We start from the raw sequence: 112158 nt of genomic DNA on the forward strand, positions 1-112158 counted from the left end.
CGTGATCCCCATAGCCCAGGGCGAGTTCCAGCTGGTCCCACCCAAGACCTGGCCGGCAGACTGCTCGGTCGAGGAGCCGCCGCCTCCAACGACGCCCTCCCCGACGCCCACGCCGACGACCACCCCCACCCCGACGCCCACGCCGACAACCACGCCGACGACGCCTTCTCCCACCACCCCCACTCCCACGACCTCCACGACACTGCCCATCAGCCGGACCGAGGTGTATGAGGGCGCTCTCGACGGGGACGACCCCGACCTTCCGAACGTGATGGGGTCGCAAACCGGCAACAACTACCTCCCCGGGCCGGCCGCACTGTCCGACGACGACCCCGCCACTCGCATCCGGATCTCGTCCGCGTGGGCTGCTGACTGGGTGGCCGTGCTCGATGGGACCCCGGCGGCGACCGCCACCTCGATCAAGGTGACTGCCGTGGTGACCCCGGTCTACGTCGACCCCACCGACCCCGACCAGTACGCCGAGATCAAGTTGTCGCTCATCGACTACGTGGCCGACGGCTTCCTCTCGAACTACGCGCACGCCGCCGCCACGGCGAAGTTCCGCGTGGAGGCGGGCCAGACCCGAGCCATCGAGTGGACCATCGACGAGACGTGGCTCAACGGCACCCACGGCAACGACGGCGACCCCCTCGACTTCGACAAGGGCCTGCACTGGTACGACACCGACCCCTATGTCAACGACGGAGACAACGGGCCTCACGAATTTGCTGCCTTCCGCAACCGGCTGCTTGCCGGCCCAGGCTCGACGGTTGGCCTCTACATGGCCCAATACACGGGGGGTCATCCCTACGAGATCGACGTGAGCAAGGTCAGGATCGAGGCGGTCCGGCCTCAGTGATGCGGCCCGCCGGCTGGACCCATCAGCAAGGAGTCGCGCACCGGTCTGTCGCCATACGTCAGCGCACTCCTCACCGGCGGAGGTTGAACCGCACGTCCCCGTTGGGCAGCCGCTCGACCTGGTATGCCGAGTCGTGGGCGCGATGATGGTGGTGACTGCACAACAGGACGGCGTTGACGATGTCGGTGAGGCCGCCTGATGTCCACGGGATCCAGTGGTGCGCCTCGGACCAGGTGCCGGGGATGTCGCACCCCTCGGCGCGGCAGGTGCCGTCGCGGATCAGGAGCGCCCTGCGCTGCGGCGGGGTGAAGATCCGGCGGGCGCGACCCAGGTCGAGGACCTCGGACTGCCCGCCGAGGACGGCCGGGAGGATCTTGGCGTTGCGGGCCAGTCGGCGGACATCGGAGGCGGAGATCGTATCGCCGGTGAGGTCGTCGCCGGGCACGAGTCCGCCGCCGAGCAGGGTGGCTGCGGCGACCTCGGCGCGAAGGGCCTCCAGGCTCACGGTGACGACGACGGTGGTGGCGTCTCCACCATGGATGGGCAGCCGGGCGGGGTCGATGGTCTCGAGGAACTGACAGAGTGCCTCGCCCAGCCGGCGCGGGTAGGGCAGCCGCGTGAAGAGGTCGCCCTCCGCGCCCGGGTCGGCGTGCTCGGCCTTGCGAGGGTTGGCGAAGGCCTCGAGGTACGTCGCCAGGCGGGTCGCCGACGCGTCAGGGAGCCGTCCGGACAGGCGGGTGGTGCCGTCGCCGAGACGACGCAGGGTGAGGCGGGTCTGGCTGTGTGCCTCAACCTCGAGCTTCTCGAGCCGTCGCCCTTCCGCGGCGTCGACGAGATCGGGGGCCACGACCTCGAGCACGTGGCGGCCCAGGCGAGCCAGCTCGCGAGGGTCGAAGTCCGCTGCGTAGCCCACCAGCGTCTCTTCGGCCAGGCGCGTCACGTCGGCAGGCACGTCGTCGGGGAGGGCGTCGAGGGCGCGGACGATGACGCGCGCCTGCGCCGTGTTGACGCGGCCCTCGCGGAGCGCGGTTGCGACGACGCCCCGGTCGCGGTCGAGCGTGGTGGCGAGGCGGAGGTCGGCGCGAGCGTCCTCGAACCGGGCGTGGGTCTGGTGGGCCAGCCACGAAGCTGCGTCGCGGGCACCCGTCGCGTCGGCGACGTCGGCGGCGTCGGCGAGGACCCGCAGCCTGAGCTCGGTGACACGGGCCCCGATGCGGGACAGCTCGACCAACGCGGCGGCCTTGTCGTCGGTCGCCATGAAGGTGGGGTTGGTGTCAGCGACCGACTTCAGTGCCTGGTCCATCACCGAGGCGGCGGCCAGGATCGCGTGTCGGGCGGTGGGATCGGTCACGGTTGGCCTCCTTTCGACGATGTCCCACCACGGACGTGGTTGGACGATCGCCGCTCCTGGAGGCCCTCACGGGCAATTACTGACCCTCGCGACTTGCTCATCCAGCTCGGCATCTTGACTACCCGGTGACCGGATGAAGCGTTTCACCGACTATACCACAGGTGTCAAGCGATCCGCTCCGCGGAACCTGCGACGTCTGCCTCGATGGGTGCCGCTGACTCCTGCGGGCTGAGCGCACAGGTCTGGGCGAGACCGAGGGCCCAGCACGTCGGGCACCCGCGCAGCAGCACCACGGCCGGCACGAGGAGCAGGAGCGCGACCGGTCCCAGCCACGGCACCAGCACGAAAGCCGCCACCATCATCGGCAGACCCAGCGCTCCCCGGACGAGATGGCGAGGCACGCTGCTGCTGGCGAACATGGTGTCAGGCTGACTCATGTCGTGGGTTCGCCACCGACACCACGAACGGATGGCATCGCAGGCAGGGGGTCAGCACCACTCCTGAACGACAACCATCGCGCGGCGCTCGCTGTCCCGAAAGTCGCCCACGACGAACTCGCTCATCGGCGGAGCCTCACCGCATCGTCCGGACCCTGCCGCGACCCTCCATACTCCGTTGTGCCAGGAACGCCACATGCGTCCGCGGTGGTCGCTGCGACCACAGGGATCAATCAGCTCGGCAGGAGGATCAGATGCGATACGTGCCGGTTCCGTATCTGCTGGCACTGGTCGTCCTGGCACTCGGCATGTGGACGGATGACCCGATGGTGATCAACATCGTCGTCATCCTCGTCGCCATCGGGACATTGCAACTGGCGCTCGACGTTCACCGTCGACGCGACTGAGTCCGTGCGGATGGTGCGGGGCCACCTCACCGAACTGACGGCGCAACCTCGGGCGAGCTCGCGCTGTGGACACGCGGCGCGTCGTCGGTCCGGGCACCGCTGCGCGCGGCACCTATGCCGGCGGCGACGACGAACCCGATCCCGAGGACTGCCAGCAGGTTGGGCTTCTGGTGGAGAGCCACGAAGCCGATGAGCAGCGCGAAGGCGGGTTCGAGCGCCATCAACGTCCCGAAGGCTCCAGTCGTGAGCCGTCTCAGGGCGATCAGCTCGAGCACGAACGGGATGACGGGGAGCAGGAGCGCCAGGCCGAGGCCGAGGATGAGAAGCTCCGGTGTGAGGCGCCCGACGACACCGTGACCCGCGACGACCGTGGCCACCAACGCCGCGACCGGCATCGAGATCGCCAGTCCCGCGATTCCGCTGACCTCGTCGCCGACCTTCTGGGTCAGCACGATGTACGACGCCCAGCAGACCGCCGCGGCCAGGGCGTAGGCGATGCCGACCGGGTCAGCGGTTCCTGCCCACGGCTGGGTGAGCAGCAGCACCCCGATGAGCGCCGCCAGTGCCCAGAGACGACCCACGCCGCGCCCGCGGACGATGGCGACGCCCAATGGACCGAGGAACTCGAGGGCGCTCGCCGTGCCGAGCGGGAGCCGCGTGAGTGCCGCCATGAAGAGGATGGTCGCGCCGGCGGTGGCGAATCCCAGGCCAACGCTGGCGCGCACCGCCTTGCGGGAGAACGCCGAGGGGCGCGGGCGCACGATGGCCACAAGGAGGATGGCTCCCCAGGTCAGGCGCAGCCACGCCGCACCCGCGGCGCCGAGTTCGTCGATGAGACCGATGGAGACGGCGAGACCGAGCTGGACGCACAGCATGGCGGCAACCGCCATGGAAGCGCCGGTGCGGGAAGAGGGTTGATTCATGGGTCCAGTGAACGTCGTACCACCATTCACGTCCACGTGACTTTGACGGACATATCGTTCACGATGAGTGCATGGACGTTCGGCGGTTGCGCTTCCTGCTCGAGTTCTCGCGGCTGGGTTCCATGCACCAGGTGGCCGCCGAGCTGTCGACGTCGACGTCGAACGTCTCCCAGGCGATCGCGGCCCTGGCCCGAGACGTCGGCACGCCGTTGGTGGAACCCGACGGTCGGCGGGTCCGGCTCACCCCGGCCGGGCGGCGGTTGGCCGAGCACGCCGTCGCCATCCTCGCCGCCGTCGACGCAGCCCGTCTCGACCTCGACCCGAGCGCCGAACCGGCCGGAGTGTTGCGCGTGGCCGGGTTCGCCAGTGCTGTCACCCGCTCGCTCATCCCGGCGATGGGCAACCTCGCGTCCATCCACCCCGGCGTCGAGGTGCGGGTCCACGAGCACGAGCCGCTGGAGTGCTACGACCTGCTGGCCCGCGACGACGTCGACCTGGTCCTCACCTACGACTACGACCTGGCGCCGATGGCGTGGCGCAACGACCACGCAGTGACGTACATCTGGGACGTCGAGTGGGGGCTCGGGGTACCCACGGGTGAACGACGAATGTCGTTCGCAGATTTCGCCGGCAGCGACTGGATCGTGAACTCGCGCCACACCGCCGACGAGGACGTGCTGCGCGCCCTCGCGACCCTGGCGGGTTTCACGCCCCGCGTCGTCCATCGCATCGACTCCCTCGAGCTCGTCGACAAGCTCATCGTCGCCGGTCTCGGTGTCGCGTTGCTACCGAGCAGCCGCGCGTCGCACTCCGGGGTCAAGGTCCTGCCGATCAATGACCCTGGCGTCCGACTTCGTGCGTACGCCGTGACACGGCGTGGCCGGGATCAGTGGCCGCCGCTGCGTGCACTGCTCCATGAGCTGGAGGCGGCCCGCTGACCCCCGCTGAAATTGCAACCTTCCCTCCCCCATCTGCGTCTTGGTCTCGAACCGATGGAGGGGAACGATGGAGACACTGGTGAGAACGGGGGTGGGCATGGGCGACCGAGCGCAGAGACGCGACGACGAGTTCGCGGAATACATGCACGCCCGACAAGCAGGGTTGCTGCGTACGGCGTACCTGCTGACCGGAGACCGGCACAGCGCCGAGGACCTGGTCCAGACGTCGCTGGCGAAGCTGTACCTGTCGTGGGACAAGGTCCATGACCGGGGCTCGCTCGACGGCTACGTACGGCGGATCATGGTCAACGAGAACAACTCGTTGTGGCGTCGCGCCTGGAAGAAGCGGGAGTTCGCCAGCGAGACGATCCCGGAGCGACACGTCGTCGACGAGTACGACGTGGGTGCCCGAGGTGCGCTGTGGGACCTCGTCCAGACCCTGCCGCGCAAGGCGCGCGCAGTCGTCGTCCTCCGCTACTACGAGCAGCTGAGCGAGGCCGAGACGGCCGAGATCCTCGGCATCTCCGTCGGGACCGTGAAGTCCCAGGCCAGCCGCGCGCTCGCCACGCTGCGCGAACGCGCACCCGAGCTTGACCCCAGCACCACCGAGGAGGAGCGATGAACACCCACCACGACGAGCTCGAGCAGATGCTCGGCCGCGACCTGCACCAGCAGGTGGACGGGATGAGCACCGTGCCCTTCGGCTTCAGCGAGGTGCAGGGCCGGGCCCACCGGATCCGCCGCAACCGCCGGATCACGGCAGGAATCGCCCTCGCGGCCGCCGTCGCGGTGATCGTCCCGGTGGGACTCACCGTCGGCGGCACGCTGCAGAGCAAGGACGAGATCCAGCCGGCACCGTCGCCGAGCGTCCCGGCCGAGGTGTCACGCACCACGCTGACGGTCAACGGACTGCCGCACGGCCACGCACCCGAGATCGAGTACTTCACGGTCGACGGCGTCGTGCTCCCCGGTGAGGGGACCCAGCAGCTGCCCGAGAGCTACCAGGCGCTGGTGCCCAGCAGCGCCGCGGGCGGCTGGATCGCCCTCGGCCCGAATCGTGAGGAGGTGATCTACCTGTCCGAGGACTTCGAGCGGCTGGGCAGCTCCCCGGCGTCGGGCTACGGCTTCGCGACCACGCCGGAGCGTGACTACGTCTCGTGGGTGGTCCCTGAGAACGGCGTCCAGACGCTGGAACTCCGGTCCACCACCGACCCGGACAAGACGACCTCCTGGGAGCTCCCCTCGTCTCCGCCCGCCGGTGTCGTCGGGATCCTCGGACCGGACTCGGTGGTCTACGAGACCCAGAGCCGGAGCGGGACCACGGTCGGTCTGGCCACGCCGGAGGGGCTGACCATCGAGCTGCCGTACCTCAACGCCCTCGGAGTCGATCCCGTCAACGGACTGATCTCGGTGCAGACCTCGAGCACCGACAACACCGGGTGCTTCGCCGTCATCAAAGCGGCCACGTTGGCGCCGGCGTGGGAGACCTGCGACTACAAGCTCGGCTCGTTCAGCCCTGACGGCGCGTACGTCATGGCGACGGCGGCCGACTCCGACGGCTTGGGCCCGACCATGGTCTCCATGCTCGACTCGCGGACCGGCGACCTGGTGGCCGAGTTCGCGTCTGCGGGCCGGAAGCAGGTCACCCTCATCCGGCCGGCGTGGGAGTCGGGGAGCACCATCATCGCGACCGCCATCGAAGGCACCACCACGACCATGGTGCGGATGTGGGTCGATGGCGCCCTCGAGGAGGTGGCCGACCCGGTCGACGCCAGTGAGTACGGCGACGTCCCCTACTACGTGGGCGACAACCGGGCGTCCCTGTGACACCTACGGCCGAGCGTGCGCGATCGCTTCGTCCTCCTCGGGCGAGAGCTGCTGCTCGCACGACCAGGCGGTGATCGACTTGGCGTACGTCCTTGCCTCGCTCCGACCGTGGATCGAGGTGAGGACGACGCCGTTCCCGGCGTCGTCGAGGAGCGCGATGCTCCAGCTCAGGTGTCCGCCCACGTCGCCGAACGCGTCGTAGCGCACGACGGAGAGGTGCCGCAGCGCATCGGCCGCCTCGACCTTGAGGGCGGCGACCTCCTGGCGGAGGCCGTGGACGTCCTCGGGCAGCGCGTCGACGGAGGGGCGCTTCGCCGTCGCCGTACGCCGCAGTGCGACCACCGCCAGGACGAGAGCCGCCGAGGCGGCGACCAGGGCAAGGACAGCGACGATCAGCACGGTGCCGACACTAGGCGGCACCTGAGACGACGCGGTCGCGACACGACCGCGCGTGGAAAGATCGCGACCGTGACCCCCGTCCCGCCAGCCCCGCCCTCCCCGCGCCCCAGGATCGCCTACCAGGGCGAGCCGGGTGCCAACTCCCACCTCGTGTGCCAACAGCACTACCCCGGCTGGGAGGCCGTCGCGTGCGCATCGTTCGAGGACGCCTTCGCGAGTGTGGAGGCCGGCGAGGCGGACCTGGCGATGATCCCGATCGACAACTCGATCGCCGGCCGGGTGGCCGACATCCACCACTTCCTGCCGACCAGCGACCTGCACATCGTCGGGGAGAGGTTCCTGCGCATCCAGTTCGCCCTGATGGCCGCTCCCGGAGCCACGACATCGTCGTTGCGCACGGTCCACAGCCACGTCCACGCCCTGGGCCAGTGCCGCGGAGTGATCCGGGAGCTCGGACTGACCCCCGTCGTCTCGGGGGACACCGCCGGTGCCGCCCGCGAGGTCGCGGAGGCGCAGGACCCGACCCAGGCGGCGATCGCGCCGCCGCTGGCCGCCGAGATCTACGGCCTGGAGATCCTGCGCCGGGACGTGGAGGACGAGGAGCACAACACCACGCGTTTCATCGTGCTCTCCCGCGACTTCGACCAGGCCCCCCGCGACGGCGGCCACGTGGTCACGACCTTCATCTTCAACGTGCGCAACCTGCCGGCCGCGCTCTACAAGGCGCTCGGTGGCTTCGCCACCAACGGGGTCAACATGACCAAGCTGGAGAGCTACATGGTCGAGGGCCACTTCACCGCCACCCAGTTCCTCGCCGAGGTCGACGGTCACCCCGATGACCCGGGGGTCAGGAACGCCCTGGAGGAGCTGGCCTTCTTCACCACCGAGGTCAAGGTCCTCGGCGTCTATCCCGCCGACGAGTTCCGCAGCCGCTAGGTTCGCCGGGTGGACGACAACCGCACCGCCGACCTGGGCTTCGCCCGGATCGACCTGGACCGCGCGGCCCGCACCGGTGATCCCGAGGTCGTGTACGGCGCCGGCAAGACCCCGGAGCAGGTGGCCGCGATCCTGACCACCCTGCACGAGCGCCACCCCGACCGCGCCGTCCTGGCCACCCGGCTGAGTCCCGAGGCGATGGACGCGGCTGCGGCCGTCGGCGCCGAAGTTCACCGCGTGGCACGTGCTGCCACGTGGGGCCCCCTGCCGGCCCAGCGCGGACGGGTGGGCATCATCTCCGCCGGCACCTCCGACGCCCCCGTCGCCGCCGAGGCGGCCCTGACCGTCGCCGTGCACGGCGCCGAGGCCGTGGTCATCAACGACGTGGGCGTCGCCGGCCTCCACCGCCTGCTCGCGGTGCGCGACAGCCTCGAGTCGCTCGACGTGCTGATCGTCGTCGCCGGGATGGAGGGCGCCCTGCCGTCGGTCGTCGGCGGACTGGTGGGTGCCCCACTCATCGCAGTGCCCACGAGCATCGGCTACGGCGCCTCGTTCGGCGGCCTCGCAGCGCTCCTCGGGATGCTCAACTCCTGTGCCCCCGGGGTCACCGTGGTCAACATCGACAACGGGTACGGCGCAGGCGTGGCCGCCGCCCGGATCTGCCGGGTCGAGCCCCGGGTGGAGGTGGAGCGGTGAGCATCTGGATCGACGCCTCTGCCGGCGCGAGCGGCGACATGCTCCTCGGGGCGTTGGTGGGGGCCGGGGTGCCCCTGGAGGTCCTGACGGCAAGCATCGACGCGGTCGCACCCGAGCCCGTCTCGCTGCGACCGGAGCCGGTCAGCCGCAACGGCTTCGCCGCCCTGCGCTGCCACGTCGTGGTGGCCGACTCGGTGCACCACCGCAGCTGGCGTGAGATCCGCACCCTGCTCGGGTCTGCCGACCTGGACCCGCAGGTGCGAGACCTGGCCCTCCGCTGCTTCGAGCGGCTCGCCGTCGCCGAGGCGCGCGTCCATGGTGCCGACCCGCTCGACGTGTCCTTCCACGAGGTCGGCGCGCTCGACGCGATCGCGGACGTCGTGGGTGTGTGCGCCGGTTTCGTCTGGCTGGTGGGCAGCGACGACACGGGTCCGGGCGACCTCCCTCGCGTCACCGTCTCCCCCGTCGCCGTCGGGTCCGGCACGATCACGGGCGCGCACGGGCAGATGCCGGTGCCGCCGCCTGCGGTCGTCGAGCTGCTCCGCGGCGTACCGTCCCTGGCTGGTCCTGGCAGCGCCGAGTCGTGCACGCCCACCGGTGCTGCACTGCTGACCACGGTCGCCGACGCGTGGGGCCCTCAGCCCGCGATGACCGTGAACGAGGTCGGGATCGGGGCCGGCGGGCGAGACCCGGACACGCATGCCAACGTCCTCCGTCTCCTCGTGGGCACCTCCGCCGGGCGCGACGAGCGACCCCTGCTCATCGAGTCCAACATCGACGATCTGGACCCTCGGGTCTGGCCCTCCGTCATCGCCGCCCTTCTCGTCGCTGGCGCGAGCGACGCGTGGCTCACGCCGATCCTGATGAAGAAGGGGCGCCCCGCCCACACGCTGTCGGTCCTGACCAGCAGCGACCGGGCCGAGGCCGTGCGGTCGGCGATCTGGCGCCAGACCTCCACCATCGGCGTACGCCAGATCCCTCTCGACAAGCACGCGCTGGACCGGGAGATGGTGTCGGTCGACGTGTCGGGTCACGCCATCGACGTCAAGCTGGCCATGGACGGCGACGAGGTGGTCAACGCACAGCCGGAGTGGGACGACGTCGCCCGAGCCGCCGCCTCCCTGGGGCGTCCCGCCAACGACGTCCTCGCGGACGCGATCGCAGCCACCCGGGCGCTACTTCGGGGCTGAGACGCTTGCGGCCGTAGGGTCGCCCGCGTGGATCTCGTCGTCGTCGCGCTGACCTTCGCGGCGATCTTCGTCGTCGAGCTGCCCGACAAGACCTTCATCGCCACCCTGGTGCTCTCGACCAGGTTCCGGCCCCTGCTGGTGTGGATCGGCGTGGCGCTCGCGTTCCTCGTCCAGTCGCTGGTCGCGGTCGGGCTGGGCAAGGCGGCGACGTTCTTGCCCGAGACCTGGGTGCAGGGGGCCGCCGTGGCGATGTTCCTCATCGGCGCGATCATCCTGCTGCGCGAGGCCCGGGCCCACGACGCAGCCGAGGGCGAGGAGGAGGAGCTCGCCGCCAGAGCGGGCAACGCCGGCAACACCGGGGGCTTCCGGGTCGTCCTGACCAGCTTCCTCGTGCTGTTCGCCGCCGAGTGGGGCGACCTGTCGCAGCTGCTCACTCTCTCGCTCGCCGCGAAGTACGACGACCCGGTCAGCGTCTTCCTCGGCGCGTGGGGCGCCCTGCTCGCCGTGAGCGGTCTCGCTGTGGTCGTCGGGCGGGTGCTGCTCGCGCGCATCACGCTGAGCCTGCTCCATTATCTGGGCGCGGGGGTGTGCCTGTTCATGGCATGTTTGACGGTGTGGGAGATGACGCGATGAACGATCTGGTGACCATCCGCGATCGTTTTCGTGAGGTCAACGGCGAGCACCCGATGACCGAGGCCGACGACGCCTACGCGCGCGAGCACTTCCGACCGGCCACGGCCGACCAGCTGGCCGACATCGCGGTGGGACGCCTGCCCCTCCCTGCATACGTCCTGAGCGACGGCACCCCGGTGGTGGCCGACATCAGCGAGGTCCTGGCCGCCGCCGGCGGGGTCGCCGAGCTGCACGACTGGTTCGTCGAGTTCTGGCCCGGCGACCCCGCGACGGCTGAGTTCGAGTGGGACACCTTCCTGTCGGGCCAGTACGTCTGCCTGCGCACGCTCGACCCGATCACCATCCGTCGCCGGGCGGTGCTGCTCGACCAGGCCCAGGCAGCCGTCGACGCGCTCCGTGCCGATCCCCGGGACGAGCTGGCCCAGGGGTCTCTTGCCGAGGCCGTCGACGGTGGGCTCAGCGTCGCCGGGCTGGACGAGCTCTTGTTGCCGATGACCGCCTACGACCGGTTGCGCTTCGGCGGCCCCACGGTCCGTGATCTGTGGGTCGACATGGTGCGGGCCGAGTTCCACGACCCCCAGCCTCCACCGCTGCCCCTCCGCACCAAGCGCCTCACCCTGCGCCGCGTCGTCCTCGAGGATGCGCCGGTCCGGGCGCGGGCGTGGACCCATCCGGACTTCGTCCGCTACCTCCTCCACCCCGAGCGCGTTGCCGCGGAGACGACGTTCGAGACCTACCGGCACTGCCAGCCGCCCCCCGAGGGCCCGCACCGGTTCCTGGGTCTGGTGATGGAGCACGAGGGTGAGCCGGTCGGCAACGTCGTGCTCTTCTTCCAGGGCGCGGGGGTCGCGACGGCGGAGATGGGTTGGACGCTGTATCCCTGGGCCGCGGGGAAGGGCTTGGCCACCGAAGCCGCGACGGAGCTGCTCCGGGTGGCCTTCGAGCACTACGGCGTACGCCGCGTGGTGGCCAACCTGGATGCCGAGAACCAGCGCTCGGCGGCGTTGGCCGAACGACTGGGCATGCGACGCGAGTCCCACAAGCTGGCCGACTTCTGGTCGAAGGGACGCTGGACCGACTCCTACGAGTACGCCATCCTCCGCGGCGAGTGGGAAGCGCAGCACTGTGCGGAGTCAGCTCCGGACTCCAGCAGGGGTACGCCCGCCGGCTGACGATCGCTAGGCTCCCCCCATGGCTCACTCCCACGGCGCTGACAGCGAAGTCGGCACGCTCTCCACCGTCATGCTCCACCGGCCCGGCAACGAGCTGAAGCGACTGACCCCTCGCAACAACGACAAGCTGCTCTTCGACGGGATCCCGTGGGTGAGTCGCGCGCAGGAGGAGCACGACGCCTTCGCCGAGACCCTGCGTCAGCGGGGCGTCGAGGTCCTCTACCTGACCGAGCTGCTCACCGAGACCCTCGGCAGCGCAGACGCACGCGAGCACGCGATCCAGTCCGCACTCAGCGGGCTCCACCTCGGCGACACCCTGCGCACCTACCTTCTCGGCGCTCTCCGTGACGCCTCCCCCGAAGAGCTCACCGGGTTGCTGACCGAGGGGATCCGCAACGACGAGGTGCGCGGCGGTCACGGCCTCGTGACCAGCCTGATGAGCCCGTACGACTTCCTGATCGATCCCCTGCCCAACCTGCTGTTCACCCGCGACTCCAGCGTGTGGATCCGCGACCGGGTCGCGATCACCAGTCTCGCGATGCCCGCCCGTATGCGGGAGACGCAGCTGACCGAGCTCATCTACACCGAGCACCCGCGCTTCGCCGGCAACACCCAGAAGATCCACGGATGGCACAACGAGCACGTCGAGGGCGGAGACGTGCTCCTGCTCGCGCCCGGCGTGATCGCGGTGGGGGTCGGGGAGCGGACCACACCGGCCGGCGTCGAGCGCCTGGCCCGGCAGGTCTTCCATGCAGACCTGGCCCACACGGTGCTCGCGGTGCCGATCGCCCAGGAGCGCGCCACCATGCACCTCGACACGGTGTGCACGATGGTCGACGTCGACAAGGTCGTGATGTATCCCAACGTCGCCGACACCTTGCGCGCCTACGCCGTCACGGTGCGGGAGCGGGGCGAGACCGACGTCGACCTGACGCTGGACGTTGCCGGCGCGGAGCCGTTCCTGGTTGCTGCTGCCAAGGCCATGCAGATCGACACGCTGCACCAGATCGACACCGGCCTGGACCCCGTGACCGCCGAGCGCGAGCAGTGGGACGACGGCAACAACACCTTGGCGCTGGCGCCGAGGGTGGCCGTGGCCTACGAGCGCAACGACGAGACCAACGACCGCCTCGAGGAGGCCGGCATCGAGGTCATCCGCATCGCCGGCTCCGAGCTCGGGTCGGGACGCGGCGGGCCCCGCTGCATGTCGTGCCCGGTCGAGCGCCAGCCGCTCGAGGTGTGACACAGACCCCCGCGACCCACCCATACCTTCGCGGGAGGATCCGCGTTGGGAGGTCAACACCCAACAGCTGAGAGGCCAGGCTCATGAGTTCCATCTTCGACTCACTCACACCCTCTGAAACCCAGCGGGTCCGACTTGCCGGCACGCCGCTGAAGCTCCCCGAGGGCTGGTCCCCGATCGGTGAGCAGACTCCCGCCGACAAGGCGTACATCCTCACCTCCGGCGAGGTCTCCGTCCGTCGCGACGGCACCGAGATCGCCCGGCTGGGCGCAGGGCAGGTGATGGGCGAGGCAGCGATCGTCAACCGGACCCTGCGCACCGCCACCCTCGTCGCGCTCACCCCGCTGGAGGTCATCCACTTCACCAAGGAGCGGCTCGAGGAGCTGATGGCGGACATCCCTGCGTTCGCGCAGGCGCTCGACGACGCGGCCCGCGAACGTCACGGCGACGCCTGAGCCACCGAGTCCCGACATGAGTGATCCTGCGGACCTCGGCGATGCCTTCGACTCGATCGAGGCCTTCCTCCTGGGTGGACCGCCGAGCCTGACCCGGGTCGAGGTCGCCGAGCGCGCCGGCGTCCCCCTCGAGGTGGCCCAGGAGCTGTGGCGCCTGCTCGGCTTCGCCCACGTCACCGACGAGGTGGTCGCCTTCACCGAGAGCGACGTCCACGCGCTGCGACTCACGACCGACCTCATGGACATGGGCATCCTCGGGCCGGACTCACAAGCCGCTCTCGTCCGCACCTGGGGACGCAGCTACGCACGGCTGGCGGAGTGGCAGACGTCGCTGCTCGCCGGGCTGGCGGTGGAGGGCCCCGACCCCGACGTGCGGCTGGCGGAGCTGGCGACAGGGGTGCTCCCGCGGGTGGAGGCCCTGCAGTCCTATGTATGGCGCCGCCACCTCACCAGCGCTGCCAGCCGACTCATGAGCACCGGCTCTGCCAGCGACCCGGAGCGCACCATGGCCGTCTGCTTCGTCGACATCGTCGGCTACACCACCCACAGCAAGTCCCTCGAGGAGGACGAGCTCGTCGTCTGGATCGAGAACTTCGAGCAGGTCGCCACCGGCACGGTGGTCGACCACGGCGGCAGGGTGATCAAGACGATCGGTGACGAGATCATGTTCACCACCGACGACCCGGTTGCCGCCACCGAGATCGCCCTGGCCCTCACCGAGCGTGGACTCGACGAGGACGATCCCTTCCCCGCCGTGCGCGCTGGCATCGCCTACGGACTCGTCGTCAACCGCCTGGGCGATGTCTTCGGCTCGACGGTCAACATCGCCTCCCGCCTCACGTCCGTGGCGCGACCCGGCTCGGTGGTGATCGACCGCGGGGCCCACGCCGCCCTGTCCGACGACGGCGGCGACGACGAGCGCGCCGAGGACGTCGTGGACGTCGTGGACGTCGACGGCAGCAATGACGCCGCGGAGGGCCGCCCGGACGACACCGTGGCGCCGTCCCGCGGTCCCGCCGGCACCGAGCACGTCGAGGAGAAGCCTGCCCAGCCCGCAGGCACCGACACCGAGCTCCCTGCCTACCGATTCCGGCGACTGCGCCGGGTGTCCGTCAAGGGCTACAGCCGGCTCGAGGCCTGGCGGGTCCAGCGACCCAAAGGGGACTGAGCTGGGGCGACGAAGGTCGCGTGGGCCTCAACAAGAGAAATTGAAGCGCCCGGCCGATGTCGACGGGGGAGACAACAACGGCCGGGCAACTAGAAACCTACATCCGCCACACGCCTCGGACAAGTCCGGGGGGATCATTTGACTAACGAATAGTCACTTGACGGTTGGCCAGGCCCGCTCGGGCGGACCGTTCGTGCGTGCTGAGGTCACCCTCTTGGGCTAGTGCGTCTGCCAGCGCCGCGGCGAACGCGGCCGCTGGCTTCTCCAGCACCTCGGCGCCGGTGCCGACGGGCAGGTCCCACACCGGGGCGAGCAGACCGTGCGCCCGGAACATGCCCACGAACCGCGAGCCGACGGCCACGGAGTCCTCGCCAGCCGCGTGGAGCCGTGCCAGCGCGTCGAGCAGCTCGTCCTCCGGGTGGGGCATCACCCACCGCAGGTGCTCCTTCGGACCGACGTTGGTCCAGTACGCCGCCTCCACACTCTCGAGCCGTGCGGTCGGGCTGGCTGCGGAGTTGGCCTGCTCGAGGGCGGCCGCCGTCGCGTCGTCCTGGTCCTCGACGTCATCGAGCCAGTAGGCGAAGCCGTCGTGGACGGTGATGTCGAGCGACTCGCCCGTGATGAGGTCCTGCAGCCTGGGGCCCTCCCCGGGCGGGGACGTCAGGCCGATGATGCCCGACTGCTCGGTCGCGATCGCGGCTTCGAGCACGGCGCCGAGGTCACGCGACGGGTCGCCGTACTGGTGCGCCACCTGCAGACCGAGCCAGATCGCGCCGCTGTCGCGGACCATCGCCGGCGCGGCCATGGGCAGCAGGGTGCACAGCCGGACCTCCCGGTCGGTGCCGGGCACCGTCAGGGGCGCGGTGGCTGCCGGGACGAGCTCGCGCATCGCAATGACGTCACACTCGTCGGGCAGGCCGTCGAACGGTCTGTTGACGAAGGCGGGAGCCGCCCCCCCGCTCGCGCCGTGGCATGCCTTGTAGCGCTTCCCCGAGCCGCAGGGGCAGGGCTGTCGAGGCCCGACCTCTCCCTCGACGGGCGCGTTGTCACGGGCTTTGGTGCGGGACTTCTTGGCCATGTGGCCAAACGCTATACGTCCAGCAGCTCCAGCACGTAGGCCGGCTTGTCGGTGATGACCGCGCTGACCCCCAGGTCGACGCAGAGCTGCAGGTCTTCCGCGGTGTTCACGGTCCAGACATGGATCTCACGGTCGGCCAGGCGCAGGTGCTTGCCGAGACCTGGGTGGTCGCGCAGCTCCTTGACCCCCGGCCCGATGATCCAGTCGCGGTCGGCGACGCGCTTGAGCATCGGCCAGTGGTGGGCCTTCTCGACCAGGGCCACGACCGGGACCTGCGGCGCGAGCCGGTTGACGCGCTGCAGCGCAGTGACGCTGAAGCTCATGACGCGCGCCGGCGAGTCCGGGCCGGTCCAGCCGAAGTCGGCCAACAGCTGGACCAGCCGGCGCTCGACCAGCCCACCGAACCGGGTCGGGTGCTTGGTCTCGATCGCGATCTCCACCCGACGGCCCGCGTCGGCGACGGTCTCCAGCAGCTTGCGCAGCGTGAGCACCCGACTGTGCGCCGGGTCGTCGTCTCCTGCCTCGTCGTCCAGCTCGGCCCACGGGTTCTTCCACGACGCGAAGTCGAGCTCGTCGAGGTCGGCCAGGTTCATGGTCGAGACGACGCCCTTGGTGGCAGCCGTCCGCTGCAGGTTGCGGTCGTGCACGCAGACCAGGTGCCCGTCCGCGGTCAGCCGGACGTCGCACTCGAGGGCATCGGCCCCGACCTCGATCGCGCGTTGGTAGGCACGCAGCGTGTGCTCGGCGTTCTCGTGGCTGGCGCCCCGGTGTGCGACGACCTGCGGCCTCATGAGAACGAGAGTAGGCCACCAGAAAGGACGTGGTGGTCAGCTCGCCGCGCGCCGCCAGGGCTGGATGAACTCGTTGCCGGGGATGTCGTGGACGGCCATGGTCAGCTGACCGGCCTGGGCGCCGTCGAGCTGCTCGCGGATGAGGTCCGCGTGACCGGCGTGCCGGGCGAACTCCTCGATCTGGTGGAGCGCCAGCATGCGCGCGGTCACGGGCATGGGCTCGAGCCGGCCGAACCACGGCGCCGGGGCCGCGAGCACCTGCGCGTCGGGATCCATGGACTCGATCGCCGCCAGCAGGGCGGCCGTCGCGTCGTCGTACTGCTGAAGGACCTGCGCGAGGGTCTCGTCCTCGGTCAGCGCGAAGCTGCCGTAGAACAGGGCGATGTCGGTCTCGGTCACCTGCCAGCCGCGTTCGCCGCGCTCGCACGCCCCCCGTGTCTGCCAGACGGGCCAGGTGATGCTGAGATGTTTGAGGATGCCGCCGATGCTGAGCTCGCTCCGGGTCGGGCACTCGCGGGCCTCCCGCTCGGTGAGGCCGAACGCGGCGGCGCGGACGGACTCGACCTGCTCGCGGAGGAAGGTGGCGAGGGCGGCTGCTTCGTCGAGCGGGGCGGGCTGGATCATGAGTGCTCCTGTGGTTGGTTTCGTTGACTACCTCGACCCTCTCGCCAGACGCGGACCGATCGTGTCCGCTAGACGCATACTTCGGTCATGCCTTCGTGGATCACGCAGTATGTCGTCGCCGTCATCGTCTTCTGCCTGATCGACCTGCTCTGGCTGACCGTGGTTGCCGGCGACCTCTACGACGAACAGATCGGATACCTGCTCGCCGACGAGCCCCGGGTGGGTGCGGCCGTCGCGTTCTATGCACTCTTCGTGGCCGGCCTGGTCTTCTTCGTCATCCACCCAGCGGTCGGCGACGGTTCCTGGCGGCGCGCGGTGCTCGCCGGTGGGTTCTTCGGCCTCGTCACCTACGCCGCCTGGGATCTCACCAACCTGGCTGTGCTCGAGGGCTTCCCGGTCGCCCTCGTGGCGATCGACCTCGCATGGGGGACGTTCTTGGCCGCGACGGTGTCGCTGGCGACCTACGCGATCGCCTCGATGCTTCCCGGCGACACCCGCTAGATCCGCACGTCAGCCGGTCAGGACGAAGCCGGGCAGCCACGCCGCCTCCCAGCGCGGGATCTCCTGCAGCTCGACGCGCGACCGGACCGGCGCCGCCCTGGCCACCCAGTAGCGCCCCTCGGCGCGCTCCAGGTAGTGATAGTTCACGAGCTCTCGGCGCAGATAGGCGAAGTCCTCGTGGACTGCGGACAGGACCTCGTTCACCTCGGGTTCGGCATACACGCGGCCCGGCTCGAACCGGGCCAGCACCTCGAGCAGCGCGCCGGCACGGGTCTTCCGCTTGGCGGGGACCTGCGCGAGCCGACCGTCGGTGAACAGCCGCGCCACCAGCCGCTCCTGCTCGACCCGGGCTTCGTCGTACGCCGCCTGGTCGGCCGGCGAGTGCCTGGCGGTCGCCAGGGGCGGGGTCTGTCCCTCGACCGCGGCCCGGGCGGCGGTGTAGGTCTCGCCGGTCTCGGACATCCGCGTGCGGACGACCTGCTTGAAGTCTCGGTCTCTTGTCACGTCTGCTCACTCCGACTGCGTTGCGTCCCCAGTCCGCCGCCGCAGTGCGTGTGAAGCGACGAGTCCTACCTGACCGCCCGAGGATCCGCTCCCCTTCGCCACCTCGCTCGGACTGGGGCCGATGCGCGGGCTGGGCGCTGGACGGCGCCGCTGCGGGAGATCCTCACACAGCAACGGGACCACCGCCACCCCATTGCCCGGGGCGCAGTGGCTGGCACTCAGCCGGCGTGCTCGCGGAGGTAGCGCCCGAAGTGCGGGACCGTGAAGGCGATCCGGCCGCGCTCGCCGGAGTAGATGAGGCCCTTCTTCAACAACGCATCGCGAGCCGGGGAGAGCGACTGCGGCTTCTTGCCGAGAGCGGCGGCGACGTCGGCCGTCGGCACCGCATCGACCGCGGGGTCCTCGGACGCGGCCCCGACGTCGGCCATGGCCCGGAGATACTCCCGCTCCCCCGGCGTCGCTCGCTCGTAGCGGGACCCGAAGAAGCCGACCGCGAGCTCCGACTCGGCCTCGGGGGTGGCGACGCGCACGTCGTCGAGCGTGATCGGCGACCGTGGAGCCCGGTCCCAGACCGCCTTGCCGTAGGCCTGGATGAAGTAGGGGTAGCCCCCCGTGGCGGCATACATCGCAGTGAGCGCCTCTTCGGTGAACGCAGCGTCCTCCTCGGTCGCCGGAGCCGTGAGGGCGCGGTCGGCGGACTCACGGGCCAGACGGTCGATGCGTTGATAGTGGAACAGGCGTTCGGAGTAGGACTTCGACGCAGAGAGCACCGCGGGCAGATGGGGCAGTCCGGCACCCACGACGATCACCGGCAACCCCGACTGGCTGATCTCGTGGCACGCAGCACACAGTGCCGACACGTCGTCCGGCCCGAGGTCCTGCATCTCGTCGATGAACACCGCGATGCCCGTGCCGACGTCGGCAGCGAGTCCACCGACGTCGGTGAAGAGCTCGACGAGGTCGATCTCGATGTCGCCGGAATCTGCGCGCCCGCGGACCGCAGGCGCATCGATGCCCGGGTTCCACTGGTCCTTCAGCCTGGCACCGGCCCCTGCCCCTGCGTCGCGGTGCGCGAAGGCCTTGATCACCCCGAGCACGTGGTCGACGCTGTCCGGATCGGGGTGCCCGAGCTCGCGCACTGCCTGGTGGAGCGCGCTGCTCAGCGGACGGCGGAGCGCCTGGTCGGGACGGGCCTCGAGCTTGCCGGTCCCCCAGCGGCGGCGTACGGCAGCCGATCGCAACGCGTTGAGGAGCACCGTCTTGCCGACACCCCGCAGGCCGGTCAGCACGAGCGAGCGCTCCGGGCGGCCTTTGACCACCCGCTCGAGCACCACGTCGAAGGCCCGGAGCTGCTCGTCACGACCCGCGAGCTCGGGCGGCCGCTGCCCGGCACCGGGGGCGTACGGGTTCCTGATCGGGTCCACCCCGAGACCGTATCGGGGGATCTAGCAGATTCCCTAGATCTGCTCAGCCGGCGTGGTCGAAACGAACAGGCCGCCGCTTCGCGTGGTCCTCGCGGGATGCCTTGACGGCGTACGACGCCTCGAGCCCGCGCTGCAGCATGTCGATCAGCGCCGGCACCTCCTCGACCGGGAGGCGGAAGGAGCCGCTGCACTCGTTGTCACGCCAGAGCGAGACGACGACGAGGTCTGCGTCGTGGTGCCACGTGACGCGAAGAGCGCGGCCCTGCCCGCGGGCGTCGAAGAAGATCGACCCCGTCAGCGGCAGCGGTCGCGGGATGGCCATCTCGTCATTGTGCCCACCCCGTCAAGACCCTCGGTCAAGGTCTCGCCATCGAGGTCTGGCCGGGACGCTGACCCCCCGACGACCGACGAGGACGTGCCTAGACTCTGCCCATGCCCGAGCTGCCCGAGGTGGAGGCCCTGGCCCTGGACCTGAAGGGCCGGCTCCTCGACCGTGCGATCACCCGGATCGACCTGGCGGCGTTCAGCGCGCTGAAGACGTTCGACCCGCCGCTGCACTCACTGCACGGCACCCTGGTGGAGGACGTGACGCGGCACGGCAAGTTCCTCGACATCACCGCCTCCGGCACCCACCTGGTCATGCACCTGGCTCGCGCCGGCTGGGTGCGCTGGCGCGACGAGGTGCCGGCGCTGCCCGCCAGGCCCAACAGCAAGAACCCCCTCGCGGCGCGAATCGTGATCGACGACCCCGACTCCGACACCCAGCCCGGGCTGGACGTGACGGAGGCCGGCACCAAGAAGAGCCTGGCGATCTACGTCGTGCGGGACCCGCAGGACGTGCCGGGCATCGCGAGGCTGGGCCCCGACCCGCTCGACGACGCGTTCACCATCGACGTGCTCAGCCAGATCCTGCAGTCCGAGGGCCGCAAGCAGATCAAGGGCGTCCTGCGTCATCAGGGCACGATCGCGGGCATCGGCAACGCCTACTCCGACGAGCTGCTGCACGCGGCCCGGATGTCGCCGTACAAACCCGCCAACGCGCTCACCGACGACGAGCTCCAGGGGTTGTACGACGCCATCCGCGGGGTGCTGGGCGCAGCGGTCGAGCGGTCACGCGGCCTGCACGCCAGCGAGCTCAAGGGCGAGAAGAAGACGAACCTCGCCGTCCACGGCCGCGCCGGTGAGAAGTGCCCGGTGTGCGGGGACGTCGTCCGGGAGGTGTCCTTCGCCGACTCCAGCCTGCAGTACTGCGCGACCTGCCAGACCGGCGGGAAGCCGCTGGCCGACCGGCGGATGAGCCGGTTGCTCAAGTAGTCAGCCGTCCCCCGGCGATACTGACTCCGATGAAGGGTACGAACGCGTGGCCCACTCCTGAGGACGGCTGGCCGTCCTGGTTGTGGTCCGTGCCCTATGACGGAAGCCGCCATCCAGGGGCTACGTCTTCGACGTCGATCAGAAGCGGAGCGAACTGCCAGCGGTATGCCTACGCGGTCCTCGAACAGTACGGCCGGCAGGTGCCGCCGTTTCGATCCAGTGAGCTGTGGGAGGACACGACCATGACCCGGCTCGTCCATGGGGAACCTGCGCCACTCGACGTCCTGCTGTTCAACAGCGCTCCGACATCCTGGGGAGCGCACGTCGCCGTACTCATGGCGGAGGGGCAGCTGCTCCATCTCTCACGTGACGTCGGCCGGCCAGCTGTGTGGACCTGGGCAGAGTTCGCGACGCGCCCGCGATACCGGTGCTTCCTCGGCGCCAAACGAGTGACGCCGTAGCCGGATCTTCACGCCGCCACGATCCCACCGGACCAGGACGTCCGGGACTCGGCGCGTCGCCTACCGAACAGTCGGGGGGTGCGGTGGCGCCCACCACCCCCTGACTGTTCGGTAACAGTCCAGCGAGCTTCGCCGGTTCACGCAATCCGCTGCGGTGCTGCGGCGAGGCGTTCAGACTGGTCACAACGCGCGTCCAGGGCTACATGCGGCCAGCATGGGTGATGAGAGCTGCCAGGCCGGTGCCGGCTTCGTGCGCAACTGCCTCCATCGTCGTGGGCGGGTTCGGTGCCACCTCAGGTGCGAAAGAGCAGGCGTGTGCTGAGTCAACACTTCGACACGGCGACATCGACGGAGCCCACCGGCTACGTCGGCGCCGGGAAGCGGCGGGCGCGCAGGACGGACCCCCGGCGCGGCGCCCCTGGATCGTCACGACGGTTCCTACGGCCACCGGTCTCCGTCCTGGTAGGCCTTGCTGCGATCACGCTGGCGACCGGCGGAGCGCTCAGCAGCGATCCCGTTGAGCTCACCACCGGATATGCCGCTCCACCAAGCACCGGACAGGCGGTCCCACCATCGGACGTCTGGCATCAGGCGAGCGAGACCACCCAGGTCAACCAGCTCGAGCTCGTCGTCAGCCGCTCCGCGCCTCGCCGCGAAACACCATCGACCCTGGGCGCCGCGGCCGCGGCGAAACGGCGTGAGCAGGCGTTGCGACAACTGCGGACTGCGGCGAATCGCCGTGAACGGACATTGCGGCAGCTGCAGGCGGCAGCTGATCGCCGTGCTGCTGCGGCTGAAGCGCGGCGACGGTGGATCGAGCTGAACCGATGGACCTTGCCGGTGACCTCGTATCGCCTCACGGCAGTCTTCGGGGAGAGCAGCTACCTGTGGAGCACGGTCCACACCGGACTCGACTTCGCCGCACCCGAAGGAGCACCCATCTCCTCCGTCGCGACAGGCACGGTGACAGAGTCCGGCTACGCCGGGTCGTACGGGTACAGAACGGTCATCACCCACCCGGACGGCACGGAGATCTGGTACTGCCACCAGTCGAGCATCGGAGTTGATGTCGGCGAGTCGGTAGGACGCGGCGAAGTGATCGGTCTGGTCGGCAGCACGGGAAACGTGACGGGCCCGCACCTCCACCTCGAAGTGCGTCCCGGGGGCGGGGATCCAGACGATCCCTACGCAGCGCTGGCCAACCGGGGTGCCCGACCCTGATCCGACGCAGGCAGGATGGGCGCCATGAGGTCGGGGGGTTGGGTGCTGCTCGGGGCAGCAGGGTTCGCCGTGATGGTCGGCGCCAGCGCCTGGGCCCCGTTGCAGCCGGAGCTGTTCACGAATGGCGCCTGTGAGATTGCGCCGTGCGGCACCCTCGAGGACCCCGAGAGGTGGCGCCGGGCGTGGCGGCTCTGGATGGCCGGGGCCCTGGTCGCTGCAGTCGCTTCGGCGTTCGTCCTCCCTCCACGGCGCCCGGATTGGCAGGACGTCCTGCTTCTCGTCGCGTCTGCGGTGCTGCTCGTCCTACCCGTGGCCCTCCTTGCTGGTGTGCTGTCGCTCGTCACCTCCGTGCAGGGCGTAGCCACAGGCGCCGTGTGGGTCCCGCTCGTGTGGGTCGCGGTGCTCGGGTCGTGGGTACGGGCGAGACCGGCCGCTCTTCTCAATTCCGGACGCTGATTGTCCGCATTGCCGCCTAGCCTCGCCGTATGGACATCAAGCCGAAGCTCGATCTCGTGATCCTCGACTGTCCCGATGCGCTGGAACTCGCCCAGTTCTACGCACAATTGCTGGGCTGGCCGCTTGAGGAAGGAGCCGATCAATCGTTCGCGACGTTGGTACCGCCCGGCGGCGGCGTGACACCCGACAATCCGGACGGCAGAGCCACCCTGGCGTTCCAGCGGATCGACGATTGGGTGACGCCCACCTGGCCCGGGGGCGAACACCCGCAACAGTTCCACCTGGACTTCAGTGTCGGCGACATCGACGCTGCGGAGCCGCAGGTGCTCGCCTGCGGGGCCCGGAGACACCAGCATCAGCCGTCCGCAGACGGTGGGTTCCGGGTGTATCTGGACCCAGTCGGACACCCCTTCTGCCTGATCCGCTGACTAACCGCAACCGAGAACACTGCTGGCCGAGCCAGCTCGCAGCCCCGGTGGCCACCGGCTCTACCCCGACCAGACGGTCACGGTGCTGCGTGTCATCAAGGCCGCACAGCGACTGGGGTTCACCCTGGACGAGGTCGCGGACCTGCTGGCCATGGGGCGCCATCGTCATGGCCGCAGTCCCGACGCCGGACTCCAGGCCCAAGCACGGATCAAGCTGGTGGAGATCGAGGAGCGGATCGCGCGACCTCACGACCATTCACGAGAACCTCCGCACCGCCCTCGACGCAGGCTGCGACGACCTCGCCGTCTGCGCCACGACCGACTGCTGCCCGCTGCCGTTCGTGGCGATCACGAGCAGGCCGACCACCACGAACGGCTGGAGCAACTGATGCGCTTGCGCGACCGCCACCTCGTGGGAGCCGGTGCCGCTGCGTGCGCCGTGTGCTGCGCCGCCCCCATCCTGGGGTTGCTCGGCATCGCCGGCGCTGCCGCGACCCTCGCCACGCTGGTGTTCGCCGGAGCAGTGTTCGCCGCCGTGGTCGGCGTCGCCGCACTAGCGGCGCTGGTGGTCAGTCGCCAACGCGCGCCCGCTGCGGCGGCATGTGGCACCGTTCCAGCAGGGCCGGTCGGGCTCGAGCTCACACCTCGTCCGGACCGGTCCTGAGGCTCGGCGGCTGACGGGGTCTACGGCGCCTCGGGCTCCTCCAGGGAGCACGTCTCCGTCATGTAGTCGTCGAACACGTCGACGGCCTCGTTGTCGCTCTTGGAGAGATCCTTGTCGATCTCCTCCAGCTCCTTGGCGGTGGCGTCGTCCTCGATCTTGGCCATCTCCTCGACCATGACTTCGAAGCCCTTGCGGCCTTCGTCGGAGAGGCCCTTGGGGGTGCCGACCTTCTCCATCTCCTTGCCCCACTTCTTGACCGCGGCCACGGTTTCCTTCTGGGACGGTTCTTCAGCCAGGTCGATGTCGTCGAACAGGCTGTTGACCGCCGTGCAGAACTCCTTCTCGGAGGCGTCCGACGGGGGACCACCCATGCCGCAGCCCACGGCGGAGGCGCCGACGAGAACGAGGGAGGCGGTGAGCATGGCGTGCTTGATGTGCGGCTTCATGTGCTCATGATGCCCTACTCGCCGGTTCCGGGCGTCCATCAGGCGCCGCAGGTGTTGGTCATGAAGTGGGCGAACGCCTTCTCCTCGTCGTTCTCCCAGTTGCCGTACACCCAGTTGAGCGACCCGCCCTCGACGTCGCTTGCCTCCAGGTCGTCGGCCCGGTCGACGAACCTCTCGAACCCGACGCGTGCTTCCGAGGACATGTTCTCCGGGGTCCCGACGCGGACGAACTCCCGCGCCCAGTCGCGGAGCAGTTGTGCGAGCTCCTCCGCGGAGGGGCGCGAGAAGTTGGCACCTGCCCGGGCCATGCCCTCGACGACGAGCCAGTCCTGGGCAGCGCAGAAGTCCTCGATCGAGGCATCCTCGGGTGCTCCGGCGGCCGCACCCCCGCCTCCGCACGCCACCACCGACGCCAGGGCGACGATCGTCACCACCACCTGCTTCACGCGCATTCCTGCTCCCCCGTTGTCGACCGGCACTGATCATCCCACGGACCTCAGCGGAGGGGTCCCGGCAGCGGGAGCGCGAGGGCGTCGGGCAGCGAGTTGAGGTATGCCGCACGCGGGATCTCGACCACGCCGAGGGAGGCGAGGTGGGGCGTCTGCCACTGCACGTCGAGCACCCGCTGGTCGGCGTGCTCGTCGCTGAGCACCTCGACCAGGCCCATCAGTGCCACCTTGGACGCATCGCGCTCCCGGTGGAACATCGACTCACCGGCGAACAGGCCGCCGATGCCCACGCCGTAGAGCCCCCCGGCCAGCCGACCCTCCCGCCACGCCTCGACCGAGTGCACCCAGCCGAGACGGTGCAGCTCGAGGTAGGCCGCCCGGATTGCCGGACTGATCCAGCCGTCCGGTCGGCGGCGATCGCCGCACGCGTCGATGACCTCCTCGAAGGCGGTGTCGACCCGGATCTCGAAGTGACGCGCAGACCTCCGCAGCGAGCGGGACACGACGAGCCCATCGAGGGGGAGCACACCTCGGCGTACGGGCGAGAACCAACCCATCGGCGCCCTCCTTCCTTCACCGGGTCCGCCGTTCGGCATCGGGAACAGTCCTTGGGAGTACGCCGCAAGCAGCGTCCCCGGCGCCAGGTCGGCGCCCACCCCGACGAGGTCGTCGTCGGGGTCCCAGTCGCCGGGGTCGGGGAAGACCCACGCGGAGGGCTCGGGCAGGACGGGCGGCACGATGGCACGTTAGCCAACTCGGCGACAACGTTTCGTGGGCTGCCGGCGTCAGAACAGGCACACCCCGAGATCGAAGGACACAGCATGCATCGGATCGCCCTGGTCTCGCTCGCGCTTCTGGCACCCCTGTTGGCCACCCTCCCGGCCGCAGCCGCGGGAGAGACCTGCGACGGGCGGGCCGCGACGATCGTGGTGCCGCGCGAGGGGAAGTACCCGTACTTCACCGATCGTGTCACCGGCACCCGGGCGACGACGTGATCGTCGGCACCGACCTCCCGGACACGATCGACGGAGCGGGTGGCAACGACGTGATCTGCGGGCTCGAGGGCGAGGACAACCTGGCGGGGGGCGAGGGCGACGACCGACTCTTCGGCGGCCTGGACCGGACGGGGCAATGGATCGTTGAGTATTGGGCGGACGAGATCAAGCCGGGCCCCGGTGACGACTTCGTCGACCTCGGTCTCGACCCGAACGCAGGGTCCCCGGTCGTGGTCGACAAAGAGGGGAACCTGTACCACCCGACAGATGTGCTGAGCTTCGGGGACTCGGCCACTGGTGTCGATGTCGACCTCACCGGTGTGGACGGTCTCGGCCGCGCGGTCGGGGAGGGCACGGACACGATCGTGGTAGCCGGGGTGATGTCTGTGCTCGGCAGCGCCCACGACGACCGCATCACCGGTTCGCCGTACGGCGACACCATCTGGTCCGGTCGCGGGAACGACGTCCTGAGCGGTGGTGACGGGGACGACAAGCTCAATCCGGACATGGGTGCCAGCAAGTACGACGACTACCACGGTCTGGTCGACGAACGGGAGGACCGGGAGCACGTGAGCCCGGACACGGTCCATGGCGGCGCGGGCGACGACACCATCTGGTCGTGGTGGGGTCCGGTGACGCTTGTCGCGGGCGACGGGAACGACTCCGTCGTGGTCATCGACGAGCTGGACGGTCACGGCACGGCCGACGGCAGCCAGATCTCAGGTGGCAACGGGGACGACTCGATCACCGCTCTCAGCGTCCGCGGGCTGCAGGTCCGCGGCGGCGACGGCGACGACCAGATCACCCATGACGTGTTCGCCCTGGGGGAACCGACCATCACCGACGGGGGCCGCGGCGACGACCTGCTCACCCTGGGGAGCGGTACCAAGCTCGGCGTATCGGATCGGATCACCGTCGATCGACGACGGTCCCACATCCAGATCGAGCGGACGATCGCATCGATGAGCGGCTACGAGCACCACACCCTGTCCGGTCCCCGACTGAACTGGGTCTATCTCGGCACCGGCGCGAAGGATGACGTGACCCTCCGAGCCAGTCGGAGCCTGCGCGCGCAGACGTTCGGCGGCCGCGACCGGGTCGTGGGCACCAACGGCCGGGACGTCCTCGACCTGGGACCGGGTGTGGACACGGTCGCCGGCCGCGGGGGCCCGGACATCTGCCTCGACGCCGAGCGTGCGAAGAGCTGCGAGGTCCGGCGTCGCTGATGCCACCACCATCGCTGGCTGCGCGTTGACGAGGGCCTCTAGGCTGGTGCCATGAGTCTGACCGGACGAGTTGGCAAGAGCCTTGCGCCCAGGATCACCGAGCTGGCACCGGGCCTGACCACGTCCTTCGTCCGCGAGGCGCTCAACCGCGCCATCGCCGGCGTGGGTCCGCTACCGGGTGCCGCCGCCGCTGCCGACAAGCAGCTCGCGGAGCAGCACGGCGACGTCGACCGGGCGATCCACGAGGTCATCGAGAACCACGTCCGCTACGCCGGCACCCAGGGCTTCGCCACCAACGTCGGTGGACTGGTGACCGCTGCGTTCGCGATCCCCGCCAACATCACCGGCGTCACGCTGGTGCAGTGCCGGATGATCGCCGGGATCGCCCACCTGCGCGGCCACGACCTCGACGACCCGCGCGTGCGCAACGCGATCCTCACCACCCTGCTCGGTGAGGAGGTGGTGACCAGCCTGGTCCGGAAGAAGAAGCTCCCCGCCCCGCCGATGGCGCTCGCCACCGCTCCTGCCCACGACCCCAACCTCGACGCGATCATCAGCGCCGAGGTCGCGGCCGACCTCATCGCCCGGATCGCCGGCAAGCGTCTCGCGACCACCATCGGCCGACGCGTCCCGGTCGTCGGCGGGCTCGTCGGCATGGGTGCGGACGGCTACGCCACGTGGAAGATCGGGCGGTACGCCGACCGCGAGATCCTGCCGCGGCCTCGCGGCTCTGCCGCACGGTGACCCGCAGCCAGCCGGTCAGCGCCGGCGCAGGAGCCGGTAGGCCCTGAGGGCTGCGCGTCCCGGCTTGTGGGTCTGCATCGCCCGGACGGTCTTCTCCGCGGGCGAGCGACGGGCGAGCTCCAGCTCGGCGCGGGTCTCGTCGAGCTCGCGCGCCAGCCGCGCCTCCGACTCCCGCAACCGGGAGCCCTCCAGCAGCAAGGCCTTGATCGCATCCAGCGAGGCGGGCAGCAGGTCCGAGGCCGGGGCGGTGTCGGGATCGGTGAAGGTCTCCGGCGGCTGGCCGATCAGGTCCGCGAGGTCGCCCACGACGTCGTAGCCACGCTTCTGGATCTCGTCGGCCCACGTGCGGGAGAGCTCCCGGACCCACTCGTGGGTGGCGGGTGGGAGGCCCAGCCTGGCGGACTCCGTGCGGCGGGACAGCGTCTGGTGGGCGAGCAGCTCGCGCACCAGGGGGCGGTAGTCGGGCGGGGCGACCACCGAGGTGACGCGCTTGTTGATCAGCCGGAGGAGAGCGGTCTCGGGCACCCCGAGCGAGGGGTTGGCGCGCTCCGGAGTCAGGTCGAGGTCGATCCCGTCCAGACCGAAGGTGCCACTGAAGCGACGCCACAGCTCGTCGGGCGCTGCTCCGGGCCTCGGGACGGTGACCAGGTGCACCTGTTCGGGCGGCAGGATCGCGCCCCAGCGATCCAGGATGTCGGGGATCTCCTGCGCACCCCAGAACCACGAGCCGATCCGGGTGTCGCGTCCGGGATCGCGGATCATCTCGAGGAAGTGGGCGTAGGAGACGAGGCTGCGGTGCTTGACGTTCTCCTGCCATTCGGCCGGGACCTGACGGACCAGGTCGCGCACCGAGAGGATCAGGTGCACCTCGACTCCCTCGCCGAAGGAGGTCAGCGCCCGATCGATCTGGGTCGGCGAGGCGGTCGACAGGATCTCGTGGCTGATGATCGAGGTGTGCGGCCAGTCCCTGACCTCGGCGGCAAGGCGGTCCCACGCGCCCACGGCTTCGGTCTCGAGGCCACCCCAGGTCAGGCGCATCAGGTCCAGCGCGGCCAGGAAGTGCCCGTCGAACCGGTCGGCCGGGTAGAGGATGCCGTGCTCGCGCAGCAGGTCACGGTTGCGGAACAGCACGTCCTGGAGATAGGAGGTGCCGGTCTTGGGCGTGCCGACGTGGAGCAGCACGCGCCGTACGCCCGTCTTCGAGGCCACCGTGCTCGTCACTCCGACCCCTCCGTCTTCTCCGTCGTCTTCCAGGACTGATCCACCAGCATCCGCACAGCCAGCTCCAGCACCAGCTCACCCGACGCGACGGTCGGCTCCCCGCCACGAGGGACCGCTCCCCCCGCACCGGACGATTCGCGCGGCAGGATCGAGTCGGGATCTCCGACGACAGGGTAGCCAGCGCGTCGGAGCTGCCGGGCCATGCGGTGCGCGGCGGCACTCACCCAGGCGCGGTGCTCGTCGGGCAGGGCCACCGGCGGGGTGCGGGTCGCCGGCATCCGCGGCAGCAGCGTCTGGGTCATCAGCGCGGCCCGGACCTCGGTCGGGACGAGGAGGCCGATGACGGTGGCGATCCGGCGCGCGAGCTCGGAGGCGTCGCCCCCGGGCCTCGTAGGTGGCGGGATGCGGCGTACGTGCAGGAGCTCGGGCAGGGCAGCGGGGTCGAGCACCACGCGGACGCCCGGGTGCGCCGCCAGCTGGCGCGCGGCGACCGCGGGCAGGTCGATGCGCGGTGGCAGCTCGCCCCGCTGCTGCCAGAACCGCAGCCACTCCAGCCAGGCTCCCGAGCCGCGCTCGAAGCAACGACGGCTCCACACGTCGGCCAGCATCTGGTCGAGCGGACCGCCGAGCACCAGGACCGCGGCGCCCTTCCGGGCGGGTGGCCGGCGACCCACGACGTGGGCGCGGAGGTGCGCTGCCTCCAGCGGGTTGCCGACGACGCGGACGTCCCGGCGCCACGACCTCGGCAGCTGCCGAGCCGGCCCGGGCACGCCGAGGGCCACGACGTCTTCGGCCAGGACACTGGTCGCGACGCGGATCAGCTCGTCGGCCGGCAGCACGCTCGGGTCGACCGGGAGTGGTCCGTACGCCGACGGGCCGACGCCCACGAGGGACAGGTCCGGCTTGCCGCGGCCGGGTGCCGCAGCGGTCAGCACCCGGTCGGCGAGTCGAGTGCTGAGGTGGTCCCTTCCACGCTGGGGCCAATCACTCGAATCGGCGATGTTGAGCCGCCTCAGCAGCTCGAGCTGCTGGGCACCGGGCAGCACCCGGGCAGTCGGCACGCCGTCGCCGGTCCACGAGTGCCACGGGGTGGTGCCGCCACCGCGTAGGTGCGCGACCCAGCCCCACGCGCGGGCAGCACCCGGCGAGGCGTCTGTGTGGTGAACGCTCAAGGCGAGCCGCGCCCGGCTAGCGCTCGCGCAGTCGACGCGCCTGCTGCCGCAGCTTGCGGGGCAGGTCGTCGGTGGGCGTGCGCTCGGCAGCCTCGCGGGTCATCATCGTGAGGGCATCGAGGGCGGCGCCGAGCTGCAGCTTCGGGCTCACCCGGTCCGGGTCGCGCCAGGGCTTGGCCGGGTCGGGGCGGATCGGGCGCAGGTCCTCCACGTCACCGATCACGTCCACGCCGCTGGCCTTGATCCAGTCGACCCACAGCTGCCCCTGCGCCTCGGCGAAGTCGAAGCGGTCCGGCGGCAGGCGCACCGGGAACGAGTCGCGGGCAACCAGCACCTCCTGGGCCAGCAGCTCTCGGATGAGCCCGTCGTAGGTCGCGTCGCGCCACATCGGCAGCTCGAGGCGACGGTTGAGGCGGCGTACGAGCTGGGTCTCGGCGATCCCGAGGGAGCGGTTGGACCGCTCCGAGTCGAGTGGCGCCCAGGCCGGGTCGATGCCGAAGGCGAGGCAGAAGCGGAGCCACAGCTCGTTGCCGGTGGGGCCCCGGTCGTGCGGGACGGTGACGACGTGCACGCGCTCGGGCGGGAGCTTTGCTCCCCAGTTGTCCAGCACCGTCGGCAGATCCATGGCGCTGCGGAACCACGTCTGGCCGCGCTCGACCTTGGTGAGGAAGCGCTGGAAGGTCCACTTGCGACCCTGCTTGATGCTCTCCTGCCAGGCCGCCGGGAGCTGGCGCCCGAGGTCGCGGGCCGAGTAGACGACATGGACCTCGCTGTCGGAGAGGTCGTTGAGCACGCGCGCGATCGTGTCGGGCTTGGCCGGAGCGAGGATCTCGTGGCTGATGATGACCGCGCCCCGCGCGCGCCGGACGCGCTTGACCATCGTGTCCCAGGAGCCCTTGGCGTGGCCGGGACTGCCACCCCAGTCCTGGTCCAGCAGGTCGAGGGCGGCGCGGAAGTGGAAGAGGTCGGCGTCGACGAACCGGTTCTTCGTCGGGATCGTCACCCCGTGCGCGGCCAGCGACGCCTGGTTGAGCATCAGGCGGTCCTGGAGGTAGGTGGTCCCGGTCTTCGGAGCGCCGATGTGGAGATACACGACGCGGCTCATGGGCTCATCCTGCCAGCGCGCGCACCACGGCGCTCGGACTGGGCCGTCCGAGGTGCTCGGCCATCCACACGCTGGTGGCGACGACGGCGTCCAGGTCGACGCCCGTCTCGATGCCGAGTCCGCGCAGCATCCACACGAGGTCCTCGGTGGCGAGGTTGCCGGTGGCGCTCTTCGCGTAGGGGCAGCCGCCCAGCCCGCCGGCGCTCGCGTCGAAGGTGGTGATCCCGGCCTGCAGTGCGGAGTAGGCGTTGGCGAGGGCCTGGCCGTACGTGTCGTGGAAGTGCATCGCCAGGTCGTCGAGCCGCATCCCGGCGTTGGTGAAGGCGGCGATCAGGCCCTTGACCTGGCCGGCCGTGCCGACGCCGATCGTGTCCCCGAGGCTGAGCTCGCTGGCGCCGAGATCGAAGAGTCGCTTGCCGACGCCGACGACCTGGTCGACGGGCACGGCACCCTCCCACGGATCGCCGAAGCACATGGAGACATAGGCACGGACGTCGAGCCCGGCAGCCCGGGCGCGAGCCACCGTCGGCTCGAACATCGCGAACTGCTCGTCGAGGGACCGGTTGAGGTTCTTCTGCGCAAAGGTCTCGGTGGCGCTGCCGAAGATGGCGATGTGCCGGACGCCCAGCTCGAGGGCACGGTCGAGCCCGCGCTCGTTGGGGACCAGGACCGGCAGGTCGCGGCCGGCGTCACCCAGGGCAGCCATCACGTCCGCCGCGTCGGCGAGCTGGGGCACCCACTTCGGGTGCACGAAGCTGGTGGCCTCGACGGTGGGGAGACCGGCGGCCACCAGTCGCTGGATGAACTCGACCTTCACCTCAGTGGCGATCACGCCCTTCTCGTTCTGCAGGCCGTCCCGCGGACCGACCTCGTAGATCGTGACCTCACTCATCGCGGGCCTCCACCACGATGAGGGTCGCCCCGAGGGCGACCTGCTGGCCGGCGCTCACGCCGATCTCGGTCACGGTCCCGGCAAAGGGCGCCTTGAGCGCCAGCTCCATCTTCATCGCCTCCATGGCCCCCAACGTCTCACCCTCCGCCACCTGCTGCCCCACGCTGACAAGCACGTCGAGCACGGTGCCGGGCATGGGCGCGACGAGGGTGCCGTCGCCGGCCGCCGGCCCGTGGTCGGCAAAGGCGTCGGGACGCTCGAAGACGAAGCGCTGGCCCTGGTAGGCGACCTCGATGCTGTGGGCCTGGGCGTTGACGACCGCCAGCTCGTCGCGACCGTCGATCGTGAGTACGACGACGTGGTCGGCCAGCGTCCGTTCGCGCACCGCGCTGGAGTCGACCGTGCTGGCGGCCGCGTCGACCTCGAGCTCGTGGACCCGACCGGCGTGCTCGAGTGCGACCAGTGTCGGTGCCTTCGGGCCGGCCGAACGCCAGCCGTCGGGCGCGAAGGGGTCGCCCGCACCTGCCGCCGCGAACCTCGGACCGGTGAGCGCTGCCGCCACCCAGGCCGCCAACGTCAGTGGCACCAGCGCCGACGGCGGGGCCACCTCAGCGTGGTCGAGCCACGCGGTGTCGATGGTCGCGTCACGGAACTCGTCGCGAGCGGCCAGGGCACGCACGAAACCGGTGTTGGTGGTGAGGCCGAGGACGCCCGTGCGGTCGAGCGCGTCGATCAACCGGGCCCGCGCGGCCTCGCGGTCTTCGCCCCAGGCGATCACCTTGCCCAGCATCGGGTCGAAGCTGGTGCTGACGACCTGCCCGGACTCGAGAGCGTGATCGACCCGAGCCGCGTCGCTCCACCGCACCAGCTCCGCCCGCCCAGCCTGGGGCAGGAAGCCGCCGAAGGAGTCCTCGGCATAGATGCGGGCCTCGATCGCATGGCCCTCGACGGTGACGTCGTCCTGGCCGAACGACAGTGGCTGGCCGGCGGCCACGAGCAGCTGCTGCTCCACGAGGTCGAGACGCTCGCCGCGTACGCGGACGACCTCCTCGGTCACGGGGTGCTCGACCTGGAGTCGGGTGTTCATCTCCAGGAAGTACACCTCGCCCGTGTCACTGTCGAGCAGGAACTCCACCGTGCCGGCGTTGGTGTAGTCGACGGCGCGGGCCAGGGCCACGGCGCTGGTGGTGACCAGCTCGCGCTGGGCCGGGCTGATGGTGGGGGCCGGCGCCTCCTCGAGCACCTTCTGGTGCCGGCGCTGGGTCGAGCAGTCGCGCTCGAAGAGGTGCACCACGTTGCCGTGGTGGTCGGCGAGGACCTGCACCTCGATGTGGCGGCCGTGCTCGACGTACTTCTCGATCAGGATCGTGTCGTCACCGAAGGCGCTCAGGGCTTCGCGCTTCGCGGCGGCCAAGGACGGCTCGAGCTCGTCGAGGGCGCGGACGATCCGCATCCCCTTGCCGCCGCCCCCGGCGGCGGCCTTGACCAGCACCGGGAAGGCGAAGGTCGCGGGGTCCGCGTCGTTCGCGTAGGAGGGCACGACCGGGACGCCGGCGGCCACCGCGATCTCTCGGGCCGCGTCCTTCTTGCCCATCGCGTCCATCACGGCGGCGCTGGGACCGACGAGGGTCACGGTCTCGGTGCCCTCGATCTCGCGGGCGAAGGAAGACCGCTCGGAGAGGAAGCCGTAGCCGGGGTGGATGAGCCGCGCGCCCCGGTCGTCGGCGGCCTTGACGATCTCCTCGATGCCGAGATAGCTCGAGACCTCCACCGCATCGTCGGCTGCGCGCACGTGGGGCGCGTCGCGGTCCGCCGCGGTGAAGACCGCGACGGTGCGCAGGCCCATGGTCCGGGCGGTGCGCATGACGCGCAGCGCGATCTCGCCGCGGTTGGCGACCAGAACTGCGTCGAATGGCTGCGCCATGCTGCTCCTCGTTCCGTGGAGCCGAAGCTCCTGCGTCGCTGGCTCCACGGCTACATCCGGAAGATGCCGTAGTTGGGAGCCGGGACCGGGGCGTGCGCGGCGACCGCGAGCCCCATTCCCAGCACCCGACGGGTGTCCGCCGGGTCGATGACGCCGTCGTCCCAGAGCCTTGCCGTGGAGTAGTACGGCGAGCCCTGGGTCTCGTAAGTTCTGCGGATCGGGGCCTTGAAGGCCTCGACCTGCTCCTCGCCCTCGAGGTCGGTGCGGACCTCGGCGAGCACGCTGGCGGCCTGTTCACCGCCCATCACCGAGATGCGGGCGTTGGGCCACATCCACAGGAACCGCGGGTCGTAGGCCCGTCCGCACATCCCGTAGTTGCCGGCGCCGAAGGAGCCGCCGATGACCACGGTGAACTTCGGCACCACGCTGCACGCGACGGCCGTCACGAGCTTGGCGCCGTCGCGGGCGATGCCGCGGTTCTCGTACTCCCGCCCGACCATGAAGCCGGTGATGTTCTGGAGGAAGACCAGCGGGTTGCCGCGCTGGTTGCACAGCTCGATGAAGTGCGCGCCCTTGAGGGCGGACTCGCTGAAGAGGATCCCGTTGTTGGCGATGATCCCCACGTCGTAGCCGTGGATCTTGGCGAAGCAGGTCACCAGGGTCTCGCCGTAGAGCTTCTTGAACTCGTGCATCCGGCTGCCGTCGACGATCCGGCGGATCACCTCGCGGACGTCGTACGGCGTGCGCGTGTCGGTCGGCACCACGTCGTAGAGCGACTCAGGGGGCTGGTGCGGCTCCTCGACGGCACCCGGCGGCCGGCCGTGCGTCTGGGTCGGGAGCGTGGCAACGATGCTGCGCACGATCCGCAGGGCGTGCGCGTCGTCGTCGGCGAGGTGGTCGACCACGCCGGACGTGCGGGCATGGACGTCGCCACCGCCGAGGTCCTCCGCCGAGACGATCTCGCCGGTGGCTGCTTTCACCAGGGGTGGCCCGCCGAGGAAGATCGTGCCTTGGTTCTTGACGATCACGCTCTCGTCGCTCATCGCGGGGACGTAGGCGCCGCCCGCCGTGCACGAGCCCATGACGCTGGCGATCTGGGGGATCCCGCGGCCGCTCAGGTTGGCCTGGTTGAAGAAGATCCGGCCGAAGTGCTCGCGGTCGGGGAAGACGTCGTCCTGCATCGGCAGGAACGCACCGCCCGAGTCGACGAGGTAGACGCAGGGCAGGTGGTTGTCGCTGGCGATCGTCTGGGCTCGGAGGTGCTTCTTGACGGTCAGGGGGTAGTAGGTCCCGCCCTTGACCGTGGCGTCGTTGGCGACGACCACGACTTCGCGGCCCTCCACCCGGCCGATGCCGGTCACGATGCCGGCCGCCGGCACGGCGTTGTCCTGGCCGGGGGCGCCGTACATCCCGGTCGCTGCCAACGGGCTCAGCTCGAGGAACGGGCTGCCCGGGTCGAGCAGGCGGTCGACCCGGTCGCGGACCAGCAGCTTGCCCCGCGCCGTGTGCTTGGCCCGCGCGCTCTCCGAGCCGCCCTGCCTCACGAGCGCGAGTCGTTCGCGCAGGTCCGCAACCAGCTCCGTCATCTCTGCCATGCCCAGCAGGTTAGTGACTGTTAACCCATGACGCCAGCCCGCCGACCTGGCAGCGCGCGTGCCGTCGGTCGCTCAGCTTCCCGACTCGTCGGGCAGTGGCCCGCCGTCCTCGCACGGCCCGCCGAGGCCTCCGCGCCAGCAAGGGATCTGTTCGCCTGCGTCCACCGCTGCTTGGCTGGTGGTGAGGCCCAGCCGCTGGTCGGTGACGATCTCCTCGAGAAGCTCGACCGGGAAGCGGAGCTCCATGTCGCGCGGGTCCTTCGTGATCGTCTCGGCCGCGTTGTACGCGTAGACCACCTCGTCCTCTCGCAGCATCACCACTGCGAGGAATCCGCCGTCCTCCTCGGGCTCCTCGAGCTGCCACACCACCACCAGCTCACCGCCCTCGACCTGCCGGCGCTCGCACCCGTCGGTGTGCTCGCCGCACGGGTCCTCCTCGAGGGTGGGGCTGACCACCACGCGCAGCAGCCCGCCGTCCGACTCGCCGGTCGGGTCGTAGCGCAGGTCGGCCCCGACCATGCCGTCCGGATCCTCCTTGTCGGTGGACGTCGTGAACACGTGTGGCGTGTGAGGCACGTGCTCGAGGGTGACCGCGGCGATCGCCTTCGACGTGATCGGGACGTCGCCACTTCCCGGAGACAGGGAGTCCGACCCGGTGCCCGGGTCGTCGCCGCAAGCGGCCAGGGCCCCGAGAAAGGCGAGCTGGAGCACGACCTGCGCCACGCGACGTTTCACGCGGGCGACTGTGCCACGTCGTCGCCGCCACGACACCGCAGTGCCTGGGCGGACGTCGCCCCCCGCGCGACGTCCACCTGTGTTGCTGACGAGTGGAAGTCAACGGCACCGGCGCCGGCTGGGCAGTAGTGCCAGCACCACTGTTTGTCAGCCGAAGGTGCCGCGCACGGTCGTGCCGCGACCCTGGACGGAGACGACCTCCAAGCGACCGCCAGCCGCGGCCAACCGCGCCTGCATTCCGAGCAGGCCACCGGAGGCCTGTCGCACGTGCACGTCGAATCCCGCACCGTCGTCGATCACCTCGAAGCGAAGCTGGCGCTCGGCGCTGAGGTGCACCCTGACCTCAGGGGCCCCGGAGTGCTTCACGGCATTCTGCAGCGCCTCGAGGATGCAGAAGTAGACGGCCGCCTCGACCGCCTCGTCATATCTCGGGATGTCGTCGGCGTCGACGGTGCAGGAGATGGCACACCGACGGGCAGCCGCACGCAGCGCCGGCGGCAGCCCTCGCTCGGCCAGCAGCGGAGGGTAGATGCCTTGGGCGAGCTCGCGCAGCTCCTGGAGCGCATCGTGGTTGTGGCGTACGACGGCAGCAACGACCTCAGCCGCCTCGCTGGTGCGACCCTCGGCGAGCAGCGAGCGTAACCGTCCGAGCTCGACGCTCATCAGGACGAGCCGGTTCTGGGCACCGTCGTGCAGGTCCCGCTCGAGGCCACGCCGGGTCGCGTCGGCCACGCTGACGATCTGGGAGCGCGACTCCCGCAGCGCGTCCGCCTGCTCGGCCAGGCGTCGGTTGTTCTCCCGGATGGCCATGGCCAGCACCGCGATGATGAAGGGCAGCGCGACCGCACTCGAGATGGCGGCCGCGATGGGCGCGATGAGCTCCGCGTCGGGTCGCCGCAGCTCGGCGACCGCCACGGTTGCGGACCCGACGAGCAGAGTGATGACCAGAACGGCCCGAATCACTCGCGGTCCCACGTGGGCGAGCGCTGCGGTGAGCGGGACGAACTGCGCCGTGACCGCTATCGGTGCCAGGAAGGGCGAGCTCCAGACGGCGCCGAGACCGAAGACCGCCGAGGATGCCACCATCGCCCACACCGCCGCGGTGGCGCCGCGGTTCCTGGCGAGGGGGATCCCCACCAGGATGATGATCAACGCCACCGACATCACGCCGATGTCGGCCTCCACCATCGGGCTGCGGAGCCCGACGGCATACGCGATCGTCAGCGCGACGAGCGCCGAGAAGAGGCCGAGCAGGTTGGCCAGGTAGTAGCGCTGCAGTCGCGGGTCGAGCGAGTCAGCCCAGCCGAGGACCAGGCTCTTCACGTCGCCCGCTGCGCCACCGGGGTGGCGCTGCCGGTGCCGGTGGAGCTGAGGAAGACGAGAGCGGCGGCGACCCGGCGGTTGACCGACTCGTCGCCGGGCAGGTCCAGCTTGGAGAGGATGGAGTTGATGTGCTTCTCCACCGCCCGCGGCGTGACGAAGAGCCCGTCGGCGATCGCCTGGTTGGACATGCCCTGGGCGACGTGCGAGAGCACGTCGAGCTCACGGGGCGTGAGCCGGTCGAGCGGCCCGGCCCGGCGCCTGCTGGCCCGCAGCAACGCCTCGACCACCGTCTCGTCGATGACCGACCCGCCCTCGGCGACGGTGTGCAGCGCGCGCACGAGCTCGTCCGCGTCGGCCACCCGTTCCTTGAGGAGGTAGCCGCGCCCGGCACTGCCCTCCTCGGTGAGGTCCAGGGCGTACTCCACGTCGGCATACTGCGTCAGCACCAGCACAGCGAGCTCCGGGCGCGTGGTGCGGAGCCGACGGGCAGCCTGGATCCCCTCGTCACTGAAACCCGGCGGCATCCGCACGTCGGTGAGCAGGACGTCGGGATGCACGTCATCGACGACGCGCAGCAGCTCATCGAGGGAGGTCGCGGTGCCGACGACGCTGATCTCGGGGAACCGCTCGAGCAGCGCGAGCACGCCGGCCCTGACGAGATCGCCGTCCTCGGCGAGCACCACACGCAGCGGCCGGGCAGGGGTCGTCTCGGCGCTCATGGGGTGAGGTTATCGAGCCACGGGCCACGCCACAGTGGTGCTGGCCCCCCTGTTCGGAGCCGCCTCCGGTTAGCGGGGGTTAACCTGAGTCCGTGTCCCGGCGCCAGCAGATCCTCGACATCGCGGCCGGCCTCTTCGCCCAGAGGGGCTTCCACGGCGTCTCCGTCGCCGAGCTGGGCGCCGCCTGCGGCATCTCCGGTCCGGCCCTCTACAAGCACTTCGCCAGCAAGGACGCGATGCTGGCCGAGATGTTGGTGTCCATCAGCGAGCGGTTGCTGGCCGAGGGCACGGCCCGGGCAGGAGCGGCCGCAGACCCGAGGGCTGCCATCGAGGCGCTCGTCGAGTGGCACATCGAGTTCTCGCTGTCGCACCGCGCGCTCATCGTCGTCCAGGACCGCGACTGGTCCTCCCTGCCCGATGAGGCTCGCGAGCGGGTCCGCAGCCTGCAGCGCGACTACGTCGAGGTGTGGGCGCGCGAGCTGCGGGGCGTCCACCCCCACCTGACCGCGGAACGCGCGCGGGCCATGGCCCACGCCGCCTTCGGCCTGCTCAACTCGACCCCGCACAGCGGCCTGGTCCCGGACGACGAGATGCACGATCTCCTGCGCTCGATGGCGCTCGGTGCGCTGCTCGAGGAGCCGATAGGCTCGACCGCATGAAGCTCAGTGCCACCCTCGAGGAAGCCTTCAACGCCCAGATCACCCTGGAGTTCCAGGCGTCCCTCGTCTATCGCCAGCTGGCCATCGAGCTCGAGCTCATGGACCTGCCCGGGATGGCGACGTGGCTGCGCCACCAGGCCGACGAGGAGATCGTCCACGCCAACAAGTTCATCGATCACGTCGCCGACCGTGACAACCACCCGGCCATCGGCGCCACCACCGCCCCTGCCGTGCGCGTGACCTCGGTGCTCGACGCGTTCGCCGCGGCGCTTGCCCACGAGGAGAAGGTCTCGGAGTCGATCCGCAACCTCTACCGCATCTCTGAGCGGGAGGGCGACCTCGACTCCCGGCCGCTGCTGAACTGGTTCCTCGAGGAGCAGGTCGAGGAGGAGGCCACCGTCAAGGAGATCGTCGGTCGTGTCCGGATGATCAACGAGGACGGCCCGGGCCTCCTGCGGCTCGACGAAGAGCTCGGCTCCCGTCCGCTGGCCACGACGGAAGCCAAGGCCTGAGGCGCGACGTTGGGAGGGCCTGGCTCAGGCTCGCTCGCCGCCCGACTCCAACAACGTGAGCTCGCGGGCCGCGCGCAGGGCGGCCTCCTCGGCGATCGCCAGATCATCGACAGGGTCATCGATCTCGTCCGGCTCGCCGGACTCCTGCTCACCGGTGGTGCCGGCAGCGCTCCGGTGCGTCCGGCTCAGGGCGTGCAGCCTGGCCAGGATGTCGTCTCGCCCGAGGCCGCGGAGCTGGATCAGCACGAAGGGGTCGCGCTGGATCAACCAGGCCAGCTGCGTCAGGACGGCCAGCGCATGCGGGCAAGGGTCGAGCCAGCGCTCGCACGTGCAGGCGGACCCGAGCTCGCCGCCGTACGGCAACAGCTCGACGCCGGCTTCCTCCACCGACTCCACGAGCGGGTGTGGCAGGTCGCCGGCCATGAGTGCACCGATCCGTCCCGCCTCCGCGGCGATGAGCTCGACCAGCACGGACTGGTCGTCGGCCGAGAGCACCGGCACGGTCCCGGTGACGGTGAAGACGTCGTCGCGGTCGAAGACCGCCGCCACGAACGTGCCCTCACCGACCGTGATGGCGCCGACGCCACCCGAGCGGGCGTGCGCCCGCCCGAGCTTGAGCTCGGCAGTCGAGAACGCAGCCTCCTCCACTGCCCGGAGGAACGCCTTGCTCCACCAGGTGCCGCCGACTCCTCCACGTCTCGGCGCGACGCGCGGATGGGTGACGGCTGCCATCAGCTGTCACCGGCCTCTGGCGACTTGCGCAGGGTCACGAGGTCGCGCAGCGCGTCGTTGCTGAGCTCCGTCAGCGCGGTCTCGCCCTGCGCCAGGACCGAGTCGGCCAAGGCCTTCTTGCGGGTCAGCAGCTCGGCGATCTTCTCCTCGATCGTGCCCTGGGTGATGAAGCGGTGCACCTGCACCGGCTTGGTCTGGCCGATGCGGTAGGCACGGTCGGTCGCCTGGTCCTCGACGGCGGGGTTCCACCAGCGGTCGACGTGGATGACGTGGTCGGCTCGCGTCAGGTTGAGCCCGGTCCCGCCTGCCTTCAGGGAGAGCAGGAAGACTGGCGCTGCGCCCTCCTGGAAGCGCGCCACCATGCGCTCGCGCTCGGGCACGGGGGTGCCGCCGTGGAGGAACTGGTGGGTGACCCCGGCCTTGGTGAGGTGCTGCTCGAGCAGACGGGCCATGGCCACGTATTGCGTGAAGAGCAGCACCGCGCCGTCCTCGGCGAGGACCGTGCCGATGAGCTCGTCGAGCAGGTCGAGCTTCTCCGAGCGCCCCGTGAGCCTGGGGTTGGTCTGCTTGAGGAAGTGGGCCGGGTGGTTGCAGATCTGCTTGAGCCCGGTGAGCAGCTTGAGCACCAGCCCGCGGCGTGTGTCCTCATCAGCCTCCTCGATGCGCCGCATGCAGTCGCGGACGTAGGTCTCGTAGAGCACGACCTGCTCACGGGTCAGGCCGAGGAGGTGATCGGTCTCGGTCTTGGGCGGCAGCTCCGGCGCGATGCCCGGGTCTGACTTGCGGCGCCGCAGCAGGAACGGGCCGATGAGCTCGGCGAACTGTCGTGTCTTCCCCGAATCGACGCCCGCCTCGATCGGTGCCGCCCACACCTTGCGGAAGGCGTTGCGGCTGCCCAGCAGGCCGGGGATCGCCCAGTCGAGGATCGCCCAGAGCTCGGTCAGGTTGTTCTCGACCGGCGTGCCGGTCAGGGCCACGCGCGCCCTGCTGGGGATCGTCCGGAGCGCCCTCGACGTGGAGGACTGCGCGTTCTTCACGTGCTGTGCCTCGTCGGCGACCACGAGGTCCCAGGCGATCTCGGCGAGCGCCGCGGCGTCACGGCGCATGGTCCCGTAGGTCGTGAGCACGAAACCCTCGTCGCCCGTGGTCGCGGTGAGGCTGCGCGCGGACCCGTGGAAGCGGCGTACGGCGACGCCAGGCGCGAAGCGACGGATCTCGGCCTCCCAGTTGCCGAGCAGCGAGGCGGGACAGACCACGAGCGTGGGGCCGCTGGTCCCGACGGTCGAGGCACGGTGCAGGTGCAGGGCGATGACCTGCACCGTCTTCCCGAGTCCCATGTCGTCGGCGAGGCAGGCGCCGAGACCGAGGTCGGTGAGCTCGGTCAGCCACGTGAGACCTTGGCGCTGGTAGTCGCGCAGGGTGGCGGCGAGGCCGGGCGGCACGTCGACGGGTGGGCGGGTCCCAGCGGCCAGGAGCCGGTCGCGCACCTTCAGCAGCGAGGCGCCGACGACGGCCTCGTGCTGGACGTCCTCGATCTGGACGACGTTGGTCAAGGTTGCCGCGAGTGCGGCGGCGGGCTGGACCGTGCGGATCATCCGGCGCTTGGCCCGCTTGAGCATCGATGGGTCGACGACGGTCCAGTTGTCGCGGATCTTGATGATCGGCGAGACGGCGCCGGCCAGCTGATCCATCTCGTCCTCGGTCAACGAGTCGCCGTGGAGCGCCAGCTGCCATTGGAAGCCGAAGAGGGCATCGGGTCCGAACAAACCGGTCTGGAGCGCCTCCTCACGCTTCCCCGCGTCCTTGCGAGCCTCGGTGAGCTCGACCTTCGCGGTGAGGTCGCGGTCGAGGTGGCGTGGCCACAGCACGTCGACGCCGGCGTGGGTGAGCGCCGCGACACCGGAGTCGAGCAGGCTGACGAGCTCGTCGGTGTCGAGGGTCAGCTCGTCGGGGACCCGAAGCTCGAGGAAGCGCTCGAGGACCGGCCAGGCGTCGGCGGCGGCACGCAGCGCGATGCTGGCGTGGGTGCGGGCCCGATCGCCGAAGCCGTGGCTGGCCTCGGGGCCCGACTCGGTCCACAGGATCGCTGCGTCACAGACGTGGGCGGCATTCTCCGAGGCATGCACCTGGAGCACGACCCGGACTGCACCGGCGACGAGCTCCTCCTCGTCGGCCTCGATCCGCAACGCGATGGTGACCAGCTGCGGACGATCGTCGCTCGAGCGCGCCCGGGCGCGGGCCACTCGTTCTTGGAGACGGCGGGTGAAGTCGGGGTCCACGGCGTGCCTGGCCGCGCCGGCACCGGCACCGGCACCACCGGCGATCGGCGGACGGCGCGTGGCGATCGGCGCCGCGCGCGGCATCGCGTCGACCACGGCGTCGAGCACGGCGCGCACGATGCCCTCCGCCGTCGCCGCGTCCAGCCCGGCGTGCGCTCGGACAGCGGCCAGTCGGGTGATGCGTTCTTCGTCGTCTCGGTCCAGTGCGTCGACCTGCCAGGCCAGGCCGCTCGGGGCGGGACCGAACTTCCCCGCCGCCACGAGCCGCATCCCGAGCAACGCCGCCCCGCTGAGCAGTGCGACGCTCGGGTGCAGGTCGTCGCGCGAGTGGGCGGCGGTGAGCACCGGCAGGGCGCCACGGATGGGCAGCGAAACGGTGCGCCGGTCGTCGGAGAACTCCACGAGGCCGTCCCTCGGCGGCTCGCCAGCGCGGAAGCTCGCGGGTCCGGTCACCGGGACAAAGCTCACGCACTACCTCCACCGTCACCGACCCGCGCCCGGACGACACCTGCGGGCACAAAGGAGGCTAACGCGCCGCACCGACAGCGAGTTCCCGAGCGGTTGTTAGCGTTCGGGCCATGAGCATCCTCGACGCCCCCCTCGCCCGACTCGACGGCACCCCAGGCAGCCTGCGAGACCTCACCGGTGGCCGGCCGGCGCTGCTGGTCAACGTTGCCAGCAAGTGCGGCCTGACCCCGCAGTACGCCGAGCTGGAGAAGCTCCACGAGGAGCTCGAACCCCGCGGCTTCACTGTCGTCGGCGTCCCGTGCAACCAGTTCGGCGGCCAGGAGCCGGGCAGCACCGAGGAGATCGCAGAGTTCTGCTCCGCGACCTACGGCGTCACCTTCCCGATGAGCGAGAAGGTCGAGGTCAACGGGGAGGCCCGCCACGAGATCTACCAGCATCTGGTCCAGGCGCCCAACGAGTCGGGCGAGGCCGGCGACGTGCAGTGGAACTTCGAGAAGTTCCTGATCGACGCTGACGGCGCCGTCGTCGCCCGCTTCAACCCGGGCATCGAGCCGCAGGACCCGCAGGTCCGCGCCCAGATCGAGCCGCTGCTCGCCTAGAGTCCACGCCGTGGACCTCACCGCACTGCTGGCCGGGAGCCCGGTCATCGACGGCCACAACGACCTGCTCTGGACGGCTCGGGTCGCGACCGGCTACGACTTCGAGCGACTCGACGTCGGTACAGATCTCTCGGCTGACCTCACCACGGGCAGCACCCCCACCCACACCGACCTGCCCCGGATGCGCGTCGGTGGTGTGGGCGCACAGTTCTGGTCCGTCTACGTGCCGACCCGGCTCACCGGCGACGACGCGGTGAGCGCAACGCTCGAGCAGGTCGATGCGGCGTACAACCTCACCCAGCGGCATCCCGACCAGCTGGCGATGGCACGGACCGCCGACGACGTCGAAGCGGCGTGGGCCAACGGCCGGATGGCGTCGTTGATGGGGGCCGAGGGCGGACACTCGATCAACTGCTCCCTCGGCACTCTCCGCCAGCTGCACGCGCTCGGCGTCCGCTACCTCACGCTGACCCACAACGCGAACACACCCTGGGCCGACTCGGCGACCGACGCTCCCGTCGCCGGGGGGCTCACCCGCTTCGGACGCGAGGTCGTCCGGGAGATGAACAGGCTCGGCATGATGGTCGACCTCTCCCACGTCTCGGCCGACACGATGCGCGACGCCCTGGCAGTGACCGAAGTGCCCGCGATCTTCAGCCACAGCTCGGCGCGCGCAGTGACCGACAGCCCACGCAACGCGCCCGACGACGTGCTCGAGTCACTGCGCGACCAGGGCGGGATCTGCATGGTCACGTTCGTGCCCAGGTTCGTCAACCAGGCGTGCGCCGACTGGCATCGCAGCGCTCTCGAGGCCGCCTCTGTCGAGGGCATCACCGAGGCCGACGGCGCGCGCTTCACGCCCTTCTACGAGTCCTACCGCGCGGCTCACCCGGAGCCGCCGGCTGACCTGACCGACGTCGTCGCCCACTGCGAGCACGTCCGCGAGGTGGCCGGGATCGACCATGTCGGCCTCGGTGGCGACTACGACGGCGTCGAGATGCTGCCCCGCGGCCTGGAGGATGTCAGCCGCTATCCCGCGCTCCTCGGCGCACTCGCCGAGGCAGGGTGGTCGGAGTCGGACCTCGCGCGGCTGACCTGTCGCAACATCCTGCGGGTCATGCGGGCGGTCGAGAACGGCGCCCGCGAGATCCAACAGCGTCGCGGACCCAGCCTGGCTCGCATGGAGGACCTCGACGGCTGACCGTCGCCCGGCGCCGGTCAGGTCTGGGTGCCGAGAGCGAGGGGGAGTACGCCGCTGGCGCCGGCCCGGCGCAGGGCGACGCCGGCCATCGTCATGGTCCAGCCACTGACGACGAGGTCATCGACCAGCAGCACCGGTCCGGCCGGGACATCGGCCTCCAGCCGGTATCTGCGGTGGATCGCCGACACCCGCTGAGCCGAGTTGGCAGCGCCCTGTGCGGGGGCGACGGAGGCGTCCACGATGGCGAACCGGCCGACGATCGGGAGCTTCATCACCCGGGACAGCCCGGTCGCCAGGTCCCCGACCAGCTGGGGCCGTCGCGACGACTCGATCCCGACGATCGCCACGGGTCGCTCCTGCCAGGCGGCCGACCAGTCCTTCATCACCGCCATCAGCGCAGCGGTCAGCGAGGCCGGGACGGGGCCGTCCTCGACCCCAACCTTGAACAGCGCACGCAGAGCCTGCCCGTGACCGAGGTCGGTGAGCCGGGCGATCGCCCGACCCTCGGTGGGGCCGTCGGCGATCTTGCCCTTGAGGTCGAGCCCGAGGTTGACCAACGCCGACGGCCACATCTTGCGCGGCTCCAGGGCCACTCCCGGGCGCGAGAGTGCCGCCCCGGCCTCGGCAACTGCTGCGTCCGACACCGCCGCCGACAAGGTGATCCCGCCGCAGTTGTCACACCGGCCGCAGTCGACCGCCTCCGGGTCGTCCAGCTGCGCGCGAAGGAACCGCATCCGGCACTCTCCTGAGTCGAGGTAGGTCAGCATCGCGTCCTGCTCCCGCTGCCGGGCCTCAGCCACCCGCGCATAGCGGTCAGCGTCGTAGGACCAGGGCTCACCGGTGGAGATCCATCCCCCCTGCACGCGACGGACCGCGCCGTCGACGTCGAGCACCTTGAGCAGCGTCTCCAGCCGGTTGCGGCTCAGCTCGACGTAGGACTCGAGCGCCACCGTGCTCATAGCCCCGGGTGACCGCCCGAGCACCTCGAGCGTCTGGCGGACGAGCTGCTCGGGCGGGAAGGCCAACGAGGCGAAGTAGGCCCAGATGTCGCGGTCCTCGAGCTGCGGCAGGAGCACCACGGTGGCGTCGTCCGTGCCACGCCCGGCGCGACCGACCTGTTGGTAGTAGGCCACCGGCGACTGCGGAGCCCCGAGGTTGATGACGAACCCGAGGGAGGCGTCGAAACCCATCCCCAACGCAGAGGTGGCGACCAGCGCCTTGACCCGGCCCTCAACCAACGCCCCCTCGAGGGCTTGCCGCTCGGTGGTGTCGGTCTGCCCGGAGTAGGCCGCGACCTCGTGTCCCCGGTCGCGCAGATAGGCGGCGACCTCCTGGGTCGCCGCGACGGTCAGGCAGTAGATGATGCCGGAGCCCGGCTGCTCCGCGAGGTGGTCGGCCAGCCAGGCCAGCCGCATCTCGGCGGTCTTGAGCCGGACGACCCCGAGCCGCAGTGACTCGCGATCGAGCGATCCGCGCAGCACCAGGACGTCGCGGCCCAGCTGCTCCGCCACGTCGGCGGTGACCCTCGCATTGGCGGTGGCGGTCGTGGCGAGCACCGGGATGCCCGTCGGCAGGGTGTCGAGCAGAGTGCGGATGCGGCGGTAGTCGGGCCTGAAGTCGTGGCCCCAGTCGGAGATGCAGTGGGCCTCGTCGACCACCAGCAGTCCGCACGTGGCCGCGAGACGCGGCATCACCTCGTCGCGGAAGCCGGGGTTGTTGAGACGCTCCGGCGACACCAACAACACGTCGACCTCGCCTGAGTTGATGGCGTCGTTGATCGGCTGCCACTGCTCGATGTTGGTCGAGTTGATGGTCACCGCTCGGATCCCGGCGCGCTCGGCAGCGGCGATCTGGTTGCGCATCAGGGCGAGGAGCGGGGAGACGATGACGGTGGGACCCGCGCCACGGGCACGCAGCAGCAGGGTCGCCACGAAGTAGACCGCCGACTTGCCCCAGCCCGTGCGCTGGACCACCAGCGACCGGCGAGCATCGACGGCCAGTGCCTCGATCGCGGACCATTGGTCGTCGCGCAGGACCGCGTCGTCCCGGCCCACGAGGGCACGCAGATGCGCCTCGGCATCGGTCCGCGCCTGGCGTCGTACGTCGTCGCTCACTGCGGTCACCATGGTCCCTGTCTACCAAGACCGTCCGACTCGGGGATCGGCCCGTCCACAAGCGCTGGTCCAGACCACACGTACACATGCCCCGGTGCTCACCTAGCCTGCGACGAGGTCCAAGGGGGCCAACGAGGGAGGCCATGACCATGCGCGCTCGTCTGTTGTTGATCCCGGCGGTGTTGTCCCTCCTCGGGGCACTGCTGCTGAACCCGGCGGACGCGGCGATCACGCCGTCGGTCCCCGTCACGATCTCGGGGGCCGGTTCCCAGTCCAGCGGCAGCCATCTCCTCGACGTCGACGCCAGCGGGCGTGCGATCGCCGTCTGGCTCGAGACGGTCGACGGAGTGGTCCAGCTGCGATCGGCGGAGCGCGTGGCCGGCGGCACCTGGTCGGTGCCGGTCGACCTCACCGCGGGGCCGCTTCCCGTGTCCGGGTTCGCCTTCGACCTCAACGAGGCGGGCGACGCTGCTGTGGTGTTCCGTCGCGCCGACAGCGGGGCCAGCCAGCACTGGCTGTGGGGGGTCTACCGGGACTCGGCGTCGCCCACGTGGGGCAGCGCGTCAGCGTTCGGTGGCCTCACCCACGGGCTCTCCCAGACCGGAGACTTCGGTGTCGCGGTCATGTCAGACGGCACCGCCGCCTCGGCGTACGAAGCACCGGACGCAGAGCCAGGCCCCCTGAGCACCACCTATCGCGCCTACGCCGGTCAGGGCAGCGCGAGCGGCTGGTCGGGCGATGTCCTCATCTCCAACACCGGGCACATCCCGGTCAACGGAGACTAGGTGCAGCGGCACGTCACGGCGATCTCGATCGCCGCGGACGGTGCCGGCGACGCCAGGGTCCTGATGCGGATGGAGGCTCGCTCCCCCAGCACGTTCGGGACGCGTCATCGGCTGATGCGGACCACCCGGACCACGACCACTGGCTGGACGCCCATCACCCCCACCACCTCGATCGCCGACGTTGACTATGCGGCACCCTCCGGTCCCCGGGTCGAAGGTGACCCCAGCGCCGCGGGCGGTTTCGTCGAACTCTGGTCGGAGATCACCGACGACGGCGTCGACGTCGTGGTGGCGAGCGTCGGCGGCGACCGGCAGACGTTCGAGGACTATGATGGCGACCCGGCCAGCAACGACGACATGTTCTCCGCGGAGATGAGCATGCGCAACGGGGTCGCGGCGATCAACACGATCTACAGCCGCCCGGTGGAGGTCGGTCAGGACAGCGTGGCCAGGGTCGGCACGGCGGTCTGGCGGACCGGTGTCGGCTGGAGCACGCTGATGGACCCGGTCGAGGATCCGCAGTACGGCGCCACCCGGCCGCGGCTCGCGGTGCACACCGACGGGACCGTCAGCCAGGTCTTCGACACGGGCACCGGCTTCTCGACCAACGTGCTCGTCAGCCAGCTGCCCCTCGGCACGTCGACCTGGACGGGCGACCGCAACCTGTCGGTCTATCCCGAGGCGCGAGCCGACTTCCGAGCCTCCGTCGCCGCCACGGCCGACGGAGCGGTCGTGATCTGGAGCCGCAACCAGTCCTCGAGATACACCGTCGAGGCCGTCTCCTTCACCGGTAGCGAGACTCCGTCACCGACGCCGACCACCCCCACGTCTACGACGAGCTCCCCGAGTCCGACCGTCCCGGGTCCGACCCCACCGACGACCACCGCGACGACCACGGCGCCGGTCGTGCCACCGGCACCGACCGTCGTACCCCCGTCCTCCACGAGCTTCGTCAAGGTGACGCCACCTTCCGTTGCCGGCAAGGCGCTGGTCGGGCGCACCCTGAAGGCCCATGCCGGAGCGTGGCAGCCGACCCCCACCAAGGTCACCTACCAGTGGCGGGCCGGCACCAAGAACATCAAGAAGGCCACCAAGCCCAAGCTCAGGCTCACCTCAGCCCTGAAGGGGAAGAAGATCAGCGTGCGGATCACGGTGTCCGGCCCCGGCCGTCCCAGTGTCACGGTGACCGTCGGCGTCAAGGGTCGCGTGCGCTGACGGGAGCGTCGGTACGCCGAGCTGACGCGGTCGGTCAGGACTGGCCGCGTTCGATGAACTCCTTGATGTCGATCCCGGCCTTGCGGGCGGCCTTGCGTGCCGCCGGCGTGGAGAGGTCAGGGATGACGAACTCCTCGGGCGTGATCGCGCGGTCGGCTTCGGCGTACTGGCTCTGGAGCTCCGCCTGGCTCTCGCCCGAGGCCGCCGACTCCGTCACCAGTGCTGCCGTCACGGCGACCGTGGCACCGGTCAGGACCGGGCTGACGGTCGGCGTGTAGCCGGACGCGTGGCCGCTGGCCTTGGGGTGGTAGCTCTCCGAGATCGGGCTCGACAGGCCGTTGATCCACTCGTCGTCGTCACAGACGGCGTGGCCCACGAAGCGGCTGGTCGGGTCGGCGAAGGAGAACCCGCGGGCGGTGGCCACGGCGGCCGTCCTTGCGTTGATCAGGTCGGCGGTCTGGTTGAGACGCGACTCCTCGGCGGGCGAGAACCAGGTGAAGGCGTTGCAGTCCTCGCCGTTGAAGATGCGGGGGTAGCCGACGACCACGACCTTCGCGGCCGGAGCCTTGGCACGGATGGACGCGTAGAGCGCGTCCAGCTGAGCAGGCAGGGTGTTGTTGATGAAGGACTGCGCCGTGTTGATCCGTGCGTCGCAGTTGCTCAACCACCACGGCTTGGCGCACTCGGTCAGCACGCTGGCGAAGCCGGCGTCGTTGCCGCCGACCGCGATCGTGACGTAGTTGGTGGCGGTGGTCAGCGCGCTGAGCTGGGTGTTGGTGACGTCGCTGATCCGAGCCCCGGAACACGCGCGGAAGTTCAACGCATAGCCGCGCGCCGACGCGATCAGGCTCGGGTAGGCCTGGGTGGATCGCTGGCACGTCGTGCCGTCGCTGATGTAGGAGCGGGTGCCGGTCCCGGACGCGTAGGAGTCGCCGAGCGCGACGTACGACGGAGGGGCGGCCTGGGCGGGCGCGTGCGCCAGCAGCGGCAGGAGAAGTGCGACGAAGACGCTGATGAGGAGCGGGAGACGGGAACGACGAGCCATGCGAACGACCTCCGAGATGTGAACCGTCACCCGAGTGTGACTGCCCTCACAGTAGGGACACCGGGCCCCCGCGACCAGACCCTGACGCGGGCGAGTGTGCGCGGACGACCGGCGGCTCCGATCAGGCGGGGACGAAGGCCTCGCCGCGCAGCACCGGCACGACCTGACTGGCGTCGAGCTGCCCTGCGACCTCGACGTCGGCACCGAAGCCGCCGGTGACCAGCTCGACCCCACTGGCGCAGGCCGCCAGCTCGGCAGCGAGATCAGGGCGTACGGCGCGGAAGGACTGCGCGGCCACGCGCGCCTCCGGGCTGAGCCCCGTCACGCCGAGGTCCACGAGGCCCGCGATCACGGCGCCCGCTCCCCACAGGTCCTCGACCGCGGGGCGCAGCGAGCCGTCCGGCCACCGCTCCCCGGCCGGGATCACCGCACAGGTGGCCCCGCCCAAGATCTGCGGGGCCAGCCAGCGGGCCACTGCGGCGGCGTTGCGCAGACAGGCGCCCACCACTTCGGCGCCTGTGTCGGCCAGCGAGAAGGCGATGCTCGAGCCGTTCGGGCTCGGCAGGACGAGCCGCTCGACCCCCTGCACCGACGCCACGCTGACCGGCGAGAGCGAGACGTGTCGGGCATCAGCGCGCGTCATGGCCTCGAAGCGGCCCACGGCGAGGGTGGCCCGGTGCCGCAGGGCGTGCTCGGCTGCGCGCGAGTCCTTCCAGGCGAAGGGGAAGACCTCGATGCCGCGCTCGACGGCGACGCTGAGTGTCGTGGTGAAGGACAGGACGTCGACCACCACGGCCAGCCGCGCTGCGATCGCCTCGGCGCCCATGGGTCCCCACTCGCAGCGGACTCTTCTGGATGACTGGTCGTGGCCGGGCATGAGCATCGGGCCATCCAACTACACGGCCGTCCTGGCCCGCGCGGGCTCGCGCTACCGAACAGTCCGGGGGTCCGGACGACCGTCTCACCCCGCGACTGTTCGGCAGGACGACCCGTCAGGTCGAGTGCCACTCCCGCCACGTCGCGTCGTGCTCCCGTTCCACGAGCAACGCCTCTGTGTCCACGCCCGCGGGCAACAGTCGCCAACCGCGCTTCTCCGGTGGAGCGAACCGTGAGCGGGCGCGTACGGCGTCCAGCCGGCGCGCCAGGGCAGCGACATCTCGCGCCTGGCTGCCCGTGACGCGGGCGACCTCGATCCCGACGCTCCGTAGTGCTTCGTCCTTGACGATGTCCCACGACTGCTGGCCCGCCCACCGGTGATCTGCCCCGTCCACCTCGATGCCGGTGCCCGACTCGACGTCGAAGAGGTCAACCTCGCCGATGCGGGTGCCGTCCAAGGTCACCACCACGCGGTTCACCTCCAACCGCGAGTACGACGCCGCCTCCTCGGCGATCGTGCGGACACGCACCTCGAGCGGCGAGCGAACGCCGCCGCGGGTCCGGGCCAGTGCCCACTCCGCGACGTCCCGACGTCGGGCCGACCGGTGGCCGCCAGCAAATGCGCGCAGCCTTGCCAACGACGTGATCTCACCGGCCAGGGCGGACTCGGCGACGACCACGGCCTCCTCGGGCGAGCACCGACGCATCTGGTCGAAGACGGCACGCTCGGGCCGGGTGCATCGCACTCCGTAGCGCTGCCACACCTCCCAGTCGGGCAGGCGCGCACAGGACACGACCACGCCCTCATGCCCACGCACTCCACCACGCGGTCCGACCGCCAGCTCGACGGGCATCGAGGTCCGACGGTCGGGCGCCCTCCCGTCGAACCACGCTGCGCCTGCCAGCAGGCACGCAGCCCACCCCGTGACGGCTCCGCCCGTCGGCATACGCGCGGCCTCCTCGATGATGCGTTGTTGAGGAAGACCGGAATCGGTGGCAGCAGGGACGTGGAGCCCTGAGCCGGTCCGTCGCCAATGCGGTCCGCGGGCCTGGTCAGGGGTGAGGCCATCGCCGACCCGGCGCGGATGCACCACGCTCACGTGGGGCGCGCGTGCGTCCCATGGGTGCCTGGCCATCTGCCGATGGTGGCCCGGCGGTCGGCGTACCGCCTCCGACCCTCCACAGGCAGCGCCCGCTACCGAACAGTCCGGGGCTCTGTGGACGTCTTTGACCCCGCGACTGTTCGGTGGCGCGGCCGGGACGGAGCCGATGGTGCCGATGCAGCCGGAGGCCGGACGAGCCCTGCCCCGCGACCCGGAGTCACCAGATGCGGACGCGCTCCTGCGGGTCGAGCCACAGGTCGTCGTCGGACGCTGTCTCGAAGGCCTCGTGGAACTCGTCGAGGTTGCGGACGATGTTGGCGCGGAACTCCGGCGGCGAGTGCGGGTCGACGGTGAGGAACTGGAGGTCCTGCTCCTTGCGCCGCTTGGTGCGCCAGCAGTAGGCCCAGTTCATGAAGAGGGCCTGACGGTCCTCGACCGAGGCTTCTCCGCCCTGCGCGATCACGAACGCCTTGTGCCCGATCGTCAGCCCGCCGAGGTCGCCGATGTTCTCGCCGACCGTCAGGGCGCCGTTGACCTTCTCCCCCGGCAGGTTGCGGGGCTCGAAGGCGTCGTACTGCTCGATCAGGGCCTTGCTCTTGACCTCGAACGCGGCCTTGTCGTCGGCAGTCCACCAGTCGTTGAGGTTGCCGGCGCCGTCGTACTGCGCCCCCTGGTCGTCGAAGCCGTGGCCGATCTCGTGGCCGATGACGGCACCGATGCCGCCGTAGTTCTCCGCCTCCGACGCGTCGGGGCTGAAGAAGGGCCGCTGCAGGATGCCCGCGGGGAAGCAGATCTCGTTGGTGCCGGGGTTGTAGTAGGCGTTGACGGTCTGCGGCAGCATGAACCACTCGTCGCGGTCGACGGGCGAGCCGATCTTGCCGAGCTCACGGTCGGTCTCGAAGGCCGACACCGCGGCGACGTTGCCCATGAGGTCGCCGGGGCGCAGCTGGAGCTTGGAGTAGTCGCGGAACTTGTCCGGGTAGCCGATCTTGGGTCGGAAGGTGTCGAGCTTCTCGTAGGCGCGCTGCTTGGTCTCCTCGGTCATCCAGTCGAGGGCCTCGATCGAGACGCGGTAGGCCTCGAGCAGGTTCGCGACGAGGTCGTCCATCATCGCCTTGGACTGCGGCGGGAAGTGTCGGGCGACGTATTCCTTGCCGACGGCCTCGCCGAGCGCGCCCTCGACCAGGGAGACGCCACGCTTCCAGCGCTCGCGCAGCTCGGGGGTGCCGTTGAGGGTGCGGCCGTAGAAGTCGAAGTTGGTCTCGACGAACTCGTTGGGCAGGTACGCCGCAGAGCTGCGCAGCACATGGCTGAGCAACCACGCCTTCCAGTCCTCGATGTCGACCTCGGCCAGCACGGTGGAGAGGTGGGCGAGGTAGGACGGCTGGCGCACGCAGGACTCGGCGATGGTCTCGGTGCTGCCGCCGAGGTTGGTGACGTAGACGTCCCAGTCGAAGTTCGGCGCGAGCGCCTTCAGCTCCTCGAGCGTGGTCAAGTTGTAGGTCTTCTGGACGTCGCGGGTCTCGGCGCGCTCCCAGTGCCCGGCCGCGAGCCGGGTGTCGATGTCGAGGACGGTCCGGGCGGCCGTAGCGGCATCTGCGTGCCCCCCGAGCTCGAGGAGACGGGTGAGGTAGACGACATACTTCTCGCGCGTCTCGGCGAACTTCTCGTCGCGGTAGTAGCTCTCGTCGGGCAGCCCGAGGCCGCCCTGGGTGATGTGGAAGAGATAGCGATCCGAGTTGCGGTCGTCGGTGTCGACGTACGACCCGAAGAGCCCCGCGCCGCCGATCCGCTCGAATTCCCCGAGGAAGGCCGCGAGGTCGCGGATGTCGCGCAGGCCCGCGACCGCCCTGACCAGCTGCTGGATCGGTCGGGTGCCCTTCTTGTCGATCGTCTGCTCGTCCATGAAGGAGGCGAAGAGGTCGCCGATCTTGCGCGCCTCCTCGGGAGTGATCCCGTCGAGGTCGTCGGACGGGTTGTCGGCAAGCTCGGTGATGATGTCGCGGACCTGCGCCTCGGCCGCGTCCGCCAGCTCCACGAACGGTCCCCAGCTCGACCGGTCGTTGGGGATCTCGGTCTCGTCGAGCCAGCGGCCGTTGACGTGGCCGAAGAGGTCGTCCTGCGGACGAATGTCAGGGTTCATGCCCGATCGGGCGTCATCCAGGATGCTCACACCATCGACCCTAACCGGACTCCGCAACGCCCGAGCGGCGAGGCGACATCTCAGCGGTCGCCGCTGCTCCGCCGTGAGCGGGCTAGACCGGGTCTTTACCTGCGCGGCCAAGGTGGGCAGAGTCGAGGCGGCTGCCTCGCCCGGGGGGCCGAGGGGAGACCACCATGCGAGTCCGTCGAGTCCTGAGCTTCCTGGCACTGACACCCCTGGTCCTAGTGGGTCTCAACGCCACCTCGGGTGGCGCTGTGGCGCCGCCAGACGTCGACGGCCGGGTCGGCTTCGGATCCTGGAGTCCTCTCACGTCGAGCGCGTCGCCCAACTTCGCTGAGGCCAGCGTGGCCAGGACTGCCGACGGTGTCCTCCACGCGGTGTGGCTCGTCGACAACGCTGACCGCACCCACAACTACGAGCACACGACGATCTCGCGGTCCGGGGTCCAAGGACCCGTCACGCGGGTCCTCGCGACCAACTGGTCCCAGCTCAGCACGCCGGTCGACCTCGGCGTCAACCCGGACGGGAGCCTGCGACTGGCGTTCACCGGAACCATCGACGGCGACACCTCCAACTTCTTCACCTACAAGGGCGTCTACACAGCCGTGTCCGCCGATGGTGGCGCCACCTGGGTCGTGCCGCGCGAGGTGCTGGCCCCGAGCATCAGCAGCGGCGGCGTCACCCTCGCCTACACCCCTGACGGCAACACGATCACCGGGTTCGGCGACACGGGGGGCTTCCACTGGCACGTCGGTTCGGTCCCAGAGGCCGCCGTGCCGACAGCGACCAACCAGGAGTTCACCGACCACGACGCCGTCGCCCCGTCGCTGGTCAGGAGCGGCGCTGCGGTCTATGTCGTCTACCAGAGCTTCAGGGGCGGCGGGGTCTTCGCCCGCCAGGTCTGGCCGACGCTCGGCGCAGCGGTGCGGGCGCCGGGGAGCAACAACGACGCGGGCGGGACGATGGCGGTGGTCGACCGTGCAGGAGTCGGCCCCGTGGCGGCGTACACCTCCGACTCGCGGGTCGTGCTCTGGGACATCGTGGACAACCGCACCTATCGGGTCCGAGGGATGGACGGCGCGACCAACGTGGCCCTGGCCGCCACGACCGACGAGCACCTCTGGGTGGCTGCGCAGGGACCGATCGGCTACCAACCGCGAGCGTCGCGGGTCGCCGTGGACGGATGGGCCACGGACCGCAGGCCGGCACGGCTCGACGACCTGTACAACACCTTCGGGATCGCGCTCGGCACCTCGAACCCGTTGCGCGCCGAGCTGCTGGTGACCGGCAACGACTCCGGGGACGCGTCGCGGATCCACGCTCAGTCGGTGCGGGCCCAGCTCACGTTGAGGGCAGCTCCGCGCCGCTGGGGCGCCGGCGAGGATCGTCGCGTCGTCTTCCGGGTCACCGACGTCGACGGCGCCCTGGCCGGCGCCAGGGTCCGTGCCGCGGGCGCGACCTGCCGCACCACCGCCTCCGGTCGGTGCACCATCCGGTTCGCACCGCGTCGACCGGGCCGGATCGTCGCGAGGGCGACGAAGTCCGGCTACGACCATGACGAGGCGACGCTGCGCGTGACCCGCTGAGCCCGCGGCCGCTGGCTCCACTGGTCTGGACCACGCTTTACACTCCGTGACGATCCGTAGACGCTGGGGCGGATGCCCTCGTGGTCGCGAGGGACCAACGAGGGGGAACGTCCGTGCGCGCTGTCCGATCTGCTGCCCTGCTGAGTGCCGTCCTGCTGCCGGCCGCACTTCTCGCCGCCCCGACAGTTGGCGCCCCGGTCCCGGGCGCGCCCGCCGAGCCGCACGCCCGCGCGGACGACTCGGGGTGGGTCAAGCTCAGCACCAAGGAGATCACGAACCTCGCGGAGAGCGACCTGCTGCGGACCTCCGACGGCATGCTCCACGTGGTCTACCCACAGAAGTCGGGCGTCAACGGGGAGTACGAGCACACGGCAGTCAGCACGACCGGCGCTGTCGTCTCCCGCAGCACCGCCGTGAGCAACTGGGGCGCCCTGACCAGCGACCCCATCCTGCTGCCCACTCCCGGCGGCGGCATGCAGATCGTCTTCGGTGGCCTGCAGGACACCAACGTCGCCAACCCCTACTCCGCAGGCCACCTCTACCGCGCCGTCAGCGATGGCAGCGGCGCCGTGTGGACGGTGAACAGCGAGGCACTCGTCAAGAGCGGCTACGGCTACGCCAGCTACGGCACCGGCGCGACGCTCCTGCCCGACGGCACCCCGATCCAGGGCTATCCCCTCAACTCCACCTTCACCTGGCGGGTCGGCACCACCCCGCTGCCGACCAACGAAGCCACGCCCCCCGACCAGTCGTTCACCATTGCCGGCGGCACCCTGCTCAACGCCACGCTCGCGCAGTCGGGCGGCAACGTGTGGGCTGCGTGGTACGACCTCGACAACGAAGGGGTGTTCGTCCGCCAGATCCACCCGGCGCTCGGCCCGGTCGTGAAGGTCCCCGGTCAGACGTCGGACGCCATCATCCCCGACCAGGCGATCCCGATGGTCGTGCGCCCCGACGGCAGCATCGTCGTGGCCTATTGCATCGGCTACCCGACCTGCAACTCGGTCGGAGTCTGGCAGCTCGGCAGCACCACGGTGCACAAGGTGCCCGGAAGCAAGGGTGCCGACTCGATCACCATGGACACCGGACCGAGCGGTCGTCTCTGGGTGGCCTGGGCCGTCGGGGAGAAGATCCGCGCCACCCGCAGCTCCCCCACCGGCTTCTCCTTCGGTGCCCTGCGCACCTCCGACACTCCCGACAGCTACTACCCGATCTACCAGCTCAAGGTCGAGGCGTCGCGTAGCGAGGCGTCGCTCGTCGCCAACGACAGTGCGGGCATCTACCACCGTCAGCTGCAGCCCGGTCTCACCCTCGAGGCCGACCCGAAGAAGTGGGACGGTGACAAGAGCAAGACCGTGACGTTCCGCGTCACCGACGCGGACCAACCGCTGTCGGGGGTCAAGGTCGCCGGCGGTGGCGAGAAGTGCACCACCAACGCCAAGGGCAAGTGCGAGATCATCTACTCGGCCCGCAAGCCCGGCAAGATCAAGGTGAAGGCGACCGAGTCCGGCTTCTCACCCGCCGTGGTCAAGCTGAAGGTCAAGCCCTGACCGCAGGGCTCACGCCCTGACGCGCACGACCGACTTGCCGAGCGTCTTGCGCTCGGCCATGTCGACCAGCGCCTGGCCGAAGCCGTCCATCTCGTACGTCGCACCGATGGGCGGCTTCACCACGCCGCTCTCGATCATGGGCACGAGCTCACGCCACTGCTGCTGCATGAAGTCGGCGCGGGTCATCGCGTAGGCACCCCAGCCGACGCCGCGGACGTCGATGTTGTTCAGCAGCAGGCGGTTGACCTTGACCTCGGGGATCCCCTGACCGCCCGCGAAGCCGACCACGAGCAGCCGGCCCTGCTCGGCGAGGCTGCGCAGGGAGTCGGTGAAGAGATCGCCACCGACGACGTCGAGGACGATGTCCACTCCGCGGCCGCCGGTGAGCTGCTTGACCGCGTCCTTGAAGCCGTCCACCAGCACTGCCTCGTCGGCGCCTGCTGCGCGCGCAACCTGGGCCTTCTCCTCGGTGCTGACGACGGCGATGGTGCGTGCGGCGTACCCCTTGGCGACCTGGATCGTCGCGGTGCCGACGCCGCCGGCGGCACCGTGGACCAGGACCGTGTTGCCGGCCGTGATGCCGCCGCGGTCCTTGAGCGCGAACTGCGCGGTGAGGTAGTTCATGGGCAGGGCGGCGCCCTCGTCGAAGGACAGGGCGTCGGGCAGCGGGAAGGTCCAGGCCCGCGGTGACGCGACCCGCTCGGCGGCGTTGCCCCAGCCCGAGACACCGGCGACTCGCTGCCCCGGCACGAAGTCGCTGCTGCCGGGGTCGAGCACCACACCGGCGAAGTCGACGCCGACGTTGAACGGCATCTCCGGCTTCATCTGGTATTCGCCCTTGCTGAGCAGCAGGTCGGGGAACGAGACCCCCACGCTGTGCACCTCCACCAGCACGTCGTCGGGACCGGGGGAGGGCTCCGGGACGTCGTTGACCTTCAGGCCGGTCGGTCCGTCGGGGGCTTCCACTTGTACGGCGCGCATGGTGGGCAGGCTACTTCCTCGATAGCGGCCGCGACCTCACTCCGGGTCGACGATCGCATTCATCTCGAAGTGCATGGGGTCGGTGTAGCCCCAGTCGCCGCCCCAGGCGAAGCCCCAGTCCTTGAAGATGTCGACCACAGCGCGGTTCATCTCACCGACGGTCCCGCGCTGGTTGCCCGGCACGTTGAGGTCGAGGGCGATGCCGAAGGAGTGCAGGGACAGCTGCTGGGTGTTGGCGATGTAGCGCGGGTAGTAGCAGCCGGCGTACTCACCCGGGTTGATCTCTCCGGCAAGACCGGTGCTCTCGATCTCGCGGAGCGCCGCGATGAGCTGCGGGAAGATCACCTTGTGGCAGGTGACGTTGCCCAGGATCGGCACCTGCTGGGTCCGGATGTTCGCCGCGACCCACGGCTGCTCGGGCGCGATCCGCCCACCGCCGAGGACCGTGTAGCGGAACGTGCCGACCGCCTCGGCCACCGAGCCGCCGGTCAGCACCGCGGTCTGCTGGGCACCGGGGTCCAGGTCTGGCCCGAGGATGGAGACGGCCGCGTCGTCGCCGACGATCTCCTGGAGGTCCTCCATCACGAAGCGCGGTGAGTTGATGCCGGTGTTGATCAGCATCGCGTTGTCCTCCGGGATGCCGAGCTCCTCGCCCCACTTCTCGTTGACGACCGCGTCGATCTGCGGCACCTGCGGGGCATAGGCACCCACGTGCACGCGCGGCGCGTCCCCGTCGTTGCCGAGCTTGACGAAGCCCTCGCCGTCCTGAAGCCGCTTGCCGAGGGTCGGGTCGAGGGACAGCTCCCCGCCGGCGACGCGGTCCCACTGCTCCTGCAGCTCGGCCGACTGGATGACCGTGAAGTTGCGGTATGCCGACGGGTCGACCGCACCGATGTTGATGACCGTGTTTTCGATGCCGACGTTGCCCAGGGAGAGGACGAGGGAGCGCTTCACGGACCCCAGGGCGTTGATGCGCTCGATGACCTCCGGATCGAGCGCGTCCTGGTCCTTGATCATCAGGTCCGCCAGCACCAGCGCCCCCTTCCGGGGACCGGGCGGGTCGACGGCGTGCTCCTGGTCCGCGACGGGGGCCGGGTCGCTCGTGACCTCGCTCGCAGTCTGTCCGGGCTTGCCGCCCTTCGGCGGAGACGAGGAGCCCGAGGCGGACGGTGAGGCGGACGGCTGCTCAGTGCCCGTTTCGGAGCCGGCCGGGTTCGCGTCCGGGTCGGCGCCACCACAGGCGCCTGCAAGCAGCAACGTCGCGACGGCGAGCCAGCAGGACCGGGCCGCGCGCACGCGGCGTACGCGCTTCCACCCTCCCTCCCCATGCATCACTCCAGCGTAGGCGGTGCTGCCACGTCGCGAGTTCCTGCCCGTACGTGCGCCGCAGTAGAGTGCGAACGCTGTCGCATCAACGGGGAAGGACCGTCAATGGCCGCCGCTACGCCTGGAGGACGCTCTCCCGGCGACCGATCGATCGGAGCCGGCCGGCCGGGGCAACCTCCCCGGTGGCTGCGCGACAACGCGCTCGCCCGCCGCGGCACGTTGGCCCTGTGGGATGCCTTCTGCTGGACCAGCGCGACCGCCGTCGTCCTCGGCGTCCGACTCGACTTCACCGTCAGCGACATCCAGTGGCGCTCGACCCTGCGCTACCTGGTCGTCTCGACCTTGGTGCTGGTGGCGTTCGGCTACCTCACCAAGTTCTACCGTGGTCGCTTCCGGGTCGGCTCCTTCGACGAGGTCACCGGTCTGGCGGCTCAGTTCTCGATCGTCGGCGTCGCGACGGCCCTCTTCTTCACCCTGGCCGACCCCACCCTGCCGCGCAGCATCCCGGTCCTGGTGCCCCCGATCGCCCTGGTCTCCGCGGCAGCGGGTCGCTGGCTGTTCCGCACCTATCGCGACCGCAACGCGCCCCGTGACGACGGATCGGTCAAGAGCGCCCTGGTGTACGGCGCCGGCGACGCCGGCAACCAGCTGGTGGCTCTGCTGCGCGCCGAGCGCAACCCGGAATACCGCGTCGTCGGGCTCATCGACGACAACGCGGCGAAGCGGCACCTTCGCCTGCACGGCGTCCCGGTGGTGGGTGATCGCTCGACGTGGGTCGCAGCCGCCAACGAGCTCGACGCCGACACCGTCATCCTGGCCATCACCTCGGCATCAGGAGAGCTCGTCGGGAAGCTTCAGGACGAGGCAGACCAGGCGGGCCTGGAGCTCCTCACGCTGCCCCCGATCTCGGAGCTGATCGGCGGCAGGGTCGACCTGGGCAGCATCCGCCAGGTCGACATCACCGACGTGCTGGGCCGGCACCCGATCGACACCGATCTCGGGGACATCGCCGACTACCTGTCGGGTCGCCGGGTCCTGATCACCGGAGCCGGTGGCTCGATCGGCGCCGAGCTGGCGCGCCAGGTGCACCGCTTCGGCCCGTCCACGCTCGTGCTCCTCGACCGTGACGAGTCGGCGCTCCACTCGGTCCAGCTGTCGATCCACGGGCACGGCCTGCTCGACGGCGAGGACACCGTGCTCAACGACATCCGCGACGCCGAGGCTCTCGACCTGGTCTTCGCCCAGCACCAGCCGGAGATCGTCTTCCACGCGGCGGCCTTGAAGCATCTCCCGCTGCTGGAACGCTTCCCGGACGAGGGGTGGAAGACCAACGTCGAGGGCACGCGCAACGTCCTCGAGGTCGCGCACCGTCACGGCGTCGAACACCTCGTCAACATCTCCACCGACAAGGCCGCCGACGCGACGAGCGTGCTCGGCTTCACCAAGCGCCTCGCCGAGCAGGTGACGGCGTGGTACGCCGAGACCACGGGTCACCGCTACATCAGCGTGCGCTTCGGCAACGTCCTGGGCTCGCGGGGCTCGATGCTCCACACGTTCAACACCCAGATCGAGCAGGGCGGGCCGATCACGGTCACCCACCCCGACGTCACCCGCTACTTCATGACGATCCCGGAGGCCTGCGAGCTCGTCATCCAGGCGGGGGCGATCGGGCTCCCTGGAGACGTGCTGGTGCTCGACATGGGCACCCCGGTCAAGATCCTCGACGTCGCCCGCCGGATGATCACGACGTCCGGCAAGCGGATCGACATCACCTTCACCGGCCTGCGCGAGGGCGAGAAGCTCCACGAGGTGCTGTTCTCCGACCACGAGCGCCCGGAGCCGACCAAGCACCCCATGGTGCGGTCGGTCTCGGTTCCCTCCGTCGACCCGGTCACGCTGCCCGAGCTGCGGAGCGCGCGTGACTGAACGCATCTACATGTCCTCCCCCGATGTGGGCCAGGCTGAGGAGGACGCCCTCGTCCGGGCGATCCGCTCCGGCTGGGTGGCTCCGCTGGGGCCGGAGGTCGACGGGTTCGAGGCCGAGCTTGCGGCGTACGCCGAACGCGGACACGGCGTCGCACTCTCGTCCGGCACCGGTGCGCTGCACCTGGCGCTGCTGTCGATGGGCGTGCAGCCCGGGTCGGTGGTGGTCACGTCCTCGATGACCTTCGCTGCCACCACCAACGCCATCACCTACTGCGGGGCCACTCCGGTCTTCGTCGACTCCGACGAGTCGGGGAATGTCGACCCGGGCCTGCTCGAGCATGCCGTCGCCGACCAGCTCGACCAGGGCGCCCACGTGAGTGCGATCGTGCCGGTCGACCTCCTCGGCAAGGTCGCCGACCACGCCGCGCTCGGCAAGGTCGCCGCGGCGCACGACGTCCCGCTCATCGTGGACGCCGCCGAGTCGCTCGGTGGCACCCGGGACGGGCGGCCGGCCGGCTCGGCCGGCGAGTGCTCGATCGTCTCGTTCAACGGCAACAAGATCATGACCACGTCCGGAGGCGGAGCCCTCCTGACCGACGATGGCGACCACGCCCAGCGGATCCGCTACCTCGCGACGCAGGCTCGTCAACCCGCACCGCACTACGAGCACACCGAGGTCGGCTACAACTACCGCATGTCCAACCTGCTGGCCGCCCTCGGCCGCGCCCAGCTGGCTCGGATGCCCGAGATGATCGAGCGTCGCCGCGAGTGGCGCCGCCGCTATCGCGACCTGTTCGCCGACGTGCCCGGGGTGGAGCTGTTCGGCGCCCCCGACGGCGTCGACGACCCGATCAACCACGACAACTTCTGGCTGACCTCGATCCTGGTCGACCGCGACGCGGCGGGCTGGTCGACCGAGGGCCTCCGGCTCCATCTCGAAGGGCACCAGATCGAGTCGCGGCCCTTGTGGAAGCCGATGCACCTCCAGCCCGTCTTCGCCCACCTGCCAGCCTACACCAACGGCACCAGCGAGCGGCTCTTCCGCACCGGGTTGTCGCTGCCGAGCGGGTCGGCGCTGTCGGAGGGGCAGTTCGACCGGGTGTTGGACGCCCTCGGCTCATTCCAGCGCCCACGGGGCTGACTGCCCGTCAGGCGGAGCTGGAGTGCTCGACGCCCACGCCCGGGAGTGATGTCCCGGGGAACAGGATCTCGTGGTAGTCCCGGGCCAAGCGCTCGTAGCTACGATGCTCCAGCAGCCAGGTGCGCCCACGCGCACCGATGGCGGCCCGCTCCTCCGGAGGCATGGCGGCATAGCGTCGGAGCTCGGCAACGACGGCGTCGGTGTCCCCGGCCGGCACGAAGGAACCGCAGTCGGCCTCGTTGATCATGGAGTGATGCCCGCTGAAGGACGCCAGGATCGGACGACCCGACATCATGTAGTCGATGAGCTTGTTGAGGGACTGCCCGAACTCCCACACCTTGGACGGATAGGTGGAGAGGTAGAGCAGGTCACACGTGTCGAGCTCGGCCGCGACCCGGTCCTTGGGCACCTTGGGCACGAACGAGACGGAGCCGACGTCGGCGTACTGCTCCTTGAACGACGCGAGCAGCGGCCCGTCGCCGATCACGACGAAGCGGATGCCGGGCTCGTCCCGCAGGGACCTCGCCGCCTCCAGGAAGGACTCGAGCGCGTTGGTGATCCCGACGGTGCCGGCGTAGCCGACGACCATCGGGCCGCCCGCGGACCGCGCCGCCGGGGGCTCGGGCGCGGGCTCGTCCGGGATCGCACGACCGGAGAAGCCCATGGGGATGCAGTGGACCTCACGTTCCTCGCCCAGCACCTCGCGGACGTGTTTGCCCAGGGCAGGCATCGTGCCGACGATGACGTCCGCGCGCCGATAGCCCAACCGCTCGACCATCCCGAGAGCCCGGACCAGCGGGTTGGCGGGCGTGAACCCGCCTTCCTCCACCAGGGTGAGGGGCCAGATGTCGCGGACCTCGAACACCAGCCTCGTGCGGTGGCGCCGCTTGAGCACGAGACCGTTGACCACGGTCAGGAGTGACAGGCTGGACACGATCACTGCGTCGGGCGCGGGCAGCTTCGAGGTGTCGAGGCGCGAGAGGCGCCACTCGAAGTGCAGCCAGCTCACGATGCGCTGCCAGGACTTGGCGGTCGCCGCCTTGAAGGTGCGCAGCCAGTGGACGCTGAGGCCGTCGCGTTGCTGGACCAGGACCGGTTCGGTCAGGGTCGGGGTCTCGGCGAGGTGGTTGGCGTCCGACGTCACGATGACGCACGTGTGACCCAGGGCCGCGAGCTCGCGCATGAGCTCATAGCCACGCCCGCCGACCGACTCACCTTGGGGAGGTGCGACGTACTTGGAGACGTACCAGATGGTCTTGGAGCTGCTCATCCCTGGTGGAGTCGCGGGATGGCGTTCACAGTCCTGATGACGCTTGCGTAGTCGAGGCCGACGGCGTCGAGGTACCACTTGATGTTGGGGTAGCGCGGCTGGTTCTCGGCCTTCACCAACGACAACGCTTCGGAGCGCGTCATCTGGCCTTCACGGATCTGGTTGCTGCGGAAGGTGTCGTGCTCGGTGAAGCCTGCGACGGTGTAGTAGACGTAGTTGTAGAACGCTGCCGTCCCGTCGCCGATACGCCACGTGGTGGGGGTGTCGGTCGCGCGCTCCCAGTCGTACTGGTCGAGCGTCTCGTCGATCTGCGCCTCGTCCCAGCGCCAGTAGTCGAAGACGTGGAAGTAGTCGGTCTTCTCGCGGAAGCTGCGGTGGTATTCGCCGGACAGCGTGTCCCACAGTGAGCTGTTGAAGTATCCGGGGCTCTGGGCCATGGCGCGCATCCGGAGGGACTGGTAGCGCAGCTGCTTCATGGCGCCGTGGCTGTAGACGCGCTCTTCCTCGAAGTCGGGCGGCACTCCGAGGAAACCCGCCTTGAAGTGAGTGACTTCGAGGGGGTTGATCCCCCAGAGGTTGAGACCGATGCCGGTCTGGGTCTTCATGGTCTCAACGTGCTTGAAGAAGTGCTTGTCGCCTGCGGTGAGGATGCTCATCATCCCGAGGTGCGGGGACTTCAGCCAGGCGGTGAGGTTCTTGCGGATGTTCTCGCGCTTCTTGCGGATGTCGGCGGCGACGATGATGTTCTCGACGCCGAGCTCCGCGGACATGCGGCTGATGTTGCGTCGGCCGAGATCGGTGACCATGCCCCAGTCATAGGTGTAGGTGACCGGCTTCATCTTCAGCTCGTTGACGATCAGGTGCAGGCCGTAGCAGGAGTCACGGCCACCCGAGAAGGGCACCAGGCAGTCGTTGCCCTCGGCCCGGCGATAGGGCTCGACCAGGTCGAAGAGCTCTTCCTTGGGCCGCGGGATGTTGCGGGGCTTGTAGTGGAGGCAGTAGTTGCAGACGCCATCTCCGTCGAAGCGGATGTAGGGCATCGTCTCCGGCAGGATGCAGCGGGTGCACCGGCGCAGCTCGGGCTCGGGGAAGGCCAGCAGGTCGGCCTCCTCGCTCAGCACACCGAGCGCGGGCACGAGGTCGTGACGGTCGTGCTTCCACTCGCGCACGGAGACCTCGTCCTGCACGACGGGGATGTCGAGCAGCACCGCGGAGCGCACCTCGACGATGTCCTCGGCACCGATCTGGGCCAGCGGGAAACGCTCGGAGGCGAAGACCTGACCGGCGGGGGTCGTGCCCAGGTACAGGCTGCCGTTGTTGGAGAACAGCACCAGCTTGCCCAGCTTCGGGAGGCCGATGACGCACGCGACGACCCCCTTGCACTGCGCGAGCACCTCGGCGACGGCGGCCTCGGGGTCGTCGCCCTCGGCCAGGCGGTGAGCCATCAGGGCGGCGATGATCTCGGTGTCGATGGCTTGGCGGCGATCGAGCGGAAGGGTCTTCCAGACGTCGTCGTCGTTCACCACGATGCCGTTGTGGACGACGTACACGTCATCGCGAACGACCGGCTGGTTGTCGGCGAACCCGTTGGTGATCAGGCGGCTGTGACCGAAGAAGACCCGGCTCGACGCGACATCGGTGCGCTTCAGCAGCTTGGTGATCGCGAAGTCGGCTCGGTAGAGCGCGTAGCCCCCGGCACCGTGGACCATGAGCCCACTGGAGTCCCGACCTCGTTGCTCGGCGTGGTGCACGAGGACCCCGATGTCGTCCTTGGCCAACCCGGATTCCCCAACGAATCCGAAGATTCCACACATCGTCGATACTCCCTCTCAGCGTGCGGCCCGTGGCACGCTTCAGCATCCCCCGGGCCCAATGTCTGCGCCATGGTAGGCCGTCGGAGCATGGATGTCTGCTTCGTCGTGACCAGCGAGCGGCGAGCCCCGGGCGAGCTCAGGGCGAGCTGACGGCGAGCTCAGCGCTTCTTGCCAGCGAGCCGTGTCAGTTCTGCCGAGTATGCCCAGGCAGCGTTCTGCAGCTCCCACGGGGAAGACACGCGGATGTGGCGACGCGCGACCGCGCTCGGTAGGTCGAGCTCCACACCCGCCCGCCGCAGCTCGTATCCGACGAACGGGTACAGCTTGCCCTCCCGCACCAGCGACGCCGCCGAGGATCGCAGGTGGAGGCGTGTCACTGGATCCAGCATCGGGGCCGCAGCCAGGGCACTCATGGCGTCGATCGAACGGAAGGAGATCCACGCCTCGATGCGGTCACCGTCGTAGGCGGGCTTGTTGTCCGAGACGTCGTCCGCCTCGGTCCAGCCGTCGTACGCCTGTCCCCACCAATAGTCCCAGGAACCGGTGTGCGGGAGGCGACCATCGGGCGCGACGTGGCGAAGGAAGTGCGCCACGATCCCCTGCGCAGTCGCCTCAGCTCGCTCGTTGGTTCCTGACCTCAGCAACGCGTAGGCCCACTCGTTCTGATGGTTGTACGGCACGTTCAAGCCGTCGAAGGAGAACGCGCTGCCCTGGGGCCATCTGAGGTAGGGGACACCCGACGGCAACCAGTGTGGCTCCTGCCCCTCGCGGGCCAGGACCTCGATGTGGTCGGTGAGCCGGGTGACTGCAGCGCGCAGCTCCCTGTGGCCCGGAAGCCCCGCCGGATCGCGCAGCTCGTCGGTGTAGCGCTCCATCAGCAGGAGCAACCGCGACGTCTGGACCGCGAAGAGTGCTCGGCTCCGATCCACGGTGAAGGCGCGCGTCTCATAGCGGCCGGACCGCCAGTGCCGGTCCGCCATCACCAGCTCCTGGTCGAGACGCGCCCGCATCTGCTCAAGAAGCGACGAGAACATCCGCCAGTCCTGCTTGTCGCCTCCGGCGAGCAGGAGAAAGTCCAGGAATCCGTTCAGGTAGTAGATCTGTGACCAAGCGACACGACCCTCGACGTTGTCGGTCCCGTATTCAAGCCACCCGGAGTTGGCTCGCTGGAGATCGAACCGCAACATGGCGGCCAGCCCCCGCGGAGTGTCAGCGACCTTGATGCGGACGTTCCCGTCGACGACGCCTAGGCCGAACGGCACCCCTCCACCGCCGCCGAGCCGCGGAAGCCGCACGCCTTCCGGCCCATGCAGCTCGAACGGGGCCGACACGCCCAACTCTCGCTTCTGCAGGCACAGGACCACTGGTCCTCGAGGCAGTGCGACCGCCTCCAACACACGCAGGCAGTTGGGGACTCGCGACGAGGTCATCGACCCGTCCTCGTTCACGGTGGCACTGAGCGTCCCGCCGATGAGGTGCAGCTGGTCCTTGGCCGCGACGAGAGACAGGGCTGGGATCATCTCGTACGTGAGACCGGCTGGGTCCTCCAGCGTGGGCAGCGCCACCGGCTCGCCCTGCCTGACGTAACCGCCCGGTCGGCGCCGGTAGCGGGCGAGATAGTTCGTCAGGCTCGGGTTGTCGTAGTAGACGACATGGAGAGCGCCGCGATGGAACGCGGCCGCACGCAACATCGGGGCGCTGCCCGGTGACGACCTGATCGTCAGCCTGCCCCGCCTTCGGCCACTCTCGTCGAGAGTCACCACGGTGAGGTCGTTGCGAGGATGGCCCCGCGTGATGAGGACCCCGCCTGCTCCGTCGTCGATCGCCTCGAGGATGAGCCCGTCCTCGGCCACGCGACGCGCCGGCGACCACGGCAGCCTCAGGCTGGACCGCTCGCCATCGAACGACACTCCGCTCCTCGTCGCCCCCGAACCGATGCGGACCAAGGGGACGGTGCTGCCCGGAAGCCGAGCGGGGGCTGCGCCGGATGGCCGTGGCGAGCGGAGCTTGTCCAGGCCCGGGCCGGTCGACTCCTTGCTCCTGCACGACATCAGGCCGCGCCACAGATAGGCCTCGTACTCGTTGACGACCAGCGGTGCTTCATCTGGGGTTCCCGCGGGATACCTCGAGAAGCCGGACTCACCCGCGCGGTAGTTGTCGACGACCTTCGTCAGCTTGTCCGTCAGCGGGGCGAGCCGCGGCTCGGAGCAGCTCAGGTGGAGGGCCATCCCGATGTCGTAGAGACGGGCTCCCCGGTCGATGTCGGTCTGGAAGTCCGGCCAGCCACGAGGGGTGCCCGTCTCGTCGAAGAAGTCGCGGAGATGGCTGACGACCGCGGGTAGGTCCACGTCGGGCGACAGCCGGCCCCGCTCGCGCACGTAGGTGCGCAGCCCTTCCACGATGTAGCCGGCGTGCGCGAGGTCGTTGGTGACGTCTTCCTGGATGGAGTATCGCCAGTACCACGACTTCGAGGGACTGATCTGGTGGTGACGCACCAGCGAGGCGACGGTGGCATCCGCAGTGGATCGCAACCGGGCCGCCAGCGCGGGGTCGTCGGCATACTTCGCGAACCGCTGCATCTGGCCAGCGAGGTAGGCCGCCGAGTTGAACGTGTCGTACGGCTGATCCGGCGATTCCAAGGAGTAGGCGATCAGGCCGTCCGGGGTCTTCGGCGCCTGGGCGAAGCCGTCCAAGGCCGACGACACCGTGGCGATGATCTCCTGCCCGGGAGCGTCCGGGTCCGTCTCCATCCAGGTCAGCAAGGCGTCAGCGACGATCCCGGTCGAGATCGAGTAGACGGTGTTTGCCGGATTCACCGACTCGTCGCCATACGCGTCCCACGCGACCGGCACGCCCCAGCCCGTCGCGCCCTGCGCATCCAGCTCGGCGTTGTCCAGGAGCCAGCGGCCTGCCGACGTCCCGAGGTCGGGCAGATCTGACTCGATCCCGTGTCGCCCGCGCTCGATCTCGGCCAGGAGGATCATCGCGTAGGCCTTCGGGATGTGCTCCTCGGTGTTGCCGGGGTAGTCAGTCACTCCCCGGCCGGGGAACGCCGGATCGAAGCGCGCGTGGAGGACGTCCACCAGACGGGACGGAGAGTCGGAAGGACTGACCGGCACCCGGCTGGAGGGGGGTGCGTCCGTGACGAAGACCGCGACGAGCACCGTGATGAGCACCGCGACGACCGCGCCCGCAGTGAGCATGACATGTGACTTACGGCCGATCTTGCTCACGCGCACCTCGTCCCATGGCCGGCTGGCGCCTAGTCCTGGCGGAGGTCGACCTCATGAGGCATGACCCCACGAGGAGGCGCGCTCGGACCGACGACCCCAGTGATGGCCTGGACCCAGGACGCCACTTCCTCGTCCCACGACGGAAGTCCACCCCACGCCTGCTTGAACACCGTGACCCGGCTCCGGTCGATGGTCTCCAGGACGGTGCTGAGCTCGGTCTCGGGGTCAGACAGGATCCAGCCCTCAGCGAGCTCGCCCATGAGGCGTCTGGCTTCCACCAGGTCGGTGCACAGCGCGGGAATCCCGGCGGCAAGCGATTCGAGAAGCTTGTTGGGCGAGGACAGCTGGTCGGAGAGGTCCTGGTGGATCTCGATCAGGCACAGGCCGACGTCAGCCTCACGAACGTTGGACACGATCCGGTCGTGGGGCACCGGGGGCAGCCAATGGATGTTGGGACTGCGCTGCCCAGCCTTGACGATGTCGTCCTTGTACGGCCCGTCGCCCAGGAACACCAGATGATGGGGCGACCCGTGGAACGCCTTGAGGATGAGCGGGATGTTTCGCCCGACGACCAGGTGGCCGGTGTGGATGAACAGCAGCGGGTCCGGGCCGACACCGAGGCGCTCTCGCAGACCCTCGTGGCTGTCCACCATCACTGGTGTGTTGCCCACGACGACCGGGCGCGACATGCCATATCGGTGCTCGTACCACTCGGCGATCGGCTCGTTGACCACAGACACCACAGCGCAACGCCCGATCAGCAGCGCCTCGATCCGCTGGGCGATCTTCTTCTTCATGCCGAACATGGAGATCGTCTCGGTCTCCAGCTCGTGCGCGTTGTAGATGAGCTTGCTGCCGGTCCGCTTGCTCAGGACCCAGCACAGCGGAAGGACCCACACGCTATGAGCGGCGATGAGCGAGACCGGCTCGCGGCCGTATCGTCCCAGGACTCGGCTGTACCAGACCGCCACGCGCAGGACTCGCCCGAGCGTGCCGCCGGAGAACTTGCGCGCCGGAAGTCGTACCACCAGGAGTCCTGCCCCGAGGTCCTCCTCCGCGGGCTCGAGCCCAGTGCCGACACCCACCAGGTGGGTCGCGGAGAACACGCCGCTGTCCTGCGCGGCACGTCCGATCTTGCCCATACGACTGGCGTTCTCCAGTGACGAGGGGTAGATCTGGAGGTACAGGCCGTTGCCCCTCCGGGCTCGAACTGATCTCGGCAACGGTCCTCCATGGCTGCAGTGGGTCTCGCACGCGAAACGCTCGCCCCCAAGGGGCGATGTCGGCGCACAAGGGTGCGGGCGATGCTACCGGCCAGAGCGCGCTGGGCCGTATTCACCTCAGCCCGACGGTCGAGATGGAGGTGGGCTGCCGATATGACAGCATGACTGCGTCAAGGGTGTCGTGGTGACACAGACCCTCAGCGGAGGTGGGAGCGCGGGATGACCATGTCTGGACGCGTCGCGACGCCGACGCACCAGCCACGCTCGTCCCGGCAGTTCTCGGTCCATGAGGCCGTCCACGTCCCCGCCGTCTGCGTCTCTGTTCTCGTCTACGCAACCGTGCTCCAGCTGGCCTACCGCTATCAGGTCTCGCCGTACTTCGCCGAACAGGGTCTGACCTACCGCACACCCGACATCGCCCGCTACGCGCTGGCGCTCGTCCTGGTGGGTGCGGTCGCCGTCGCGCTGCCGAGACGTTGCCGCCGGGCATCGGACTTCCTGCAGTGGATGCCATTCGTGATCGCCGGCGCACCCAGCATCCTGCTGGCGCAATACATGGACGCCGTGTCACCCGCGGAGGCGACGCGGTTGGCCTTGGCTGTCTTCGCCAGCCTGATGCTGTGTCGGGCACTGACGGTGGGGGGACTCAGTCTCGGCCAGCTCAGACCCCGGCCGAGTCGCCATGTGTGGGCAGCCATGGCCGTGGTGGTCGGGCTCGTCTACCTGAACACGCTGCTCCTTGCCGGTGTGCCCGACCTGTTGATCTCCGGAGACGTCTACGCCGTCAGGGCCGAGTTCGGCCTCGCGATCGAGGGCAGCCTGGTGGCTCGCCTGCTTCCGAGCGTCTACAACGTCGTCAACCCGGTCCTGATGGCGCGTGGCCTCTTTGCTCGCAAGTTCATGCCGTTCGCGGTCGGCGCAGGCGGCCAGCTGCTGATCTTCATGTGGGAGGGCCAGAAGAGCGTGCTGCTGTCTGTGCCCGCTGTGGTGGGGACCTACCTCCTCCTCCGGAGACGGACGGTCTGGGGCTACCAGATGATGCTGCTCGCCTCCTTCCTCACGGTCGGCTCGCTGCTCCTGGACTGGCTCAGCAACTCCTACTCGTTCACCACCTTGTTCATCCGTCGGTTCCTGGTGATCCCCGGAGCCCTGACGGTCGCCTACGTCATGGTCTTCAAGCCACGGGAGAAGACGCACTTCTCCGAGCTGGGCCTGGGGAACAACAATCCCTATGAGGCCCTTGACCCGGCGTTCATCGTCGGCCGCGAGTTCGTCCGCGATGCGACCACGCACGCAAACGTGAACATCTGGGGGCACGGCTACCTGAGCTTCGGCTACCTGGGGATGCTCATCGTCGCCATCATGTATGCGGTGGTCCTGCTGGCACTGGACGCAAGCTCTGACGGTCTGCCGCCCGCCGTGGTGGGCGTGGTGTGCGTCGGGATGGCGATCGTGATCTCCAGTGCCAACATCTTCACCTCCATCCTGACTCACGGCATCTGGTCGCTGATCCTCGTCCTCTTCCTGCTTCCTCGAACGGGCTGGGGTCCCGGCCCGGACGGGCAGACGGGTCCCGGCACGCAGGTCGTGTCCGAGCGTGACCAGTGAGTCCGGAGAACCCTCCGCGAAGCGAGACGACCCGACGCTGGCCTCGCCTGCCACCACGCGACCGTGGCGGATTCCTGGCGGGGGTCAGCGCCCTGATGGCTGGCACCGCTCTCGCGCAGGTCATCCCGATCGCGGCGGCACCCCTGCTCACCCGGATGTACACGCCGAGCGAGTTCGGGTTGTTGGCCCTGTTCACCTCGCTCAGCGCCGTGTTCGGGGTGGTGGCGTGCGGGCGATACGACTTGGCCGTCGTCCTGCCGGAGAAGGCTGCTGACGCGGCTGCTCTGGTCGTCCTGTGCGCGGCGATCACGCTCGGCTTCTCGATCAGCCTTCTCGTCTGCGCGTTGGCCTTCTCCGATCACGTGGCCGAGGCGCTGGGCAACCCGGACCTGGCGCCATGGTTGCCGTTGGTGGCCCCGGTCGTCCTCCTGACCGGGGTCTTCAGTGCGCTCGGCTACCTGGCGACGCGCTCGGCGCAGTTTCCGCTGCTGGCCCGCGCACGGGTCGTCCAGGCGCTCACCGGCAACGGGTCCCAGCTGGCCCTCGGGCAGGCACTGCCAGGACCTTCGGGGCTCATCCTCGGCAATGCCCTGTCGAGCACGGTCGCCATCGGTGGTCTCGTCCGCAGCGCGCGACGCGATGGCGCCTTGCGCTGGCCGGAGCCGGGCCGCCTTCGACGGGTGGCGGCGAGATACTCGGACTTCCCGAAGTTCTCCATCGCATCTGCGCTCGCACAAACCGCGAGCCTGCTGCTGGTGGGTGTGTTCCTCACCCGTTTCTACTCCGCCGAGACATTGGGGCAGTACTCCCTGGTGACCCGGATCCTGGCCATCCCGCTGGCGCTGATCGGCGGGGCGGTGGCGCAGGTGTTCTTCCAACGCGCCAGCGCATCGGTCCGAGCATCAGGCGGCATGCTGCCGCTCTTCAAGCAGACGCTGCTGAGCCTGTCCGCGATCTCCGCGGTCTTCAGCGTCGCCTTCTTCTTCCTGCTTCCCGGCGTCTTCGGGGTGGCCTTCGGGGACCAGTGGCGTGAGGCCGGGGACTTGGCGAGGTACCTCATCCCGGGCTTCGCGGTGCAGTTCGTGGTGGCGCCGCTGACCATGAGCAACCTGGCCAACGACAAGGTGCGGCTCGGGCTCGCCGGTGATCTCGTGGGGCTGTGCACGATGATGACGGCCCTGGTGGTCGCGGCACAGATGGATGCGTCGGCAGCTCACGCGCTGCTCAGCATGTCGGTGGCCCAGGCGCTGTTCTACGCCGCTTTCCTCGTGGTGATCTACCGGCACGTGCGCGCCGGTGCACACTCAGTGCCGGCGTGACACTGCCCGAGCCGACGACCCTGGGCCTACAGATCGAGGGGCCGCGGCGTGGCGTTCACGGTCGTGCTTCCGCGGCCTCTGTCGACGCGGTGTAGCGCAGCAACGCCCAACCGACACCGAGGCCGAGTCCCATCATGAGCGCGAGCAGCATGATGCGGGGCGCCCCTGACGAGGGGGCTACCACGAATCCATCTTCAGAGCTGATGAGGGTGACCCGGACCGCCCCACTGTCGTCCTGTGGTTCGTCCACCTCCGCGATGACCTCGGGGAGCAGCTGGACGTAGGTGTCGGCGACCTTCTTGGCCTGCTCTTCATCGCCGTGGGTGACGTTGACGTTGAGGACCGTGGTGCTCGAGATGGCGACCGCCGACACGGTTCCGACGTCACTGCCCTCACCCAGCTCTTCGATGACTCGCTCCGCCATCGCGGTGCCATTGACGAGCTCCGCGTAGGACAACGTCCGGGCCGTCAGGCCGGACTCCTCGTAGGTCTCACCATCGGGCGAGTCGGTGCCCGGCACGGTCAGCAGCACCTTGCGGCTCGACGCGAACTGTGGCTCGGACGATCTCGCCGTCGCAAAAGCCACCGCGCCGCCGATCAGGAGCGCGACGAGCACCGTTGCCACGATGACTTTCCAGCCGGCCACGAGAGCGGCCCGGTATTCCTTCATCTCCACGGTTGCCTCCTGCGGATCTGCTCCACTGTGACGTCGCGCATCAGTTGCCCACCGATGACTCGGGCGTCCCCACGCCGACCACGAGGACCTCCGGCGTGCCGCCCAGGTCGATGCGGAGGCCGGGGCGGCCGTTGACGACGAGTCGCGATCCCGGGATGTCGGCACCAGTCAGCTCGGCGTACTCGGCGTGGTCGGACTGCACCACGACCGCATCGACGTCGGAGCCGAGGTGGTGAGGCGTCAGGCCGAGACCCGCGAGCTCCTCGTCGGAGTACATCGGGTCGTGGACGGTCACCACGGCACCGTGCTCCTGCAGGGAGCGCACGGTGTCGAAGACGCCGCTGAACGCCGTCTCCTTGACGCCGCCGCGGTAGGCCGCGCCGAGCACCGCGACCCGCACGCCCGTGAGGTCTCCGAGCCGCTCGGCGAGTCGGCCCACGACATGTGCCGGCATGGCCGCGTTGGCCGCTCGCGCCGCGCTGACGACCGTCGCATCGGCGTCACCGGACAGGTAGAGCCTGGGGTAGACGGGAATGCAGTGTCCGCCCACCGCGATGCCCGGCTGGTGGATGTGGCTGTAGGGCTGGGAGTTGGACGCCTCGATCACCTGGTGGACGTCGATCCCGGTCTTCTCCGCGAAGACGGCGAACTGGTTGGCCAACCCGATGTTGACGTCGCGATAGGTGGTCTCGGCGAGCTTGGCCATCTCCGCGGCCTCGGCCGAGCCGAGGTCCCAGACGCCGTTGCCGCGCTCGAGGTCGGGGCGCTCGTCGAACGTCAGCACCTGCTCGTAGAAGTCGCAGGCCGCGGCTGCGCCGGCCGCACTCAGTCCACCGAGGAGCTTCGGGTACTTCCGCAGGTCGGCGAAGACCCGGCCGGTCAGCACTCGCTCGGGTGAGAAGACCAGATGGAAGTCGTGTCCCTCGCGCAGGCCGCTGTCGGCCTCGAGCATCGGCTTCCAGCGGTCTCTCGTCGTGCCCACCGGGAGGGTGGTCTCGTAGATGACCAGGGTGTCGGTCGTCAGGTGCTTGCCGATGTCGTGGCTCGATGTGTCCATCCAGCCGAAGTCGGGTCGACCATCGCCGTCGACGAAGAGCGGGACGACGACCACCACGGCGTCGGCGGACGGGACGGCGTCTGCGTAGTCCGTCGTCGCACGGAGGTGCCCGGACTTCACCAGCCGCTCGACGTATTCGTCGAGGTGGTCCTCTCCCGGGAACGGCACGTCGCCGGCGTTGATGGTCTCCACCGTGGCGGCGTTGATGTCGACGCCGGTCACCTCGTGACCCCGGTCCGCGAACTGCGCTGCGAGGGGCAGCCCGATCTTGCCCAGGCCGATGACTGCGATCTTCATGTGGTGATCAACTCCGAGACGTGGACGGTGCGCGACTCGCGGGCGGACTGCAGGCAGGCCTCGGCGACCCGGACCGTCTCCATGCCCTCGCGCATCGTGATGATCTCGGTCGCCTGACCGAGGACGGCGTCGCGGAAGTTCTCGTGCTGGACCCGCAACGGCTCCGGCTTGGGGATCGCGAAGCGGGTCACGTTGCCCTCGCTCACGCCGCGGAACGACTGGACCTGGTCCCACTCGGTGGCGATGACGCCGTTCTCGTGGAAGGTGAGGTCGCCTTGCAGCGTGTCGGCCACGAAGGCGCCACGCTCGCCCGTCACCACGGTCAGTCGTTCCTTCATGGGTGACAACCAGTTGACCAGGTGGCTGACCACGGTGCCGTTGGCCATCATCGCGGTGACGGAGATGAGGTCCTCGTGCTCACGACCGCTCTTGTGCGCCGTCTGGGCGGAGACACTGGCGTATGGCGACTGGATCACCCAGCCCGTCAGGTCGATGTCATGGGTGGCGAGGTCCTTGACGACCCCGACGTCGGCGATGCGGTTGGGGAACGGCCCCTGACGTCGGGTCGCGACCTGGTAGATCTCACCGAGCTCCCCGTTGGCCAGGCGCTCGCGCAACGAGCGGAGGGCCGGGTTGCACCGTTCGATGTGCCCGACTGCGTTGACCAGCCCACCGGACTCGAACGCTGCGACGAGCTCCTCGGCGGACTTGATGTCGGCGGCCAGGGGCTTCTCGATCAGGGTCGGCACGCCTGCGGCCGCCAGCTCGAGACCGGCCGCGAGGTGGTAGCCCGTCGGGGCAGCAACCACAGCCATGTCGAGACCGAGCGCGACGAGAGCCTCGACGGTGTCGACCACCTGGGCTCCGCCGGCAACACCGTGCCGGTCACCGGCCGGGTCGGCGACCCCGACCAGCTCGACACCATCGATCTCGCGCAGCACCCGCGCGTGGTTGCGTCCCATCATGCCGATGCCGACCAGTCCGGCGCGCAGCGTCGTCATCAGGCACCTGCCTTCGCGAGCGCGTTGACGGCGGTGACGATGCGTTCGAGGTCATCCTGGGACACCGAGGGGTGGACCGGCAGCGAGAGGCATTCCTTGGCCGCCTGCTCGGTGACCGGCAGGTCGTCAGAGGTGGCGAACGGCGCCAGGCGGTGGTTGGGAATCGGGTAGAACATGCCGGATCCGATCGAGTATTCGTCGCGAAGAGCGCCCGACAGGCCGTCGCGACCCTCGGGGACTCGCACGGTGTACTGGTGGTAGACGTGCTCCGCGCCGTCGGCGACCGGTGGCGTGACGACGCCCTCCAGGTTGTCCGAGAGGAAGCGGGCGTTGGCCTGGCGGGTGGCCGTCCAGGCGCCGACCTTGGTGAGCTGCACGCGACCGATCGCGGCATGGATGTCGGTCATCCGGTTGTTCAGGCCGACGACCTCGTTCTCGTACTGACGCAGCATGCCCTGGTTGCGGTAGAGCCGGACCAGTCGCTCGGTCTCGTCATCAGCCACGGAGACCATGCCGCCCTCGCCCGACGTCATGTTCTTGGTCGGGTAGAGCGAGAACATCGCGAACTGTCCGAACGCCCCGACGGGCGTGCCGTTCAGCGAGGCCCCGTGTGCCTGCGCGGCGTCCTCGAAGATCGCGATGCCGTGCTGGGTCGCGAGGTCCGCGAAGCCGACCATGTCGGCCGGGTGGCCGTAGAGGTGGACCGGCATGACGGCCTTGGTCCGCTCGGTGATCCGGGACCCGACGCTCGCCGGGTCGAGGCAGAAGCTGTCCAGGTCGATGTCGGCGAACACCGGCGTCGCGCCGGTGAGGGCGACAGAGTTGGCCGTGGCGGCGAAGGTGAACGACGGCACGATGACCTCGTCACCGGGCCCGACACCGGAGGCGAGCAGGCCGATGTGCAGGCCCGAGGTGCCCGAGTTGACCGCAACGCAGGCACGGTCCAGGCCGAAGTGCTCGGCATACTCGGACTCGAAGGCGGCGACCTCCGGGCCCTGGGCGATCATGCCGCTGCGCAGCACCCGGTCGACGGCCGCGCGTTCCTCGTCACCGATGAGTGGCTTCGCGGGTGGGATGAAAGCTGCTTGGGTCATGATTCCTCCAGTGCGAGCCCGTCGGGGGTCTCCCGATAGCGCTCGCTCGTCTCAGGGCAGATCCAGAGTCCGGGTTCGGACTCCTCGAGTCGCCGACCGGCTCGGCCGACCCACCCGATGCGGGCGGCCGGAACACCGGCGACAAGTGCGTGGTCGGGGACGTCCTTCGTCACCACGGAGCCTGCGGCGACGAGCGCCCACTGGCCGATCCGCAGGGGGGCGACGCACACGGACCGTGCGCCGATCGCGGCACCGTCACCGATGGTCACGCCCACGGGCTCCCAGTCGGCTGCGGACTTGAGCGTGCCGTCGACGGACACGGCGCGGGGATAGGTGTCGTTGGTCAGCACGACGGCGGGGCCGATGAAGACGCCGTGGCCGAGCACAGCGGGCTCGTAGACCAGCGCGTAGTTCTGCACCTTGCAGTTGTCACCCAGGGTGACACCGGGACCCACGTAGGCGCCGCGTCCGATGACGCAGCTGCGACCGAGCACGGCGTTCTCGCGCACCTGGGCCAGGTGCCAGACAGAGGTGCCCGTGCCCAGGGAGGCTGCGTCGTCCACGTCTGCTGATGCCACGATGCGGGCGTCGTCATGAGTCATGCCCCATCCCCCTCTGGTTCTGTGTGTCTGCGGCCCTTGACACGTTCGTCACGTGTCCGTTCGAAGGCGACCAACGAGCACTGTAACGGCTCTCGTCCCCACGCCTTTCTTCCCCAAGTCGCCCGGATGCTGCTGCTCACACCGGACGCCCGCGGCTGGGCGTCGAGCCCGTGAACTCGGGCATCGTGACTGAGTCCTGAGCGGCGATGCCGTCTCGTCGCAGCACCTTGCCCACCGTCGCCACGAGGATCCTCAGGTCCCCGAGCAGCGTGTGCTGGTCGACGTACTGCACATCGAGCTCGAACTTCCGCTCCCAGGTCAACGCGTTGCGGCCCGAGACCTGCGCCAGGCCCGTCAGTCCGGGGCGTACGTCGTGGCGGCGGGCCTGCTCTGCGGAGTAGAGCGGGAGGTAGCGCATGAGAAGCGGTCGTGGGCCGACGAGGGACATGTCCCCCCGCAGGATGTTCCACAGCGACGGCAGCTCATCGAGGCTGGCGGCGCGCAGGACACGGCCCACCTTCGTCAGGCGGTCAGCATCGTCCACCAGGCCGCGTGCCGGGTCGGGGTCGAGCATGGTGCGGAACTTGATCATCTCGAACGGCTCGCCATGCAGGCCGGGGCGCTGCTGGCGGAAGAGGACAGGCTTCCCGAGGCGACTGCGGACGAGCAGCGCGACGATCCCCTGGACGGGCAGGCTCACCACGAACACCGGAGCGGTCAGGAGCAGGTCGAACACTCGTTTGCGTTGCACTCTGCTCCAGTCCTCCACGTCCGATTCGACCGCGGCGAGTATATGCGTCGGTGCCCCGCCACCCTGATCGCCGGATCCTCACGGAAGTCGTGGGAAAGTGACCCGGTGACCACTCCCCTCGTCGTTGCCGGTGCTGGTGGCTTCGGGCGCGAGACCCTCGACGTGGTCGAGGCGATCAACCTCGCCGCAACCTCGCCGGTGTGGGAGCTCCTCGGTGTCGTGGACGACGCCCTGACCGAGCTCAATCGTGAGCGCCTGGCGGCACGAGGAGCGCCCTTCCTGGGCACGATCGAGGAGTTCCTGCGCGACCACCACGAGGGAGCTTCCTACGTCGTGGGGATCGGCTCGCCTGCGGTCCGCCGACGAGTGGCCGCGCGCATCGACGCGGCGGGACTCACACCGGCCACGCTCGTGCATCCGAGTGCGACGTGCGGGGCCGTGTCCGTCCTCGGCCCGGGAACGGTGGTGTGCGCGGGTGTCACGATCAGCACCAACGTCCGGATCGGTCACCACGTGCACCTCAATCCCAACGCCACGGTCGGCCACGACACACAGCTCCACGACTACGTCAGCGTCAACCCGCTGGCCGGCATCTCGGGCGACTGCATCATCGAGGATGCGGTCCTTGTCGGCGCAGGCGCCATCGTGCTCAACGGCCTGCGCGTCGGGCGGGGTGCAACCCTCGGAGGAGCAGCCTGCGCGGTGCGGGACGTCCTCCCCGGCACCACCGTGGTGGGCGTTCCGGCCCGGCCGCTGGAAGCTCGCCCGGCCCGCGACTGACCCTGGCCGAGCGCAGGGCGGCCGTCACGGGGACGTGAGCGAGTAGACGCGCACCCAGTCCACCTCCATCACGCCGTCCTCACTCTGGGCGTCGAAGTCGAGGGAATCCGGACTGAGCAGGGCGACTCCGATGGTCTGTGGGAACGCGACGTACCCACCGGTGACGGTGTTCACCGGCTGGCCGTCGACCCGGAACACGAGCTGATCGACCAACCAGTCGACGGAGTACACGTGGAACTCGCCGTCTGCCCAGGGCGCCTGGTCGCGACGTACTTCCCGGACGTGTCGCTGCATCTTCCCCGAGGGGTCCAACCACCTCACGCCGGTCTCGAGCGCCGAGGGGGAACCGGGCACCGTCCCGGCGATCAGCACCCCGTCGTGATCGTCGTCGACGACCCACGGACTCGTCGCCCCGGCCGGCTGCAACCACACGCGCCCCGCGGACCCGGATCCGTGGGGGAACCGGACACGTGCGGCCACAGTGGCCAGACCGAGCTGGGAGTCGACGACGAAGTGCCCGTTCGTCCGGCCCACGCTCCCGCGGCGGTCGCACCGCACGTCCTTATCGAGCCCGACGGACAGCTCCAGGACGCCGTCCTTGATCACGCTCCGGTCCGGATCTGCACGCGAACACCGACCACTGTCAGCCGGTTGATCGACCGACTGCCACTCGAACTGGAAGGTCTCGTCCTCGAACTCCTCGCTGAGCCAGACGAGCGGGCCGTTCGTGCCGGCGGTGAAGCGCTGGGCACGTGCGGCGCCCTCGACCGTCGCCACTGCTCTGTACCAAGCGTCCCCGCTCGCGACGAAAGCCACCGAACCATCCGGTGACGTGCGCAGCGTGGAAGTCGACTGCCACCCTCCGTCCACCCACTTCTGGATCTCCACCGTGTGGCCGGCTCCGACCCCGTCGACGCTGACCTGCCCGCTGTAGCCCGCGTCAGCGGCAGGCTCGGGAGTCGGGCCGGGCGCGATGAGCCGCGGCCCGAGCTGCACCGTGATCCCCGCGCCGTCGACATACGCGCTCTCTCGCGGGCCCACGCCCGTCGTGCCGGTCGCCGCGATGGCCACCCCGGCGACCGCGCCGGCCAACGCCAGGGCCAGACGGGCGGGACGTCGCATGTCAGGCAGTCTCCCTCACCGAGCAAATCCCGCCCAAGTTCTCGTGACCTCCGTGCTGCCGCGTCCGTGCCAGTACGCTGACACGGCTGTGAGGGCATGGCTCGCGTTGCTCGGCGCGTTGACAGGTGGGAGTTTCGTTGGTGACCCGGAACTGGGTGGGCGGCACCGCCACCGTTCCTTCCACCGCCGAGCGAGCGGCGCGCTTCCCGGTGATGGACCACTGCCGGACGATTGCCGGCGCGCTGGGCGTGGCCGTGGCCGTCTTCTTGCTGTCCAATCCCCTCACGGTGGTCCCGGACTTCCGTGATGCCTGGCTCTGGAGCGCAGCGGCAGTCACCCTGGTCACCCTCATCGGCCTGACCCGGATGCGACGCCCGGTCGTCCCATGGCTGGTCCTGTCGCTCGTCGGGTGGAGTGCGTTGTCCTACTGGTGGTCGATCTCGCCGTCGATCACCCGGACCTGGCTGTTGTTCTTCGTGCTCGTCACGGTGATGGCGATCCTCGTGGAAGCGGCCGTGCCGATCCACGGGGTGGCGGCCGGCATCGCCCTCGGCGCGGCAGCCCTCGGCGCGGTTTCTCTCTGGCAGGCGCGGCAAGCACTGCCGATCTTCGACGTTGCCTGGTCCGATCCCACCTACCTCGACGGGGTCGGCACCCACCGGAACATCCTGTCCTATTGCGCAGTGTTCGGGATCGCTGCTCTGCTCGCGGTCGTGCCGGGACGTTGGACTGCATGGCTGGCGTGGGCACCGGTGTTCGTGTTGCTGGCCGTCACGACGTTGCTCACCAAGTCGGCCACCGGCCTGGTCGCCGTGCCCGTCCTCGTGCTCACCACAGTCGCCCTTGCCCACAGCCAGGTCGTGTTGCGTTCACCGACGTTTCGCTGGCGGCTGCTGGTCGCTGGGGCGGGAGTCATCGCCCTCATCCTCCTGGTGACAGGTCCACTGCTCAGGGCGCTCGGCCGCGATGCAACGCTGTCGGGGCGAATCCCCCTGTGGGAGGCGACCATCGAGGTGGTGCGGGCTCGACCCCTCACGGGTTGGGGCGTGGGCGCCGTCTGGCCACATGCGTGGCTGCCAGCTCCGGCCAACCCGGTCGCGGACTCGATCTCGGGGCGCATCGGGTTTGGGGCTGCCCACGGCCACAACTCGTTCATCGACGCCTTGGCAGAGGTCGGCATCATCGGCGTGACCCTGGCGGTCCTGTGCTACGGCTCGCTGCTCCGCCAGGCGTTCGGGCGACTCGCTGCCAGCACTGAGCCGGGGTCGGCGGATCCGGGGTCGGCGGACCCGGGCCCCGAGCTGGCTGCGGTTCGACTGGTTGTCCTGCTGGCTCTTGCGTTGCTCGTGTGCGGCCTCACCGAGCCGGTGCTCCAGACGCCGTTGGGCTGGTTCTTGACCGTCCTGATCGCCTGCGCGGCAGCGAGGTCGGCCCTCCGGACCACAGGGCCGTGGCACCCCCTCCGCACCACGAAGGAGTTCCGATGACGCCGAGGACGTTCCTCACGGTGATCACCCGCACCCAGGGACGGCGACCGGGGCTGCTGGCCGAGACGCTGGACGGCCTCGCGGCGCAGACGGACCAGGACTTCGAGGTCCTCGTCGTGCGACACCGGGTCGCCGCTGAGCAGGCAGCCGTCGTTCAGCAGGTCGTCGACGAGCTCCCAGCGGGACTACGAGCGCGGACGCGGGTCACCGATTCAGTCCGTCCGGGGCGCTCCTCGCCGCTCAATGACGGCTTCGAGGCCGCACGTGGCGACTACATCGCGATCCTCGACGACGACGACCTGGCCCTACCCAACTGGGTGGCGACCTTCCATGTCATGGCGGCCGCGCACCCCGGGCGGGTGCTGCGCTCGGTCGCGGTGCGACAGCCGGTGCGCGCCGAGGTCGGCCCCGACGGCCCGAAGGCGGTGGCAGTCGCACCGGCGGACCGCTTGTGGCCGGACACCTTCCACTTCGTCGACCACCTCCTGGTCAACCACACGCCCCCGGTTTCCCTGGCCTATCCGCTCACGGTCTTCCGGGACCTGGGCCAGCGGTTCGACGAGTCCCTCGACACCACCGAGGACTGGGACTTCCTGATGCGCGCCGCCAGCCTGGTGGGTGTGGCCAGCAGCCCGACCGAGACCTGCACCTACCGCTGGTGGGTCGAGGGGGAGGGCTCCCGTGCAGAGCACACCGAGGCCGAGTGGGTCAGCAACGAAGACGTGGTCCGCGCCAAGCTCGACGCGCTCGACCTGCGCCTCCCGCCCGGGTCGGTGTCCCGGCTCCATCACCTCGTGACCGAGCGGGATGACCGGATCGCCGCCCTCGAGGCCGAACGCGATCGCGAAGCCGCCAACGCTCAGCAGCTGCTCGGGGAGGCGCAGGCCTATCTCGCCCGCCTCAACGAGGCCGAGGAGCGCATCCGTGAGCAGCGCGGCCGGATCCAGAAGCTGCGCGCGCGCCTTGCGGAGTGAGCCTCACTCCGGCATGCGCGGCGGGATCGTCAGCCACGACACCACGCCCCCGAGGGCGAGCAGCACCGCGCACGCCACCATCGCGATCGGGTACGCCGCATCGAAGACCCGCGGGTCGGCATACTCCGCGCCCGACAACCCCACCGCGGTGGGCAGCGCCGCGACCGCCATCAGCGACCCGGCACGCGCGACCGCGTTGTTGATGCCGCTCGCGATACCGGCCTGGCGGTCAGGGGCCGCGGCCAGCACGGTGGCCGTCAGCGGCGCGACCATCAGGGCCAGGCCGAGCCCGAAGACCGTCACGCCGGGGAAGACGTCGAGCCAGTAGTTGACGTCGGCATCGGCGCGCAGGACCAGGACGGTGCCGAGCGCCATCACGAGCGGGCCGATCGTCATCGGGATCCGCGGCCCGATCCGGCTGCCGAGCTCGCCGCCCTTCGCGGCGAGGAACAGCATGCAGACGGTGATCGGTAGCGTCGCCAGGCCTGCCTCGAGCGCGTTGTAGCCGCTCACCGTCTGGAGCTGCAGCACGAGGAAGAACGACATGGCTCCCAGCGCGGCGTAGACCAGGAAGGTCATCACGTTCGAGGCACTGAACGTCCGGTCGCGGAAGAGTCCCGGGGGCATCATCGGCGTCTTGGTGCGCAGCTCCTGGACCAGGAAGGCGACGGCGGCGAGCAGGCCCAGGACCCCCGCCCACACCGCTGCCGGGCCGCCCCACTCGATGAGGGCGAACGTGATGCCGCCGAGTGCCAGCGCCGCCAGGACGGCGCCCGGCACGTCGAAGTGCCCAGCCGACGACGGGTCGCGGGTCTCGGGCACCCAGCGCCACGCGATCAGGACGGTGACGACCGCGAGGGGAAGATTGATCAGGAAGATCCAGCGCCACGACGCGTGGTCGACGAGCACGCCGCCGACGAAGGGGCCGATGGCGGCCGCCACCCCGCCGAGCCCGGACCACGCTCCGATCGCCTTGCCGCGGTCCGCGGGCACGAAGGCGCCCTGGATCATCGCCAGGCTGCCCGGGGTGAGGAGTGCCCCGCCGATCCCCTGCAGGATCCGGGCCACGATCAGGACCTCGGCGCTCGGGGCGAGGCCGCACAGTGCGCTCGCCAGCGCGAACCAGACGGTCCCGACGATGAACATCCGGCGACGACCGAGCCGGTCGCCCAGCGACCCGCCGAGCAGGATCAGGGCGGCCAGCGAGAGGAGGTAGCCGTTGTTGATCCACTGCAGCTGGGCCAGCGAGGCGTCCAGGTCGTCACCGATGGTGCGGAGCGCGACGTTGACCACGCTGCCGTCGAGCCAGGTCATCCCCGAGCCGAGCACGGCAGCCGTGATCACGGCCCGTCCCGTCGGCGTACCCATGTGGATGCCAGCGGGAGCCGAGGGCGACGTCACGGTCTCGAGGATAGGCGCGGCTCCCCCGCGAGCTCGGCGATCAGCCCGGCCAGCAGCACGACGCGGGGCACCACGGAGGTGAGGTCCAGCCACTCGAGTGGCGAGTGGTCGTTTCCTCCGACCGGGCCGAGACCGTCCAGCACCGGCAGTCCCGCGGCCGCGAGCAGGTTGGCGTCGGCAGATCCCCCGGTGCGGGCGAGGCCGACCTCCAGACCGAGTCGGCCGGCCACCGCCAGGGCGGCGTCCGCGAGCGCGGTCGAGGCGGCGTCGGGCTCCCACGGGGGCGCGGCGGCCTCCAGCGCGATGGACACGCGTGCGCCGTCGAGGGTGGCTTCGCCGAGCCGGTGCACCTCGGCGACGACCGCGTCGAACGATGCGGTCGTGGCCGCGCGCACGTCCGCCACGACCCGACCCTGCGCCGGAACCACGTTGGGCCGCTCACCACTGGCGACGACGCCGACGTTGACCGTCACGCCCGGCCAGCGACCGTTGAGCCCACCGAGCGCGACCGCCAGCCGGGAGGACGCGACGGCGGCGTTGATGCCGCGCTCCGGCTCCACCCCGGCATGAGCGGCGCGGCCGGTGATCTCGAGGACGACGTCCACGACACCCTTGCGGGCGATGACCAGGCGTCCGTCCTCGCGAGCACCCTCCAGGCACAACCCGACGTCGTGGCTCCGGGCCAGGTCCTCGAGCAGCGCCCGTGAGGACGGCGAACCGACCTCCTCGTCGGGGGTGGCGAAGAGGGTGAGCGTCGCGAAGTCGTCGAAGCCGCAGGCCTGGAGCGCCGCCATCGCGGTGATGCCCGAGAGCAACCCGCCCTTGTCGTCGCACACGCCGGGTCCGGTCGCGATCTGGTCGCGTACGGCGAAGGGTCGCTCAATCGCCGTACCGGTCGCGAACACCGTGTCGAGGTGGCCGCACAGCAGGATCCGGGCAGTACCCCGCCCGTGCAGCCGGCCCACCACGGCCGGGGCGCCCGAGACGCAGGCAGGTCGCTCCACGACAGCACCGAGACCACGCAGTCCGACCTCGACGCGATCGCCGACGCGGGTCACTCCCAGGGTGTCGTGCGACCCGGAGTCGATCGCGACCAGCTCGGCCAGCTCGGCGACGTACGCGTCGAAGCGTCGCTCCGCCTCGAGGCGCAGCGCGGGGATCAGGTCACCCATCCCGCTCAGAGGACCTTCGAGAGGAACGACCGGGTGCGCTCGTGCTGGGGGTTGTCGAGGACGTCGGAGGGTGCGCCGGACTCGATGACCATTCCCTCGTCCATGAAGGTCACCGAGTCGCCGACCTCCTTCGCGAAGCCCATCTCGTGGGTGACCACCACCATGGTCATCCCGTCGCGGGCCAGATCACGCATGACCTCGAGGACCTCGCCGACCAGCTCGGGGTCGAGCGCCGAGGTGGGCTCGTCGAAGAGCATGAGCGGGGGTCGCATGGCCAGCGCCCGGGCGATCGCGACCCGCTGCTGCTGACCTCCGGAGAGCTGCCCTGGATAGGCCTTGTCGCGACCGGTCAACCCGACGCGCTCGAGCAGCTGGAGGGCGTGCGCCCGGGCCGCCGCCTTGGTCTCGCCGCCCACCAGCACGGGGGCGTGGGTGATGTTCTGCAGGACCGTCATGTGCGAGAAGAGGTTGAAGCGCTGGAAGACCATGCCGATGCGGCGGCGTTGGGCGGCGACGTCGCGCGGTCGCAACTCGTAGATCTTGTCGCCCTTCTGGCGGTAGCCCACGAGCTGGCCGTCCACCCAGAGTCGTCCCCCCTCGATGGTCTCGAGGTGGTTGATGCACCTGAGGAAGGTCGACTTGCCCGAGCCGGACGGCCCGATCAGGCACGCCACCTCGCCGGGACGGACCTCGAAGTCGATCCCGCGCAGCACCTCGGTGCGGCCGTAGGACTTGCGCACCCGGCTCGCCCTGACCATCAGGTCGTCCACGGGGGTGCCCTGCGTGGATTCCTGGCTCAGCTCGGTCATCTCACTTGCCCCTTCCGGTCAGCCATCGCTCCGCCAGCCCCGTGCGCGCCGGCCCGTGACCTCGACCGAAGCGACGCTCGAGGAAGTACTGCCCCAGGCTCAGCACGCTCACCATCGCGAGGTACCACAGCGCAGCCACGAGGAGCAGCGGGATCACCTGGAAGTTCTGCGCGTAGACGCTCTGGACCGAGGTGAGCAGGTCCTTGCCGCCGATCACCGAGACGAGGGCGGTGGACTTCAGCATGGTGATGGTTTCGTTGCCCATCGGCGGCACGATCACCCGCATCGCCTGGGGAAGCGTGACGGTCCGCATCGTCTGCTGCCCGGTGAGGCCCAGCGCCTGGGCGGCGTCGTCCTGGCCCTCGTCGACCGAGGCGATCCCGCTGCGCACCACCTCGGCGGCATACGCGATCTCGTTGAGGGAGAGAGCCAGGATCGCCGCGACCAGCGGGGTGACCACGTCGTTGGTGCTGACGTCGACGAGATACCAGTCGGTGAACGGCACTCCCAGCTGGATGCGTTGGTAGAGCGCCGCCAAGAAGCCCCAGAAGATGATCTGCACCAACAGCGGCGTACCTCGGAAGAACCACACGAACAACCAGGACCCGATCCGCAGCACGGGGTTGTGCGACAGGCGCATGACGGCGACGCCGACCCCACCGACCGTGCCGATGACCATCGCCACCGCGGTCAGCATCAACGTCACCCCGACGCCCTGCAGGACGAAGTCGGCGAAGAGGTATTCCCCGACGATGCCCCACTCCATGTTGGGGTTGCGGGCCAGCGACCACAGGAACGAGGCGCTGAACAGGACGACGACAGCTGCTCCCGTCCATCGTCCCCAGTGGCGCAGGGGGACGGCCGAGATGTTGTCGTCGGGGCGCTCGCCCACCTCGTCATCGATGGTCGAGCTGGTCGTGGTCGCTGGTGTCATGCTGCTCATCTCCCGCGGTCAGGGGGTCGGGTCCGGTCGGGGATCAGTCGACGGCAGCGTCGATGGTCGCCTTCTCGATCCCGATGGCCTCCTGGCCGTGCTTGGCCAGGATCTTGTCGTAGGTGCCGTCTTCCATCAGGGACTGGAGGGCGGCCTGGACGGCCGCGGCCAACTCGGTGTCGGTCTTGTTGAAGCCGATGCCGTTGGGGCTTGCCTGGTAGCCGTTGGGCTCGGCCGGGTCCTCGACGACCTCGACCTTGCCGACCAGCTTCTCCGCGTCGTCGAGCAGGTTGACCCGGGTGGCTGCGATCGCGTCGGCCTTGCCGGCGAGCAGCGCCTGGACCGCGTCGGTGTTCTGGGGATACTCGGTGACCTCGATGGGCTCCGAGCAGCTCTCGTCGCTGAAGGTCGCGAGCAGCTCGACCTGCTTGGAGGCCTTCTGCGCGGCGACGACGCGCCCGCAGAGGTCTTCCAGCGTGGCGATCCCCTCGGGGTTGCCGGTCGCGACGGCGATGCCGGTGCCCGACGCGCTGTAGTCGACGAACGTGGCCGTGGCCTGACGCTCGAAGTTGTCGGTCACCCCGCCCACGATGGCGTCGTACTTGCCGGCCTTGAGGCCGGGCACGAGACCGTCGAACGGCTGCTGCGAGAAGGGCGCGGCCACGCCGAGCCGGGCGGCGATCGCTTGGACGAGGTCGTAGTCGAGGCCTTCGAAGTCCTCGGTGTTGCCCTCCTCGACGAAGTCGATGAAGGGCGGGTACGGCGCATTGGTGCCCACCGAGATCTCCTCGGTGTCCGCCGGCAGCATCTCGCTCAGCTTCTCGTCGACCTCGACGGTGCCGACGCCCTCGATCTCGAGGCTCGACTTGCCGGCCCCGGCAGCGCCGGCCTGCGCGCCCTCGGCGTCGTCGCTGCCGCAGCCGGCCAGCGAGAGGGCCAGCGCTCCTGCTACTGCGATGCCGACGAGGCGGCGGGTGTCGGCATGTCCTGGGACGAGGGAGAGGCGGAACGGGTTGAGCCTGGTCGATGCCTGCATCGGGAATCCTTCCGGTCCGGCCCGCGGGCCGACGGTTGTGAGGTCGCGACTGCGACGTGTGATGGAACACACGTTACATGTCGTTCTCTACAATCGGAAGGTGTAATGGATGAGTCATCTCTGTGTGCACAGCACTGCGGTGTCCTGGGCGGACCCCAGGTCACGGCACACGGGCTCGAGCTACCGAACAGTCCGGGGGTCGAAGCACTGCCTCCACCCCGCAACTGTTCGGTAGCACCACGCAACGTCAGGACTGGCGCCGACGTCAGACGACGCCGTGGCGCCGGCTGACCTCCTCGAAACGCTCGAGCCGCCGCTGGGCGTCGTCCCCGCCCGCAGCCAGCACGCCTGCGACCAGCACCTCCATCAGCGCCAGGGCCGGGACCAGGCTGTCGTAGACCGCGATGGCGTCCACACGCACCGGCAGCACCACGTCGGCGACCGACGAGATCGGCGAGAGCCAGCGGTCGGTGACCAGGACGATCTTGGCCCCCGCCTCCGAGCAGCGCTCCGCCAGCGTCTGGGTCGCCGGCTCGTAGCGACGGAAGTCGAAGAGCACCAGCACGTCGCGCCGGCCGATCTCGAGCAGCACGTCGGCTCGCTCCACCGGCCGTGAGGGGATCATGTGTGCCTCGCCGCGGATCTGCATGAGGTGCAGCACCAGGTACTCCGCGATGAGCCGGCTGAACCGGCCCCCTTCGGCTGCGACGCGGAACCGCCGGTCGGCGAGCAGCCTGATCGCCTCGGCGACCTCGTCAGGCGGCAGGGTCTCGAGGGTCCGCGCGGTGGCTTCCGGCAGGAGCTGCCGGCCGCGCGCCAGCACGCTGGCGTCGTCGGCGGGCTGAGTCCCCTGGGCCCGATCGACGTCGCCGGCCAGCAGCGCGAGTGGTGAGGCGGTCCGCTCGGCGATCTCGGCGCGCAGCGCGTTCTGCAGGTCACCGAAGCCGTCGAAGCCGAGCCTGCTGAGGAAGCGCAGCACCGTCGGCCCGCTGGTCTCGGCCCGTTCGGCCAGGCTCGCCACGGTGTCGAGTCCTGCCGCCGGGTAGTCCGACAGCAGGGTGCGACCCACCCGGCGCTCGGCCGGGCTGCACCGCCCCAGGCCATCTCGCACGCGTTCGCCGACCGTTCCGGCCATGACCCCTGGTGTCTCCTGCGATCCCGTCACGCCTCGTAACGTACGTTACGAGGCGCCCGACGGCCCGGTGCGCCTCTCTGGACTCCTGAGATCTCCACCTGCAGTCCGGTGAAGGACGTGCCGCCACCGGTGGTCCACGCCGCGGTGTCGCCGTCCTGCGTCAGGACCGTGGCGAAGCGAGGATCCGTCTCGTACGTCGTCCCGGTGGCCGACTCGCCGCCGGAGCGGACCAGGGCCACGGCGAGGTCGACGAGGCTGTAGGTGCCGGGGTTCTTGGGGGCCAGCGAGTCCCAGGCATCGGAGATGGGAGCGGGGGCGGGTCCGGAGCCGACGAGCGGCGCGCTCTTCGGCGCCGCGGTGATGCGGCCGCCTCGGAGGTCGACGCGGTCGCCGCGGGTCAGGTAGGACCAGGAGGCGCTGTCCCCCTCCACCTGCAGCAGCGACACTCCGTTGCGCCCGATGACCTCGCCCTGACGGCTGCCGCGGTCGAGCACGAGGGCCGTGGTCTCGTCGACCCCGATGACCTGGCGGTGACCGGTGTCGGCGGCCAGGCGGATCATCCGGGCCTGTCGGCCCCAGGTGCCGAAGTGGCTGTCGAGCAGCGAGCTCTTCCACAGCCCGAACCCGCCGTACGGCAGGTAGCCGAGCGTCGTCGGGTCGTCGAAGTAGCCGCGCTGGGCACCGTCGCGCCAGCCTTCGTACGACTCGCCCCCGGTGACCATGTCCTCGCCCTGCAGGATGGTGAGGCCGGCACTGATGCCGGCGACGACGCCATCGCCGCGCAGCACGGAGCGGACTGCACCGAGCACGCGAGTGGGCCGACACGAGCGGTAGGCCTCGTCCTTGGCCGGCCGGCAGTCCAACAGGGTCCGCACGTAGTCGGTCTGGTCTCCGCCGCCGAGGAACACCGCATCGGCGTTGCGCACCTGGCGAGCGACCGCCCTGGTGTCGGCCCCCTGCGGGCCGTAGGCGTCACCCGGGAAGGCATTGCGGGTGGTGTCGATCGGGACGGCGTACGTCATGGCGCCCAAGCGCTTGAATAGCTCTCCGTAGTAGAGGCCGTTGGCTGCGGCATTGTTCTCCTCGGAGTCGGCGGCCTCGGCCGCTGTCTCAGCGGGGGCTGCGGCTGCGGTGAGGAGGGCGATCACCGGCTTGCGCCCGCCCGGGCCGTCGGGGTCGGCCTCCTGGACGATGCGGCGCAGGATCTCGGCGTTCTCGTCGAGCGCGCCGCCGATCATCACCAGCGTTCCGGGCGAGCCCTTCTTCTGCTCGGCGGCTGCCTGTGCGCGAGCGGCCACCGCGGTGGTGCTCGTGGCGCCCATCGCGGGGACGACGGGGGCGGCCGCGAGCATCACGGCCGCGGACGCAAGACCGACAAGGACTGAGGCGGGACGGGTCGACGGCACGGGACCTCCGGTGATGTTGTGGACGTTACGAATCATGGTGCGACTACGCCAAACGTAACGCCTATCACAACGCGCGTCCAGACCCTCTGTCGTCCAGCTGGACCGCTCAGGCGAGAATCGCGCCGAGAAGTTGTTGTCGCTCAGCCCAGGACGCGCCGGGCAAAGAAGCCCAGGCTGGCGGCGGTGCGAGCCGGCGTGCCGCTCGGTTGCATCACGTGGCTCAGGACCACGCGAACGACCATGTCGATGGCCCCGTCGAGCTCGGCCGGCGCGAGTGGCGGCTCGTAGGCGGCCACGCGCTCGGTCACCGCTGCCTTCGCCAGCTCGAGCAGCGGCGTCGAGTGCGTGGTGAGCAGGGGCAGGAGCTCGGTGTCGGCGCCGTGGGTGGCGGAGACCACCGCGTGGAGCAGCTGGTTGTCCTGGGCATGCTCGAGCACGGCGAGGATCGCGCTCTCCAGCGCGCCCGAGAGGTCGTCGGGGTGGTTGTCGAAGGCGCTGGTCACGACCCCCAGGAAGCTCTCGAGCTCGGCCAGGATCATCGCCTCGGCCAGCGCCTTCTTGGTGCCGATCTCGTTGTAGACGGTCTGCCGACTGACTCCGACGGCCTCGGCCAGCCGGCCCATCGTCACGTTGGCCCATCCCACTTCGGTGGTCATCTCAACGGCCGCCGCGACCATCCGGCCGTGGAGCGTCTTCTCCCCGACGAGTCCACCGCGCACAGGCATGCCGTCGAGTCTAGGACAGCCCTCTAGGCGAGAGACCCGTCCAACGAGGGGTCGAACGGCACGAAGTCGGCCTTGTCGCGCACGCCGCAGTCCGGGCAGGTCCAGTCGGCCGGGATGTCGACCCACGCGGTGCCGGCTGCGAAGCCCTCGTGCTCGTCGCCGGCAGCGACCTCATAGACGTAGGAACAGCCGGGGCAGCGAGCCGCCAGCACCTCGACCGCCAGCAGGCCGGGCGTCGCGTCCTCGGCGGCCTTCCGCTCGGCCGCCGTCGGCGCGGGGTAGCGCGCGAGGTAGGCGGCGCGCTTGTTCGGGCTGACGTTGGCCAGGGTGACGTCACCATCGAAGTGCGCGACGACGCGGGGGTCCATCACGCGACGCCAGATCGCGGGCACGATCGCCAGGATGATCATCCCGGCGTAGCCCGTCGGGAGCACCGGGGACTCCTCGAAGTCACGGAGTGCCTGGTAGCGCCGCGTCGGGTTCGCGTGGTGGTCGCTGTGCCGCTGGAGGTGGTAGAGCAGCACGTTGGTGGCGATGTTGTTCGAGTTCCACGAGTGGCTCGGCAGCACCCGCTCGTAGCGCTGACGCTCGCCGGCGCCGACCTTCTGTCGCAACATCCCGTAGTGCTCCATGTAGTTGACGACCTCGAGCAACGAGAAGCCGACAACCGCCTGCAGCACGAGGTACGGCGCAATCTCGATCCCCAGCCAGGCGATCATCGCGCCCCACAGGACCGCGGTCATCACCCAGGCGTTGAGGACGTCGTTGCCGAGCCGGAACGGGTGCAGCTTCTTGCGGGCGTACCGACGCTTCTCGATGCGCCAGGCAGACGTGAGGGAGCCGAAGACCGTTCGCGGCCAGAACTGGTAGAAGTTCTCGCCCAGCCGGCTGCTGGCCGGGTCCTCGGGGGTGGCGACGCGGACGTGATGACCGCGGTTGTGCTCGATGTAGAAGTGGCCGTAGGCGACCTGGGCGAGGGCGATCTTGGAGAGCCAGCGTTCGTTGGCCTCCTTCTTGTGGCCGAGCTCGTGAGCGGTGTTGATGCCGATGCCGCCGATGCATCCGATGGAGATGGCCATCGCGATCTTGTCCAGCATCGAGAGGCCGCCCATCACCTCGGGGTTGGCGAGGAGGTAGAAGGCGCCCACGAAGCCGACGTACTGGATCGGCAGGAAGAGGTAGGTGATCCAGCGGTAGTACTTGTCGTTCTCCAGCGCCTCGATCACGTCGTCCGGCGGGTTGGAGCGGTCGAGTCCGGCGACGAGGTCGATCGCAGGAACGATGACGAGCACCACGATCGGACCGATCCAGAACCACACGCCCCAGCCGGTCAGCTGGTGGAGCCCGACGCCGATGAACGCCAGGCTCGGCACCACCAGGCCGATGAGCCACAGGTAGCGCTTCTTGTCCTTCCAGCCGTCGGTCGATCCGGCTGGGACCGTGCCGCTCATCGAGTCGCTGAGGCTCATGGGACTACCTTCCTGCAGGAGACGTTTACATGACCCTAAGGTTTGTACACCGATTTGACAATAGGTAGTGCTTTGTCAAGTTGGCAGACCCGCAGTGACGCGACAGACGCCGCTCGGGCAGGCTGGTCCCATGAGCAATGACCACCCGATCGGCATCGACTTCGGCGGCACCGGCATCAAGGCGGCGGTCGTCGACCTGAGCGCGGGCGACCTGGCGAGCAACCGCGAGAAGATCCAGACCCCCCAGCCGGCCACGCCCGACGCGGTGGCCGAGGTCTTCGTCGAGCTCGTCGGACGATTCCCGGCCTCCTCGTCCCGGATCGGGGTCACCGTTCCCGGCGTCGTACGCCACGGGGTCGTCCACTCCGCCGCGAACATCGACCCGGCCTGGATCCACACCGACGCCGACGCCGTGTTCACCGCTGCCCTGGGTCGCGAGGTGCATGTCGTCAACGACGCCGACGCTGCTGGCCTGGCCGAGGTCGAGTACGGCGCAGCCAAGGGTCAACGAGGTCTGGTCATCGTCACCACCCTCGGCACGGGCATCGGCTCCGCGCTGATCCACAACGGGGTCCTCGTGCCCAACTCCGAGCTCGGACACCTCGAGATCGAGGGGTACAACGCGGAGTCGCGCGCCGCCAACTCGGCCCGGGAGAAGGAGGAGCTGTCGTGGGAGGAATGGGCCGAACGGCTGACGACCTACTACCGGGCGGTCGAGCGGCTCTTCTCCCCTGAGCTGTTCGTGGTCGGCGGCGGGGTGAGCAAGTCCAGCGAGGCCTTCCTGCCCCTTCTCGACATCGAGACGCCGATCGTGGCGGCGCAGCTGCGCAACGCGGCCGGCATCATCGGGGCCGCGCTCGTCTCCTCGCAGGCGCACTCCTAGGACCCGGCCGGGCGGCACCCGCGGGGCGGCCGTGGCACGCACACCGACCGGTCCTGTGGTCATCGGCGTCTGATCCGCGCGACGCCGTTGACGAGGTCCACCTCCACCGGCTTGTCGTTGCCGTCCGGACTCGGGATGACCGCCCCCTGGTTGTCCTGCGACTGGAGGTCACGGTCGGAGCGCGCTCGGGCCGGGTCGAAGACGTCGATGAAGTTGCCCAGACTGTCGGCCATGGCGCTCGACCGGTGCCCTGGTCGTCTGAGCCGCTGGACCATGGCCACCACCACGAGACCCAGCACCAGCACACCGACGAGCGGGAGGACGAGGGTCATGGCGAGTTCTCCCCGGGTGTCGGCTCGGTGATCTGACGGAACGCCTCCGTGGCGCCCCGGAGGTAGCGCTCGACCACAGCACGTTCGGCCGGATCGAACGACTCATCGAGCTCGCGCAGCGCGCGGAACATCGGCAACAGGCGCCGGAGCACTTCTTCGCGCCCGGACGCGGTGACCAGCACCTGGGTCCGGCGGCGGTCCTCGGCGTGCGGCGCGCGCGTCACGTGGCCGTGACTGGTCAGGCGGTCCACGATTCCTGTCGCTGCGGCCGTGCTGACCTCGAGTCGACGTGACAGCTCGGCCGGCCCCAGGGGTTCGCGGACCAGGTGCTCGAGGGCGACGAGCTCGGACTCGCTGAGTCCTGCCTGCCGCGCCACCACACCACGTACCCGCGCGCCGGCCTCCGTGCACTCGCGCAGGGCGTCGAGGCTGCCCGTCTGCCGCCACGACGCCGCGAAGGCGGTCGCGGGTGCGTCATCAGCGGACGTGTGCATATACTTCACCTACTTAGTGACTAACATGCTTAACCATTATGCATTGATTTCCTCAGGAGGAGAGCTCGATGGCAACCCACACCCTTCCACGCGCCACTGAGGGCGTGGCCCGAACCCGCGTTTCCCCCCCTGCTCCGCCGACGCGTGGCGTGGCTGGTCGCTGTCCTCCCGCTGCTGCTCGCTGGTGCCCTGATCGCCGGTCTCGGGGAGGGTGAACGCGCCCGAACCAGCCTCGATGCGTTGCCGTCGGGCTTCGACAGCACGCTGGGCACCGAGCTGCGTGACCGGCTCCCCGACGAGGGGGCAGCGACGGCCGTCGTGCTGTGGACCAGCGACGAGGGTGAGCTCGACCAGCAGGCCGTGGCGGATCTCGGTCGCCAGGCCGGGGAGCTCGGCGCCGTACCCACCGGACCGACGGGCCCGGTCTCCCTCGCCGAGGACGGCACCGCGGCGATCGCCATCGTGCCGGTGGAGTCGGCCTCGGCCACCGAGAACGCCGACCGGGTCGAGGAGCTGCGCGCCCAGCTCAGCAGCGACGTGCCGGACGGGATCACCTCTCAGGTGACCGGCCCGGCAGCGGTCCAGGCCGACCTCGCCGCCGTCTTCCAGGGCGCCGACACCAACCTGCTGCTCGTGACCGCGGGCGTGGTGGCCCTGTTGCTGCTGATCACCTACCGCAGCCCGGTGCTGTGGCTGGTCCCGCTCATCGTCGTCGGGACCGCCGACCGGCTCGCAGCGGTCCTCGCCACGCAGGTGATGGCCGGGCTCGACATCGCCTGGGACGAGTCGACGGTCGGCATCCTGTCCGTGCTCGTGTTCGGGGCCGGCACCAACTACGCCTTGCTGCTCATCTCGCGCTACCGCGACGAGCTCCGGACGCACGCCGAACGACGGGTGGCGATGAGCGTCGCCGTACGCCGCACCGCGGAGGCCGTCCTGGCGAGCGCCACCACCGTCTTCCTGGGCCTGTTGACGCTGTTGCTCTCGGTGGTGCCGACCACCCGCGGGCTCGGCCTCACCTGCGCGATCGGCGTCGTCATCGCGGCCGCCTTCGTGCTGGTCGTGCTGCCCGCTGTCCTGGTGCTGTTCGGACGCTGGGTGTTCTGGCCCCGCGTCCCGCATGTCGGCGATCCCGCACTGGTGGACACCGACTCCTTCTGGCACAAGGTCGGCGAGCGGGTGGCCCGCCGCCCCGTGGCCTTCGTGACCGGGACTTCTGTGCTGCTGGCGGTGATGGCGGCCGGCGTCCTGAGCATCGACACCGGCCTGGACCAGGCCGACCAGTTCCTCGTCGAGCCGGAGGCGATCGCCGCCGCGGAGCGCCTGGGCGAGTCGTTCCCGGCCGGGGTCTCCGACCCCACGCAGGTGCTCACCGAGGACGACCCCGAGCGGGTCAGGGACGCGGTCGGTGAGGTGCCGGGTGTGGAGGTCGCCCAGACCACCCAGCAGGGCGCGGGGATCGCGCAGATCGACGCGGTGCTGGGCTCGACCTCGGGCACGCCCGAAGCACGCGCGACGATCGAGGCACTGCGCGACGCCGTGGAGCCCTTCGAGGCCACGCACGTCACCGGCACGGAGGCGAGCGCGATCGACCAGGCCGAGGGCGCCGCTCGCGACCGCCTGCTCATCCTGCCGCTGATCCTCGCCCTGGTGCTGGGCGCGCTCCTCGTCCTGCTGCGCTCCGTCGTCGCCCCGCTGCTGCTGGTGGCGACCGTGCTGGCGACGTACGCCGCAAGCATGGGCGTGTCGTGGTGGATCTTCACCGGACCGCTGGGCTTCGAGGCGCTCGACTCGGGGGTGCCGCTGCTGGCGTTCCTGTTCCTCGTCGCCCTCGGAGTGGACTACAACATCTTCCTGGTGACGCGGGCTCGCGAGGAGGCTCGCCAGCACGGCGCCCGCGGCGGCATGCTGCGGGCGCTGACGTCCACGGGCGGTGTGATCACCAGTGCCGGCATCCTGCTGGCTGCCGTGTTCGCCGTGCTTGGCGTGCTGCCCCTCGTCGTGCTGGCCCAGCTCGGCACGACCATCTGCATCGGGGTGCTGCTCGACACCCTGGTCGTGCGGACGGTCCTCGTGCCGGCGCTTGCTTTTGCGCTGGGCGACCGGTTCTGGTGGCCCAGGAGCGTCAGCGACTCGAGGGCGGGGAGCGTCAGCGACTCGAGGGCGGGGAGCGTCAGCGCCTCAAGGGCGGGGACCGTCAGCGACTGACGGCAGAGGCCGGACCCGGAGTGGCCCGGAAGTGGGCGATCGATCGTGGGTGGAAGAGCAGCGTCGCGCTCGCTGCTCCCGCGACGATGACGACCCCGATGACAGCGAAGACCTCGGGATCAGCTCCTGTCCCCGTCAGCGGCAGGGCCACGGCCTGCCCGATCGCTGGCGCAACCGCGATGAACCGGGACGCGCCATCACCGCGGGCAGCGGTGACGGCGACCACGAGCCAGAGCACGACCCCGGTGAGGGCAAGCGCGACCAACCTCGCGTCGTACGCCAGCACGAAGAGGTCCCAGAAGCTCGTCGGCGGCGGGTCGGGGGCCGCCGCCACTTCCGCCAGCACCCTGTCCCACTCCTCGGGTGTGGCGCCGTCCGGGCGCCCGGGCGGTGGGGGTGGCGGGGGTGGCGCCAAGCTGGCGGGGAAGTCCAGAACGGTCCACAGCAGCGCTGTGAGCCCGGCAGTCAGACCCGCCAGGCCCGCCGCCGCGGTCACGGAGCGCGGCGCAGTCATGGTCATGCCGTCTCCCCGTTGTCGAAGCGGCGCTGGCGGCCGCTTGCGGGCGCCACCCTAGAGAAGTCAGAGCGGTAACGGTTGCTCGGCGGTCGGCGGGGCGGGCGCCTTGCCGCTGATCGCGGACGCGACGCGCTTGGCGACATCGGGGTGGAAGACGCTCGGGATGATGAAGGACGGGTGGAGCTCCTCGTCGCTGACGACCTTCGCGAGGGCGTCGGCCGCGCGGAGCAGCATGTCGACGGTCACGTCCTCGGCGCGAGCGTCGAGCAGGCCGCGGAAGACGCCGGGGAAGGCCAGCACGTTGTTGATCTGGTTGGGATAGTCCGAGCGGCCGCTGGCCACCACGGTGGCGTACTTCGCCGCGGCCGCGGGGTCGACCTCCGGGTCGGGGTTCGCGAGCGCGAAGACGACGGCGTCCTCGGCCATGTCGGCGATCCACTCGGGGTCCAGGATGTTCGGCGCACTCACGCCGACGAAGACGTCGGCTCCCACGAGCACCTCCTGGAGCGACCCGGTCACCCCACGCGGGTTGGTGGCGTCGGCCAGGTCGGCCTGGGCCGGCGGCAGGCTGTCGTCCGTCCCGGCCAGAGCTCCCTGACGATCGACGACCACCACGTCGCCGGCGCCGGCTGCGAGGAGCAGCGTCACGATCGCCGTACCAGCTGCTCCCGCTCCTGAGACGACGATCCGCACGTCGGGCAACTGCTTCTTGACGACCCTCAGCGCGTTGGTCAGCGCGGCCAGGACCACGATGGCGGTGCCGTGCTGGTCGTCGTGGAAGACCGGGATGTCAAGGGACTCACGCAGGCGGCGCTCGATCTCGAAGCAGCGCGGAGCCGCGATGTCCTCGAGGTTGATGCCACCGAAGCCGGGGGCGATCATCTCCACGGCGCGGACGATCTCGTCTGTGTCCTGCGACGCCAGGCAGATCGGCCACGCGTCGATGTCGGCGAACCGCTTGAACAGCGCAGCCTTGCCCTCCATCACGGGCAGCGCTGCGCCGGGACCGATGTTGCCCAGGCCCAGCACCGCGGAGCCGTCGGTGACGACGGCGACCGAGTTGCCCTTGATCGTGAGGCGTCGCACGTCCTCGGGGTTCTCGTGGATCGCCATCGAGACCCGCCCGACGCCCGGCGTGTAGGCCATCGACAGGTCGTCGCGGGTCTTGAGGGGGACCTTGGACTCGACCCGGATCTTGCCGCCGATGTGGAGCAGGAAGGTCCGGTCGGAGACCTTGTAGACCTGCACCCCCTCGATCGCCTCGACGGCGGCCACCAGCTGCTCGGAGTGGGTCTGGTCGGCCGCGGAGCAGGTGACGTCAACGACGAGGCGGTCGTGTCGCGACTCCGCGACGTCGATGGCGGTGACGACCCCGCCCCCGCTCGCCACGGTCGTGGCGACGGTGCCGACCACGCCGTGGTCGGGTGCGGTGTGCAGTCGCATGGTGATCGAGTAGGAGGAAGCTGTGGCGGCCATGCCCGCACCTTCCTCCCCGGCGTGGGTTACGGGCAAGTCACCGGGGTCCCTGTCTCAACCCGCGTTGACGGCGCTCATGAAGCGATCGATCTCGGCCGCCAGCCCGACGGGATCCTCGAGCATGGCCAAGTGGCCGGTTGCGAGCGTCGTCTGCCAGGTCGGGTCGAGGGTCTGTCGAAAGCGGCCCTGGAGGGCTGGCCCGTACTCCCGGTCCGCTGTGAGGGTCACATAGCCGCGGTGGGCGGGACGTTGGTGCTCGGACGAGGTGTCGGTGAAATAGGCGGTGGACTCAGGGGTGAAGTCCGAAACGACGCGGTCGGCCACCGACGTGTCGAGGCCGGATGCGAGGCCGCGCCTGATCGCCGACTCCGGTGGCCGGGTCCCCGCCAGCCGCAGCGCAGCGCCGAAGACGAGCCGTTGCGGGAAGGGCAGAGATGAGACGGCCGACCTTCCGGTCTGCGGCACCACGGCGCTCAACGCCAGGAGACCGGCCACGCGGTCGGGGGCTCGGCGCAGCAGCTCGGCGGCGACCATCCCGCCCGCCGAGTGAGCGACGAGGACGAAGCGGTCTGCGCCGGCGGACTGGAGCGCCGCCGCAGCGTAGTCGGCGACGCCCGCGCCCACAGCGGCCGGTCGTGGCGCCACTGTCGAGGAAGTTGTCGACGGCAACGCACGTCGAGTGGCGTCCCAGACCCACGCAGGGAGACCGGCGCCACTGATGAACAGGACATGGCTGGTGGTGTTTGTCATGACTCGATCATCGATGCGCTCGATGTCACCGTCATGTCACCATTGATCATGAATCGCACCGACCGTCTCTACGCCCTGCGCGAGGAGCTGCGCCGGGCCGGGACACGCGGTCGAACCGCCGAACAGCTCGCCCGGTCCTTCGAGGTGAGCACTCGCACGGTCAAGCGAGACGTCTCGGCGCTGCAGCAGGCGGGGTTCCCGGTGTGGGCACGCCCGGGGCGGATGGGGGGCTATGTCGTTGACCGCGAGGCCACCCTGCCGCCGGTCAATCTCTCGGCAAGCGAGCTCTCGGGACTGGCTGCCGCGGTCGCTGCGCACCGCGGCCAACCGTTCGAGCACCACGCGCGCACTGCGCTGATCAAGCTGCTCAGCGTCATGGTGCCGAGTGAACGACACCGCGCGACGGCCCTTGCCGATCGGGTGTGGCTCGACCGTCCCTCCGGACTGGCCCGAGACGGTTCGACGGGCCGCGCCATCGAGCAGGCGCTGGTGGAACGCCGCGTCGTCGCCCTCACCTCACACGAGTCGGACGATCCAGCGGCCGTCCACGCCCACCCGCAGCTCCTGGCTCACACCGAGGGCCACTGGTTCCTCGCTGCAACCGTCGAACCGCAGGGGGAGGTCCGCTGGTTCCGGCTCGACCTGGTGACGTCGGCGACGCTCACGCGGCAGCAGGCCCTCGACCTGCCGGTCGGAGAAGTCGGCACGCCCCCCTCGTCCGCACGGCCGGTCATCGACAACCTGACCGCAGGGTGATGCCTAGGCGCTCTTGCGACGCTTGCCGCCACCGGCGAGCGCCTTCTCGATCTGGTCGGCCAGCTTGGTCGGGTCCGTCGTCGGCGCGTGCCGGGAGATGACCGTCCCGTCGCGAGCGATCAGGAACTTGGTGAAGTTCCACCTGATCTTGCCGCCCAGCAGGCCGCCCTTCTGCTTGCGCAGCCACGCGAAGAGCGGGTGCGCGCCGTCACCGTTGACCTCGACCTTGGAGAAGAGGGGGAAGTCGACACCGAAGTTGCGCTCGCAGAAGGACGCGATCTCGTCGTCGGCGCCGGGCTCCTGGTGGCCGAACTGGTCGCAGGGGAAACCCAGCACGGTGAAGCCGTCGGCGCCGTACTTGTCCTGCAGCTCCTGCAGACCCTTGTACTGCGGTGTGAAGCCGCAGTTCGAGGCCGTGTTCACCACCAGCACGACCTTTCCGGCGTACGCCGACAGGTCGGTCGCCGTGCCGTCGATGGCGGGCGCGGAGAAATCGTTGATCGTCGTCATGTCTGGCCTTCGTCGTCAGCGGCTTGCCGGATTGGTGGGACCGTTCGGGTTGGTCGCGTGCCGCGCCCGCACCTGGGCCGTCTGCCGGACGTCGACCGCGCTGGCATGACCGTCCAGGACGACTCGCACCAGCCGGTCCTCGAGCTCCAGCAACACCTCGTGCTGGTCGGCCTCGAGCACGTCACCGCTCACCCGGACGGTCCCGTCGTCCAGGTCTTCCCACGAGCCAGCCCCGGCTGCAGGCGAGACGTCCTCGAGCGCCTCGACCGTCACCACCTCGCGCAGCCGCCCACCACGGGAGCGCCACAGGAGGGCCAGCAAGGCCGCCATGACCGCGTCGGCGACCAGCGTGCCGACCAGGCCGGCGGAGCTCCGGATCTCGCCCGTCACGATGGCGCTCTCCGGCTGGTCCTCGAGCGCCGTCACGGCGACCGTCCCGTCCCGCTCGGCCTGTTCGTACGTCGCAGCGTCGACCTCCGCGGACCACTTGCCCTGCTCCGGGTCGACGGACTCCGGCAGGGTGTAGTTCAACCACCAGCTCGGCTCGGCCGAGGTCCCGAGGTTCTTCGCCTCGTTGATCGTGGCCTGGACCTCGACGCCGTTGCGCTCCACCGAGGATCGCGTCCAGGTGGCGAGCACCAAGGGCAGGTTGATCAGCGCGATCACCACGACGAGGAGCACGATGCTGGAGCGGGACATCCTCATGGGTACGGCACCCCCCACGGCTCCACCCAGGTCCCTGCTCGCGCGATCTCGGCGACCTCACGGCGCTCGCGCACCTTCTGGTCGCGCGCCGCGGTCCGCTCGTCGACGTCGGCCGGATCACCCTGGCGGCCGACCGCAATACCGGTCAGCAGCAGGTGGGTGCCGGGAAGCTCCAGGTCCTCGGCCAGCGCCTCGTGGTCGAAGCCGGCGAACTGGTGGGTGTGCAGCCCCATCGAGTGGGCCTGCAGGGTGAGGTGGGCCGCCGCCTGACCGACGTCGTAGAGCGCGTAGTCGCTGTAGGCGGGAGCGTCGACCTCCGTCCCGGTCCTCACGTGCGCGGCAGTGACAAAGACGACGGACGCCCGCGGCACCCAGCCGGAGTTGCCCCTGCTCAGGCGCGCCACGAGCCGGGCATGGTTGGCCGAGCCGCGCTCGCAGACGAAGAGGATCCAGGGCTGCGAGTTGCCGGCGGAGGGCGCCCACTGCGCAGCCGCCAGCAGCTGGTCGATCTCGGGCCGGGTGAGGGTGTGCTCGTCGTCGTACACACTCGGGCTCCAGCGCGACCGCAACGGCTCGGACAGTGCCTCGGCACCCGGTCGCGGGGCGCGAATGGTGGCGGGGGACTGCACAACCGGGCGGGACATGCGTCACAGTATCCGGGCCGGCCCTCGGACGAGGTTTGCGCCTCCCTGGTCCGTGGCACAAAGCATCAAGCAGACCACTTCTCTCAAAGGCTTCCCATGACTCGTCCTTCGCGTTTCAGCTCGCTGGCCATCGTGGCCGTGCTGAGCCTGCTTCTCACCAGCTTCATCAGCTCCCCCGCCCATGCCGGCAAGGACCGCACCAAGGGCAAGGTCAACTACGGCGTGACGTCGTGGGTCGCCGGGACGGCCGGCTACTCGATCTCCGGCAAGGCCAGCGGCCGCAAGGGCCGCAAGGTGCAGCTCCAGGTCAAGTGGTCCGACGGCTGGCACACCATCGACAAGTCGAAGACCAAGAAGAAGGGCAAGTTCACCATCACGGGCACCCTGGACTGGTACGGCGCCCACAAGATGCGCGTCTCGGTGCCGCAGACCCGTCGCGACAGGGCGAAGGTCTTCAAGACCAAGAAGTTCAAGATCGCGACCTCGTGGGTCCCGCGCGGGTCGAGCGCGTCCTACCTGCGGATGAGCTACAAGGGCTACAACTTCCAGTGGAACCCGTGCAAGACCATCAAGTACCGCGTCAACACCGGCTATGCAGGCGAGGCGGCCATCCCCTTCACCCAGGAGGCTGTCACCCGGCTCGAGCGGGCGACGGGGTTCAAGGCCAAGTACGTCGGCACGACCTCGGCGGTGCCGCTGGACGGCAAGCGCTACCCGAAGGGCACCGACATGGTGATCGCCTGGTCGCACCAGAACGACTACCCCGACCTGGTCGCCGCGGTCGGCCGCGGCGGACCGGGTCGCCTGGCCGCGGCGCGTCGCAAGTCCAACAACAAGATCGTCCTGGACATCAAGCAGCCCGGCGTGACGATGAACATGGCGTACGCCGGCGAGTACCCGTTGCTGTACGACTTCCCCACCAACGAGCCGATGGGCCTCGTGCTGATCCACGAGCTCGGCCACGCCTTCGGCCTCGAGCACTTCGCCGACGACATCCAGGTCATGCACCCCGGCGACCGGTCGCCCGCGCTGACGGGCTACCACGCGAACTTCGAGGCAGGTGACCTCGCCGGCCTCCGGGCCCAGGGAGCGCAGGGTGGCTGCCTGAAGCCCTACCGCAAGCGTGGTCGCTACTCCGCGCTCGACCTCAGCGAGATCCCGGACTTCACCCGGGACTAGGACGGACTGCGACGGAGGCCCCGGGGACACCCTCGGGGCCTTCGTCGCGTCCCGATGTACGGCGATGGCGACCGCTGCGCTGCGGACGGCCACTCGGCCGGCCGGCATCGGTGGACAGCACCCGCCGGGGCGGCGACCAGCGGGCGGCCCAACTGGCGGCGGACGACAGGCGATGGGCCGGTCCGACCGTCGCGCTCCGCCAGTTCGCGGGGCTGGAGGCACTTGGCACCCGGGCGGTCGGTGGTCGCCGTACGCCTATCGACTGTCCCTCACTAGCCACAGTTGCCAGACCTCCCTCCTTCGGTTAGACTCAGATTGAGATAAACCGAGGAAGGGAAGCCGTTGACCACCACCAGGACCACCGCCCCGCAGGCCAGCGTTGGCCTGCTCACCGACCGGTACGAGCTCACCATGCTCGCCTCCTTCATCAGGGAGGGCATCGTGGACAAGCCCGCGGTCTTCGAGTGCTTCGCCCGCCGCCTCCCGGCCGGCCGTCGCTACGGGATGCTCGCCGGCCTGGGTCGCCTGCTGCCGCTGATCGAGGACTTCCGCTTCGACGCAGCTGAGGTCCGGTGGCTGGAGGAGGAAGCGGTCATCGACGCGGCCACCGCGAGCTACTTGCGCGACTTCCACTTCTCCGGCGACGTCACCGGTCTGCGTGAGGGCGACCTGTACTTCCCCGGCACCCCGGTCCTCACCGTCGAGGCCACGCTGGGCGAAGGGGTCCTGCTGGAGACCTTGGTCCTGTCGGTGCTCAACCACGACACCGCCATCGCCTCCGCGGCAGCTCGCATGGTCACCGCCGCCGCCGACCGGCCCCTGATCGAGATGGGCAGCCGCCGTACCCACGAGGCGTCCGCGATCGCCGTGGCCCGCGCGGCCTACATCGCCGGGTTCGCCTCGACCTCCAACCTCGCCGCCGGCTACCTGTACGCCGTCCCCACGGTCGGCACCGCCGCCCACGCGTTCACCCTCGCCCACGAGAGCGAGATGGACGCGTTCCGCAGCCAGGTCACCACCCACGGCGCCGGCACCACGCTCCTCGTCGACACCTACGACACCCAGCAGGGGATCCGCAACGCCGTCGCCGCCACTCGCGAGGTCCATCCGGACGCCAACGGACCCGGTGCCGTCCGCCTCGATTCCGGCGACCTCGCCGAGGAGGCGAGGGCCGCCCGCGCCCTGCTGGACAGCCTCGGCGCGACCGACACCCGCATCACCGTCACCTCCGACCTCGACGAATACGTGATCACCGCACTGGCCGACGCCCCCATCGACGGGTATGGCGCCGGCACCCGGGTCGCCACCGGCTCGGGACACCCGACCGCCGGCATGGTCTACAAGCTGGTCTCCATCGAGGGCCGCGACGGCGAGATGCGCCCCGTGGCGAAGAAGGCGTCGGGCAAGGGTTCCGTCGGTGGCCGCAAGACCGTGTGGAGGACCTTCGACGACCACGGCACCATGGCTCGCGAGATCCACGCCGTCGACAACGTCGCCGTGCACGCCGAGACCGGCGAGGAGACCATGCACGTCGCCCAGCTGCCGCTGATGCGTGACGGCCGCACCGTCCACGCCCCGCCGCTGACCACCGTGCGCACCCACGCCGCCGGGTCGCTGGCCCGTCTGCCGCTGGTCGCCCACGACGTCTCCGACGGAGAGCCCGTCATCGTCCCGACCACCGTCCTGCCGACCCGCACCCCCGCGGCGGCAACCGCCCTCCAGGAGGCATGAGATGACCACCACCCGCACCCGCCGCGCGCTCATCGTCGTCGACGTCCAGAACGACTTCGTCGAAGGCGGATCACTCCCCGTCACCGGCGGCCGTGACGTCGCCTCCAAGATCGCCGAGCACCTGCTGTCCAAGCGGGCCGACTACGACCTCATCGTTCCCAGTCGTGACCACCACGACGACCAGTCCGACAACGGCGGTCACTTCCATGCCCCCGGTGTCGACCCGGACTTCACCGACACCTGGCCGGTCCACTGTGTCGCGGGCACGTATGGCGCCCAGTGGGCCGACGAGATCGGCGCGGCCCTCCGGCACACCGCGGACGGCCTCGTCAGCAAGGGCCAGGGCGAGGCCGCCTACTCCGCCTTCGAGGGCGTCGACCAGGACGGCCACTCGCTGGACGCGCTGCTGCACGCCGCCGCGATCACCGACGTGGACATCTGCGGGATCGCGACCGACTACTGCGTCAAGGCCACGGCGCTCGACGCGGTCCGCCTCGGCTTCCGTGCCCGGCTGCTCCCCGGCCTGCACGCCGGGGTCGCCCCCGAGACCACCGGGGCAGCGATCGCCGAGATGGCCGGCCGCGGTGTCGAGGTCGCTGAAGGGGCGTCGAAACCGTGAGCCAGCATCTCGACCTCGACCTCGACCTCGACCCCGGACCCACCCAGCCTGCGAAGGACACCGCATGAGCACCCAGCCCACCTCGCCGGTCAGCGACCAGCACCCGGCCAACTACGACGCCTCGAAGTACCCCACCGTCTTCGTCACCGTCGACCTGGCGATCTTCACGATGCGCCAGGGCGTCCTGTCCGTGCTGCTCATCGAGCGCGACGACGAGCCGTACGCCGGATGCTGGGCGCTGCCCGGCGGGTTCATCGAGCCTGACGAGGACGCCGGCGCCGCGGCCTGGCGCGAGCTCGCGGAAGAGACCGGCGTCGAGCAGTTCCCCGGTCACCTGGAGCAGCTGCGCACCTACTCAGACCCCAAGCGCGACCCTCGCCACCGCATCGTCTCCATCGCGCACGTCGCCTTCGCCCCCGACCTGCCTGAGCCGAAGGCCGGCTCGGATGCCCGTTCCGCGCGCTGGTGGGCCGTCGAGGACGTGTTGGCAGAGCCCGACCTGGGTGCCGAGGACGGCGGTGTGCCGGCGTTGGCCTTCGACCACGCCGTGATCCTGGCCGACGCCCTGGAGCGGGTCCGCTCGAAGATCGAGTACACCACCTTGGCCACCCAGTTCGTCGACGAGCCGTTCACCCTGCCCGAGCTGCACCGCGTCTACAAGGGCGTGTGGGGAGTCGAGCCGCACCTGGGCAACTTCCGCCGCAAGGTCCTGAAGACCAAGGGCTTCGTCGAGCCGGTCGTCGGCAAGGGCGACACCGGAGCCGAGGGCGGTCGGCCGCCGCAGCTCTACCGACGCGGTCCTGCCGAGGTCCTCCAGCCGGCGATGCTGCGCCCCGGCGCCGAAGGAGACACCGACTGACCTCGCTCGCGCGCTTCGGTCGCGGAGAGGTCTCAGCTGGGTCTCAGGCAGGTCTCAAGGGCGCCGGCGCTGTGCCACTGGGGGTGCATCGGCGCTAGCCTCGCAGTGGCTGACGGGCTGTTGCTCTCGGCGTCAATGATCGGGGGACCCATGAGCCAGCCGACCCCCCGTGCGCACGTCGACAGCGGGAGATCCGCCTGGGCGGACACGGCCAAGGCCTTGTCCATCATCCTGGTCGTGCTGCACCACACCGTCGGCAAGCACCTCGGCTTCGTCACACCGACGCCTTTCCTCGGCATCGAGGCCGTCTGGGTCGAGCTCACCTATGCGCTGAAGCCCGTGCGGATGCCGCTGTTCTTCATCGTGTCCGGCCTGTTCGCCGGGTCGGCGCTGACGCGGCCGTGGCACGACGTGGTGCGCAAGCGCGTCGTGAACATCTACTACCTGTACGCGCTCTGGCTGGCCATCCACATGGGCGTCTTCCTCGTCTTCGACGAGCTCCCGATGAACCGGACCAGCGACTGGGCCGACCTGGTCACCGACCTCGTCGTCGCCTCGACCGGGCTGTGGTACCTCTACGCACTGGTCGTCTACTTCCTGGCCGCCCGACTGCTGTCCCGGGTCGACGCCCGCATCGTCGTGGGGCTGGCGACCGCCTTGGCGCTGGCCACCCCGTCGTTCGGGATCGAGGCGGCCAACCGCGAGTCGCTGCTGCAGCACTTCGTCTTCTTCGTCTTCGCCGCGCGCTTCCCGGCCCTGATCGTCGCCTTGTCCCGGCTCCAGCCGCGGTCGATCCTTCTCGTCGCTGGGGCAGCGGCCGCGGTGCTGGTGGTCCCGGTAGTGCTGGGTGTGGGCGGCGTGCCGAACAGGTTCCTCATCAGCGTCCTTGCCATACCCCTCGCGGTCAGGGGCTCTGCCGCACTGGCGGAGTGGCGGCCTGCTGCTCGGCTGGGCACGTTCCTCGGTCAGCGCACCCTGTCGATCTACATCCTCCACGTGCCGGTGCTGGCCGTCCTGCACTCGCTGTTCCTCGAGCCCCTGCGGTTCGAGGAAACAGGCCTCGTCTCGGTTGCAGCGCTCATCTTGTATCCGCTCGCGGCCACCTGCGTCATCGTCCTGGTCTGCCTGGGGGTCGAACGCGTGCTGGATCGCGCCGGCTTCGAATGGTTGTTCGCAGCACCTTCGGGCCAGGACGCCCCACCGATCCTCGAGCAGGTGGCTCACACGCCCCGCCCGTCTGCCGCTCCGCGCCGGCCGATGAACTACCGCTAGCCGTCAGGGCACTCACGGGTCCAGTCCGAGCCGGGAGGCTTCAGGATCGGGTTGAGCTGGGTCGTGCCCAAGGACCGCGCGGCCTGCCGAGCCCCCGCCCGAAGTGCGCCCGCGATGTCGGCGCCGTCGAGGTGAGCCACCAGGAAGCCGGCCATGAAACCGTCCCCGGCGCCGTTGGTGTCGACCACGTCGGGCACGGGTTCGGCGCGAACGTGGTGGTGAAGTCCCTGGGCGTCGACCGCCACGGCCCCCTCGGCCCCGAGCGTGCACACGGCGATCCGAGCCCCGCGGTCCACGCACGTCCGCAGGAACTCCTGCGGCGGCGCATCCAGCTTGTCAGCATTCATGAAGACGAACTCCGCCGCGTCGAGGAACGGCGCGTGGAAGTCGCTCGTGCCGTCGTAGTCATGGACATCGGTCCAGACTGGGACGCCGAGCGCTGCGACCGCCTCGATCACGTCCCGAGACGGCTGGGAGAGGTCCAGCACGACCGCGCGAGCGAGCGTGACCGCGTCGAGCAGGCGGGACACGGCGCAGCTCGACATCGTGGCGTCGGGCGTGACAGGCACGTCCAGATAGATGGAGACCCGGCCGCCGACGCGGTCCATCAGGTTGAGGTGGCGTTCGCTCGGCCCCTCGACATGACTCGCGACGACGGGGATGCCCGCGTGGAGGAGTGCCGCTTCGATGGAATCTGCAGCGGCGTCCGTGCCGAGGACCGTGTGCAGCTCCACGTCTACGCCCAGGTCTCGCAGGTGCGCTGCCTTGCCGGCCGACGTCCCGCCGAGCAGCTCGCGGTGGGCGTCGGCGAACCGCATGTGGGGCCTCGGGGGTGGCAGCTCGTCCAGGTCGACGACCAGGTTCCACGATGCGGGCCCGTGGACGACGACGTCGGCCATGGAGTCCTCCTTTGCCACTGTTGTGTCGGCCTCGCGGGCCATGGCAGGGCACTGTATGCGCGCTACCTGCATTCGCCTGCGGACACAGCGCCCGCGGCCTACGCTTCGCGGTGAAGCCCTTCATCGCGGAAGGCGGTCAGCATGGGCGCGGACGTCGTGGCAGTGGGCAACGCACGCACGATCGACGAAGTGGTCGACATGATGACCGCCATCGACGGTGCCCTCCCTCGTGACGACGGGGTCGCAACCTTCAACAGGATGTACACGCAGGTCACGCGGCTGGTCCGAGACGCTGTGGACCTCGGTGACTTCCAGGCCGGGGAGTTCCTCGAGCGGCTCGATGTCCACTTCGCCAACCTGTTCTTCGCGGCCTACGCCGCCGATGCCGCCCGGGAGCAGGTGCCGCGCGCCTGGGCTCCCCTTTTCGAGGCGCGCGCCCGGCCGGAGACCCATCCCATCCAGTTTGCTCTCGCCGGGATGAACGCCCACATCTCGCACGACCTACCTTTCGCCGTCGTGGCCACCTGCCGCGAGTTGGGTGTCGTCCCGGACGAAGACACTCCGGAGCACCTGGACTACACGCAGACGAATGAGGTGCTTGCGGAGGCATCGGTCGAGATCAAGAGCTGGTTCTCCACCGGCGCGGTCGCGACGCTCGACGAGCTCGGCGGCCGGGTCGACGACGGGTTCGCCATGTTCGGCATCCACCTCGCGCGAGCCGCTGCCTGGCAGTGCTCGCAGATGGTCTGGATGCTCAACGACAACCCGCGGATGGACACTTACTTCCGCGAGAACCTGGGTCGAGGCGTGGAGATGACCAGCCGCGGCATCCTGCTCTGACGCGTGGCAACAAGAAAGGGCTTCTCACCTCGTGTCCCGAGGTCAGAAGCCCTTGCCAGTCACATCGAGCGTTCAGACGAACCTGAACCACTCTCGGTGCGCGAGGGGGGATTTGAACCCCCACGCCCTTTCGGACACTGGCACCTGAAGCCAGCGCGTCTGCCGTTCCGCCACTCGCGCAAAAGAAGCGTGCACAGGCTATCCCACGGCCTCCGGGGGTCCCAATCGGACGGGTGAGGTGGGAGGCGCGCCGTCCACCAGAGGGGCCGACCGGTGTCTGGTGAGTACGATCGGCGACACTTGCCTCACCCCTCGGCCCCGGCGGCTGGTGTCGCCTCGCGCCGTCCGCGCATCCCTGTTACCCCTGAAACCCGGAGAGGAGGCGCTGGATCCATGAACGCCCTGCAACGCTTCGAGCACAAGCTGGAGCAGATGATCTCCGGCGCCTTCGCCCGCGCCTTCCGCAGCGCCGTGCAGCCGGTCGAGATCGCCGCCGCGCTGCAGCGCGAGTGCGACAACAACGCGCAGATCCTCAGCCGGGACCGGCGGCTGGTCCCCAACACCTTCCACGTCGAGCTCGCAGCCGTCGACCTCGAGCGCCTGGAGGGGTACGGCGACGCGATGAGCCGCGAGCTCATCGACCAGCTCAAGGACCACGCTGACTCGCAGGGCTACGTCTTCGCCGGGCCGGTCACGGTCGGCTTCGAGGCGGCTGACGACCTCACCACCGGGCGCTTCCGCATCCGCAGCCAGGCCGAGGCGAAGGTCACCGACAACGACCACCACACGCGGACGAGGTCGGCGAAGGCCGTCCTCGACGTCAACGGCACCCGCCACCCGCTCCGGGGGCCCAGCCTGGTGGTCGGTCGCGGCACCGATGCCGACCTGCGCATCGACGACCCCGGCGTGAGTCGTCGGCACATCGAGTTCCTCGTCAACGGCGACGACCTTGAGGTCGTCGACCTCGGCTCGACCAACGGCATGCTCGTCGACGGCACCAAGGTCCCCCGCGCCGCCTTGCGCGACGGCACCCAGGTCAAGATCGGCCGTACGACGATGACGGTCCATCTCACCGACACCGACGGCAGGGACTGACGCGTGTCCGAACTCACCCTCTTCCTGATCCGCTTCGCCTACCTGGCGATCCTGTGGATCTTCGTCCTCTCGGCCATCTCGGTCATCCGCTCCGACATGTTCGGCGCACGCGTCCCCGAGACCGCCCGGGACGCGGCACCGGCACGCGGCAAGGCGGGCAAGCCCAAGGCCAAGGCGTCGACGCCGCGCCGCGGATCGCCGACCCACCTGATCGTGGTCGAGGGCGACAACGTGGGCGCTCGCGCCGAGCTGTCGCAGGCACCCCTGCTCATCGGGCGCGGCAGCGACGCCGCGATCAAGCTGGACGACGACTACGTCTCCACCCGGCACGCTCGGGTCGCGGCCAGCGGTGACGAGTGGTTCGTGGAGGACCTCGGCTCGACCAACGGCACCTACGTCGGCGCCGGGCGCATCACCCAGCCCACCACCATCGGGCTCGGCATCCAGGTGCGCATCGGCAAGACGATCCTCGAGCTGCGGAAGTGAGGGCAGGGTGACCGACACCGAGGGGCTCTTCCTCCACTACTCCGCGATCTCCGACGTCGGCCGGATCCGCAAGGACAACCAGGATTCCGGATACGCCGGGCCGTGGTTGTTGACCGTCTGCGACGGGGTCGGCGGCGCCGTCCGTGGCGACCTGGCGTCGGCCACCGCGGTCCAGGCCCTGCGCAAGCTCGATGCGCGACCCAGCGACGACCTCCTCGGTCAGGTCGCCGGCGCCATCCACCGTGCCAACGACCGGATCTCCGAGCTCATCGACGAGGACCCCGCACTCAACGGCACCAGCACCACGGCCTCCGTGCTGCTCTTCGACGGCACTAAGGTCGCGGTCGGACACCTCGGTGACAGCCGGGCCTACCTCATGCGCGACGGTGAGCTGCGCCAGCTCACCCACGACCACACCTTCGTCCAGAGCCTCATCGACGAGGGCCGGATCACCGAGGAGCAGTCGCGGACCCACCCGCACCGCAACCTCATTCTCAAGGCCGTCGACGGGATCCGGCACGAGGAGCCCGACCTCTTCGAGGTCCCCGTCCAGGTCGGGGACCGGCTCTTCGTGTGCAGCGACGGCGCCTGCGGTGTCCT

110 protein-coding genes and 1 tRNA gene (1 of these 111 only partly in view) are annotated in these 112158 nt (G+C 69.9%); 50 read left to right on the forward strand and 61 right to left on the reverse strand.

Translation table 11 applies throughout. From position 1 onward, the window contains the following. Positions 1-859, forward strand: an 859-nt coding sequence (locus tag VNJ48_RS20315; RefSeq protein WP_325605534.1) for a hypothetical protein, incomplete at its 5' end; no start/stop codon positions are given. A 70-nt stretch (positions 860-929) separates the two neighbouring features. On the opposite strand, the gene VNJ48_RS20320 is transcribed toward VNJ48_RS20315, so the two are convergent. Further along, the gene (locus VNJ48_RS20320) at positions 930-2210 is read right to left on the reverse strand and encodes an HNH endonuclease signature motif containing protein (protein ID WP_325605536.1); all 1281 of its coding nucleotides are present in this window, start codon (positions 2208-2210) and stop codon (positions 930-932) included. Positions 2211-2374: 164 nt separating this feature from the next. Further along, positions 2375-2647, reverse strand: a complete 273-nt coding sequence (locus tag VNJ48_RS20325; RefSeq protein WP_325605538.1) for a hypothetical protein — start codon at positions 2645-2647, stop codon at positions 2375-2377. A 263-nt stretch (positions 2648-2910) separates the two neighbouring features. Here VNJ48_RS20325 and VNJ48_RS20330 point away from each other — a divergent pair, with 263 nt between their 5' ends. Further along, positions 2911-3054, forward strand: coding sequence for a hypothetical protein (locus VNJ48_RS20330; protein ID WP_325605540.1), 144 nt, complete (start codon positions 2911-2913; stop codon positions 3052-3054). Between the two features lie 26 nt (positions 3055-3080). On the opposite strand, the gene VNJ48_RS20335 is transcribed toward VNJ48_RS20330, so the two are convergent. Next, complete coding sequence (locus VNJ48_RS20335) at positions 3081-3977, reverse strand: EamA family transporter (RefSeq protein WP_325605542.1); 897 nt, start codon at positions 3975-3977, stop codon at positions 3081-3083. Between the two features lie 71 nt (positions 3978-4048). Here VNJ48_RS20335 and VNJ48_RS20340 point away from each other — a divergent pair, with 71 nt between their 5' ends. From VNJ48_RS20340 to VNJ48_RS20350, 3 genes are all read left to right on the forward strand, one after another. Continuing rightward, positions 4049-4915: a LysR family transcriptional regulator gene (locus VNJ48_RS20340; protein WP_325605544.1), complete on the forward strand. Its 867-nt coding sequence runs from the start codon at positions 4049-4051 to the stop codon at positions 4913-4915. A gap of 79 nt (positions 4916-4994) precedes the next feature. Next, the gene (locus VNJ48_RS20345; protein ID WP_325605546.1) at positions 4995-5537 is read left to right on the forward strand and encodes a SigE family RNA polymerase sigma factor; all 543 of its coding nucleotides are present in this window, start codon (positions 4995-4997) and stop codon (positions 5535-5537) included. Further along, entirely contained in the window at positions 5534-6742 is a 1209-nt protein-coding gene (locus VNJ48_RS20350; protein ID WP_325605548.1) for a hypothetical protein, read from the forward strand. Before VNJ48_RS20345 ends, VNJ48_RS20350 begins: the two co-directional genes overlap by 4 nt. Positions 6743-6745: 3 nt before the next feature. Here VNJ48_RS20350 and VNJ48_RS20355 read toward each other — a convergent pair whose 3' ends face one another. Further along, positions 6746-7141: a DUF4446 family protein gene (locus VNJ48_RS20355; protein WP_325605549.1), complete on the reverse strand. Its 396-nt coding sequence runs from the start codon at positions 7139-7141 to the stop codon at positions 6746-6748. A 69-nt stretch (positions 7142-7210) separates the two neighbouring features. Here VNJ48_RS20355 and VNJ48_RS20360 point away from each other — a divergent pair, with 69 nt between their 5' ends. The 8 genes from VNJ48_RS20360 (at position 7211) to VNJ48_RS20395 (ending at position 14634) form a co-directional block, all read left to right on the forward strand. Further along, positions 7211-8077 carry a prephenate dehydratase gene (locus VNJ48_RS20360; RefSeq protein WP_325605551.1) on the forward strand — a complete coding sequence of 289 codons (867 nt, stop codon included), beginning with the start codon at positions 7211-7213 and terminating at the stop codon, positions 8075-8077. 9 nt (positions 8078-8086) lie between these two features. After that, a complete protein-coding gene (larB, locus tag VNJ48_RS20365; protein WP_325605552.1) occupies positions 8087-8773 on the forward strand; it encodes a nickel pincer cofactor biosynthesis protein LarB in 687 nt (228 codons plus the stop codon). Next, positions 8770-9963: a nickel pincer cofactor biosynthesis protein LarC gene (gene larC / locus VNJ48_RS20370; RefSeq protein ID WP_325605553.1), complete on the forward strand. Its 1194-nt coding sequence runs from the start codon at positions 8770-8772 to the stop codon at positions 9961-9963. The genes larB and larC overlap by 4 nt, the downstream gene beginning before the upstream one ends. A 27-nt stretch (positions 9964-9990) precedes the next feature. Then, positions 9991-10596 carry a TMEM165/GDT1 family protein gene (locus VNJ48_RS20375; RefSeq protein ID WP_325605554.1) on the forward strand — a complete coding sequence of 202 codons (606 nt, stop codon included), beginning with the start codon at positions 9991-9993 and terminating at the stop codon, positions 10594-10596. After that, positions 10593-11768 (forward strand): GNAT family N-acetyltransferase, encoded by a 1176-nt coding sequence (locus VNJ48_RS20380; RefSeq protein ID WP_325605555.1) that lies wholly within the window; start codon positions 10593-10595, stop codon positions 11766-11768. The genes VNJ48_RS20375 and VNJ48_RS20380 overlap by 4 nt, the downstream gene beginning before the upstream one ends. 19 nt (positions 11769-11787) lie before the next feature. Beyond that, positions 11788-13011 (forward strand): arginine deiminase, encoded by a 1224-nt coding sequence (locus tag VNJ48_RS20385; protein WP_325605556.1) that lies wholly within the window; start codon positions 11788-11790, stop codon positions 13009-13011. A gap of 83 nt (positions 13012-13094) precedes the next feature. After that, complete coding sequence (locus VNJ48_RS20390; protein ID WP_325605557.1) at positions 13095-13466, forward strand: cyclic nucleotide-binding domain-containing protein; 372 nt, start codon at positions 13095-13097, stop codon at positions 13464-13466. A 16-nt stretch (positions 13467-13482) separates the two neighbouring features. Further along, positions 13483-14634: an adenylate/guanylate cyclase domain-containing protein gene (locus tag VNJ48_RS20395; protein ID WP_325605559.1), complete on the forward strand. Its 1152-nt coding sequence runs from the start codon at positions 13483-13485 to the stop codon at positions 14632-14634. 142 nt (positions 14635-14776) lie between these two features. On the opposite strand, the gene VNJ48_RS20400 is transcribed toward VNJ48_RS20395, so the two are convergent. From VNJ48_RS20400 to VNJ48_RS20410, 3 genes are read right to left on the reverse strand one after another with little or no spacing between them, the layout of a single operon-like run. Continuing rightward, positions 14777-15712, reverse strand: coding sequence for a DUF5926 family protein (locus tag VNJ48_RS20400; RefSeq protein ID WP_325605561.1), 936 nt, complete (start codon positions 15710-15712; stop codon positions 14777-14779). Between the two features lie 11 nt (positions 15713-15723). Beyond that, positions 15724-16503: a glycerophosphodiester phosphodiesterase gene (locus VNJ48_RS20405; protein WP_325605563.1), complete on the reverse strand. Its 780-nt coding sequence runs from the start codon at positions 16501-16503 to the stop codon at positions 15724-15726. 36 nt (positions 16504-16539) lie between these two features. After that, on the reverse strand, positions 16540-17127 hold the full coding sequence (locus tag VNJ48_RS20410; protein ID WP_325605565.1) for a DUF664 domain-containing protein: 588 nt from the start codon (positions 17125-17127) through the stop codon (positions 16540-16542). 87 nt (positions 17128-17214) lie between these two features. Between VNJ48_RS20410 and VNJ48_RS20415 the strand changes: the two genes are divergently transcribed. Then, on the forward strand, positions 17215-17628 hold the full coding sequence (locus VNJ48_RS20415; RefSeq protein WP_325605567.1) for a DUF2177 family protein: 414 nt from the start codon (positions 17215-17217) through the stop codon (positions 17626-17628). Between the two features lie 9 nt (positions 17629-17637). Here the strand turns inward: VNJ48_RS20415 and VNJ48_RS20420 are convergent, their stop codons facing one another. The 3 genes from VNJ48_RS20420 to VNJ48_RS20430 all read right to left on the reverse strand — a co-directional run bounded on the left by VNJ48_RS20420 (position 17638) and on the right by VNJ48_RS20430 (position 19878). Further along, positions 17638-18132, reverse strand: coding sequence for a DUF2087 domain-containing protein (locus tag VNJ48_RS20420; RefSeq protein WP_325605569.1), 495 nt, complete (start codon positions 18130-18132; stop codon positions 17638-17640). 218 nt (positions 18133-18350) lie between these two features. Next, the gene (locus VNJ48_RS20425) at positions 18351-19556 is read right to left on the reverse strand and encodes an AAA family ATPase (protein WP_325605570.1); all 1206 of its coding nucleotides are present in this window, start codon (positions 19554-19556) and stop codon (positions 18351-18353) included. Between the two features lie 43 nt (positions 19557-19599). Then, positions 19600-19878 (reverse strand): hypothetical protein, encoded by a 279-nt coding sequence (locus tag VNJ48_RS20430; protein ID WP_325605572.1) that lies wholly within the window; start codon positions 19876-19878, stop codon positions 19600-19602. Positions 19879-19988: 110 nt separating this feature from the next. On the opposite strand from VNJ48_RS20430, the gene VNJ48_RS20435 reads away from it, so the two are divergent. The 6 genes from VNJ48_RS20435 to VNJ48_RS20460 all read left to right on the forward strand — a co-directional run bounded on the left by VNJ48_RS20435 (position 19989) and on the right by VNJ48_RS20460 (position 24100). Then, complete coding sequence (locus VNJ48_RS20435; RefSeq protein WP_325605574.1) at positions 19989-20870, forward strand: Fpg/Nei family DNA glycosylase; 882 nt, start codon at positions 19989-19991, stop codon at positions 20868-20870. A gap of 242 nt (positions 20871-21112) precedes the next feature. Continuing rightward, positions 21113-21331 (forward strand): hypothetical protein, encoded by a 219-nt coding sequence (locus VNJ48_RS20440; protein ID WP_325605576.1) that lies wholly within the window; start codon positions 21113-21115, stop codon positions 21329-21331. A gap of 315 nt (positions 21332-21646) precedes the next feature. Further along, complete coding sequence (locus VNJ48_RS20445) at positions 21647-22552, forward strand: M23 family metallopeptidase (protein WP_325605578.1); 906 nt, start codon at positions 21647-21649, stop codon at positions 22550-22552. 24 nt (positions 22553-22576) lie between these two features. After that, on the forward strand, positions 22577-23008 hold the full coding sequence (locus VNJ48_RS20450) for a hypothetical protein (RefSeq protein ID WP_325605580.1): 432 nt from the start codon (positions 22577-22579) through the stop codon (positions 23006-23008). Positions 23009-23037: 29 nt separating this feature from the next. Further along, the gene (locus VNJ48_RS20455; protein WP_325605582.1) at positions 23038-23436 is read left to right on the forward strand and encodes a VOC family protein; all 399 of its coding nucleotides are present in this window, start codon (positions 23038-23040) and stop codon (positions 23434-23436) included. An 82-nt stretch (positions 23437-23518) separates the two neighbouring features. Then, positions 23519-24100 carry a MerR family DNA-binding protein gene (locus VNJ48_RS20460; protein ID WP_325605584.1) on the forward strand — a complete coding sequence of 194 codons (582 nt, stop codon included), beginning with the start codon at positions 23519-23521 and terminating at the stop codon, positions 24098-24100. A gap of 20 nt (positions 24101-24120) precedes the next feature. On the opposite strand, the gene VNJ48_RS20465 is transcribed toward VNJ48_RS20460, so the two are convergent. Genes VNJ48_RS20465 through aat form a run of 3 tightly spaced genes read right to left on the reverse strand, consistent with a single transcriptional unit; the run spans position 24121 to position 25732 of the window. Continuing rightward, positions 24121-24546 carry a hypothetical protein gene (locus VNJ48_RS20465; protein ID WP_325605586.1) on the reverse strand — a complete coding sequence of 142 codons (426 nt, stop codon included), beginning with the start codon at positions 24544-24546 and terminating at the stop codon, positions 24121-24123. A gap of 38 nt (positions 24547-24584) precedes the next feature. Beyond that, positions 24585-24998, reverse strand: a complete 414-nt coding sequence (locus VNJ48_RS20470; protein WP_325605588.1) for a hypothetical protein — start codon at positions 24996-24998, stop codon at positions 24585-24587. 44 nt (positions 24999-25042) lie between these two features. Then, on the reverse strand, positions 25043-25732 hold the full coding sequence (aat, locus tag VNJ48_RS20475; RefSeq protein ID WP_325605590.1) for a leucyl/phenylalanyl-tRNA--protein transferase: 690 nt from the start codon (positions 25730-25732) through the stop codon (positions 25043-25045). An 84-nt stretch (positions 25733-25816) separates the two neighbouring features. Between aat and VNJ48_RS20480 the strand changes: the two genes are divergently transcribed. From VNJ48_RS20480 to VNJ48_RS20490, 3 genes are read left to right on the forward strand one after another with little or no spacing between them, the layout of a single operon-like run. Beyond that, complete coding sequence (locus VNJ48_RS20480; protein ID WP_325605592.1) at positions 25817-25990, forward strand: hypothetical protein; 174 nt, start codon at positions 25817-25819, stop codon at positions 25988-25990. Further along, the gene (locus VNJ48_RS20485; RefSeq protein WP_325605594.1) at positions 25987-27216 is read left to right on the forward strand and encodes a hypothetical protein; all 1230 of its coding nucleotides are present in this window, start codon (positions 25987-25989) and stop codon (positions 27214-27216) included. The genes VNJ48_RS20480 and VNJ48_RS20485 overlap by 4 nt, the downstream gene beginning before the upstream one ends. Positions 27217-27267: 51 nt before the next feature. Further along, entirely contained in the window at positions 27268-27960 is a 693-nt protein-coding gene (locus VNJ48_RS20490; protein ID WP_325605596.1) for an EcsC family protein, read from the forward strand. Positions 27961-27975: 15 nt separating this feature from the next. On the opposite strand, the gene VNJ48_RS20495 is transcribed toward VNJ48_RS20490, so the two are convergent. The 9 genes from VNJ48_RS20495 to VNJ48_RS20535 form a co-directional block, all read right to left on the reverse strand. After that, positions 27976-29181 carry a hypothetical protein gene (locus tag VNJ48_RS20495; protein ID WP_325605598.1) on the reverse strand — a complete coding sequence of 402 codons (1206 nt, stop codon included), beginning with the start codon at positions 29179-29181 and terminating at the stop codon, positions 27976-27978. Then, the gene (locus VNJ48_RS20500; protein ID WP_325605600.1) at positions 29178-30353 is read right to left on the reverse strand and encodes a hypothetical protein; all 1176 of its coding nucleotides are present in this window, start codon (positions 30351-30353) and stop codon (positions 29178-29180) included. Before VNJ48_RS20500 ends, VNJ48_RS20495 begins: the two co-directional genes overlap by 4 nt. Positions 30354-30369: 16 nt before the next feature. Next, a complete protein-coding gene (locus VNJ48_RS20505) occupies positions 30370-31458 on the reverse strand; it encodes a hypothetical protein (protein ID WP_325605602.1) in 1089 nt (362 codons plus the stop codon). Positions 31459-31462: 4 nt separating this feature from the next. Then, positions 31463-32350, reverse strand: coding sequence for a hydroxymethylglutaryl-CoA lyase (locus VNJ48_RS20510; RefSeq protein WP_325605604.1), 888 nt, complete (start codon positions 32348-32350; stop codon positions 31463-31465). Then, positions 32343-34274 (reverse strand): biotin carboxylase N-terminal domain-containing protein, encoded by a 1932-nt coding sequence (locus VNJ48_RS20515; RefSeq protein WP_325605606.1) that lies wholly within the window; start codon positions 34272-34274, stop codon positions 32343-32345. The genes VNJ48_RS20510 and VNJ48_RS20515 overlap by 8 nt, the downstream gene beginning before the upstream one ends. A gap of 50 nt (positions 34275-34324) precedes the next feature. Then, positions 34325-35860, reverse strand: a complete 1536-nt coding sequence (locus VNJ48_RS20520; RefSeq protein WP_414689973.1) for a carboxyl transferase domain-containing protein — start codon at positions 35858-35860, stop codon at positions 34325-34327. An 81-nt stretch (positions 35861-35941) separates the two neighbouring features. Then, positions 35942-36604: a hypothetical protein gene (locus VNJ48_RS20525; RefSeq protein ID WP_325605610.1), complete on the reverse strand. Its 663-nt coding sequence runs from the start codon at positions 36602-36604 to the stop codon at positions 35942-35944. 147 nt (positions 36605-36751) lie between these two features. Beyond that, positions 36752-37927, reverse strand: a complete 1176-nt coding sequence (locus VNJ48_RS20530) for a sensor histidine kinase (RefSeq protein WP_325605612.1) — start codon at positions 37925-37927, stop codon at positions 36752-36754. Beyond that, positions 37924-38646, reverse strand: coding sequence for a response regulator transcription factor (locus tag VNJ48_RS20535; protein WP_325605614.1), 723 nt, complete (start codon positions 38644-38646; stop codon positions 37924-37926). Before VNJ48_RS20535 ends, VNJ48_RS20530 begins: the two co-directional genes overlap by 4 nt. 92 nt (positions 38647-38738) lie before the next feature. Here VNJ48_RS20535 and VNJ48_RS20540 point away from each other — a divergent pair, with 92 nt between their 5' ends. Both VNJ48_RS20540 and VNJ48_RS20545 read left to right on the forward strand, forming a co-directional pair. Next, a complete protein-coding gene (locus VNJ48_RS20540; protein WP_325605616.1) occupies positions 38739-39305 on the forward strand; it encodes a TetR/AcrR family transcriptional regulator in 567 nt (188 codons plus the stop codon). Then, entirely contained in the window at positions 39302-39817 is a 516-nt protein-coding gene (locus VNJ48_RS20545; RefSeq protein ID WP_325605618.1) for a ferritin, read from the forward strand. Before VNJ48_RS20540 ends, VNJ48_RS20545 begins: the two co-directional genes overlap by 4 nt. Positions 39818-39841: 24 nt before the next feature. Here VNJ48_RS20545 and VNJ48_RS20550 read toward each other — a convergent pair whose 3' ends face one another. Together VNJ48_RS20550 and VNJ48_RS20555 are read right to left on the reverse strand one after the other, a co-directional pair. After that, a complete protein-coding gene (locus tag VNJ48_RS20550; protein WP_325605620.1) occupies positions 39842-40549 on the reverse strand; it encodes an SWIM zinc finger family protein in 708 nt (235 codons plus the stop codon). Then, entirely contained in the window at positions 40549-43296 is a 2748-nt protein-coding gene (locus VNJ48_RS20555; RefSeq protein WP_325605622.1) for a DEAD/DEAH box helicase, read from the reverse strand. Before VNJ48_RS20555 ends, VNJ48_RS20550 begins: the two co-directional genes overlap by 1 nt. Positions 43297-43406: 110 nt before the next feature. On the opposite strand from VNJ48_RS20555, the gene VNJ48_RS20560 reads away from it, so the two are divergent. Next, on the forward strand, positions 43407-43895 hold the full coding sequence (locus tag VNJ48_RS20560) for a glutathione peroxidase (RefSeq protein WP_325605624.1): 489 nt from the start codon (positions 43407-43409) through the stop codon (positions 43893-43895). A gap of 10 nt (positions 43896-43905) precedes the next feature. Further along, positions 43906-45096, forward strand: a complete 1191-nt coding sequence (locus VNJ48_RS20565; protein ID WP_325605626.1) for a dipeptidase — start codon at positions 43906-43908, stop codon at positions 45094-45096. 17 nt (positions 45097-45113) lie between these two features. Here VNJ48_RS20565 and VNJ48_RS20570 read toward each other — a convergent pair whose 3' ends face one another. Continuing rightward, on the reverse strand, positions 45114-47222 hold the full coding sequence (locus VNJ48_RS20570) for a RecQ family ATP-dependent DNA helicase (RefSeq protein WP_325605628.1): 2109 nt from the start codon (positions 47220-47222) through the stop codon (positions 45114-45116). A gap of 131 nt (positions 47223-47353) precedes the next feature. Between VNJ48_RS20570 and VNJ48_RS20575 the strand changes: the two genes are divergently transcribed. Both VNJ48_RS20575 and VNJ48_RS20580 read left to right on the forward strand, forming a co-directional pair. Beyond that, entirely contained in the window at positions 47354-47995 is a 642-nt protein-coding gene (locus tag VNJ48_RS20575) for a hypothetical protein (RefSeq protein WP_325605630.1), read from the forward strand. Continuing rightward, positions 47996-49210, forward strand: coding sequence for a hypothetical protein (locus VNJ48_RS20580; RefSeq protein ID WP_325605632.1), 1215 nt, complete (start codon positions 47996-47998; stop codon positions 49208-49210). Between the two features lie 34 nt (positions 49211-49244). Here VNJ48_RS20580 and VNJ48_RS20585 read toward each other — a convergent pair whose 3' ends face one another. From VNJ48_RS20585 to VNJ48_RS20600, 4 genes are all read right to left on the reverse strand, one after another. Then, positions 49245-50255 (reverse strand): SGNH/GDSL hydrolase family protein, encoded by a 1011-nt coding sequence (locus VNJ48_RS20585; RefSeq protein WP_325605634.1) that lies wholly within the window; start codon positions 50253-50255, stop codon positions 49245-49247. Positions 50256-50376: 121 nt separating this feature from the next. Further along, on the reverse strand, positions 50377-51138 hold the full coding sequence (locus VNJ48_RS20590; RefSeq protein WP_325605636.1) for a 2-phosphosulfolactate phosphatase: 762 nt from the start codon (positions 51136-51138) through the stop codon (positions 50377-50379). Between the two features lie 109 nt (positions 51139-51247). Beyond that, complete coding sequence (locus VNJ48_RS20595) at positions 51248-52267, reverse strand: hypothetical protein (RefSeq protein ID WP_325605638.1); 1020 nt, start codon at positions 52265-52267, stop codon at positions 51248-51250. A gap of 184 nt (positions 52268-52451) precedes the next feature. Beyond that, positions 52452-54407 (reverse strand): M13 family metallopeptidase, encoded by a 1956-nt coding sequence (locus VNJ48_RS20600; protein ID WP_325605640.1) that lies wholly within the window; start codon positions 54405-54407, stop codon positions 52452-52454. 164 nt (positions 54408-54571) lie between these two features. On the opposite strand from VNJ48_RS20600, the gene VNJ48_RS20605 reads away from it, so the two are divergent. Both VNJ48_RS20605 and VNJ48_RS20610 read left to right on the forward strand, forming a co-directional pair. Then, positions 54572-55984 carry a hypothetical protein gene (locus VNJ48_RS20605; protein ID WP_325605642.1) on the forward strand — a complete coding sequence of 471 codons (1413 nt, stop codon included), beginning with the start codon at positions 54572-54574 and terminating at the stop codon, positions 55982-55984. Positions 55985-56097: 113 nt separating this feature from the next. After that, positions 56098-57534, forward strand: a complete 1437-nt coding sequence (locus VNJ48_RS20610) for a hypothetical protein (protein WP_325605644.1) — start codon at positions 56098-56100, stop codon at positions 57532-57534. Positions 57535-57543: 9 nt separating this feature from the next. On the opposite strand, the gene VNJ48_RS20615 is transcribed toward VNJ48_RS20610, so the two are convergent. Together VNJ48_RS20615 and VNJ48_RS20620 are read right to left on the reverse strand one after the other, a co-directional pair. Continuing rightward, positions 57544-58515 carry an NADPH:quinone oxidoreductase family protein gene (locus tag VNJ48_RS20615; RefSeq protein ID WP_325605646.1) on the reverse strand — a complete coding sequence of 324 codons (972 nt, stop codon included), beginning with the start codon at positions 58513-58515 and terminating at the stop codon, positions 57544-57546. A gap of 36 nt (positions 58516-58551) precedes the next feature. After that, positions 58552-59847, reverse strand: a complete 1296-nt coding sequence (locus tag VNJ48_RS20620; protein WP_325605648.1) for a M15 family metallopeptidase — start codon at positions 59845-59847, stop codon at positions 58552-58554. A gap of 99 nt (positions 59848-59946) precedes the next feature. Here VNJ48_RS20620 and VNJ48_RS20625 point away from each other — a divergent pair, with 99 nt between their 5' ends. Next, positions 59947-61767 carry a nucleoside-diphosphate sugar epimerase/dehydratase gene (locus VNJ48_RS20625; protein ID WP_325605649.1) on the forward strand — a complete coding sequence of 607 codons (1821 nt, stop codon included), beginning with the start codon at positions 59947-59949 and terminating at the stop codon, positions 61765-61767. After that, positions 61760-62908 (forward strand): DegT/DnrJ/EryC1/StrS family aminotransferase, encoded by a 1149-nt coding sequence (locus VNJ48_RS20630; protein ID WP_325605651.1) that lies wholly within the window; start codon positions 61760-61762, stop codon positions 62906-62908. Before VNJ48_RS20625 ends, VNJ48_RS20630 begins: the two co-directional genes overlap by 8 nt. 7 nt (positions 62909-62915) lie before the next feature. Here the strand turns inward: VNJ48_RS20630 and VNJ48_RS20635 are convergent, their stop codons facing one another. The 4 genes from VNJ48_RS20635 to VNJ48_RS20650 form a co-directional block, all read right to left on the reverse strand. Continuing rightward, on the reverse strand, positions 62916-64178 hold the full coding sequence (locus VNJ48_RS20635) for a glycosyltransferase family 4 protein (RefSeq protein ID WP_325605653.1): 1263 nt from the start codon (positions 64176-64178) through the stop codon (positions 62916-62918). After that, positions 64175-65992, reverse strand: a complete 1818-nt coding sequence (locus VNJ48_RS20640; RefSeq protein ID WP_325605655.1) for a hypothetical protein — start codon at positions 65990-65992, stop codon at positions 64175-64177. Before VNJ48_RS20640 ends, VNJ48_RS20635 begins: the two co-directional genes overlap by 4 nt. A 158-nt stretch (positions 65993-66150) precedes the next feature. Then, positions 66151-69225, reverse strand: coding sequence for a hypothetical protein (locus VNJ48_RS20645; protein WP_325605657.1), 3075 nt, complete (start codon positions 69223-69225; stop codon positions 66151-66153). A 29-nt stretch (positions 69226-69254) separates the two neighbouring features. Further along, entirely contained in the window at positions 69255-70448 is a 1194-nt protein-coding gene (locus VNJ48_RS20650) for a glycosyltransferase (protein ID WP_325605659.1), read from the reverse strand. Positions 70449-70667: 219 nt separating this feature from the next. On the opposite strand from VNJ48_RS20650, the gene VNJ48_RS20655 reads away from it, so the two are divergent. Together VNJ48_RS20655 and VNJ48_RS20660 are read left to right on the forward strand one after the other, a co-directional pair. Then, positions 70668-72056 carry a hypothetical protein gene (locus tag VNJ48_RS20655; RefSeq protein WP_325605661.1) on the forward strand — a complete coding sequence of 463 codons (1389 nt, stop codon included), beginning with the start codon at positions 70668-70670 and terminating at the stop codon, positions 72054-72056. Positions 72057-72151: 95 nt separating this feature from the next. Then, the gene (locus VNJ48_RS20660) at positions 72152-73375 is read left to right on the forward strand and encodes a lipopolysaccharide biosynthesis protein (RefSeq protein ID WP_325605663.1); all 1224 of its coding nucleotides are present in this window, start codon (positions 72152-72154) and stop codon (positions 73373-73375) included. Positions 73376-73430: 55 nt separating this feature from the next. On the opposite strand, the gene VNJ48_RS20665 is transcribed toward VNJ48_RS20660, so the two are convergent. From VNJ48_RS20665 to VNJ48_RS20690, 6 genes are all read right to left on the reverse strand, one after another. Further along, on the reverse strand, positions 73431-74051 hold the full coding sequence (locus VNJ48_RS20665) for a hypothetical protein (RefSeq protein ID WP_325605665.1): 621 nt from the start codon (positions 74049-74051) through the stop codon (positions 73431-73433). A gap of 40 nt (positions 74052-74091) precedes the next feature. After that, positions 74092-75405 (reverse strand): nucleotide sugar dehydrogenase, encoded by a 1314-nt coding sequence (locus VNJ48_RS20670; RefSeq protein WP_325605667.1) that lies wholly within the window; start codon positions 75403-75405, stop codon positions 74092-74094. Further along, the gene (locus VNJ48_RS20675) at positions 75402-76406 is read right to left on the reverse strand and encodes a Gfo/Idh/MocA family oxidoreductase (RefSeq protein WP_325605669.1); all 1005 of its coding nucleotides are present in this window, start codon (positions 76404-76406) and stop codon (positions 75402-75404) included. Before VNJ48_RS20675 ends, VNJ48_RS20670 begins: the two co-directional genes overlap by 4 nt. Continuing rightward, positions 76406-77500, reverse strand: a complete 1095-nt coding sequence (locus VNJ48_RS20680; protein WP_325605671.1) for a DegT/DnrJ/EryC1/StrS family aminotransferase — start codon at positions 77498-77500, stop codon at positions 76406-76408. Before VNJ48_RS20680 ends, VNJ48_RS20675 begins: the two co-directional genes overlap by 1 nt. Continuing rightward, positions 77497-78102 carry an acyltransferase gene (locus VNJ48_RS20685; RefSeq protein WP_325605673.1) on the reverse strand — a complete coding sequence of 202 codons (606 nt, stop codon included), beginning with the start codon at positions 78100-78102 and terminating at the stop codon, positions 77497-77499. The genes VNJ48_RS20680 and VNJ48_RS20685 overlap by 4 nt, the downstream gene beginning before the upstream one ends. Before the next feature lie 136 nt (positions 78103-78238). Further along, positions 78239-78853 (reverse strand): sugar transferase, encoded by a 615-nt coding sequence (locus VNJ48_RS20690; RefSeq protein ID WP_325605675.1) that lies wholly within the window; start codon positions 78851-78853, stop codon positions 78239-78241. A gap of 105 nt (positions 78854-78958) precedes the next feature. Here VNJ48_RS20690 and VNJ48_RS20695 point away from each other — a divergent pair, with 105 nt between their 5' ends. After that, on the forward strand, positions 78959-79633 hold the full coding sequence (locus VNJ48_RS20695) for an acetyltransferase (protein ID WP_325605677.1): 675 nt from the start codon (positions 78959-78961) through the stop codon (positions 79631-79633). A gap of 24 nt (positions 79634-79657) precedes the next feature. On the opposite strand, the gene VNJ48_RS20700 is transcribed toward VNJ48_RS20695, so the two are convergent. Continuing rightward, positions 79658-80755, reverse strand: coding sequence for a glycoside hydrolase family 16 protein (locus VNJ48_RS20700; protein WP_325605679.1), 1098 nt, complete (start codon positions 80753-80755; stop codon positions 79658-79660). A 140-nt stretch (positions 80756-80895) separates the two neighbouring features. Here VNJ48_RS20700 and VNJ48_RS20705 point away from each other — a divergent pair, with 140 nt between their 5' ends. Together VNJ48_RS20705 and VNJ48_RS20710 are read left to right on the forward strand one after the other, a co-directional pair. Further along, positions 80896-82242 carry an O-antigen ligase family protein gene (locus VNJ48_RS20705; RefSeq protein WP_325605681.1) on the forward strand — a complete coding sequence of 449 codons (1347 nt, stop codon included), beginning with the start codon at positions 80896-80898 and terminating at the stop codon, positions 82240-82242. Further along, positions 82239-83216 carry a glycosyltransferase gene (locus tag VNJ48_RS20710; RefSeq protein WP_325605682.1) on the forward strand — a complete coding sequence of 326 codons (978 nt, stop codon included), beginning with the start codon at positions 82239-82241 and terminating at the stop codon, positions 83214-83216. The genes VNJ48_RS20705 and VNJ48_RS20710 overlap by 4 nt, the downstream gene beginning before the upstream one ends. Before the next feature lie 3 nt (positions 83217-83219). Here the strand turns inward: VNJ48_RS20710 and VNJ48_RS20715 are convergent, their stop codons facing one another. The 9 genes from VNJ48_RS20715 to VNJ48_RS20755 form a co-directional block, all read right to left on the reverse strand. Beyond that, positions 83220-84617 (reverse strand): MFS transporter, encoded by a 1398-nt coding sequence (locus tag VNJ48_RS20715; protein WP_325605684.1) that lies wholly within the window; start codon positions 84615-84617, stop codon positions 83220-83222. Then, a complete protein-coding gene (locus VNJ48_RS20720) occupies positions 84614-85789 on the reverse strand; it encodes a M20 family metallopeptidase (protein ID WP_325605686.1) in 1176 nt (391 codons plus the stop codon). Before VNJ48_RS20720 ends, VNJ48_RS20715 begins: the two co-directional genes overlap by 4 nt. Positions 85790-85794: 5 nt before the next feature. After that, on the reverse strand, positions 85795-86547 hold the full coding sequence (locus VNJ48_RS20725; protein WP_325605828.1) for an amino acid ABC transporter ATP-binding protein: 753 nt from the start codon (positions 86545-86547) through the stop codon (positions 85795-85797). A gap of 52 nt (positions 86548-86599) precedes the next feature. Continuing rightward, a complete protein-coding gene (locus tag VNJ48_RS20730; protein WP_325605688.1) occupies positions 86600-87532 on the reverse strand; it encodes an amino acid ABC transporter permease in 933 nt (310 codons plus the stop codon). A 43-nt stretch (positions 87533-87575) separates the two neighbouring features. After that, positions 87576-88568, reverse strand: coding sequence for a transporter substrate-binding domain-containing protein (locus VNJ48_RS20735; protein ID WP_325605690.1), 993 nt, complete (start codon positions 88566-88568; stop codon positions 87576-87578). 265 nt (positions 88569-88833) lie between these two features. Then, positions 88834-89733, reverse strand: coding sequence for a MurR/RpiR family transcriptional regulator (locus tag VNJ48_RS20740; protein ID WP_325605691.1), 900 nt, complete (start codon positions 89731-89733; stop codon positions 88834-88836). Continuing rightward, a complete protein-coding gene (locus tag VNJ48_RS20745; protein ID WP_325605693.1) occupies positions 89730-91145 on the reverse strand; it encodes a cyanophycinase in 1416 nt (471 codons plus the stop codon). The genes VNJ48_RS20740 and VNJ48_RS20745 overlap by 4 nt, the downstream gene beginning before the upstream one ends. A 104-nt stretch (positions 91146-91249) precedes the next feature. Continuing rightward, complete coding sequence (locus tag VNJ48_RS20750) at positions 91250-91834, reverse strand: TetR/AcrR family transcriptional regulator (protein WP_325605695.1); 585 nt, start codon at positions 91832-91834, stop codon at positions 91250-91252. Between the two features lie 23 nt (positions 91835-91857). Beyond that, a complete protein-coding gene (locus VNJ48_RS20755; protein ID WP_325605697.1) occupies positions 91858-93303 on the reverse strand; it encodes a fatty acid desaturase in 1446 nt (481 codons plus the stop codon). A gap of 130 nt (positions 93304-93433) precedes the next feature. Between VNJ48_RS20755 and ppgK the strand changes: the two genes are divergently transcribed. Next, complete coding sequence (ppgK, locus tag VNJ48_RS20760; protein WP_325605699.1) at positions 93434-94186, forward strand: polyphosphate--glucose phosphotransferase; 753 nt, start codon at positions 93434-93436, stop codon at positions 94184-94186. 59 nt (positions 94187-94245) lie between these two features. On the opposite strand, the gene VNJ48_RS20765 is transcribed toward ppgK, so the two are convergent. After that, positions 94246-94518 carry a hypothetical protein gene (locus tag VNJ48_RS20765; RefSeq protein WP_325605701.1) on the reverse strand — a complete coding sequence of 91 codons (273 nt, stop codon included), beginning with the start codon at positions 94516-94518 and terminating at the stop codon, positions 94246-94248. After that, positions 94515-95012 carry a MarR family winged helix-turn-helix transcriptional regulator gene (locus VNJ48_RS20770; RefSeq protein ID WP_325605703.1) on the reverse strand — a complete coding sequence of 166 codons (498 nt, stop codon included), beginning with the start codon at positions 95010-95012 and terminating at the stop codon, positions 94515-94517. Before VNJ48_RS20770 ends, VNJ48_RS20765 begins: the two co-directional genes overlap by 4 nt. Positions 95013-95156: 144 nt before the next feature. Here VNJ48_RS20770 and VNJ48_RS20775 point away from each other — a divergent pair, with 144 nt between their 5' ends. Continuing rightward, positions 95157-97220: an MMPL family transporter gene (locus tag VNJ48_RS20775; RefSeq protein WP_325605705.1), complete on the forward strand. Its 2064-nt coding sequence runs from the start codon at positions 95157-95159 to the stop codon at positions 97218-97220. On the opposite strand, the gene VNJ48_RS20780 is transcribed toward VNJ48_RS20775, so the two are convergent. Genes VNJ48_RS20780 through VNJ48_RS20790 form a run of 3 tightly spaced genes read right to left on the reverse strand, consistent with a single transcriptional unit; the run spans position 97210 to position 99963 of the window. Beyond that, on the reverse strand, positions 97210-97740 hold the full coding sequence (locus VNJ48_RS20780) for a hypothetical protein (RefSeq protein ID WP_325605707.1): 531 nt from the start codon (positions 97738-97740) through the stop codon (positions 97210-97212). The genes VNJ48_RS20775 and VNJ48_RS20780 overlap by 11 nt on opposite strands. A gap of 60 nt (positions 97741-97800) precedes the next feature. Further along, the gene (locus VNJ48_RS20785; RefSeq protein WP_325605708.1) at positions 97801-99213 is read right to left on the reverse strand and encodes an NAD-dependent malic enzyme; all 1413 of its coding nucleotides are present in this window, start codon (positions 99211-99213) and stop codon (positions 97801-97803) included. A gap of 54 nt (positions 99214-99267) precedes the next feature. Beyond that, positions 99268-99963: an alpha/beta hydrolase gene (locus VNJ48_RS20790; protein WP_325605709.1), complete on the reverse strand. Its 696-nt coding sequence runs from the start codon at positions 99961-99963 to the stop codon at positions 99268-99270. A 48-nt stretch (positions 99964-100011) separates the two neighbouring features. Here VNJ48_RS20790 and VNJ48_RS20795 point away from each other — a divergent pair, with 48 nt between their 5' ends. Further along, the gene (locus tag VNJ48_RS20795; protein ID WP_325605710.1) at positions 100012-100719 is read left to right on the forward strand and encodes a helix-turn-helix transcriptional regulator; all 708 of its coding nucleotides are present in this window, start codon (positions 100012-100014) and stop codon (positions 100717-100719) included. Between the two features lie 3 nt (positions 100720-100722). Here VNJ48_RS20795 and VNJ48_RS20800 read toward each other — a convergent pair whose 3' ends face one another. From VNJ48_RS20800 to VNJ48_RS20810, 3 genes are read right to left on the reverse strand one after another with little or no spacing between them, the layout of a single operon-like run. Continuing rightward, on the reverse strand, positions 100723-101229 hold the full coding sequence (locus tag VNJ48_RS20800; RefSeq protein WP_325605711.1) for a glutathione peroxidase: 507 nt from the start codon (positions 101227-101229) through the stop codon (positions 100723-100725). Between the two features lie 15 nt (positions 101230-101244). Further along, complete coding sequence (locus tag VNJ48_RS20805) at positions 101245-101934, reverse strand: hypothetical protein (RefSeq protein ID WP_325605712.1); 690 nt, start codon at positions 101932-101934, stop codon at positions 101245-101247. Further along, the gene (locus VNJ48_RS20810) at positions 101931-102578 is read right to left on the reverse strand and encodes a nitroreductase family protein (protein WP_325605713.1); all 648 of its coding nucleotides are present in this window, start codon (positions 102576-102578) and stop codon (positions 101931-101933) included. Before VNJ48_RS20810 ends, VNJ48_RS20805 begins: the two co-directional genes overlap by 4 nt. A 96-nt stretch (positions 102579-102674) precedes the next feature. On the opposite strand from VNJ48_RS20810, the gene VNJ48_RS20815 reads away from it, so the two are divergent. From VNJ48_RS20815 to VNJ48_RS20835, 5 genes are all read left to right on the forward strand, one after another. Then, positions 102675-103757, forward strand: a complete 1083-nt coding sequence (locus VNJ48_RS20815) for a hypothetical protein (protein ID WP_325605714.1) — start codon at positions 102675-102677, stop codon at positions 103755-103757. A 342-nt stretch (positions 103758-104099) separates the two neighbouring features. After that, positions 104100-105488, forward strand: coding sequence for a nicotinate phosphoribosyltransferase (locus tag VNJ48_RS20820; protein WP_325605715.1), 1389 nt, complete (start codon positions 104100-104102; stop codon positions 105486-105488). A gap of 1 nt (position 105489) precedes the next feature. Then, positions 105490-106107 (forward strand): isochorismatase family protein, encoded by a 618-nt coding sequence (locus VNJ48_RS20825; protein ID WP_325605716.1) that lies wholly within the window; start codon positions 105490-105492, stop codon positions 106105-106107. A 64-nt stretch (positions 106108-106171) separates the two neighbouring features. Further along, the gene (locus tag VNJ48_RS20830; protein WP_325605717.1) at positions 106172-106966 is read left to right on the forward strand and encodes an NUDIX hydrolase; all 795 of its coding nucleotides are present in this window, start codon (positions 106172-106174) and stop codon (positions 106964-106966) included. Between the two features lie 150 nt (positions 106967-107116). Continuing rightward, the gene (locus tag VNJ48_RS20835) at positions 107117-108238 is read left to right on the forward strand and encodes an acyltransferase (RefSeq protein ID WP_325605718.1); all 1122 of its coding nucleotides are present in this window, start codon (positions 107117-107119) and stop codon (positions 108236-108238) included. Here the strand turns inward: VNJ48_RS20835 and VNJ48_RS20840 are convergent. Further along, positions 108235-109137, reverse strand: coding sequence for a carbohydrate kinase family protein (locus tag VNJ48_RS20840; protein ID WP_325605719.1), 903 nt, complete (start codon positions 109135-109137; stop codon positions 108235-108237). The two genes, VNJ48_RS20835 and VNJ48_RS20840, sit on opposite strands and share 4 nt — an antisense overlap. A gap of 141 nt (positions 109138-109278) precedes the next feature. Here VNJ48_RS20840 and VNJ48_RS20845 point away from each other — a divergent pair, with 141 nt between their 5' ends. Continuing rightward, positions 109279-109977, forward strand: a complete 699-nt coding sequence (locus VNJ48_RS20845; protein ID WP_325605720.1) for a DUF5995 family protein — start codon at positions 109279-109281, stop codon at positions 109975-109977. Between the two features lie 97 nt (positions 109978-110074). Here the strand turns inward: VNJ48_RS20845 and VNJ48_RS20850 are convergent. Then, positions 110075-110157, reverse strand: a tRNA-Leu gene (locus VNJ48_RS20850). Positions 110158-110370: 213 nt separating this feature from the next. Here VNJ48_RS20850 and VNJ48_RS20855 point away from each other — a divergent pair. The 3 genes in view from VNJ48_RS20855 to VNJ48_RS20865 are tightly spaced (at most 7 nt apart) and all read left to right on the forward strand, a layout consistent with a single transcriptional unit that may run on beyond the window. Continuing rightward, entirely contained in the window at positions 110371-111072 is a 702-nt protein-coding gene (locus VNJ48_RS20855) for a DUF3662 and FHA domain-containing protein (protein ID WP_325605721.1), read from the forward strand. 3 nt (positions 111073-111075) lie between these two features. Continuing rightward, complete coding sequence (locus tag VNJ48_RS20860; RefSeq protein ID WP_325605722.1) at positions 111076-111558, forward strand: FHA domain-containing protein FhaB/FipA; 483 nt, start codon at positions 111076-111078, stop codon at positions 111556-111558. 7 nt (positions 111559-111565) lie between these two features. After that, on the forward strand, positions 111566-112158 hold the 5' portion of the coding sequence (locus VNJ48_RS20865; protein WP_325605723.1) for a PP2C family protein-serine/threonine phosphatase. Its footprint extends 664 nt past the window's final position; the window shows 593 of its 1257 coding nt (coding positions 1-593); it begins with the start codon at positions 111566-111568; its stop codon lies off the right edge, out of view.

It is taken from the genome of Nocardioides sp. (assembly GCF_035576065.1).
Lineage (GTDB): Bacteria > Actinomycetota > Actinomycetes > Propionibacteriales > Nocardioidaceae > Nocardioides.

Excerpts from the sequence above, each read along its gene's own strand:
- VNJ48_RS20670 (WP_325605667.1), bottom strand. The coding sequence starts at position 75,405 with ATGAAGATCGCAGTCATCGGCCTGGGCAAGATCGGGCTGCCCCTCGCA.
- VNJ48_RS20765 (WP_325605701.1), bottom strand. The coding sequence starts at position 94,518 with ATGACCCTCGTCCTCCCGCTCGTCGGTGTGCTGGTGCTGGGTCTCGTG.
- VNJ48_RS20735 (WP_325605690.1), bottom strand. The coding sequence starts at position 88,568 with ATGCAGGCATCGACCAGGCTCAACCCGTTCCGCCTCTCCCTCGTCCCA.
- VNJ48_RS20550 (WP_325605620.1), bottom strand. The coding sequence starts at position 40,549 with ATGGCAGCCGTCACCCATCCGCGCGTCGCGCCGAGACGTGGAGGAGTC.
- VNJ48_RS20755 (WP_325605697.1), bottom strand. The coding sequence starts at position 93,303 with ATGAGCCTCAGCGACTCGATGAGCGGCACGGTCCCAGCCGGATCGACC.
- VNJ48_RS20700 (WP_325605679.1), bottom strand. The coding sequence starts at position 80,755 with ATGCGACGTCCCGCCCGTCTGGCCCTGGCGTTGGCCGGCGCGGTCGCC.
- VNJ48_RS20815 (WP_325605714.1), top strand. The coding sequence starts at position 102,675 with ATGACTCGTCCTTCGCGTTTCAGCTCGCTGGCCATCGTGGCCGTGCTG.
- VNJ48_RS20400 (WP_325605561.1), bottom strand. The coding sequence starts at position 15,712 with ATGGCCAAGAAGTCCCGCACCAAAGCCCGTGACAACGCGCCCGTCGAG.
- VNJ48_RS20395 (WP_325605559.1), top strand. The coding sequence starts at position 13,483 with ATGAGTGATCCTGCGGACCTCGGCGATGCCTTCGACTCGATCGAGGCC.
- VNJ48_RS20675 (WP_325605669.1), bottom strand. The coding sequence starts at position 76,406 with ATGACGACGCTGCGCGCCGGACTGGTCGGCATCGGCATGATGGGACGC.
- VNJ48_RS20750 (WP_325605695.1), bottom strand. The coding sequence starts at position 91,834 with ATGCCTGTGCGCGGTGGACTCGTCGGGGAGAAGACGCTCCACGGCCGG.
- VNJ48_RS20455 (WP_325605582.1), top strand. The coding sequence starts at position 23,038 with ATGGACATCAAGCCGAAGCTCGATCTCGTGATCCTCGACTGTCCCGAT.
- VNJ48_RS20515 (WP_325605606.1), bottom strand. The coding sequence starts at position 34,274 with ATGGCGCAGCCATTCGACGCAGTTCTGGTCGCCAACCGCGGCGAGATC.
- VNJ48_RS20410 (WP_325605565.1), bottom strand. The coding sequence starts at position 17,127 with ATGATCCAGCCCGCCCCGCTCGACGAAGCAGCCGCCCTCGCCACCTTC.
- VNJ48_RS20625 (WP_325605649.1), top strand. The coding sequence starts at position 59,947 with ATGGCCGCCGCTACGCCTGGAGGACGCTCTCCCGGCGACCGATCGATC.
- VNJ48_RS20620 (WP_325605648.1), bottom strand. The coding sequence starts at position 59,847 with ATGCATGGGGAGGGAGGGTGGAAGCGCGTACGCCGCGTGCGCGCGGCC.
- VNJ48_RS20385 (WP_325605556.1), top strand. The coding sequence starts at position 11,788 with ATGGCTCACTCCCACGGCGCTGACAGCGAAGTCGGCACGCTCTCCACC.
- VNJ48_RS20585 (WP_325605634.1), bottom strand. The coding sequence starts at position 50,255 with ATGGCTCGTCGTTCCCGTCTCCCGCTCCTCATCAGCGTCTTCGTCGCA.
- VNJ48_RS20770 (WP_325605703.1), bottom strand. The coding sequence starts at position 95,012 with ATGCACACGTCCGCTGATGACGCACCCGCGACCGCCTTCGCGGCGTCG.
- VNJ48_RS20510 (WP_325605604.1), bottom strand. The coding sequence starts at position 32,350 with ATGAGTGAGGTCACGATCTACGAGGTCGGTCCGCGGGACGGCCTGCAG.
- VNJ48_RS20465 (WP_325605586.1), bottom strand. The coding sequence starts at position 24,546 with ATGAAGCCGCACATCAAGCACGCCATGCTCACCGCCTCCCTCGTTCTC.
- VNJ48_RS20405 (WP_325605563.1), bottom strand. The coding sequence starts at position 16,503 with ATGAGGCCGCAGGTCGTCGCACACCGGGGCGCCAGCCACGAGAACGCC.
- VNJ48_RS20575 (WP_325605630.1), top strand. The coding sequence starts at position 47,354 with ATGACCATGCGCGCTCGTCTGTTGTTGATCCCGGCGGTGTTGTCCCTC.
- VNJ48_RS20710 (WP_325605682.1), top strand. The coding sequence starts at position 82,239 with ATGACGCCGAGGACGTTCCTCACGGTGATCACCCGCACCCAGGGACGG.
- VNJ48_RS20390 (WP_325605557.1), top strand. The coding sequence starts at position 13,095 with ATGAGTTCCATCTTCGACTCACTCACACCCTCTGAAACCCAGCGGGTC.
- VNJ48_RS20570 (WP_325605628.1), bottom strand. The coding sequence starts at position 47,222 with ATGGTGACCGCAGTGAGCGACGACGTACGACGCCAGGCGCGGACCGAT.
- VNJ48_RS20490 (WP_325605596.1), top strand. The coding sequence starts at position 27,268 with ATGAGTCTGACCGGACGAGTTGGCAAGAGCCTTGCGCCCAGGATCACC.
- VNJ48_RS20680 (WP_325605671.1), bottom strand. The coding sequence starts at position 77,500 with ATGACCCAAGCAGCTTTCATCCCACCCGCGAAGCCACTCATCGGTGAC.
- VNJ48_RS20790 (WP_325605709.1), bottom strand. The coding sequence starts at position 99,963 with ATGACAAACACCACCAGCCATGTCCTGTTCATCAGTGGCGCCGGTCTC.
- VNJ48_RS20805 (WP_325605712.1), bottom strand. The coding sequence starts at position 101,934 with ATGAGGATGTCCCGCTCCAGCATCGTGCTCCTCGTCGTGGTGATCGCG.
- VNJ48_RS20380 (WP_325605555.1), top strand. The coding sequence starts at position 10,593 with ATGAACGATCTGGTGACCATCCGCGATCGTTTTCGTGAGGTCAACGGC.
- VNJ48_RS20480 (WP_325605592.1), top strand. The coding sequence starts at position 25,817 with ATGCATCGGATCGCCCTGGTCTCGCTCGCGCTTCTGGCACCCCTGTTG.
- VNJ48_RS20835 (WP_325605718.1), top strand. The coding sequence starts at position 107,117 with ATGAGCCAGCCGACCCCCCGTGCGCACGTCGACAGCGGGAGATCCGCC.
- VNJ48_RS20435 (WP_325605574.1), top strand. The coding sequence starts at position 19,989 with ATGCCCGAGCTGCCCGAGGTGGAGGCCCTGGCCCTGGACCTGAAGGGC.
- VNJ48_RS20605 (WP_325605642.1), top strand. The coding sequence starts at position 54,572 with ATGCGAGTCCGTCGAGTCCTGAGCTTCCTGGCACTGACACCCCTGGTC.
- VNJ48_RS20450 (WP_325605580.1), top strand. The coding sequence starts at position 22,577 with ATGAGGTCGGGGGGTTGGGTGCTGCTCGGGGCAGCAGGGTTCGCCGTG.
- VNJ48_RS20785 (WP_325605708.1), bottom strand. The coding sequence starts at position 99,213 with ATGGCCGCCACAGCTTCCTCCTACTCGATCACCATGCGACTGCACACC.
- ppgK (WP_325605699.1), top strand. The coding sequence starts at position 93,434 with ATGAGCAATGACCACCCGATCGGCATCGACTTCGGCGGCACCGGCATC.
- VNJ48_RS20855 (WP_325605721.1), top strand. The coding sequence starts at position 110,371 with ATGAACGCCCTGCAACGCTTCGAGCACAAGCTGGAGCAGATGATCTCC.
- VNJ48_RS20415 (WP_325605567.1), top strand. The coding sequence starts at position 17,215 with ATGCCTTCGTGGATCACGCAGTATGTCGTCGCCGTCATCGTCTTCTGC.
- VNJ48_RS20825 (WP_325605716.1), top strand. The coding sequence starts at position 105,490 with ATGACCACCACCCGCACCCGCCGCGCGCTCATCGTCGTCGACGTCCAG.
- VNJ48_RS20340 (WP_325605544.1), top strand. The coding sequence starts at position 4,049 with ATGGACGTTCGGCGGTTGCGCTTCCTGCTCGAGTTCTCGCGGCTGGGT.
- VNJ48_RS20830 (WP_325605717.1), top strand. The coding sequence starts at position 106,172 with ATGAGCACCCAGCCCACCTCGCCGGTCAGCGACCAGCACCCGGCCAAC.
- VNJ48_RS20660 (WP_325605663.1), top strand. The coding sequence starts at position 72,152 with ATGGCTGGCACCGCTCTCGCGCAGGTCATCCCGATCGCGGCGGCACCC.
- VNJ48_RS20745 (WP_325605693.1), bottom strand. The coding sequence starts at position 91,145 with ATGATTCGTAACGTCCACAACATCACCGGAGGTCCCGTGCCGTCGACC.
- VNJ48_RS20545 (WP_325605618.1), top strand. The coding sequence starts at position 39,302 with ATGAAGCTCAGTGCCACCCTCGAGGAAGCCTTCAACGCCCAGATCACC.
- VNJ48_RS20730 (WP_325605688.1), bottom strand. The coding sequence starts at position 87,532 with ATGACACCAGCGACCACGACCAGCTCGACCATCGATGACGAGGTGGGC.
- VNJ48_RS20725 (WP_325605828.1), bottom strand. The coding sequence starts at position 86,547 with ATGGTCAGGGCGAGCCGGGTGCGCAAGTCCTACGGCCGCACCGAGGTG.
- VNJ48_RS20655 (WP_325605661.1), top strand. The coding sequence starts at position 70,668 with ATGACCATGTCTGGACGCGTCGCGACGCCGACGCACCAGCCACGCTCG.
- VNJ48_RS20440 (WP_325605576.1), top strand. The coding sequence starts at position 21,113 with ATGACCCGGCTCGTCCATGGGGAACCTGCGCCACTCGACGTCCTGCTG.
- VNJ48_RS20590 (WP_325605636.1), bottom strand. The coding sequence starts at position 51,138 with ATGCTCATGCCCGGCCACGACCAGTCATCCAGAAGAGTCCGCTGCGAG.
- VNJ48_RS20640 (WP_325605655.1), bottom strand. The coding sequence starts at position 65,992 with ATGTGTGGAATCTTCGGATTCGTTGGGGAATCCGGGTTGGCCAAGGAC.
- VNJ48_RS20780 (WP_325605707.1), bottom strand. The coding sequence starts at position 97,740 with ATGACCATGACTGCGCCGCGCTCCGTGACCGCGGCGGCGGGCCTGGCG.
- VNJ48_RS20685 (WP_325605673.1), bottom strand. The coding sequence starts at position 78,102 with ATGACTCATGACGACGCCCGCATCGTGGCATCAGCAGACGTGGACGAC.
- VNJ48_RS20430 (WP_325605572.1), bottom strand. The coding sequence starts at position 19,878 with ATGGCCATCCCGCGACCGCTGCCGCTGACGGGGTCGATCTTCTTCGAC.
- VNJ48_RS20795 (WP_325605710.1), top strand. The coding sequence starts at position 100,012 with ATGAATCGCACCGACCGTCTCTACGCCCTGCGCGAGGAGCTGCGCCGG.
- VNJ48_RS20560 (WP_325605624.1), top strand. The coding sequence starts at position 43,407 with ATGAGCATCCTCGACGCCCCCCTCGCCCGACTCGACGGCACCCCAGGC.
- VNJ48_RS20505 (WP_325605602.1), bottom strand. The coding sequence starts at position 31,458 with ATGAGCCGCGTCGTGTATCTCCACATCGGCGCTCCGAAGACCGGGACC.
- VNJ48_RS20840 (WP_325605719.1), bottom strand. The coding sequence starts at position 109,137 with ATGGCCGACGTCGTCGTCCACGGGCCCGCATCGTGGAACCTGGTCGTC.
- VNJ48_RS20470 (WP_325605588.1), bottom strand. The coding sequence starts at position 24,998 with ATGCGCGTGAAGCAGGTGGTGGTGACGATCGTCGCCCTGGCGTCGGTG.
- VNJ48_RS20595 (WP_325605638.1), bottom strand. The coding sequence starts at position 52,267 with ATGGCCAGGCACCCATGGGACGCACGCGCGCCCCACGTGAGCGTGGTG.
- VNJ48_RS20810 (WP_325605713.1), bottom strand. The coding sequence starts at position 102,578 with ATGTCCCGCCCGGTTGTGCAGTCCCCCGCCACCATTCGCGCCCCGCGA.
- VNJ48_RS20535 (WP_325605614.1), bottom strand. The coding sequence starts at position 38,646 with ATGAGCGCCGAGACGACCCCTGCCCGGCCGCTGCGTGTGGTGCTCGCC.
- VNJ48_RS20845 (WP_325605720.1), top strand. The coding sequence starts at position 109,279 with ATGGGCGCGGACGTCGTGGCAGTGGGCAACGCACGCACGATCGACGAA.
- VNJ48_RS20325 (WP_325605538.1), bottom strand. The coding sequence starts at position 2,647 with ATGAGTCAGCCTGACACCATGTTCGCCAGCAGCAGCGTGCCTCGCCAT.
- VNJ48_RS20800 (WP_325605711.1), bottom strand. The coding sequence starts at position 101,229 with ATGACGACGATCAACGATTTCTCCGCGCCCGCCATCGACGGCACGGCG.
- VNJ48_RS20720 (WP_325605686.1), bottom strand. The coding sequence starts at position 85,789 with ATGGGTGACCTGATCCCCGCGCTGCGCCTCGAGGCGGAGCGACGCTTC.
- VNJ48_RS20335 (WP_325605542.1), bottom strand. The coding sequence starts at position 3,977 with ATGAATCAACCCTCTTCCCGCACCGGCGCTTCCATGGCGGTTGCCGCC.
- VNJ48_RS20350 (WP_325605548.1), top strand. The coding sequence starts at position 5,534 with ATGAACACCCACCACGACGAGCTCGAGCAGATGCTCGGCCGCGACCTG.
- VNJ48_RS20520 (WP_414689973.1), bottom strand. The coding sequence starts at position 35,860 with ATGACGGAGCTGGTTGCGGACCTGCGCGAACGACTCGCGCTCGTGAGG.
- VNJ48_RS20635 (WP_325605653.1), bottom strand. The coding sequence starts at position 64,178 with ATGAGCAGCTCCAAGACCATCTGGTACGTCTCCAAGTACGTCGCACCT.
- VNJ48_RS20615 (WP_325605646.1), bottom strand. The coding sequence starts at position 58,515 with ATGCGCGCCGTACAAGTGGAAGCCCCCGACGGACCGACCGGCCTGAAG.